The following is a 115,343-nucleotide window of genomic DNA, read 5'->3' on the forward strand; positions in this document are numbered from 1 at the left end:
TTTCAGCACTATCATTTAAAGCCTTGGAAACGGTTGACACCGAAACGTTTAACAGTTTAGCTAGTTCCTTGAGGGTAATGCGATTTTTCATAAGACAATTCCAGGTTTAATTACAAATGTAGTAAAGCCCGATAAAATTAAGGTTTGAAAATATTTTATTAGCCCCATTTTTTTTAAATTCTGAAAAATCTCCAATCTAATGAACTTTTTAAAAGCCCACTGGTTTTACATTCTGGCAGCCTTAATTACAATAATAGGACTAGTTACCGGATGGTACTTTTTTATCCTTTTAGTATTACCTATCAGTCTTTTTAGTGGAAAGAAAAACAAGGAAAATCATGACTAGTTAAAATTTTACTAAAGGTTTCAGGTGTATTTGCAAAGCCGATACTACCACCGTAATTTAAACTGAATCATCTAAACAATTAAACATGAAACAGAAGGGAACATTGTCTGAGACAATAAATATGCTAAGAACTGAAGAAGGTTATGATGAAGACTTTAATCTACTTGACGAACATTTGGAGATAAAATCCAAGAATGAAAAATTAGGACCCGATGAATTCACTATTGATCAGGTCTTTAGATTTGAAGGGGAATCCAATCCTTCAGATAATGCCATTCTTTACGCCATAACAACTTCAAGTGGTCATAAAGGTGTGCTTGTTGATGGATATGGTTATTCAAGCGGTCAGGTTTCCGATGAAATGATGAATAAATTGAACGCGAAGAGAAATCGTCCTATCTCAGAATAAGAAAAGCCCCGAATTATTTGGGTTTTTACGCTAAACTATTGTATTTTCGAATAGAAATTTAAAAACCAATAATTTAAAACTATGAGTTATCTAGGATTAGACGAAAAGAAAACTTCTAACACCGTCAAAGAACTTAATGTTCTTCTAGCAGATTTTCATTTATATTATCAAAAACTTAGGAATTATCACTGGAATGTAATCGGAAAAAATTTCTTCGATCTTCATGAGAAATTTGAAGAATTATATGACGATGCCAAAATAAAAGTTGATGAAATCGCAGAGCGTATACTTACCCTGCGTTATCAGCCTACCAGTAATTTGAGTGAGTACCTTGAACTTTCGAATTTAAAGGAATCAAAATCGGATATTTCAGATTCTCAAATGATCAAGAACTTGCTTGAGGATCACGGCACCCTGCTGAAACAAATGCGTAAAGTCGTTGAAGTAGCTGGGAAAGGCGATGATGAAGGAACTATTGACCTTATAGGAGGCTACATTCGAGAACTAGAAAAGACCAGCTGGATGCTTGATGCCTGGAAAATGAAAACTTCAGATCAGCATAAGCCGGTTTAATTTTAATGGATGGCACAAGACTTTAATATTAATGATTCCCTTCAGGGAGTCTGGGAAAAATTAGGCATGTGGATGGATTCTTTAATCCTAAGCTTGCCTAATTTTCTTTTGGCCGTCCTTGTATTTATTCTTTTTATTGTAGCAGCCAAATACATAGGAAAGATCCTAAGCAGTGTTCTGAAATTTAAAGTCAAACAGGATTCGATAAGGGAGATCACTATTAAGATCGTCAAAGTTCTTGTCATTGCAATTGGTTTCTTTGTTGCTCTTGGTTTACTGAACCTTAATACCGTGCTAACCTCTGTCCTGGCCGGTGCCGGTGTTGTAGGATTAGCAGTAGGTCTGGCTTTGCAAGGGACGCTCAATAATACCTTTTCAGGTATCCTATTAAGTTTCCTTCCGGAATTACAAATTGGAGACTGGATCGAAAATAATGGATATGCCGGGAAAGTGATTGAAATTAGCCTGAGAAGTATAAAAATTAAAGAAGCCGATAATAATATTGTTATCATTCCCAATTCCCAGGTGATCGATGCTCCGTTTAAAAATTTTTCGCGAACTCCACGATCCCGGGTAATGGTTAGTTGTGGTGTAAGCTATAATTCAAATCTTGAACAGGTAAAAGATCTTACGATCGAAACCATCCAAAGTCTTTACCCGCCTTCCACTAATGAGGAAGTCGAGTTCATGTACCAGGAATTCGGTGACAGCTCTATTAATTTTGTTGTAAGATTCTGGACAAATGCAAGAACCAAAAAAGAAATTCTCATTGCACAAAGTGAGGCGATTATTACCATTAAGAAAGTCTTTGATCAAAAGGCGATAAACATTCCTTTCCCTATACGAACAATTGACTTTAGTAATACTCTAGGGATCGAAAAGTCTTCTGAATAATTCTTCCCCAAAAGATTAAATATTTAAAAAGCTCCCATTTCGGGAGCTTTTTAAATGCCATATTCTATTCTTATATTTTAGAAATTAAGTCCGAATCCAAAACTGAATCGCCAACCTTCTCCTCCACTAAAGAAGTTAAATCTACCGCTTATTGCCTGTGCGCTAGTTATCCAGAAACCTCCTCCATAGCTGTCGTGCCAAATACTGCTATTCTCACCATCCTGCCAGATCCTCCCAACATCATATCCTGCAAATACACCAATCTGAATCGGTAAAATTGGAGTCTTGAATTGGTCAAAAGAATAACGAAGATCTGCCCCGGTAGCGAAAGCGCTTTCACCGGTAAATCTTTGAAGTCTAAACCCTCTTAATCCATTATTCGCTCCAAGGGTGGCAGCATCATAAAACTGGAAATCATCACCTATATTTATCTCTGCTTGAATTCGCGGATTAAGCACAAATTTTTGCGCCCTTCCTATGGAGCGATAAAATCCGAGGTAAGGTTTAATATATCCGAATACTTCTTCTGTTTCACGAGCGTTCATTTTCCCTCCTACATTTAGTTCGAATTTCATTCCGTTAGTAGGATTTAACACGTTATCATAACTTTCATACCGGTATGTCCCTTCAAGCCCAAAGTAATAGATCCTTTCAAAAATGTTCTTATCTCTTGAATATTCTTCACTTATGAATCTATCTTCAGTATTTTCAACTTCCACTCCTTCAAAACTGGCCATATATTTAAAGAAACTTCCGAAAGGGCTTTCACGAACAACGCCTATCTCTCCTCCAACTCTACTTAAACGAATCCTGTTATAATCTTTCGACAATTCATCTTCAGGATTTTTAGTTTCATTACCATAACCAAAGAAGTTACGGGTGAACGCCGGACTTGTAAAATGCCCTCCTACAGCCAAATTGTAATCTCCAAATACATTAGCGAATACCCCATCGTAATAGACATCAAAACCTTTGGTAGCGAAATAGTACCCACCACTTAAACTATGTTGCACCGTATAAGGGTTTCTTCGGAAGCCAAATTTGGTAAAAGATGCCCTAAGACCTACTTTCATTCCGTCATCCGGATTGTATCCAATAGCCGGAACGATCCTGGTAGAAGAATATATTTTTCGGTCCTTATCAAATACATTTACTTCGTAATCATCTGTAAAAGTGATTTTTCCTCCTATATTTTTCTCAACGGTATTGGGCTTTGACTGCTGATCATATGCAAACAGATTCTTCCCTTGCTCGATACGATAAATGTCATTATTCTGCCCCCCTATGAGCCGAGTACGAATTGGAGCTTCACTTACGCCTATTACTTCAAAAATATCATCATCATCAAGACCATACACCCAGATCTCTTCAGTAAATTCAGGTTCATACACTCGAGAACTTACAACATCAGCTTTCTCACCGTCTTTTATTCGATACACAGTGACCTTTGTCTTTCCTTCTGAAAGCCTTTCAACCAAAATGTGATCATCCTTATCTGTCCCGGTAACGATCGAATTTTTAGCTAAAACTTCGTAGTATCTTTTTACGATGTCAACGATATTTCCCCTTCGACCTTTCAGTTTTTTCATGATACTTTCCGAAGATTCCCCCTTGGTTTCGGGAGGTAATTTAGAAAATGCCTCTTCAATAACTTCATCCGTAACATGCTGCTGAATAAATTCAGCCTGTTTTATCCATTCTTCTCTCCCTGTATTTTGAAGCAAACTGCGGTCAAGACCCAGCGCGGCAGAATTGAACCAACGCACATCAAGAATGTCTTCATCGTAAAGGGCGAATTGGTTCGCTATCCCGGTCAAACCACGTAGAGTAGCAAGGAAAGCTCCGTCAAAATTGGAAAATACCTGGTCTCTATCCCTCGGAATTGGCCTGAAGGTATGATTGCCTTCCTCATCTTCAAATTCTGACCATCGCCATTGATCCTGATGCCTGTCCCAGTCTCCTATTAACATATCAAAAACACGAGCTCGAATATAAGAGGCTTCGTCCAGGGTGTATTTCTCATCTCTTCGTAAACGCTCAAATACCCCCGAAGTACTTTCGATATCATGATCTGGAGCACCAAATGATTCATAGCCGGTCCAGTTTTCCTCTGGCCGTTCTACGATCATGTATAATTCATCTCCATATTCCCTGTTATACGGTCCTAAAGCTTTTTGCTTCGGAACGTAGTACAATTTAGGATTGGTATGATAGATTCCTGCTGCTTGCGAAAGAGTTGGAATCACCATGAACCCATAAGGATGAGCAGAGGTATAGAAATCTTCGATCACATTCTCTGCAATGGTATTTTTAAAATCAGATTCTACCGAAGCATCCTTGAAGGCTACTGTCTGCAGAAATTGAACGGCACTTTTCTTGATGGCTCTAAGATTGTAATCCCTGCCATTTTTATCCTTAAATCTTAAAGACCGGGTTTGATGCCCACCTCCGGTTCGAACTACTTCCAGTCCTCCAAAAAGGGTATCCAGGTCAACAACTTCAGCTTTTATTTTTGTTCCATAGATCTCTCTGTATCGATCTCCCCAAACACTTTCATAAACATCGGTTTTATCGGTTTCTTCGGGTTTATACACTGATGCTTCAAAATACTTAGGAAAGGTTTTAGGAAGCGTGTCTATATTAAATGGTTTAGGAGCCTCAAAAACCTCTTTTTGATAGAGAAGTTTCGGCTTACTGTCAAAGCTTCCGTAGTAGCTTACCCAGGTCGAACCATCTTCAAAAACGTCAAGTACGGTAAACCCCTGCCCTTCAATGGCGAAAAGCCCATTACTACTAAGGTTCACATAAGAAGCTTTGGAACCAGATCCTGAAACGATCTGTTTGATACCGTCTTCTTCTATATACTGAAGACTATGTTCGTGACCTGAGACAAAAACCACATTACCCCAACGTTTAGTGATGGTTTCCAGTCTTTGAACCAGAGTTTTGTAACGTAGGTTTTGGGTATCTTGAATAGAAACCCCGCCACTGGTCCTGATAAGCATGACAAGAGAGCCTAATATAGGAACCGGGATCTTCTTTTGAGAAGGGTATAAATGCTGATTAAAATTATATGAACCACCATGAACACCATTAGTATATAGTGGATGGTGAATTGCGAAAACTACCGTTTTGGTCTGATTCTTTTTCAGTTCACTTTCCACTTCCAGAAGCAGGGCTTCTCTGGTCTTTATTTCACAGTTATCGTTTACTGTTGGATGATTATCCCAATTTGTAAGATACCACTGGGAATCAAGGATAATAAGCTGGATTTTATCTGAAATCTCAATACTTTTTAGAGGGCATCCGGGCTCAGGAAGCAAGACATCTTCACGTTCGAGAGATTCCTCTAAATATTCCTTTTCACGTTTAAGGCCGGGAATCCCTTCATTGTACCAATCGTGATTCCCCGGAATAAAGATGATTTCCCCATCATATCCTTCAACGGCATCAAGTTGGGCATCTATCCTATATTCACTTCTCTCTCGATCAGGAGCTCCTTCTTTATCCATTCCGTCAGGATAAATATTGTCACCGAGAAAGATGGTGTAATTTCCAACCTGTTTCACAGAATCCAGATATGTTTTAAAGGCTAATAATCCTTCCGAAGTTCCTCCGGGAATTGAATAACCTCCATCTCCTAATAAATAAAAAGATTTCTCAATATTTTTGTCTTGCGGATACCCAAAATCTTCTTTTGGCTCCCCGTCTTTATACTTTGGAGTATTATACGTTGAACAGGCTGAAAACACTATAAAAACTAACAGTGTTAGAAATATGTTATTTTTTTCCATACAATTCTATTGGGGCGATTTTTTTGTAATTTGGCGTTAAACTAACTTCTATACTGAATGACAGCCCTTGTTGAAAAAGCCGAGAAATTTGTACTGAAACTATTTCGCGATGATCTACCAAACACTTTCATTTATCACAATTTCATACACACTCAAAGGGTAGCTAAAAGTACTAAACTATTAACCGAAAAATCTGAAATTAGTGTTAAACAACAGGAAACACTAATGCTCGCAGCCTGGCTTCATGATACCGGTTATACCAAAACTTATGAGGGTCATGAAGAAAAAAGTGCGGAGATCGCAGAAACCTGGCTCTCTGAAAATGGAGCCGATCAGGAACTGATCAAGGAAGTTAGCAGGTGTATCATGGCTACCAAAATGGATCACGAACCAACTGATGTTTTGGAAAAGATTATCAAGGACGCTGACACTTCTCATTTAGCGAAGGATTACTTCAGTGAAACCAGTGAGTTCTTAAGGCAGGAGCTTCGGCTAAATCATATTAAGAATTACGGTGCACAAGAATGGATCGAGCAAAACATAGAGTTATTTACAACAAAACACCAGTATTACACAAAATACGCATTAAAGAACTGGAAAGAGAAAAAGGATGAGAACCTCCTTTCCCTACTTAAGAAAGAAAAAAAGTCAAAGAAAAAATTAGCTAAAGAAGAAGCTAAGGCACGTTTAAAGGTTAAATATAAAGATCAAAGCCCTGACAGAGGAATTCAAACCCTGTTCAGGGTTACTATGAGAAACCACCTAAAGCTTAGTGATATTGCGGATACTAAAGCGAACATCCTGCTTTCGGTGAATGCGATCATTATTTCCCTGGCTATTGCCAACATAATCCCAGACCTTGACTCTCCTGAAAACAAGACTTTAATGATCCCTACCTTAATATTAATGGTATTTAGTGTAGCCTCTATTGTAGGTGCGGTAATGTCCACCAGACCAAATGTGACCAGTGGAGAATTTACCAGGGAGCAGGTTAAAAATGGGGATGTAAATGTGCTGTTTTTCGGAAATTTCCATCGCATGCCTTATGAGCAGTTTGAGTGGGCCATGCACGAAATCCTTGAAGAGCAAACTTTCGTATATGAATCTTTAATGAAAGACCTCTACATGCTGGGAATTGTCCTCAACAGAAAGTATAAGTTACTAAGGATAACCTACACCATTTTTATGATAGGTATTATCCTTTCTGTCTTAAGCTTTATTATTACCTACTACTTACTTTAATTGTTCAACCAGGTCTTCATAGGTAATAACTTCTTCATGAGAATTCTCATCGGCCAGGTGATACAGCACCTCTACTCTAATAGCTTTTAATCCTATTACACCCTGCACATCTTCAAGTTCCAAAAGCTCAACATTTGATCCCAGATAATTTTTAGATTGCAAGTATTTAATATATCTCAGGTATTCCCTTTCATCACTTCGAGCAGAATAAATGATCGCAATCCTACCTTTTTGGGTGACCCTTTCTTCGGTTCCTTTGATAAAAGCCTTGTCAATTCGCTTTTTGATCACCTCATACCGGGCATTGTAGGTGCCGTCAACATCAAACTGTTTCTCATCCATTCTATACCTGATAGAAAGGGTCGTATTATATACCAGGATCATCGAGGCAGCTTCAAGTTTTAAAGGCATATTCTCCTGAATCTGGTAAAAACGATTTTCCATTTCAATCATGGTACTCAATTGCCAAAGTCTCAGGTTATAAAGGTAAACTTCGTCAAAAGGTTTTTCATTCGAATTAGTAAGCGATGCTCCTATATAAATATTATGCTCAACCCCATCGGTTTTGTAGCGCTCAAAATAATGTGGATAGATCTTTTGCGCATCTATTTGTTTCCGGTCAATATAACGGGACATGGTACGGTTAATTTGCTGTACCGCCTCATCATAATTTTGCCGGTGATTATAGATCACACCTGTTTCTGAATTAATCTTTTTACGGTACTCCTTTATTTTCTCCTGAAGGGCGGGAGATTGTTTCTCCACATGATCTAATACCGGATTGATCTCCCGTTGCAGAAGGTTAAACACTTTTTGTTCACTGGAGGCGTTCAGACTTTCTGATAATTCATCCTCGAATTCCTTTATTCTAAATTTGATCTGTTTATAAATATCCAGTTTTTCGAGGTTTTGAGCGTCGTCTACAATTTCCTTGATAAACTGAAGCTGTTCTAACAGATCTCGCTGAATGGCATCGTTACGGGCTTCCGAAGAAGCTACAATATCTATCTGCCCGAATAAAGGATGGACATCCTGAAAGGAAATATCTTTGAATGAAGCTAATCCGTCTTCATCAAGATCCCTGATAAATTTACGGGCCTCTTTTTCAAAGATCCATAGTACACTTGGATGGATAGAGGTACATTCACTCTGGATCACAGCCTTGATCCTGTTCTCATATTCAGATTTATTGCGTTCAACCGCCGTAATAATATAAGGTAGAATATCCTCAAGTTTTGTGGCATTGACACTATTCAGTTCATTCTTTCTGGAAGAAACGATCTCCAAAACTCCCAGTAAAGTATCGTTTTTCGCAATTGGTGCCAGGATCACACTTTTGACATCTTTGGAGATCAGATTATTTGACAGTAAATTGTCCGGGTGAGAACTTGAATATTTATCCAGGTTAGAAATAGTGAAATATTTATGCTCCTTTAATAAGGCCTCAAAAGCTTCAGGTCCCATCGCTGCCTGGCAATCCAAAGCTTCTTCAGAGTCTAGAAGAAAACTGGTAGTGCCTCTCCCTCCCATCTTCTCAAATCTGGACTCCTGTTCATTATATAGAGTAAAGCCTACTTTAAGATCAGGGATCCGATAAATGGATTTAAAGATCTCCTCAAATTTTTGGATCTCTTCCTTCCCGGAAGAATTTCTTTGAAGTAAGGTCGTTTTAAGATCTGAAATGGCATCATCGACGGTAACATCTGTGAGACTTATCACAGTAAACCCTTTGAACAACCAACTATTGGGAGGGAATTTCTCCTTCCAGAGATCTATATCCTCAATGTTTTCCAAAAGGCTGTCAACATCTTCCTCTATGATTTCTTTATACCTCTCAGTAGGTTCAATGTGGACAAAATCAGAATTCAGATCTATACGATAATGTCTTAAAATGTCATTTTCGTCTGGAATATCATAATATAAGGGACGTGAAAAATCAATATCATAACCGTAATAGGTGTTAAGGATCATTATGCATCCGTAGATATAATCCAGGTCCTGATTAAGGTTCCGCATAGAGAGATTAAAGTCCTCTCCCGCATGCTTCAGAATTTCTCTGAACTGGGTAGTTGAGTTGAAGATCAAATTATGAAAAGGAATAGAGATGGCCTTTATCTGATTATCGGAAAGGATCTCCGGAAAAAGGTCTTTCATAAGGATCTTTATTGGATCCTTATATTTGACTATATCATCACTATTATCAATACCCTCGGTAAGAGCCGGGAATTCCGAAACATAATCCAGCATCTTTTCGAGGTATTCTTTGGAGATAGTACTGGTCTCCTTTTCCAGTTGTTTTTGATATAATTGAGTGATCTTATGAAAGCTGATCCTTATATCAAGGGGGAACTCTTTTTGATTCTTCATAGATTAAAATTAAAGATTTTATCAAGTAAGAGGTTACCTTCAAACTACATTAACAATAATTTATGGGTTTAAGGGTTGCCACTAACGGGAGTTCCTTATTTTTGCAAAAAAACATAACAATTATGCGTAAAATTTTAATGCTTTCTGTACTAGCTATGCTTGCTTCTTGTGAAGAAGATAAAGAAGGCTATGTAATAAGCGGAACGGTAGAAAACGCCACCGAAGGTCAAAATATCTATGTATCTGAATTGAACGATACGAATACTCAAACTGTGGTCACTGACACTGTAAAAGTGGTAGATGGAAAGTTTGAACTTGATCTACCCGAAAAAGAAGTGCCTTCAATTAGTTTCCTGACCATGGATGGCGCCAGAGGGAATGTTTTATATATAGCTGATAATACTCCAATCTCTTTCGAGATCTATCCTGACAGTCTTTATGCTTCAAAAGTTACCGGAGGCAAGGACAATGAAGTTCTTTATGGTTATATGACTAAGATCAGGGAGACCAATGAAAAAATGGGAAAAGCCAGAAATGAAATGAGACAGGCTTTTACTTCTAAAGACACTGCCAAGCTGGAGGAGTTAAAAATTACTCAGCAGGAAATTTCTGAGAATGACAAAATCAACAAAAAAGAGCTGGTTGAACAAAACCCTAACTCTATTGTTTCTGTAATGGTATTACAGGATATGGTGAACACAAAAATGTATTCTAGCTCTGAACTTAGAGCGCTTTTTGATGGTTTATCTCCTGAAGTTAAACAATTGTCTTTAGCACAAATGCTGGATCAAAACCTGAAAAACCTTAGCCGAACTGATATTGGAAGCATAGCTCCTGAATTTAGTGCCGAAACTCCTGATGGAGAACAACTGGCTTTAAAAGATGTTTTAGGAAAGGTTACTTTAGTAGATTTCTGGGCGTCCTGGTGCAAACCATGTCGTGTTGAAAATCCTAATATTGTGAACGTTTACAAAAAATACCACGATAAAGGATTCAATATTATTCAGGTTTCACTAGACAGACAGGGTCAAAAAGATAAATGGCTTCAAGCCATCCAGGAGGACAATCTTGGAGAATGGAACCACGTTTCTAATTTAATGTTCTGGCAAGACCCTATTGCTGCTTCTTATGGTGTAAGAGCGATACCTGCCGCATTTCTCCTTGATGAAGAAGGGAAGATCATTGCAAAGAATTTAAGAGGAGAACAATTGGAGACAAAAGTCGCTGAAGTTTTAAATGATGACTCAAAATAATCACCTTTTAGAATAACTCATAAAAAAAAGCGCCTTGAAAAAGGCGCTTTTTTCATGTCTTAATTTAAGTCTCTAATTTATTCCAATACAAAAGCAGCATTTACTCTTATTGTAATCTCCATTTCGCCTGGAGCAATGGTTTCTTCTGATTCTTCCTGAGCTACATCCATCATCGCGGCCTTGTACATAGGTTGTGGATAATTTCCACCTCCCGCTTCGCTTATCGACTGCGCTTTCCCAATATCCTGCCCCAGAGCATTAGCTAATTCCTTTGCCTTTTTCTGAGCGTCTAAAACGGCATTTTTGCGTGCTTGAGATTCTAACTCCTCTTTCTGAGAGGATTGAAACATGATCCCATCGATCCTGTTAAGACCAGATTCTAATAAGCCGCTCATGATCTTCTCATATTTACTGAGATCCTCGAGCTTTATTGAAATGGCTTGATTCGCAGAATAAAAAGTTTCCTTTGAGTTATAATTATAGTCTTTGCTCAGCCTGATATATTCGGTCTGAAAATTTTTGGAAGGAATGTCCTGGGACTTCAGATACTTAATAATTTCATTGACTACTTTGTCATTTTGAGCCTTTACCTCTTTAGGAGATTTTCCGGTATGTTCAATCCTGGCATTAATGAGGACTTCATCCGGCACCACCTTAACAGTACCTTTCCCAGTTACGTTAACAAGTGAAATAGGAGTCTCCTGCGCAGCTCCTGTGATAAAAACAAAAAATAATGCGGTTATTAGTAATTTTTTCATAATAAAACTGGTTTAGTTTTTGATTTTTACAATTACAATGCCAGTTACCCAATTTTTCCTGCTTTTTGAAGAAAAAATAACAATATTATAGGAATTGCCAGGAGGATAACCATTAGAAGATGATCAGAAAAAATCCAGGGAGCCAACACCAAGGTTAAGATATACCCTCCTACTGCTCCTCCAAAATGAGCGTCATGCCCAATGTTCCCAAGTTGCTTTTTCATTCCATAAATAGAATACAACATATATCCTATTCCAAAAACGTAAGCCGGAATTGGTATAGGGATCAGGAAAAGGTATAAACTCATATCTGGATAAAGCAGAATAGCAGCATAGATAATTCCGGAAACCGCGCCGCTGGCGCCAACAGCGTTGTAACTGTAATCGTGTTTGTGAAAATAATAGGAAAGTAGATTTCCTAAAAGCAGACTTGCAAGATAGATCAGCAAAAACCCTAAGCTTCCCATAGAATCGATCACCACATCGGCAAAGAAATAAAGGGTAAGCATGTTCAGGAAGAGATGGCCGGTATCTACATGAAGAAAACCTGAAGAAAAGATCCGGAACTTCTCTCCTCTTTTTACTGCTGAAGAATTGAATTTATAGCGTTCAAAAAATGTTCTGTCATTAAATCCTTTAAATGAAACTAAAATATTGGCGGCAATTATCACAATCGTCACCAGGTTTAAATCTCCCATATATGGTTCTGTTTAGTGCCAAATATAGCATATATTTGCCTAAATTTTTCTGCATGCAGCGTTTAGTTTTCTTGCTGGCCTACCCTATTCTGTGGCTAATTTCGGTTTTACCCTTCCGGGTTTTTTACATGGTTTCAGATGTGGTCTATTTTATAGTTTATCATATTGCCAGGTATCGTCGAGCAACTGTTGATGAGAACCTGGATCTGGTTTTTCCCGAAAAGTCTTCCGCAGAAAAAACCATCATTCGCAAGAAGTTCTACAAGCATATGGTAGATATGTTCCTGGAAATGATAAAAAGTATTTCCATTTCAAATTCCGAATTGAAAAAACGCTTTGAATTCACCAACCTGGAGGAGATCGAAAAAATTCAGGAAATGAACAAAAGTATCATTGTTGCCTGCGGACATTACGCCAGCTATGAATGGATGAACTCCCTGCAACTTTACGATTTTGATTATAAGGCCTTCGGAATTTATAAAAAGATAAAAAATCCGCATTTTGATAAATTGGTGAAAGATATCCGCGGAAGGTATGACGGTACTTTGATCTCTACTTCCAAAGCGACTAAAACCATTACTGAAAATCAGGAAAACGGAATTTTGGGTGTGTATGCGATGATCGCTGATCAATCACCAAAACTGAGCCGCACCAGGGCCTGGGCCAATTTTATGGGAATGACAGTGCCGGTGTTTACGGGTACCGAAAAACTTTCAAGAAGCCTTGATATGGCGGTGGTCTACCTGCACGTGGAAAAGGTGAAAAGAGGGTATTATTCTGCCACTTTTAAGACTCTTACTACCGAAGCGGCAAAAGAACCTGAATTTGATATTACCCGCAAGTATTTTGAGGAGTTGGAAGCCCAGATCAATAAGGCACCTGAATATTATTTATGGACGCACAAAAGATGGAAGCACAGAAATGCTCCCATCCCTTCTGACGTCGTGATCATTAAACAAGATTAACGATCTCCTGGATTTCGGAAATCATTTTTTCAGCCACCATATCGGCTTCAGACTGAGTTCCTGCTTCTGTATAAATTCTAATAATTGGTTCTGTATTTGACTTTCTTAAGTGAACCCAGTGATTTTCAAAATCAATTTTCACCCCGTCTACAGTAGAGATTTCTTCCCCTGAATACTTCTTCTCGATCTCTTCCAGGATCTTGTCCACATCCAATTCAGGAGTAAGTTCGATCTTATTTTTACTCATGAAATAGGACGGGTATGACTTTCTAAGCTCAGAAACCTTCATTTTATTTTCAGCCAAAAAAGTAAGGAAAAGGGCAATTCCTACCAGACTATCCCTTCCATAATGTAATTCAGGATAAATTATTCCTCCATTTCCTTCACCTCCAATAACGGCATTAGTATCTTTCATCAATTGCACGACATTCACTTCTCCCACAGCACTTGCTCTATAAGTACCGCCATGTTTTTGAGTGATATCTCTTAAAGCCCTTGAAGAAGACAGGTTACTCACCGTATTCCCGGGAGTTTTGTTGAGCACATAATCTGCACAAGCCACCAAAGTATATTCTTCTCCGAACATTTCCCCGTCCTCGCTTATAAAAGCTAAACGGTCCACATCGGGATCAACAACGACCCCAAGATCTGCTCCTTTCTCTTTTACCAGGTTACAGATCTCTGTTAGATGTTCTTTTAATGGCTCAGGGTTATGTGGAAAATGTCCTGTTGGATCACAGTACAGTTCAATGACATTCACGCCTAATTTTTTCAATAATTGCGGAACAGCAATTCCTCCTGTGGAATTCACACCGTCTACCGCTACTGTAAAGTTAGCAGCTTTGATCTTCTCAGCATCTACTAAAGGAAGCTTTAAAACTTCTTCAATATGTATATCGATATAATCCGATTTTGAAGTCACTTTTCCGAGTGAATCTACATCTGCAAAATCAAAATTAGATTTTTCGGCAATTTCCAGGATCTCAGCACCATCTTCACCACTTAAGAATTCTCCTTTTTCATTCAATAATTTGAGCGCATTCCATTGTTTCGGATTGTGACTGGCAGTTAAAATGATTCCACCTTCAGCCTTCTCCATAGGAACAGCCACTTCTACTGTAGGAGTGGTTGAAAGATCGAGATCCACCACATTGATACCTAATCCTACCAAAGTATTCATCACCAGTTGCTGGATCATCTCTCCCGAAATTCGCGCATCTCTTCCTACTACCACTGTTGGGGTTTTTGAAGGGTGATTATTTTTAAGCCAGGTACCGTAAGCTGCAGCGAATTTTACAGCGTCTATAGGAGTAAGATTGTCTGAGGGTTTCCCTCCGATTGTTCCGCGTATTCCGGAAATCGATTTTATTAAGGTCATGAAAAATGTTTTTAGTTAAGTTATTTTCAGGATATGCCTCCTAAAATTTCTTCGGAAAAGTCTCGTGATTTTTCGAAAGAGTGACAAATATACAAGCCTTCTGAAGCAGTTACAAAACTTAACAAAAATTAAACACGCAAATCATTACCTTAGTCTGCATGAATTTTCTTGCCCATATATTTCTTTCCGGTTCCAATAAGGAGATCGTTATTGGTAATTTTATCGCTGATCCGGTTAAAGGGAAGAAATATCTCAATTTTCCTCCCGGTATTCAAAAAGGTATTTTATTGCACCGCGCAATAGATTCTTATACCGACACCCATCCTGTGGTAAGGAAAAGTTCTGCAAGGCTTTACAAAAATTACAGCCACTATAGCCCGGTGATAGTGGACATTTTTTATGACCATTTTCTGGCAGCAAACTGGGCTGATTATTCAGATACTTCTTTGGAAATTTTTATAGCTGATTTCTATGTTTTGCTTAAGAACAACTATGCAGTATTACCTCAGCCTATCCAAAAATTACTTCCATATATGATCGAACAAAACTGGCTTCTTAGTTACGCCAGTCTCGCAGGTATCAAGCAAATTTTATATCAAATGAATATGCGTACTAAAGGACTATCAAAAATGGATCTCGCAATCAATGATCTTAAAGAAAACTATTCTTTGTTTGAGGAAGAGTTCAATATCTTTTTCCCGGATCTTCAGGATTACGCAACTCAGAAACTAAACACCCTTTAAACTTTTATGAAAAATTTCTTTGTAATAGCGTTTATAGCGCTATTTATTTCCTGTAAAACTCATACCCCAAAAGAAGTTAAACCCCTTGGTATTGTTGCTGAGAATGCCATGGTAGTTTCAGCGCGGAAAGAGGCCTCAAAAATTGGATTGGAAATTCTTAAAAACGGGGGTAATGCCTTTGATGCTATGATCGCTACGGAAATGGCCCTGGCTGTAGTTTATCCTTTTGCCGGCAACCTGGGAGGCGGGGGTTTTATGGTTTATCGTAAAGCCGATGGAGAGACCGGAGCCCTTGACTATAGAGAGAAAGCTCCTTTGAAGGCTCACCGTGATATGTATCTGGATGAAAATGGGGAGTTGGATTCTCAAAAAAGCCGATTTGGAGGCCTGGCAGTCGGTGTACCGGGAACGGTAGCAGGGATCTTCGCAGTTCATAAAAAATTCGGAAGTCTTCCCATAGACATACTGTTACAGCCCGTGATCGATCTTGCCAAAGGAGGTTTTGAAATTACTGAAAAACAGGAAATTACCTTAGCCAATTACAAACAACAGTTTCTGGAAGTAAATCAGGACACCATCTTATTTGCACAAAACTTTAAAGCCGGGGATACTATCAAAAATATAGCCTTGGCTAAAACTCTTGAAGAATTGATCAAAGGCGGTAAAAATGCTTTTTATAAAGGTGAGATCGCTGAAATACTCGTGGAGTTAATCAAAAATAATAATGGGATCATTACTCTGGAAGATCTCGCCAATTATGAAGCAAGATGGCGGGAACCGATAAAAGTTGATTTTAAAGATTATAAGATCATTTCGATGTCTCCCCCTTCAAGTGGAGGAATTGTGCTTGGGCAAATACTGAAAATGATCGAACCTTATGATCTAAGTAATTTCGGACACAACACTTTGAAAACTATTCAGGTAATTACCGAAGCTGAACGAAGAGCATATGCAGACAGAAGTTTTTACCTAGGCGATCCGGATTTTGTGGAAGTCCCCACAGAAATCCTCACAAGTGTGGAATATTTACACGGTCGCATGAAGGATTTTTCTTTTGATAAAGCAACGACTTCTTCCGAAGTTTCACCAGGGAAGATCACTGGGTATGAAAGTATGGAAACCACACATTATTCAATAGTGGATCAATTTGGCAATGCGGTTTCGGTAACTACTACCCTGAATGGAGCTTATGGATCTAAACTTTACTCGGAAGAATTGGGCTTCTTCTTAAACAATGAGATGGACGATTTTAGCGCCAAGCCCGGTGTTCCTAACATGTTTGGGCTGATTGGAGCACAAGCTAATGCGATTGAACCGGGAAAAAGAATGTTAAGCAGTATGACCCCTACCATCATCGAAAAAGAAGGAGATCTTTTTATGGTCCTGGGATCGCCCGGGGGGGCGACCATTATTACTTCTGTACTTCAGGTCTTCTTAAACGTATCTGAATTTGACCAAGGAATGCAAGAAGCGGTGAATGCACCAAGGTTTCACCATCAATGGCTACCTGATGAAGTGGTTTTTGAACCTGAATCATTTGATGAGTTACTTTTATCTAAACTTAGGTCTAAAGGATATACAGTAAACGAGCGCAATTCAAGAATCCTGGGGAAGGTTGATGCTATTTTGAAACTGGAAGACGGCAGATTGGAAGGCGGCGCAGATCATAGAGGCGACGATACTGCCGTTGGTTTTTAAACATAGAAAACCCGGCGCAGAGCCGGGTTTTTTTATAATTGGAGATTGAGATCCTAAACCCAATACCATCTATCATTAATCAATTCTACTCGCTTATATCCATATTTAGTACTGAAATACCAGGTATCCAGATAACGAAGAACGGTTAACCCACTTATGTAATAGGTTTCTCCATTAACATATATTTCAGTTTGAGTTTCACCTCCACCAGAGCTATATGGGTACATATTGTTTATACCCGTTACATCTCCTGTAGATAACCCGCTTCTTTGGATATTGAAGGTACTTCCGTCTTTCTTAACAATAGTTGGCTGACCATTGCTTGAAAAAGAATAAGAACCGTACATCATGATTGATCCGAAATCAAGAGCATTGGTAAATTCAGCCCCATCGAATCCTTGTTGAGCATAAGTGTAGAAATTATGCTCTCTTCCACTTTGAATGTTGTTGTAGTTAATAGTGATATAATTGTCACGATCAACACGGGCTTGCTCATGCCATAAACCTATAGCGTGGCCAATTTCATGTATAGTGTTACCCGTAGAACAACTGCTTGAAAGGGTAATATTCTGCTTTCCTCCTATCATTCCGATATATGAGGAACAACCTGATCCGCTCACGAAGTACACATAATTTGACTGCGAAGTCCTTTCAACAAATTGAATATTGGTTTTGGCTTCCCAATGCTTAATAGCATCATAGACCCTGGTTTTATTATCTAAATTACTGTCTATTGCATAATATACGGTATTGTCTGGCCATCTTGCTGAAGTGCGGCCTACACTTTTATTCTCGGGCGCTTCCCCTCTTTCATATACTACCTGAACTTCTTGCTCGGAAACCATGTCTTTTGGTAAAAGAATATCTCCCTGATATACATACTCACCATTAAATTCTTCTACAGGAATTTTATGTCCCCCAAAAAACATTTCACGTACATTTCCGGGAACATCAGCATTGGCAACCTCTGCCATAGACTCTGTTTCAACTATTTCTACACCAGTCTCGGTTCCGTCAATCTCATTTAATTCATTAGGATCATCTTTACTACAAGACACCAATAAAGCTAATGCCGGAAGTAAATAAGCTAATTTCATCTTTTTCATAAGTAGGTTTTTTGTTTTTAAAAGAGATCTATTTTGGGTAAATAGATCTGTACTATTTTGATTATTTGTGGTTTCGAGTGTCATCTGATTTACGTTAAAGAAAGGTTTCCGAAATCAAAAGGAAATCTTAAATTTTCATTGCTGCAAGTATTCTTGTAATAACTGTGCCAAAATCCTAATTATAAGATTTTTAACAAATTTAGGTTGTTAAGACTGGAGCTCGAAAAATTTAAAATTTAAAAACTCCTCAGATTTATACTCTAAAGAGGTATTAAAGCATAATATTTTCATCGAAATATTGTGTCTCTTAACGATGTCAAAAATAAGAATTAATATTATTTTAAGACATTTTAATTCAACTTTAACATTTTGAAAATCAAAGTTTTGAAAGAAAAATCTTAATAAAATTAGCTTTTTACGGGTATAATTAAGAAAGTCCCCACAGAGGAGGACAAATAAAAAAGGCTGTTCAGTAAAGAACAGCCTTTTCAAGAACTAAGTTACATTTTTAAATCAATTCGATACGTCACAATAATTAACGGTCACTTCTACATCGAAAGCACTATTTCCGAAATCTCCTTCAATTGTTCCTGCAACACCTTCATTAGGCTCTGTTGTTGTAAAACACTGCACTAATGCTTCTGACTCAATATAAACTTGTAGATCTGTCAACTCATATGGAGCAATAGGGGTGACACCTACAGTTAGGTTTCCTGTAGATTCCTCTACCTGAATGGTAATATCTCCATAAAATTCTTGAGATATTACAAATCCATCCTGGACAGTTAGAGTCGTAGACTGGGATGTATCACAACCTGACACAGGCGTCGGAATACAATCTGCTACTTGAACTGGACAACCATCATTAGAGGCTGGTCCTGCTTCATTAGGACATGCATCTTCTGTATCAATTACTCCGTCACCATCAGCATCAGGTTCTTCCACAGGGCAACCATCATTATCGGCTGGTCCTGCTTCATTAGGACATGCATCTTCTGTATCAATTACTCCGTCACCATCAGCATCAGGTTCTTCCACAGGGCAACCATCATTATCGGCTGGTCCTGCTTCATTAGGACACTCATCTTCTGTATCAATTACTCCGTCACCATCAGCATCAGGTTCTTCCACGGGGCAACCATCATTATCAGCTGGTCCTGCTTCATTAGGACACTCATCTTCAGAATCCTCTAAACCATCACCATCCGAATCAACAGGCTGCTCCCCATCATCACATCCGAATCTTTGGTGATCATAATAAACGTTTTCTTCGCCATCAAAATTAGCTACGACATCATTCCTGCTCAGGCTTCCTTCGATCACCAATTGATCCACGTCACCATAAGCTCCGTCCCAATCCTGAAGAGTAAGTACATAGTCTATATAGGCTTCGTCATCTGCATATTCATCTAAGTCTGGAAGAGCGAAACAAATTGGTTCAGCATAGAAATCACCATTTTCATATTGTCCAACATAGTTAATATTTTCTGCTGCGGGATATAAAACCTGTCCGTCTATAGATATCTCCACAGAAAATCTTGCTGGCCAGTGACGACCTTCAGGTGTACAGTAGTTTGCAAAGAAGCAATATTCAAATGCCTGATTAGCGTCTAGCTCAAAGAACATATATCCATATTCATTGACATCTCTATCATCATAACATAATACAGAAACATCAACATATTTTTTTACTCCTGCTCCCAGGTTAATATTTAGTGGAAGCGGGTTATCTACAAACTCAGCTAATACACCACCTTTTGGAGCTATCCATATTAGATCTCCCTCAGCATTATATACAGAAAAATGCTCTAATGAATAGTTTCCCGGTTCCAGTTCCAATTCAGGAACTTCTTTAGTAAATAACTGATCTGCAACAAGGTCTACCCTAAAAGGATCTGAAAGTGAACCTACTACATCATTTTCTCCCTGCATGAGAACAATTTCCACATATGCGGGAGCATCTTCCACACATTCAGGAATATCTGCTACCTCAGACTGTTTATTGGTGCTCTTATTAGCAAGATCTTGTACAATTGCCCCAAAAGACAATGTCGCTTTATCAGAATCTGGTGAAGCACCAGAATCCTCATCTTTACTACAAGAGGTTAAAAGCAGTGCGAAAACTGCCAAAAAACTCAAGTAAAATTTGATTTTTTTCATAGTTAATAAAAAGTTTTAATTAATAATTAGAATGGTTAATTCTTATAAATGAGGAAATCAACCGGCAGATAATCCACCGGTTGATATATAACCTCCTCTTATTTCTTATTATTGATCACATCCAAATCTTAGGTGTTCGTAATCAACATTATCGGTTCCATCAAAGTTGGCCATGATTTCAGCTCTGCTCAAGCTTCCTGAAATTTCCATCTGGTCAACATCTCCATAACCTCCTTCTTCAGTCCAGTCTAAAAGAGTTACAGTATAATCTATATACTCTTCATCATCTGCATATTCAGAAAGATCTGGCAATGCAAAACATAGTGGATCAGCATAAAGGTCTCCGTCATTATTTACTCCTGTAGTATTTACTACTCCAGAATATAATGTAGTTCCATCTATAGAGATATCTACAGAATATCTTGCCGGGAAGTGGCGTCCTTCAGGAGTACAGTAATTTGCAAAGAAGCAATATTCAAATGCCTTATTAATATCCAGCTCAAAGAACATATAACCATATTGGTTTACATTACGATCATCGAAACACAGAACAGAAACATCAACATATTTCTTCACACCTGCACCAAGGTTTATATCCAAAGGAAGTGGGCTATCCACAAATTCAGCCAGAACTCCGCCTTTTGGAGCTAACCAAATAAGGTCTCCTTCGGCGTTATAAACTGAAAAGTGTTCTAAGGAATAAGTCCCTGGCTCTAATTCAAGTTCAGGAACTTCTTTTGTAAATAATTGTCCTGCAACAAGATCTACCTGGAAAGGCTCAACTTCGGTTCCAACCACTTCAGTATCTCCTTGCATAAGCACGATTTCCACGTAAGCTGGCGTGTCATCTGTACAAGCCGGTAAATCACTTACATCAGACTGCTTATTGGTTGATTTGTTGGCAAGATCCTGGACGATTGCGCCAAAGGACAATGCAGCTTTACTAGATTCGGGGTTTTCTGAAACTTCTCCATCTTTACTACAAGAAGTAAACAGAAAGGCTAAAATAGCCACAAAGCTTAAATAGGTCTTAAAAGTTTTCATTAGATAATTGGTTTTTGATTAATAAATATTTAGAATGGTTAATTGTTTATTTCTTTTAAAAGAGGCCAAAAGAGGAACTTTCGGCCTCTGTCTATATTACTTAATCCAGATTAGAAATTTGTCCACAAGCTACCGGTAAAGTGGCGTTGTAGGCTCCTTCTACATCACGTCCGTGAACTACTACAGAAAGATCTTCCCAAGAAAGGTCCATTCCTGTTATGTCAAATGTTCTCTCGTATGTATAAAATCCGGATGCATTGGCCATAGGGAATGAATCGTCTTCATTACTAAGGGCTAGTTTCACACCACCATAATAAGGCAATCCTTCTTCCAGGCTGATGAAACCATCTTCGTCTTCATCTGCCTCTGCTGGTGGGCAGGTAGAGTTAGTTCCATTATCAAATCCATGAAGATGTTGGGCATGTTGTTGGTTTGGTGTAACACCTGCAGCTAAAACTGTTGCTTTAACCATATTACCCTGTACTTCAAGGTACGTTAGCGCTTTGGAATTACTGTCATTTAGAGGGAAAGCACATGTAGAATAGATTTCTGTTTCAGATTCTGGATCCTGGAAGATCGGTGCGGAATCATCACCACATCCTTCACCTTCTCTAAAGTGCCAGTAATCTAGATTGTCTTCACCATCAAAGAAGGTTCTAACCACATCATCAGTAATGTCTCCTACTCTAATTACTCTTTCTGTAACCTCTCCATATTCATCAGAGGATTTTAAAGTGATCTCAAAGTAGTAGTTATCTTCTCCTTCCTTATCCGGTAGTGCAAAACATAGTGGCTCTGCATAGAAATCTCCGTTTTCATAATAACCGGTTTCATTAGAAACGTTGGTATAAAGCGGAGTTCCTGCGGCACTGGTTCCAGACCAAACGCTCACGCTATATTCTGCTGGATAGTGTCTTCCTGAAGGTGGGCAATAGTTACCGAAAATACAGAATTCAATCGCTTCATTGGTATCTATATCAAAGAATTGATATCCATATTCATTTACATCTCTATCATCATAACATAATACAGAAACATCAACATATTTTTTAACGCCAGCACCTAAGTTGATAGATAACGGTAATGGATTATCAATAAAGTCTGCTAAAACTCCACCTTTTGGAGAAACCCAAATAAGTTCTCCTGAAGCATTATACACCATGAAATGATCTAAGGAATAGGTCCCGGGTGTCAATTCTAATTCCGGCACTTCTTCAGTAAACACCTGACCGGCAACAAGGTCAACTCTAAAAGGATCATCAGTTGATCCCACTACAGCACTTCCTCCTTGAGAAAGAACTATTTCTACATAGGCTGGAGTATCATCTGTACATTGAGGTAAATCATCTGTTGTGGATTGCTTGTTTCCACTGGTTTTAGCAAGGTCATTTACGATTGCGCCAAAGGACAGACTGGCTTTTTCAGTACCATCCTCAGGGACAGTACTTTCATCTTTACTACATGACGTAAAGACTAATGCAATCATTGCAATTAAACATAAGTAGCTTGAAAGTGTTTTCATAACATTTTTTGGTTTAGATTAATATTTAGAATGGTTAATTAATTACAGTTTTTTGTTTTTAAGCCTCTGGATTAACCGGGGCATTATTATTCCTTTTCGGGGATTTATTTCCCCGAAAAGGAATTAGGTTTATTAATTACATACTCCTCCATGAACTATAAGATAGAAAGGTGCTTCTACATCATAATTATGTGGCTTGGTGGAATTCTCTGCGTTATAGTTATAGTTAAACTGTCCTGGTGCACGTTTGTCTGGCCATCCATCTTCGGAAATCCAAATGTGTGAACCATCAATAGTAACTCCATCATTCAGAATAATTTGTACTGTAACTCCGTCATCTCCCAGTACAAGCTGAACAATTCCTGCTTGCCATCCTTTGGAAGTATCATTCTGACCGGCTCCAGCATAGAATGGGAATTCCCAGGTATTATCTCCAACGAAATAATCTTCTTCGAAGCCTACACCGTCAACATAAAGTCCCCATCCCCAGTTATTTCCATTATAACCAAGTGCGTCATCATTCAATTCCTGATCACCGAACATATATGCTGTATCACAGCCCATTCCCATTTCTGGACACTCTTCATTCATTTCACTGGCTTGGTCTGGACATAAGTCACAAACATCTCCCCATGCATCTGCGTCGCGGTTATCCTGATCAGGGTTTGACGTATTTGGACAGTTATCATCATCGTCACAAATTCCGTCACCATCAGAATCTCCTCCTCTGGCATCACATGGATTGTCACCTCCCGGAGTATCATCACATACGTTTCCTATTCCGTCATTATCGGTATCTTCCTGATACTGGTTAGCATCATTAGGACAGTTGTCATCGTCATCACAAATTCCGTCACCATCAGAGTCTCCTCCTTTTGCAGCACAAGGCTCGTCTCCATCAGGAGTATCGTCACAAACGTTTCCTATACCATCCTGGTCATTATCTGCCTGATCTGGGTTAGGAACTGCCGGACAATTATCATCATTGTCACAAACCCCGTCACCATCACCATCAGGACATGGAGTATCGTCACAATTGAATCTCAAGTGTTCGAAGTTGACTTTATCCTCTCCATCGAAATTATCAATGACATCCTGAGCGGTCAATACTCCTGAAATTACTGTGTTAGGCGCAACTGTACCATAGTTACCGGGCCAGTCTAATAATGTAACCTCATAGTATAAATAAGCTTCGTTTAGATCTGCATTTGCAGGCAATACGAAACATGCAGGTTCTGCGAAGTAATCCCCAACATTGTTTTGACCGGTTACTGGAGTTTCGGAAGTGTAAAGTGGAGTTCCGGTATTATCTGTACCTAACCAAATGTTTACACTATAATTTGCGGTGTAATGTCTTCCGTCGCCATCTGGTGGACAATAATTTGCAAAGAAGCAAAATTCAAATGCCTTATTGGCATCAAGCTCAAAGAATAAATAACCGTATTGGTTTACATCTCTATCATCATAACATAATACAGATACATCAACATATTTCTTAACTCCGGCCTCTAAATTGATGCTCAAAGGAAGTGGAAAATCGACAAAATCTGCCATCACTCCTCCTTTAGGAGCGATCCAGATTAAATCTCCACTGGAGTTATAAACTGAAAAATGCTCAAGACTATAAGTCCCCGGTTCTAGTTCAAGTTCAGGAACTTCTTTGGTGAACACCTGTCCTGCTACCAAATCTACCTGGAAAGGTGAATCAAGCGCACCAACTACTTCACTCTCTCCCTGCATTAAAACTATGTGAACATAGGCAGGCGCATCATCTGTACATTCGGGAATGTCGCCAAGATCTGTTTGTTTATTGGCAGATTTATTGGCTAGATCCTGCACTATCGCCCCAAAAGATAGTGTGGCTTTTTCATCAGTAGGATCTACATTATTTTCATCTTTGCTACAGGCAAAGAATAACAATGCGAATACCCCCATAAACGCAATAAAAAACTTAAATTTCTTCATAATTGAAAAGGTTTTTGATTAATATATTTAGAATGGTTAATAAATTTTCTTTTATATAAATCAGAAAAAAATGGGGGTTAGATTATTCGATTTTACACGTTGTTTAAATGTAGGATTTATCTGAGCCTGGCCCAATGGGGGAAATCCCTTAATTCTCATTGTTTCTTATATTTCTATCATATTATTATTTAAAGCAAAAACGATGCTCTCCACAATGGTTCCTGAGTGAGTTCGTTTTATAATATTAGATCTGTGTTTTTCTATTGTTTTAGGAGATATACATAAGGCTTCTGAAATCTCCTTGGTCTTATATCCTTTACAAAGCAGGCTTATCACCTCTTTTTCTCTTTTGGTGAATTCACACTCTTCTACGCTACCTTGTGGTGTGGAAAAATAATTTTCGGTTTCTATAGAAGAAGAGCCAATTTCTTCGTTCACTGGCAATTCCTTTCCAGTAAAATTGATCATCATCACCATTTGTCCGCTTAATGCCTTATCCAGTTTTGAAAAAGAAATTTTCGCTTCCCGGAGTTTACCATTCATAGAAATTGAGGTAGTGGTGGAAGCCTTCATATGCTTTCCTTTTAGAAATTTGCGTAGGGTTTCCTTAACCTTGTATTTATTTTTATCCTTTACGAGGTCTGTAAGTCGTAATTGACAGTTTTTGGTGATAAAAAAATCTTTTTTAAAGGCATCGTTCATTGCGATTATCTTTTCATCCTGTAATAATACCACAGGGTTTTTGAGAAGATTGAAGAGGCCCATGAATGAATCCCTCCAGTAATTGGTCATGCATTTTTTTAATTTTATGACATTATCAATTTCCTGGAAAAGAGAATTTGACTCCGATTTCTGGAAGAAGAGACCATCTACCTTGTCTTTATATTTTCTCTCCAACAAGGTCTTAGTATCACTATTACCTACTAAGAAGAGAAAGCTTTTATTTAAAAAATGGGTAGATTTAAAATTCTGAAGATTACTTAAACATTCTAAGCTAAAAGATCCGCCATCAATTAGAATTACATCAGGGAGATAACTCAGAGCTAAGGTATATCCAGCATGGATATTTTTTACAGTAGTTATTTCATAATAAGTACCTGCTTCATCTTCAAACTTTGAAAAAAGATCAGGACTTTTAGTAATTAGGAGTAATTGTTTCTTTTCCATATTGGTCAACCATTTTTTCACAACATTTTTCCTCTCAGAAATGTCTTTTCTCGAACACACTAAAAAGGGTTGGTTTTAGCTAAAAATATGAGGGCTATCCCCCATGTTTCTTAGAGTAAAGATATATCTTCTAAAGTAAATTTAATCCTAATTTTACGTGCTATTAGCCTGACATTTAATTAGTTAAAAATGCATTTCATCGTAGATTTTATGTTTATTTATCAAAAAAATGGTATTTCATCGAGGGTTTTAAGAAAAAATTGTCAGGAAAAATGTTTTGATTTGTAAGAATAGTTAGGAAGCCTATTCCAGCACTCCCATGCTTTATTAATTTGTACAGTTTCAGTACATTTGCCCTCTTGAATTATTTTATGACAGGTACTGAAGAAAATATTGAAATATTAGGAGCACGGGTTCATAATCTTAAGAACATCGATGTCAAAATTCCCAGGGAAAAACTGGTCGTTATTACCGGTTTATCAGGGTCTGGAAAATCTTCTTTGGCTTTTGATACTATTTATGCAGAAGGTCAACGCAGGTATATTGAAACCTTTTCAGCATACGCCCGGCAGTTTCTGGGAGGTCTGGAACGTCCTGATGTTGATAAGATAGACGGACTTTCCCCTGTTATTGCTATAGAACAAAAGACAACCAGTAAAAGCCCACGAAGTACGGTAGGTACCATTACAGAGATATATGACTTTCTTCGTTTATTATTTGCTCGTGCCAGTGATGCTTATAGCTACAATACAGGAGAAAAGATGGTTAGCTATGGTGACGCACAGATCAAGGACCTTATTATAGAAAAGTTCAAGGATCAGCGGGTAAATATTCTTGCCCCGGTTGTACGCGCCCGAAAAGGTCATTATAGAGAACTATTTGAGCAAATCGCCAAACAAGGTTTCGTGAAGGTAAGAGTCAATGGCGAAATAAGGGATATCGTAAAAGGGATGAAACTTGACCGGTACAAGACTCATGATATAGAGATCGTGATCGATCGGTTGAAGATCTCATCAGAAGAGGAAAACGGAAACCGTCTTAACGAGAGTATCAAAACGGCTATGTATCACGGCGATGATGTGTTAATGATCTTGAATCAGGACACAGACGAACTAAAATACTTCAGTAGAAACCTCATGTGTCCAACCACCGGGATTTCATACCCAAATCCAGAACCTAATAATTTCTCATTTAACTCTCCTAAGGGTGCCTGCCCGGTTTGTAACGGGATAGGAACCTTGCATAAGGTGAATCCTGACAAAATAATCCCAGACAGGTCCTTAAGTATAAAGAAAGGCGCGCTCGCACCTCATGGTCCTCAAAAAAAGAACTGGATCTTCAAACAACTGGAATTGATAGCAGAACGTTTTGAATTCTCCTTAAATGATCCGATAAAAAGCATTCCGCAGGAAGCCCTGGAAATGATACTGTTTGGCGGAAATGAAAAATTCACTAAAGAGTCGAAAACACTTGGAATTACCAGGGATTTCAAGATAGATTTTGAAGGAGTTGCCAGCTTTATTGAGGAAACCTATAATAAGAACGAATCCACCTCTCTTAGGCGTTGGGCCAAAGAGTACATGGACAAGATCACCTGCCCGGAATGTAACGGCAGCCGATTAAAGAAGGAATCTTTGTACTTCAAGATCAATGAAAAAAATATTGCTGAACTTTCTCAAAAGGATATCGTAGACCTGGCGCAGTGGTTTGATGAACTGGAGCCCGAACTTTCAGAAAAGCAAAAAAAGATAGCTTCTGAAGTTATTAAAGAAATTAAAGTCCGGTTACAGTTTTTAGTAGACGTAGGTTTAAATTACCTGTCCTTAAATCGCGGTTCAAAAACCCTTTCCGGAGGGGAAGCACAGCGAATAAGACTGGCAACACAAATTGGTTCACAACTGGTAGGTGTCCTTTATATTTTGGACGAACCTAGTATTGGACTACACCAAAGGGACAATGAAAAGCTTATCAATTCTCTTGTTTCACTTCGGAATTTAGGGAACTCGGTAATTGTGGTAGAACACGATAAAGATATGATCGAACGAGCCGACCATGTTATCGATATTGGTCCTGAAGCCGGAAGACATGGCGGGGAGATCATAAGCGAAGGTACTCCTGAAGAGATCAAGAAGCATAATACAATTACTGCCAATTACCTTAACGGAACCATGAAAATCGAAGTTCCGAAGAAAAGAAGAAAAGGGAATGGCAAAAGCATCCAGCTTACTGGTGCCACCGGAAATAATCTGAAAAATGTATCGGTGACTATTCCTCTTGGAAAAATGATCGCGGTCACGGGCGTTTCGGGAAGTGGAAAATCCACCCTTATCAATGAGACCCTCTACCCTATCATGAACGCTTATTATTTTAACGGGGTTAAAGAACCTATGCCTTATAAAAAGATAAAAGGCCTGGAGCATATTGATAAGGTCATCGATATTAACCAAACCCCAATCGGAAGAACCCCACGTTCCAACCCGGCAACTTATACCGGAGTATTTTCAGAAGTAAGAAGCCTGTTTGCGAAAACGCCCGAAGCAATGATTCGGGGGTACAAACCCGGTAGATTTAGCTTTAATGTCAAAGGTGGGCGTTGTGAAACCTGCAAAGGCGGTGGGCTTCGAGTTATAGAAATGAACTTTTTGCCCGACGTTTATGTAGAATGTGAAACCTGCCAGGGCAAAAGATTCAATCGGGAAACCCTCGAGATAAGGTATAAAGGTAAGTCCATTTCAGACGTCCTTGAAATGACAATTAACGAAGCTACCGTGTTCTTCGAGAACATTCCGAAGATATACCGAAAACTAAAGACCATTAAGGATGTTGGTCTTGGATATATCACGCTAGGGCAACAGAGTACAACCTTATCAGGAGGGGAAGCACAACGTATCAAACTGGCTACAGAACTCTCTAAAAGGGATACCGGGAACACTTTTTACATCCTGGATGAACCCACCACAGGACTTCATTTTGAAGACATCAGGGTACTAATGGAAGTGCTTAACAAATTGACCAATAAAGGGAATACAGTTGTTATTATAGAGCACAATCTTGATGTGGTGAAAATGGCCGACCACATCATTGACATTGGTTATGAGGGAGGTAAGCACGGTGGAGAGGTTGTTGCTACCGGAACACCTGAAGAAGTTGCAAAACATAAAAAAAGCTACACCGCACAGTTTTTACAAAAAGAACTACTTTAGCGGTAATTTGAAATATTATATGAGAACAGAAACGCGTACTAAAAGCTGGAATGAAATTAAGACAAACGACTCCTGGGCCATCTTTAAGATCATGGGAGAATTTGTTAACGGATATGAGAAATTAAGTCAAATTGGACCCTGTGTTTCCATCTTTGGGTCGGCGAGAACAAAGCCTGACAATCCATATTATAAACTTACAGAGGATGTTGCCAAGAAGATCGTAGAACACGGCTACGGGATTATTACCGGGGGTGGTCCGGGAGTAATGGAAGCCGGAAACAAAGGAGCTCATCTCGCGGGAGGTACTTCAGTAGGACTAAACATTCACCTGCCCTTTGAGCAACATGATAATCCATATATCGACAGCGACAAGAATATCAATTTTGATTACTTCTTTGTTCGTAAGGTTATGTTCGTGAAATATTCACAGGGATTCGTAGTAATGCCGGGTGGTTTCGGAACTTTAGATGAGTTATTTGAAGCGATCACCCTGATCCAGACAAACAAGATCGATAAATTTCCAATTATCCTGGTAGGTCGTGATTTCTGGAGCGGATTAATTGATTGGGTGCGTACAACTTTACTTGACAGTTTTCAAAATATTAGTGCCGGTGACATGGATATTGTACAGGTAGTAGATACTGCAGATGAGGTAATTGAGATTCTTGACAAGTTCTACGATGAATATAATTTGAGTCCAAACTTCTAATTTTTAGAAGTGATAACTATTAAAGGTGCTTTTTTAAAAGCACCTTTTTTTTATCCCATTACCCACCTCTATTGTAATGTTACAAGTACTAAAATATTACTAATAAGCCTTATATTTACTGAGTAAAACAATATCTTGACCCCTTAAATGAAATTATTGTCCAACTCTACTCTACCCATTAAAAACCTTGACTAAAAAAATTCTTTTTGGAGTTTTCTTTGCTTTCCTGTGCGGTTCAACTTATGGGCAACAATATTCCTTTATTAAAGCCGAACTGAACGATACCATTAAGTCACTTTATGTGCAGCAACGTATTGAATACAGGAATTTAAGTTCAGATACACTTTACGAGATATATCTCAATGATTGGATGTCCGCTTTCTCTAATAAGAGAACGCCTTTGGCTCGTCGTTTTTATGAGGATTATGACAGAAATTTTCATTTTGCCAGTCAGGAGAAACGTGGAGCCACAACGATCAATTCCATATTAAACCCTGATTTGGAAAGCATATCCTGGAACAGGCTTCTTGAAAATCCAGATATCATCAAGATAGTTCCGGCTTCTCCAATTGCTCCCGGAGAAAAATATGTTTTCAATCTCAATTACAGTGTCAAGATCCCTGGTGAAGATTTTACGCGTTATGGTTTCTCAAAAAACGGATATAAGTTAAAATACTGGTACCTCACTCCGGGGGTATATAAAGATGGCTGGCAGGTTTATAGTCATAAGAATATGAATGACTATTATATTCCTAAAATGGAACTGGAGATACAACTAAGCTTCCCCGCCAAATATGCCGCTATATCTCCTTTGAGCACAGAAGAGGTTAAATCTCAAAATGAGCATAAAACCGTAATTTTAAGAGGAAGCGAGCGACTGGAAACTGAACTCTTTCTCACCGAGAATTATGTTTTTGAAGATTTTGAGACAGACAGCCTTCACGTTATTACCAATATGAACGATGATGGGATAAGCCCGGTTCTAAAATCTATGTTCATTAAAAGGATCACGGCTTATCTTCAGGATAATCTCGGGAAATATCCGCATGATAAGATCTTATCTACCCAGGAACAGTATTCTGCTAATCCAGTGTACGGTCTAAACCAATTACCAAAATTTCTAAGGCCTTTCCCAGAAGGCTTCAACTATGATCTAAAGCAATTTAAAACCATAACCCAGAGTTACCTTCAAAATACATTGATGCTTAATCCAAGGAAAGATAACTGGGTATACGATGCGATCCAGACCTATTTGATGATGGATTACATTAAAACGAATTATCCTGATCTAAAAGTAATAGGAAAATTAAGTGATGTTTTTGGAATAAGATGGTTTCATGCGGCAGATCTTGATTTTAACTCTCAATACTCTTTGCTGTATCTGTACGTGGCGAGACAGAACCTGGATCAAGCACTTTCTACGCCTCAGGATTCTCTAAGCAAATTCAATAAAAACCTGGGTAACCCCTATAAGGCCGGTGTGGGCTTGAAATATCTGGAACATTTTCTGGAGGATAAGACAGTCAAATATTCTATTAAGGATTTTTATCAAAATTATAAATTACGTTCTACAAGTTCTCATGATTTTGAAATCCTTCTGAAAAGAAATTCAGGAAAAGATATAGACTGGTTCTTTGAAGATTATGTGAACAGCCGGGAAAAAATTGATTTCAGGATCAGGAGTGTAAAGAAAGAGGGAGATTCCTTAAAAGTAACTATTAAGAACCGCACAGAAAACGGAATGCCGGTTTCTCTCTACGGACTTAACGACGGCAAAGTTGTCTACAAAACTTGGGTGGAACATGCTCAGAAATCAAAAACGGTGACCATTCCGGCAAAAAGAATTGACAAACTGGCCCTTAATTATGAAGCAGAAATCCCTGAACTAAATCAGCGAAATAATTACAAGTCAGTAACCGGGCTTATTAATAAACCAATACAATTCCGGTTATTAAAGGATGTTGAAGACCCCGGTTATACTCAGCTCTTCTTTATGCCAGATTTTGAATATAACCTGTACGACGGCCCTTCGATTGGAGCAAAGGTCTATAATGCCACATTTCTACAGAAGAATTTTGAATTTGAAATTGCTCCCCTTTACGGACTGAATAGTCAAACTATAGTAGGTAGCGCTGCATTTTCCCATCAGATATTCCTTGAAGACCAACGCCTCTACTCTGTAAGATATGGCGCGAGCGGTAGTCGTTTTTCTTATGGCTATAATCTCTTTTATGAGAGAGTAACTCCATACCTGTCACTTTCCTTTAGAAATTCATTGATGCGAAACAGTAAAAAGGAGTATTTCCTGGTTAGGAATGTGAATGTAAATCGAGATCAAAATCTTGAAAATCCTTTGGAAGTACCAGATTACAGCGTATTTAACTTAAAATACTCTTATAACAATCCCGGCCTGGTAGAATATGTAAAAGGACTTGTGGATTTCCAGGTGGCAGAAAAATTCGCTAAATCCTCATTTACCCTGGAATACCGTAAACTTCTTAAAAATGACCGGCAGGTAAACGTCCGATTCTTTGGAGGAGCATTCCTCTATAATGACCTTCCGGATTCTGATTATTTTAGTTTTGCCTTAGATCGCCCTACAGATTACCTGTACGATTATAATTACTACGGAAGAAGTGAAACCAGCGGACTCTTCAGTCAGCAGATCATCATGGCTGAAGGTGGCTTTAAATCTGTTCTAGAACCTAAATTCGCCAATCAGTGGATCACCACGGTAAACGGAAGCACCACTATCTGGAAATGGATCTACGCTTACGCAGATGTCGGATTGGTGAAAAACAAGAATCATTCAGCCAAATTTCTGTATGATTCAGGAATCAGAGCGAGTATCATCCAGGATTATTTTGAGATCTTCTTCCCCGTATATTCGAGTAACGGATGGGAATTCAAGGACGGTAACTATGACCAGAAAATCCGATTTATCGCTACTCTTGATATCAAAACACTTGTAGGAATATTCACAAGAGAATGGCTATAGTTTTTAAGCACCCTTAAACGAATTCCTGAATTTACGTATTTTTAAAGAAAAGTAGATTTTACTCAAATGATTACGAATCTTTCATTTGAATTACACTTCTGGTCTTAAAAATATAATTTAATCGCTTTTTTTTGAATTGTAATTAATCATTGTTTTTTTTACATTTGTGCATATATAAAATCAATATTTATGCAAAGCGAAACCTCCTCAAAAAGTGCTATTTCATTTGAAGATTTCAAAACCCAAGTTCTTGAAGATTATAAGCTTGCGGTAACAAGTCGGGAATGCAGCCTCTTAGGAAGAAGGGAAGTTTTAACCGGGAAAGCTAAGTTTGGTATTTTTGGTGATGGAAAAGAAGTTCCGCAGCTAGCCTGGGCAAAGGTTTTCCAAAACGGGGATTTCAGATCAGGATACTACAGGGATCAGACTTTTATGATGGCCATTGGCGCTCTAAATATTCAACAGTTCTTCGCCGGACTTTACGCTACCACAGATATAAATCAGGAACCTAGTTCTGCCGGGAGACAAATGGGTGGACATTTCGCGACTCACAGTCTTCAGGAAGACGGTACCTGGAAAAACCTTACCCAACAAAAGAATTCAAGTGCCGACATCTCTCCTACCGCAGGACAGATGCCAAGGCTTCTTGGACTTGCCCAGGCTTCGAAGATCTATAGAAATGTAGAGGGAATTGATGCTGAGAACTTCTCAAAGAACGGTAATGAGATCGCCTGGGGAACTATTGGTAATGCCAGTACAAGTGAAGGCCTTTTCTGGGAAACCATTAATGCCGCCGGAGTTTTACAGGTGCCAATGGTGATGAATGTTTGGGATGATGAATATGGAATTTCAGTTCACGCAAGGCATCAAACCACGAAAGAAAGCATCTCTGAGGTTCTAAAAGGCTTCCAGAGAGATGAAGATAAAAATAACGGGTATGAGATCTTTACCGTAAACGGTTGGGACTACCCTACTCTTATTGAGACCTATGAAAAGGCAAGTAAAATTGCGCGTGAGACCCACACTCCGGTTTTGATCCACGTGAAGGAACTTACACAGCCACAAGGGCACTCTACTTCAGGTTCTCACGAACGTTATAAAAGTGAAGAGCGCCTGCAATGGGAAAGAGAACACGATTGTAATGTGAAGATGCGTGAATGGATGATCTCCGGAAACATCGCAACCGAGGAAGAACTTCAGGAGATCGAAAAAGATATTAAGAAACAGGTTCGCGATGGCAAGAAAGCTGCCTGGGAAGCTCATGTTTCTCCTGTAAAACAAAGACACCAGGAAGTTTTACCATTACTTGAAAAAACGGCTGCTTCTAGTTCTAACAAAACTTTCATACTTCAGTTAAAGAAAGAGCTGGCAGATATTAAAGAACCACTTAAAAAAGATCTTTTATCTACCGCTCGTAAGGCTTTGAGATATTTGATCGGGGAAGAATCAGATGCAAAAACCGCATTGATCAACTGGATTGATTCTTATACCGAAGCGGTACAACCTGAATACAGCAGCCACTTATACAGTAATTCAAAATACAACGCGCTGAAAATTGAAGGTGTTGAGCCTACTTATGACGAAAACGCTCAGGAAGTGGACGGGAGATTGGTACTCAGAGATAACTTTGACACCATCTTCGGAAAATATCCCGAAACTTTGATCTTTGGAGAAGATACAGGAGAGATCGGTGATGTGAACCAGGGACTGGAAGGGCTTCAGGAAAAATACGGGGAGTTGCGTATTGCCGATACCGGAATTAGAGAAGCAACTATTTTAGGTCAGGGAATTGGAATGGCCATGAGAGGACTTCGCCCTATCGCCGAGATCCAGTACCTCGATTACCTGTTATACGCCTTGCAGATCATGAGTGATGATCTCGCCACGCTGCAATACAGAACTGCCGGAAAACAAAAAGCTCCACTAATTGTTAGAACCCGTGGTCACAGACTCGAAGGGATCTGGCATAGTGGTTCTCCAATGGGAGGAATTCTCAATTTAATACGAGGTATCCATGTTTTGGTTCCCCGAAACATGACAAAAGCGGCAGGATTTTACAACACTTTACTGGAAAGCGACGAACCAGCCCTGATAGTAGAAAGCTTAAACGGATACCGACTTAAAGAAAAAATGCCGACCAACCTTGGTGAATTCAAAACACCGATCGGGGTTGTGGAAACCGTAAAGGAAGGATCAGATATCACACTTGTTTCCTACGGATCTACTTTAAGATTGGTAGAGCAGGCTGCAAAAGAACTTTTAGAGGTCGGAATAGACGCAGAAGTTATAGACGTTCAGTCTCTGCTTCCGTTTGACCTTAACCACGACATCGTGAAAAGTGTTGCCAAAACAAATAGATTATTAGTGATTGACGAGGACGTTCCGGGTGGTGCTTCGGCATTCATCCTTCAGAATATTCTTGATGAGCAGAACGCCTGGAGATACCTTGACAGCAAGCCTCAAACTCTGGCAGCAAGGGAACACCGCCCTGCTTACGGAACAGATGGAGATTACTTCTCTAAACCTTCTGCGGAAGACATCTTTGAAAAAACGTACGGGATCATGCACGAATCAAATCCTGCAAAATATCCTAAGTTCAAGTAAAAGTTCAATAAAACTGAAAAAGCCACGGATTTTCATTCGTGGCTTTTTTATTTTATCACATTTAAAATCAGATTCTACATCCACTCTTTTGAGGTGGATTCTATCTTATAAAGCAGGTAGTTTATCAATGGCTGTACTTCTGAAATGCGGAGTACCGGAAACCTAATATCTCCAGCAGCCGAATGAAAAGTCAGATTTACAAGCCCCCTCCTTTTATACCAAATTGGCTGTTGAATCGAAATAGATTGCAATCGGTACATTTCAATATATTGTTGTCGCCGATTCCATATTCCGGAATATTTCACCAGAAATTCATCTGAAACCGAAAGCTTCAGTCTTCTGTAATAGAAAAAATTGTAAACTGTCAATAAAACCACATAAAGACTTAAAATTCCTCCAATGAAAGCAAAAGACAGCATCTCCTGATAAAAATAAGCTGCGAGAAGCCCTATTACCGCCGGAATCATTCCGCGGGAAATTTTCCGAAGCAAATAGATCTTATGAGGCACGAGAAATGTTTTTTCCGTCACCTCTGTTTTAAAGAAAAAATCTTTGACCTCGCTAATGATGTTTGGTGGTAAACCCGGAATCTTGATCTGACTCTTCTTGAGATCATTCTCACTACTGGCAAGTGAAAGTTTCAATTGATAAAGATCCAGCCATTGCTGCAAAGGATTGGTGACAACCTCAAAAAGCTGAACCCGGTTCTCCTTTAAACTGACCCTGGTATTTGTACGCAGCCCCATTTCTACCTGCAAGGCATCGCTGTACCTTTTAAGATTAAGATCATAATATTTGATGACTGTTTCGGCAATTGTAATGAACATCCCGATCAACAGCAGTATCAATATGAACACCAAGGATCCTGTTCCCACAAAGCTTTGATTGGGGATCTCGATGGGAAGTGTATCCTCTAACATGAATTGCTCTCGCAGAGTAAAATAGAAAGTAATGATAATGGCTACCCCGCGAAGGTAATTTGAGGTTAGCCCTAGTTTAAGAAGCGTAGGAACACCTACCTTAAAGTGCCATTTTGGAGTACGATTATTTGTTCCAGGTATTTCATCTTCGGAAGTTTCTTCAACTTCTTCAGAATGTTTTAAACTCATTAGCTGTTCAGAAAGTTCATTTGCTTTATCCTGCGAAAGGGCTTTTATCTCGACTTCCTTCTGTTGACTACCCGCAGTTTCAATAACAATGCTGTACACTCCTATCACTCGCTGTAAAAGGTTCCGCTTGAAATTAACCTGCTGGATCTTTGAGAACGGTACATTTATAACATCTGATGAAAAAACCCCTTTTTGGAGAACGAACTCCCTGTTTTCCTGATCAATATGAAATTTGAATTTAAAAAAGGCCGCAATACTGTAAAGAAGACTTAGAAAAAGTACCACGATCACCCCAAGAGTTGCAAGTAACAAAGTGCGCTGACTTACTTCCCTTACCAGGAAATAAACAATGATCACCCAAAGGTTTCGTACCAGGTGATACAATACGGTAGTAAAGATCAGAATGAGTCCGATTCCAGACTGGCGCTGAGGTTTGGAGAAATCGTATTCAGGCATGCCTGGCTATCCTTTCTGAAATTTCTTCTTTTAGGGAAGTCGCTATACCAGGTTTTAGACCGGGAATATTTACATCACTTCCCGAGCCACCTGCCGTAAAGACCTTAAGTGTGGAAAGATTCAAAAACTTATCCAATAAGGATCTTTCTACAGATACATGCTGAACCCTGTCAAAAGGTACAACTGTCGTCTTTTCAAATAAAAATCCACGTTTATAAATAATGTCCAGTTCCCTCAAGGAATAACCATTTCGTTTCATTAGCTGAAAGTTGGTAAAGAAAGACCAGCCAATAATCACTAAAAATACACCTCCACCAAGAAATACATAAAATGGAAAATCGGATAGGAAAAAATAAACCACGGCCAGAATCGCGCTAAATACCAGTAAAGAGATCAGGGTATTGATATTCCTTTTTAAAAGGTAATTGGGAGCTAATGAAGTAAGCCCGGCCTCCTCATATCGAGGAAGCGAAGCTACTTCTATTGATAAATTCGAAAATTTGTCTTCTGCTATGGAATCCATTTCTTTTCAAAATTCGGTTTTCTCTTCTCAAGGAATGCGTTTCTACCTTCCTTGGCTTCATCGGTCATATAAGCCAGACGGGTCGCTTCCCCTGCAAAAACCTGTTGCCCAACCATACCGTCGTCGGTAAGGTTCATAGCAAATTTCAGCATTTTAATGGAAGTTGGGGATTTTGCAAGTATCTCCTGTGCCCATTCATAAGCAGTATCCTCCAATTCGTCATGAGGGATCACGGCATTCACCATTCCCATTTCAAAAGCTTCCTGTGCAGAATAATTCCGGCCCAGGAAAAAGATCTCACGGGCCTTTTTCTGTCCTACCATTTTTGCGAGGTAGGCAGAGCCATATCCACCATCAAAACTGGTCACATCGGCATCGGTTTGCTTGAAGATCGCGTGCTCTTTACTGGCAAGAGTAAGGTCACAAACAACGTGAAGACTGTGTCCTCCTCCAACAGCCCATCCCGGAACCACAGCGATCACCGCTTTTGGCATGAACCTGATAAGGCGTTGTACCTCCAGGATATTCAAACGGTGCATTCCGTCATCGCCAACGTAGCCCTGGTGGCCTCTTGCTTTTTGATCCCCGCCGCTGCAAAAGGAATACACTCCGTCTTTGGATGAAGGGCCTTCCGCAGAAAGAAGCACTACTCCAATTGAAGTGTCTTCCTGTGCGTCATAAAAAGCATCATATAATTCACTGGTGGTCTTTGGTCTGAAGGCGTTGCGTACATCCGGCCTATTGAATGCGATCCTGGCCACACCGTTACATTTCTTGTAGGTAATGTCCTCGTATTCTTTTACCGTTTTATAATTCGCTTTACTCATAATTCTTATTTTTACGTAAAAATAGGCCTTTTCTAATATTATGACCATGAAAAAATACTTGATTTCCTTCGGGATCTTACTTGCCGCCAATTTCACCCAGGCTCAGGAATACAAATTTGAAACCGTTACAGATGTTGAATACACCCCGGTGATCAGCCAGGGAAGAACCGGAACCTGCTGGAGTTTCTCAACTTCATCTTTCCTGGAATCTGAGATCTTACGGGAAACAGGCAAACAAATTGACCTTTCTGAAATGTATAATGTGCGCCACACGTATCCTGTTAAAGCTGAAAATTATGTGATGCGACAAGGGAAAGCCCAGTTCAGTGAAGGCGGACTTGCACATGACGTAATGAATTCGGTTGCTAAAAACGGACTCGTGCCACAATCGGTTTATTCGGGGTTGGATCAAGGGGAAGACATGCACAACCATGCTGAAATGGTAGCGGTACTAACTTCTATGCTGAACACCTATATCGATCAACCTTCAGGGCAATTATCAGCCGATTGGAAAGATGCTGTAAATGCAGTTCTGGATGTTTATTTAGGTGCTCCGGTTAACGAATTCACTTACGAAGGAAAAACATATACGCCTCAAAGTTTCCTTGAAATGACCGGAATTGATCCGAAAGATTATGTCACAATTACTTCCTTTAAAGATCAGCCAGATTATTCTCAGTTCATTTTAAACATCCCAGATAATTTCTCTAACGGAAGTTTCTACAATGTCCCGCTAGAAGATTTCATGGCGACCATCGATTATGCATTAGAAGATGGTTATTCTGTAGAACTGGATGTAGATGTGAGCGAGGACACCTTTTCAGGGAAAGCGGGAGTAGCTGTCATTCCGGCAAATCCTTCCGACGCAAAGTCCGCTTTAAAAAGTATTAAGCCAGAAAAGGAGATCACCCCTGAACTCAGACTTCAGGAATTTCAGAATTACAGCACTACAGATGATCACCTGATGCATATCACCGGGATCGTAAAAGATCAAAAAGGCAATAAATATTACAAAGTGAAGAATTCCTGGGGTACTTCTAACCACGGAAATGAAGGTTTCGTTTACATGAGCGAGCCTTATTTAAAGTTAAAAGCTATTTCTATCATGGTACACAAGGAGGCAGTTCCTGAAAACATCGCTCAAAATCTGTCGCTTTAATAGTTTTGTACGGTTTTTGAAACCTATTTTAAAAATCAAATTATGAAAAAACTCTTCTTCCTAAGCTTACTTTTCTGCAGCCTGACAGGTTACTCCCAGGAATTTTCTTCGGAAGAAGGGTTTTATATCGGGAAGCGTGAAGTAACGCCCAGCCTCTCCTTTCTTTCCGAAAAAGTCCCTGCCTCAAAATTCACTTTAATGGAAGTGAATTTTAAAAAGAACGAAAAAAGGGAAGTAAATATGATGGCAGTTATGGAGCGTGAGCGCTACGAGCGGGAAAGCGCTTACATAGAGCTGGAAAACCCGGCTCCACGGTTGGGAAAATTTGAAACAGGAGTCATCCAGTTCTCTAATGAGGTCAGGTTTCATGACCGAGGCTCCAACTATGATATCTACACAGGAAAAACAAAAAATCCGGCCTACAAAGAAATGCGGACCGGATTATTTCATGGGCATTATTCACCCTTTACTGGAAGGAGTTATACAACTCCCGTTCAGGATCCTTACTTAAGGTAAATCCCATTATCTTTTATATCAACCTGGCGTTGCTTGTAAAGATTCCCTAAAGCTCTTTTAAAGCTCTTTTTACTCATTTGTAACTGTGACTGGATCTCTTCCGGGGAAGACTTATCGGTCAGGGCTATAAATCCTCCTTTCAATTCCAAAGCTGTCAGGATCTCCTGTGCATTCGGTTCTATACTGCGGTAACCCGGTCTTTGCAGTGTTATATCGATCTTCCCGTCAGGTCGGGTCTTTTTGATATAGGCTTTCATCTTATCACCGGTGTGCAATTTCTGAAAAACATCATCTTTATAGATAAGACCCTGGTGCAATTGATTCACGATCACATTCCAGCCTAATTCCGTAGGATTACTAATGATGATATCCACCTCTTCGAAAGGTTCTACGGTAAGTTCAGAGTTATCAAGAAAGGCATTGGTCTTACTCGAAGCAACAAGTCTGCCGGTAAGTTCATCCAAATAACAGAAAACCAGGTAACGGTCTCCTTTTCTCATTTTGGTCACCTGCTCCTTAAAGGGCACAAAAAGGTGTTTTTCAAGGCCCCAGTCAAGAAAGGCGCCTATGTCTGAAACTTCAACACATTTCAGGAACCCGAATTCATCCAGCTTAATGAACGGCCTTAAGGTCGTTGCAACCGGTCTTTCCTCGTGGTCAAGGTACACGAAAACCTCGATCTCATCTTCGAGTTCAAAAGTTTCAGGTTTGTATTTATTCGGCAAGAGCACTTCATCCCCGTCGGTATTCTTCAGGAATAATCCCGGTTCTGTATCTCTGTCGATCTTTAAAATATGGTATTCACCAATTGTAAGCATAATCTTTATTTAGGCTGCAAAGATACTTTATTTTTCATGGCTTTTCTTCGGAAGTCTTCAATCCTTCATAAAGCTAAAATACTCCAGCAGAACCTCATCGTTCACTTTTCGTGGCGTGAAGATCTCCAGCACCTTCGGTTTATCTGAAGCATCAAAAAAGCCATTCAGCTCTTTCTCTATTTCTTCGGAAGAATTTGCGGCGGCATATTCAAATCCGTAGAGCTCACAAACGGGTTTTGCATTAAGCTGGTGGACGGTTTCAAAATAAGTGTCAAAAGTCTCCGAATTCTTATCTCCCGGTAGTATCCTGAAAATACCACCTCCCTGGTTGTTCATGATGATGATCCTGAAATTCTTGGGAATATAGTTGTTCCACAAGGCATTACTGTCATAGAAGAAACTTAGGTCTCCGCTTATCATGAGCACGGGCTCCTCGCCTACTATGGCCGCTCCAACCGAAGTTGAGATACTGCCATCAATTCCGCTGGTTCCCCGGTTACAATAGATCTTTAGGCTCTCCTTCCATTTGAAAAGCTGGGCATACCTGATGGTCGAACTGTTTGCCAGGTGTAAAATGTGATTTTCGGGCATTCTTGGAACGATGGCCTGCATGGCTTTTAGATCTGAATAAGGGATCGCATCCATATATTCATCATGGCGCACCTGCCTTTTACTTCTTATGGCTTGCCAAAAAGAGGAATAATCGCTTTCGATTTTTTCCGTTAACGGAAGAAAATTTCCGAAGAAAGAATCGGGCGTGGTTTCGAAATGTTTATTAAGACAAAAGAAGGTGTTGTATGCCTTTTTAGAATCTATGTGCCAGTGCTGTTTAGGCTGGTAATTTCTAAGGAAAGCCTTGACCTTTTTTGAAACGATCATCCCTCCGAAGGTTAACAGAATATCAGGTTGTAAGGCCTTAAACATTTCCTCTTTATTCTCGTCTTTTTCGATAGGCCCTATCACCGTATCAATACGGGTGAAAAACCCGGGCTGGTGTACATTCGAGGTAGTTTCAGTAAACACGATTACCGAGTCATCATTCGCCAATTCATCAAGGAATTGCTGTTCTACAGCATTTGGCTGAGCAACCCCGATTATGATCATTTTCTTTTTCGCCTTATTCCAAAGATCCGCGTATGCTTTTAACTGGTTTCCGGAATAGGTGCGCTCTTTGATCTCGGGCAGGATCTGGATAGGATTCACCTCCACATCTTCCACCAGGTCATAAAGCGGTTCGTAAAAGGGAACATTGATATGCACCGGTCCTTTTCCTTCGATGGCATTATTGAGCGCCAGGTTTATTTCCCGCTCGTTATGTTTCTGAGATTCAAATTGCTTCTGCTGTAACTTTTTATCGATCGCTTCATTTTCCAATACCAATTCAGAATGAAGATTGGCCGAGTATAAAATGTGGTTCTCAAAAACGTTCTTTTGTCGAATTGTTTGTCCGTCACCAATATCAATACGTTCCACAGGCCTGTCGGCTGAGATCACCACTAAAGGAATATCACTGTAAAAAGCTTCGGCAACCGCCGGATAGTAGTTCAGCAAAGCAGACCCGGAAGTACAAACTACCGCGACCGGCTTTTTCAATTGCTGGGCCATTCCCAGAGCGACAAAGGCAGCACAACGTTCATCAACGACGCTGTAGGTATGTATGGTTGGATTATGGGCGAACCCATTGGTAAGCGGCGCATTTCTGGAACCCGGTGAGATCACCACATGGTGAATGCCTTTTGCCTCACAAAGAGCGACGATGGAACGGGCAACCGGTATTTTGGGGTATTTCAAAAGTGTAAGATTTAAATGTCAACCAAATTTACAATTTCCCGAAGACTTGCAAGCTTATTTAAAAAGCACTTTTTTCATGGTCTGCGCTTTATTGACCGTCTCCTCCCACTCAGCTTCAGGATTTGAATCTTTGGTAATGCCGCCACCCACAAAAATATTCGCGTGATCCACCTCCAGTTTCATGCATCGCAAGTTGACAAATAAGGCGCTTTCATGTTTGACGGTACGATACGCGAGATTTTCAACATTACGGGTATTACGGGAGCGCTGTATATTTTTCTGAAGATTAAGTTCTCCTAAAAATCCCGTATAGAATTCCCGGTCATAACCTTCTTCAGAAAGTATGAATTCCTTCGCCTTTTCCTTCGGAAGCCCGCAAACAGCAGGGGTTGGATGCAAAGCCGAAATGATATTTTTCAAACCTGCTTTAGGGTCATGCAACCTTCCCGAAATATCTGTTCTAAGGTGTAAAAGGCTGCCTGCTTTAGCAGTATAAACATTTGACTTCTTTATTCCGCTCGAAGGGACACCTACTCTTTCCAGATTTTCCAGGATCGAATCGGTTACAAATAGTTGTTCCTGTTTTTCTTTTTCGCCCCAAATTACATCGGTACTTCCATTAAATTTTTGGGTGCCCGCCAAAGCCATGGTTTTAAAACTGTTCCCTTCTACCTTCAAAAGAGTTTCAGGGGTAGCAGCCAGCCAGCAACCGACTTTAGGATGGTACCAGAGATATACGAAAGCGGTTGGATAATTCTGCAGAAGTTCTCTAAAAAGACTTACCGGATCTGTATTTTCCAGAGTAATCTGTTCCTTTCTTGAAAGCACCACTTTGTCAAGTTCCCCGGAAGTCAATTTTTCCAGCCCTTTTTTGACCAGAGCAACATGTTGCTCCTTTGTAGCTTCGGAAGAATGGTTTAAAAGCGTTTTCCCTTCAGCCGAAGACGCGGAAGTTTCTACAACATTGGTATCAAAAATGTGTTTTTGAGCAGCATCTTCCGGAATAAGGATAACCTGTCTTCGATCGTCAAAAGGAGCGAAAATAAATCCGCTTTCTAAGAAGTCTTCAGAAGTAAATAGTTCGGATGAGTCCTGCAAAAAGACAGTTCCTTTCTGCTCATCTGGCTTTCTGTAAGCGACAAAAGGTAATTTATTATCGTACTGCTTCCGAAGTATGTCAAAAATTGATCCTTCGGTCATGCTTATTTCTTTTTAGGTAAGGTAATGGTGGTTAATTTCACCACAGATATCAGATTATCAGCTTCATCTGTAATGCGAATATCCCATAGTTGCGTGGTTCTTCCTTTATGGAGATAAGTAGCTTTCGCAAAAACAAAACCTTCAGAAATACTTTTTAAATGATTGGCCGTTATCTCAATGCCGCGGACGTAAAACTCATCTGTATTTAGAAAAATAAAGCTGGCCATGCTACCTACAGTCTCAGCCAGGGCAACAGTCGCCCCGCCATGTAGCACTCCGTCGGGCTGATGAACTTTGGGAGTCACGGGCATTTTAGCGATCAGGTAATCATCCCCTACTTCAGAAACTTCAATATCAAGGGTTTCCATGAGGGTGTTTTTGCATATCTTTTTCAAAAGCGCGTGAATTTCCTCTTTGGTCATAGCATTTAGATTGGTTACTTTGTAAAAGTACAAAACCAGTCAGGAATTATGATCAACGAAAAAGAGGTTTCTTACAAAGCCACCAATACTTACAGCACGCTCAACACTTATAGTGACAAAACGAAAAACGTTTGGGCGGTATTCCACGGTATTGGATACCTAAGCAAATATTTCCTGAAATACTTCAGGCATCTGAACCAGCAGGAGAATTACATAATTGCGCCTCAGGCCCCTTCGAAATATTATCTCAATGGAAAATATGAACATGTTGGAGCTTCATGGGCAACCCGGGAAAACACCGAGATGGAAATAGAGAATGTGCTGGCTTACCTTGACGAATTATACAAAGAAGAGGATCTTGAAAATGCACCTAATCTTATCCTTTTTGGATATTCCCAGGGAGTTTCTGTAGTATCCCGTTGGGTCGCCAGGCGAAAGATCCAGTGTTCACAAATGATCTTTAATTCCGGAAGACTTCCGAATGAATTAACTCCTCAAGATTTCACTTTTCTGGAAAATACTAAGGTCAGATTTATTTACGGCACAGAAGACCCATTCGTGAACCGTGAATTCCTGGAGTCGGAAGAAAATAGGATCCGGGAATTATTTCCGAAGAATTTAAAATTCATGCCCTTTGACGGCGGACATGAAGTAAATAAGGAAATGATCTCTAAACTTTCTGAGGAGTCCTGAAAGTAGATCCCTAACTCTTTGATTTTCTGAAATTTTCCCTAAAGAAATAAGCAATAGTTTTAAAATACGTGTCTATTGCGTCATCAAGGAATATCGCAATGGTCTATGTTTGGTGACATATAGCCTTCTTAACCACAGCATTTTGATCATTTATCAAATTTTTATAACCGTAGGAATAGCTATTATTCTAGTGGGAGCTTACATCTGTATAAAGATGTGGAAGTAGGTGTCCGGGGTACACTTAATCCTCTATTTTAAAAAGCAGGAAACTCGCTTCAACTTAAAACTTCAGCTAAGATCAACACCAAATAAAAAAGCGTGGCTCTGTGAAAGAACCACGCTTTTAGTATATAAGGAAGAGAGTTTACTTCACTTCTTCGAAGTCAACGTCTTCAACATCATCACCTTGCTTAGATTCACCACCGGCTTCTCCGCCTGCAGGTCCTCCCTCAGCTCCGGTTGCACCCTGCTGGGCACCACCCTGAGCTTCGGCTTGTGCTTTGTACATTTCTTCTGAAGCTACTTTCCATGCCTCATTGATCTTGTCTAATGCAGGCTGAATAGTATCTACTTCTTTAGTTTCATAAGCTTTCTTCAACTCTTCCAAAGCATCTTCGATTGGCTTCTTCTTGTCATCAGAAAGTTTATCACCAAATTCTTTCAGTTGCTTTTCAGTCTGGAAGATCATAGCATCAGCCTCATTAAGCTTATCTACTTTTTCTTTGGCTTTCTTATCGGTTTCAGCATTCGCTTCGGCTTCCTGCTTCATCTTTTGGATCTCTTCTTCAGTCAATCCTGAAGATGCTTCGATACGAATATCCTGAGATTTACCGGTAGCTTTATCGGTAGCGCTTACTTTGATGATACCGTTGGCATCAATATCAAAAGTTACTTCAATTTGAGGTGTTCCTCTTGGCGCCGGTGGAATACCATCTAAGTGGAATCTACCAATAGTCTTGTTATCGGTTGCCATTGGACGCTCTCCCTGTAACACATGGATCTCAACAGATGGCTGATTATCGGCCGCAGTAGAGAATACCTGTGATTTCTTAGTTGGAATGGTCGTGTTCGACTCGATCAACTTGGTCATTACACCTCCCATAGTTTCAATACCAAGAGAAAGTGGAGTAACATCAAGAAGCAATACATCTTTCACGTCTCCTGTCAATACACCACCCTGGATAGCTGCACCAATCGCTACAACCTCATCTGGGTTTACTCCTTTAGAAGGTTTCTTTCCGAAGAATTTTTCAACTTCTTCCTGGATCTTAGGCATACGAGTTGATCCACCAACAAGAATTACCTCGTCAATATCACTTTTTGAAAGACCTGCATCGCTAAGCGCTTTTTGAACAGGATCCATAGAACGCTTAACCAACGTATCGGCCAATTGCTCGAATTTAGATCTTGTAAGAGTCTCTACCAAGTGTTTAGGTCCGCTTGCTGTAGCGGTCACATATGGCAAGTTGATCTCAGTTTGAGAAGAAGACGAAAGCTCGATCTTCGCTTTTTCAGCAGCTTCCTTCAAGCGCTGAAGTGCCATAGGATCTTTTCTAAGATCGATATCTTCTGCTTTTTGGAAAGTATCAGCCAACCAGTCAATGATCACCTCATCAAAATCATCACCACCCAGGTGGGTATCACCATTTGTAGAAAGTACTTCAAAAACTCCGTCTCCTAATTCAAGGATAGAGATGTCAAAAGTACCACCACCAAGGTCATAAACTGCGATCTTTTGGTCTTGTGATTTTTTATCTAAACCATAAGCCAAAGCTGCAGCAGTCGGCTCATTGATAATTCTTCTTACTTTAAGTCCTGAGATCTCACCGGCTTCTTTTGTAGCCTGACGCTGAGAGTCATTGAAATATGCTGGTACGGTAATAACGGCTTCAGTTACATCCTGTCCAAGATAATCTTCTGCAGTCTTCTTCATTTTCTGAAGGATCATAGCAGAAAGCTCCTGAGGAGTGTACATACGTCCGTCAACCTGAACACGTGGAGTGTCGTTATCTCCTTTTACTACTTTATAAGGAACTCTTCCTGCCTCTTTTGAAGACTCAGAATATTTATTCCCCATGAATCGTTTAATAGAAGCAATGGTTTTCTCCGGGTTGGTTACTGCCTGACGTTTCGCAGGATCCCCTACTTTTATCTCGCCTCCTTCTACAAATGCAATTACAGAAGGAGTAGTTCTTTTTCCTTCGGCGTTAGGAATTACCGTTGGTTCGTTCCCCTCCATTACGGCAACGCACGAGTTGGTAGTACCTAAGTCGATTCCGATAATTTTACTCATAATTCTATAGGTTGTTATTTATTGTTTTCAAAAATTTTTAATCAACCACTTAAAGTCAATCATTATGCCACCTGAAATTATATGACAGGATGTCATTTTTACTTCGGAAGCTGTCTTATTCCTTTAAAACTCCCGACAAAATTGCTTTGAAGTTTATTCTGAATTATATTAAGGTATTATTACATTTGCGCGCTAAATTAGAGGAATGGAAAGTATAAGCGTTTTTGACATGCTTAAAATAGGAGTTGGTCCTTCCAGCTCCCACACCTTAGGGCCCTGGCGAGCAGGTGAAAGATGGATCAAGGAACTAAAGGAATCAGGGAAATTCGATATGGTCGAAGGGATCACTATTCACCTTTATGGCTCTCTTTCTCTTACAGGTATTGGTCATGCTACAGATCTTGCCACGATCTTAGGCCTACTGGGTTATGACCCCGTTACCATTCCCGTTGAGAACATTGATCCTGAGATAAATAACCTCAAAACCTTTAAGCGTCTCAACCTGAATAACGAGCGTTCTATTGATTTTGACTTCGAAAACGATATAGTCTTTAACAAGAATTTCCTTCCATTTCATCCAAACGGAATGAAGTTCGTTGGCAGGCTTTCCAACGGAAAGACCACTTCTTCTACCTTTTATTCAATTGGTGGCGGATTTGTGGTGAAGGAGGAACGCAAGAACGCGAAGAAGAAACTTGCAAAGTTCAAGGAATTCCCTTTCCCCATTATAAAAGCTACAGATCTTTCCGCTTACTGCAAACAAGAAAATAAGAAGATCTCCGAGATCGTTTATGAAAACGAAAAATCTCTTCGCACCGAAGCAGAAATAGACGCCGGATTAAAAGCTGTCTGGGATGTAATGCTGGAGTCCATGTACCTGGGTTGTCATACTGAAGGCACTCTGCCCGGAGGTTTGAATGTACGCCGAAGAGCCCCTGACTCTCATAAAAAGCTCATTGGAGATTTTAAATATGAAACCCCGGAAGAATGGATCGAAGTAATTCGCAAAACCGAAGTGAAGTTCAGAAGCATCCTGAAATGGGTAAGCTGTTTCGCGTTGGGAGTCAATGAAGTAAATGCTTCTTTGGGAAGAGTTGTAACTGCTCCCACAAATGGTAGCGCCGGAGTAATTCCCGCGGTGCTTATGTATTACCTCACTATTGAAAATCACGACGCCGGCTTCGAGAAAATCAAGCAATTCCTTTTGGTTGCCGGAGAAATAGGCAGTCTATTCAAAAAAGGTGCGACCATCTCTGCCGCGATGGGAGGATGCCAGGCCGAAATTGGAGTTTCTTCCTCAATGGCAGCCGGGGCTTTAGCCGAAGTAATGGGTGGAACACCTGAACAGGTGATGATGGCTGCCGAGATCGCTATGGAACATCATTTAGGATTAACCTGCGATCCAATTGCCGGTTTGGTTCAGATTCCTTGTATAGAAAGGAATTCCATGGGGGCCATAAAAGCCATCAACGCTGCTGAAATGGCCATGGACGCAGATTCCATTCACGCGAAGGTACCGTTAGACAAGGTAATAGAAACTATGTGGGAAACTGCGAAGGATATGAACTCTAAATATAAAGAAACTTCAGAAGGCGGACTTGCGGTAAGAGTGAGTTTAAGTGACTGTTAAACCTCCCCGGTCCCCTCCTTTTAAGGAGGGGTGTCCGAAGGACGGGGTGGTGAGCTACTTCTTGGCTATATCCTCACAACCTTCCCTCCTCCTGGTATCAATCAGGTAGATAATCTTCCACTTATTATCCTTTTTAAAAAGCTGGAAGTTGTTTACTCCACAGTGACTAAAACCGTCATTCAGGAAAAAAGAATAAGGAGTCCAGGCATTAGCCATTGCTCCGTCGATCCTTATGTCATAACTGTGAATTACTTCTTTAAAAGTAGTTTCAGAAGGAATTGAGACGATATTTTTCAGCACTTCAGAGATCTCTTCATTATGTAATTTGATTTCACCACTTTTTGACTTTCCGACAGTTTGCACTATAACACCTTCAGCCAGAACAGATTTCATTATGATAGAATCCTTGGCATGAAAGCCTTCAAAAAAAGTTTCTATGACATTTTGTATTTCTGAACCTTCTGAAGCCTCCTGTCCAAATGAGGAATAACCCATGAAAAGTGCGAACAGGCATACAATAGCTTTTTTCATTTTTTGGATAGTTTTGGAATGTAGAAGCCGAATTTAGTACTTTTACGGGAATTTAAAATCAACCTACATGTCAGTCGCTAAGAAACAATACAAACGCGTCACTACTAAATCCCTTGTAGAGATGAAATCTCAGGGTGAAAAGATCGCTATGTTAACCGCCTATGATTATACCATGGCCAAGATCGTTGACGGCGCGGGTATAGACGTCATTTTGGTAGGTGATTCTGCCAGTAACGTTATGGCCGGGCATGAAACCACCCTTCCAATTACTCTTGATCAAATGATCTATCATGCGGCCAGTGTGATTCGTGCGGTTGAGCGAGCCCTTGTGGTGGTTGATCTTCCCTTCGGAAGTTATCAAAGTGATCCTAAAGAAGCCTTGCGTTCAGCCATCAGGATCATGAAAGAAAGTGGCGGACATGCAGTAAAATTAGAAGGAGGAAAAGAGATCAAGGATTCTGTAAAAAGGATTCTTAACGCCGGAATTCCTGTTATGGGACATTTAGGACTTACTCCACAGTCTATCTATAAATTCGGAACCTATACGGTTCGTGCCAAGGAAGAAGCGGAAGCCGAAAAATTAAAAACCGATGCGCTTATGCTTGAAAAAGCAGGATGCTTCGCCCTGGTACTGGAAAAGGTGCCGGCTAAGCTGGCAAAAGAAGTGGCAGACAGCCTTACCATTCCGGTTATTGGAATAGGTGCCGGAAACGGTGTCGACGGTCAGGTATTGGTGACTCATGATATGATTGGGATGACCCATGAGTTCAATCCACGATTCTTAAGACGCTACCTGGATCTTTATTCTGATATGACCAAAGCATTTGAGAGTTACCGAAGCGATGTGAAAAGCAAGGATTTCCCTTCAGACGAGGAACAATACTAGTTAAGAGTTTGGAGTTCGGAAATAATAAATAGTATGAAGATCAGGTATTCAAAAAAACAGTTTCTCTTTAATGGTCTATTAGGAGGCACTTTTTTATTGGCCAGCTTAATTCAATTGTTTAGAAAATCGGAAAGTTTTTCAATCTATCACTTAGTTTACGGGATTCAATTTCTGCTTGGCCTTACTATGGTTACCCTTTATTTCTTCCAAAGAAAATTTCAGTATTTAACTTTGGAAAATGGTGTTTTGACAAAAAATAATCTTAGGAAAAAGTCAATTCTACTTAATGAGATTATTCAAATCAAATCCTTTCCTGGGAAGATCAGACTGTTTACTTCGGAAGCAAAGGAACTCAGTATAAATACTGAACTCATTAGCGAAGATTCCAGGCATGAACTCTTAAAGGTTTTGGGTTCATTAGAGGTAGAAAACAACCCTTTTGTAGGATATTCCACAAAAACTTCATAAAAAACACATTTTTGGCTAACAATATTCTTTCCACTCCACAAAACCTGCAGGTCCTTTATGAGGACAATCACCTGATCATAATCAATAAACGACCGGGAGATATTGTACAGGGTGATAAAACCGGGGACACGCCATTAAGTGAGGTAGTAAAGGAGTATCTAAAAGAAAAATACAATAAACCCGGAAATGTTTACCTGGGAGTTGTTCATCGCCTGGACAGGCCTACCAGCGGAATTGTGGTTTTTGCCAGAACTTCCAAGGCCCTTCCCCGCCTAAACAAACTTTTCAAGGAAAAGGATGCTAAGAAGACCTATTGGGCGATCGTGAAAAATGCACCTCCAAAGGAGGAAGATAAGCTGGTTCATTTTATGAAACGAAACCCTAAGCAGAACAAATCTTACGCCCACATTAAAGAAGTTCCGGACTCCAAAAAAGCCATTTTAGACTACCGCCTTTTAAAACACCTAAACAATTACTATCTCCTGGAAGTCGACCTACATACAGGAAGGCATCACCAGATAAGAAGTCAGCTGTCATCTATCGGTTGTCCTATAAAAGGAGATCTGAAATATGGTTTTGACCGAAGCAATAAAGATGCAAGCATTCACCTACATGCTCGAAAATTGGTCTTTATACACCCTGTGAAAAAGGAAAAACTGGAGATCGTTGCCCCACCCCCAAAAGATCCTCTTTGGGATGCCTGCTTCTGAAATCCGGTTTAAATTATACAGAGACTAAATCTTCCTGAGAATATTGTAACTTGGGTTTATATATTCTGAACCTGATGAACACAGATTTTACCCCTTCTGAAGATAACATTCCAAAAATAATAGACCTTCAAAAAGCCTTTTTTGAATCGGGAGGCACACGTGATGTTTCAGTCAGGATCGAAAAATTAAAACAGCTGAAGAAAGTAATTGAACGCAGAGAAGATGATATCTGCACAGCACTTCATAATGATTTTCGAAAACCTGAATTTGAAACCATAGTTACCGAAACTTCGTTCATTATTAGTGAATTGAAGTACATCATCAAAAATCTTAAAAAGTGGGCGCAACCGAAAAAGGTTTCAAGCACGCTTCTTAATTTTCCATCCAGGGATTTCATCTATTCAGAACCTTATGGCAACTGCCTGATCCTGGCTCCCTGGAATTATCCTTTCCAGTTAAAAGTTTCTCCTGCTATAGGCGCTATTGCTGCCGGAAACACGGTAGTTCTCAAACCAAGTGAATACTCTCCTTACACTTCTCAAATTGTGCAAGAGATCTTCGCGGAAGTCTTTTCTCCGGAATGGGTAAGCGTGGTGCAAGGGGAAGCGTCAGCTTCACAGAAATTACTGGAGCACAAATGGGATTATGTTTTTTTCACCGGAAGCGTTCCTGTGGGCAGGATCGTCAATAAAGCCATTGCGCCTCATCTTACCCCGGCAACCCTTGAACTTGGCGGCAAAAGTCCGTGTCTCGTCCACAAATCAGCAAAGATCGACCTGGCAGCTAAAAGGATCGTTTGGGGAAAATTTGTCAATGCGGGACAAACCTGCATCGCCCCCGATTACCTTTTGATTGATTCTGAAGTAAAAGAAGAATTCTATTCTGCCGTCAAAAAGGAACTGAAATCTGCTTACGGTGACCATCCTAAATCCTCTCCTGACCTGGCAAGGATCGTCAACCAAAAGAACTTCGAACGCCTGGTCAATTTACTGGATAACGAAAACTGTATTATCGGCGGCGCTTCAGATGCTGACTCCCTGTACATAGCACCTACTCTACTGGACGAGCCTTCTCTGGATTCTGAAGTGATGAAAGATGAGATCTTTGGGCCTATTCTACCGGTGATCTCATATACTTCAGAAAAAGAAATTGGCGAGGTCATTAATAAATACCCTAAACCGCTTTCGTTGTATATTTTTTCCGAAGAGAAACGATTTTCAGAAGAGATCCTTCAAAAATTCAGTTTTGGAGGCGGCACCATAAATGACGTTCTGGTTCATATCGCAAACAAGAATCTACCTTTTGGAGGCGTAGGAAACAGCGGATTTGGGGCTTACCACGGTAAATATTCATTCGATACGTTCTCTCATAAAAAAAGCATAAGTAAACGAAGTACCTGGCTGGATCTCCCGTTTAAATATGCTCCTTATGGAAATAAAGTCAACCTGATCAAAAGGTTTTTGAAATATTTCTAGCCCTTCTTAAGTTTCAAAGAATACAGGTCCTTTCTGCGATCAGTAAGGTTACGCACACTTCCAAAGGTGTGGAGTTCCTTCAATAGATCGAGGTCTACATCTACCAATAAAGTGCTTTCTGTGTTAGGGGTAGCTTCGGCTTTAATTCCGTTAACAGGGAAAGCGAAATCTGAAGGGGTGAAAACCGCACTTTGCGCATATTGAATATCCATGTTGTTCACTTTTGGCAAGTTTCCTACTGAACCGGCAATAGCGACATAACACTCATTTTCGACCGCCCTGCTCTGTGCGCACAACCTAACCCTGGAATATCCATTCTGAGTATCGGTCATAAATGGCACGAACAAGATATTCATTCCCTGGTCTGCCAGTATCCTGGAAACTTCCGGGAATTCCACATCATAACATATTAGAACCCCTATCTTTCCGCAGTCGGTATCCATGGTTTTCAGTTTGGAGCCTCCTTTCATTCCCCAGGCAGAAGCTTCGGCAGGAGTGATATGCAATTTTTCATAACGCTCATAACTTCCATCCCTGCGGCATAAATAACCCACATTGTACATGTGCTCTCCAATGTTCTGAGGCATGCTTCCCGTGATGATATTAATGTTATAAGTTATGGCAAAATCCACAAAGGTTTCCAGTAGTTTATCTGTATAAGATGCCAGAGATCGGATGGCTTCGGCTTCATTTAAATGATTGTATTCTGCCATTAACGGGGCATTAAAGAGCTCTGGAAACATGATGAAATCACTCTGGTAATCACTCACAGCGTCAACGAAGAACTCCAGCTGCGAAACCAGCGCGTCAAAGTTCTTAAACAGTCTCATTTGCCACTGCACTAAACCAAGTCTCACCACCTTCTTTGGGGTAAATATGAGCTTGTCAGGTTTAGAATAGTATATGTTATTCCACTCCATAAGGGTCGCGAACTCCTTACTGGCGAAATCGCCGGCAAGATACCCCTTGATCACCTTTTTTACGTGGAAGTCGTTAGAAAGCTGGAAAGAAAGCACAGGGTCATGTATTTCCTTAACTTTTACTTTCTCAATATACTGCTTGGGAGTAAGCTCTTCGGCAAATTTTGAATAGTTAGGTATTCTACCTCCAAAAATGATAGATTTCAAATTCAGCTGCTCACAAAGTTCTTTTCGGGCCTCATATAATCTCCTCCCAAGTCTCATTCCGCGGTATTCGGGATGAATAAAAACATCTATTCCGTATAATACATCTCCGTTCTTAGTGTGCGTCGAGAAATTTTCACCACCCGTGATCTGTTCATAGGTGTGATTGTCATCGTACTTGTCATAATCAACGATGATAGACAAGGCACAACCCGCGATCTTTTCATCAATGATAATACAGAACTGGCCTTCCGGGAATTTCTTTATCAGGTTTTTGATCTCCTGCTCGCTCCAATATTCGTTAGCCAGGGTGGCATAACTCTCTATCATGGAGATCTTCAATTCCTTATAATCCTTTACGCTGAGGTTGCGCAGCTCTATTTTTGCAGAATCTATCACTGTCAATTTTTTTACGAAGATATTGCTTTAAATGCTTGTTTTAAAATGAATAATACAGTGTAAAAATCAGTTTGGAAATTATTTAACCCTTTTAAATAAAATTCTAAATTTTTTTAACTCTGTAAGACAAATTTTACAACATAAAAACCGTAAACACTTTAGAATTCATTATTTTAGCACTCCTTAAATGGAATGGGTGTCAAATTACTTCGCGGACTTAATTAGTGTAGGGTTAAATTGGAGTCTTAGAAGATGACACCCTCCTTTTACAGGAGATCAAACCTGATCTTTTCACCCGTCACTTTCTGCGCTAAGGTGTTTAAACCATTTTCTGATAACTGAAGAATTCTTGGATAGCCCCCTGTAGTTTGTCCATCTCTCATTAGAGCGATCAATTTTCCCGAAGGAGTCAACTGCACTGTTCCCGGCAGAACCGGCCCTGTCAAAATTGGCTCCAGTGAATTCTCGAGGATTTCACCGAATTGAATTCCCATACGATTGTTGTTTTGGTCCAGGGAAAATTCATCATTAAATAATCTCCTCCTCTGCGCTTCGGAAAGATTCTCGAATTCAGGCCCTTGGAAGGCTTCAACAAATTTAGAGTTTATGTAGTCTGGGGTTTTTATTCCGGAGTAATTATCAGGGAAACTATCTCCCCCGGATTCATACGGAATTTTCATCCCTTTTTCTATTTTTAAATACCCGGTCAATCCGTCATACCAACTCCGGCTATTCAACACCTTTTCAGATCTAAAGCCCCCTTTGACCGCGAGATAGCTCCTGCAGCCGTAAATCCTTTTCCTAAAACTCAGGATCTGATCCTTGAAAATAGTATATGCTTTATTATTTTCTATAGGTTGCCCATTTATGGCAGGAGAAAGATGAGCGCCGGTTACTGCTATTTGGGTTTCTTCAGAAAAAGACAGCCTCGGCCCCATTTGAGTAATTTCCAGAACAGCCGCATCCTTAGGATTTTTCAGTAAAAGATTCGCAACCCGGAAAGCATTACTATCCATCGCTCCACTAACCGGAACTCCGTACTCCATAAATCCAAAGCGACCCAGATCCTGAATACTGGAAAATAACCCCGGATGCAGAACTTCCATTTCAGCCATCATATCTTTCCGCTTTAAATTGGAAAGTTCCATTTTGAACCTCTTCAGAAATTTGCTGGTGCTCCTTAAGACCTATTGAATAAAATTTGATCTTATCACCTGCGGAAATCTCACAGGGAGGAATTGAATTTTTATCAAAAAGAGCCACCGGAGAATTGCCTATAATTTGCCATCCGCCAGGACTGTTTTTTGGATAGATCCCGGTCTGCTGTTCACCTATTCCCACAGCACCTTTTTCAACCGATAAACGGGGCTGATATTTTCTTGAACAATGAAGCTTTTTATTCAGTCCGCCCAGGTATAAAAAGCCGGGTAAAAATCCAATGAAATAAACTGTATAAATCGGTTCGGAATGCAGGTCAATTATCTCGGTTTTTGACAGATCTTTTTCAGCTGAAAGGAAGTTCATATCAAGTCCGAATTTATCATCATAACACACGGGAATATGATAGAGACTCCTTTCAATTTTATTCTGTATATTCGCTTCATTAATCAGGTTCTTTAACCGCGAAACCTCTCCATAGACATCCTCTATTACAGAACTGTAATTTATTAATAATGAATTATATGCGTTTATGACTTCAACCTTTTCTTTAAGTAAGTAATTTTGGATTATTTTTTTGAGAGCCAGTAATTTTTCCAGCAAATTTTCATTGATAGCAGGTTCAAATTCAATCAAAATTGACCGCCCACCCATTTGTCTTATCCTTGGAAAATCTTTCATGAACTATGCGCAATTTTCACATCGAGTTCCCTGAATTTTTGATGAAGATATTTCAGGATATCAACCGCATCTGGAGTGTCACTGTGAAGGCAAAAAGTGGTTGCCAGGCAATCTATTTTTTCACCATTTAAACAGGTGATTTTACGGTCGTGAAACATGGAAAAAAGGTGTTTGAAAACGGCTTCTTTTTGGGTGATCAAAGCTTCCGAATTTAATCTTGAAACAAGGCTGCGATCGGGGTTATAATTTCGGTCTGCAAACGCCTCATAGATCACCTGAATTTGTCCTTCTGCCATACGTGCGATGACAGAGTTTTCCGGAGCATACAACATCAAAGGATCATCGAATTCCTGAATGGTGTCTATTATAATCGCGGCGATCTTTTCGTCTTTTTGAGCATCATTATATAATGCACCATGAGGCTTCACATGCAGGAGGTTTGCCCCTTCAGCTTCGGCGATCTGTTTTAAACTTAAAATTTGTGCCATTAATGACCTTTTAAGTTCCTTTGGATCGATCTTCATACTTATCCTTCCGAAGTTCTCCTTATCTGGATAAGAAGGATGAGCACCGATCTCGACATTATGCTCCATGGCAAGATCTACAGTGTGATGCATTGACTCAATGGTCCCGGCATGGCCTCCGCAAGCAATATTACAGGCAGAAATAAGAGGCATGAGCTCCTTATCATACTCCCCTCCTTCTCCAAGATCGCAGTTGATATGAATCTTTTTCATTTAAACCGATTTTTAAAACCCTTGAAATACCGAGTATATTGATTTGGCACCAAGGAATACCGTAATTCCTATAATTATTAATCCCAGCATATTCTGTCTGAGCGTATTGGTGTATTCTCCCATCACGGTGTTTTTGTTAACGACCCAGAAGAGGAAGATGGCTACCACCGGTAACAATATTCCGTTTGCCACCTGGGCAAACTGTATGACCGCAACCGGTTTAAAACCCAATGAGGAAAAGAACATTCCTAGCAATAATACACTTGCCCAAACCAATTTGAACCTTCTTGAATGTAAGCCTTTTTTCCATCCTAAACAACCCTGAACAACATATGCTGCAGCCAGAGGAGCGGTAATTGCTGAAGAAATTCCGGCAGAGAACAAGCCTATTGCAATGAACCAGGTTGCAAAGCTACCAAAAAGAGGTTCCAGGCCTTCAGCAAAGTCGGCTGCGCTATAAACATTGGTGATCCCTGAGGCTGCCGCGGTGACCACAATAGCCATGGATACCACACCTCCTAACAGGATGGCCCAAAAAAGCTCTTTCCGGGCAATTTTTAAAGCAGTGACTCCTTTCCATTTTTCACTAACCAGCGAAGCGTGTAAGAAGAGGTTATAGGGCACCACAGTGGTTCCAATCAGCGCCATGACCGTTAGGATACCAGCGTTTCCTTGCGACGGAAGGAATAATCCTCGTACCAGTTCCAAAAGATCGGGTTTCACGATAATAGCCGTGATCACAAATGAAAAGCTCATTATTCCAACCAGACCTATAAAAATTTTCTCCAGAACCTTATAATTACCAATTGCGAGAATTCCGAAGGCAATCAGGCCAATTGAAAGGCTCCACAAATTTATGGAAATCGCACCGAATTCGATCATGTAGGAAGGCAGGATCGCAGACATCCCTAAAACTGCGCCTGTTATATTACCAGCCTCATAAGCTGCATTGCCTAATACTATAGCGGCAAAGATCAGTAAAATGGATAAGGTCCTGAAAATGGGGTTTTTGATCTCGTTTCTGATAACCTCACTTAACCCCTGACCTGTTATAATACCAAGACGCGCAGCCATTTCCTGCAAAATCATACACGCGATAATAGATAATAACAACGCCCACAATAAGGCAAATTTGAATTCAACACCGGCCAGTGTACAGACCGTTACCGTACCGGGCCCAATAAATGCCGCGGAAACCAGCACCCCGGGACCTACATTTTTAAACCATTTTTTCACTCTTTAACCTTAGATTCTTTTAAAGCATATACAGCGAAAGATCCAAGCCAGTGTCCGCCCTCGTAGGAATCACCTACCAAATTCGGGAAGGAATTTGATACATGCTGATTGGCAATGGTTTTCAAGTGGCCGTATCTTTCAGGGTATTGTTTAGCAAGACCATAGAGCGCCCATGCGCGACTAAAATTGAGTCCGTCGAGATGCACCAGTTTACCATCGGTTCTGTCTGAAACTACCGCAACTTCAAGAAGGAAATCCTCTTTCTTCAATTGTGGCATAAAATCTTCCATCCATAGTCGGAAAGCGTTTTCAGGAAGGACCCTGCGCATAATATCAATTTCTGAAAAGCATGGAGAAAGAAAATCGAAACCGCTAGGTTCCCATGCCAATGGACAGTCATCATCTGTAAGGTAAAATTCCCTAGCACGGGTCTCGATCATTTTTTGCAGTTCTTGCTTTTCAGTTGTCTTGGCATAATCATAAGCAAAAGCCATCGCGAATGCAGTATTGGAATGCTCACCTACCCTGATAGGATATACCAGTTTAGGCAGAAACTCTTTGAATTTTTGAGTAATCAGGGTTGTTAAAGGCTCCAGGTTATTTTCAAGTTCCCGTGCCAGAGGATCATCCCAGTTATGGATCTCTTCTGCCAGCTTCAACACCCAGGCCCATCCATAAGTACGCTCAAAAGTTCCTTCCTGGGGGTTCTGAAAATATTTCACTTCGGCAAGTATATTCTCCTTGGAAAGAGATTCCTGAAGTTTATTTCTAATTTCCTCCTCTTTCTCCAGGTCGGGGAACTGTCTGATCAAACTAACTAGCGTCCAGTGTGCGTGAACCGAAGAATGCCAGTCAAAACACCCGTAAAAAGCAGGATGTAGTTCGCTGGGTTCAGAGATTTCCTGTGCACTGGAAAGAGTTTGATTCAGTTTATTAGGATATTCAACATTGATACAATCCAACGGGAGTTGAGCTAAGGTATTTGCCTGACTCAAGGTCAGCTGAACAGGCTTTTGTCCTTCAATTACTGAAACCGCATCATCTATTAAAGTAGAATCTTCTTCAGCCCCAATATTTTTTTCCGGACCTTCGTCACTTCCTTTACAACTTATCAAGGCCAATGTGGCCAGTATAAAAACAATTCTTTTCATTAAAGTAGGTTTTATTTAATTCAGCCCAACCAGCCTTCCCTATCCAGACTTCTGTACTGAATGGCTTCACTGATATGGGCTCCGCTTATTTTTTCTGAATTTTCCAGGTCGGCAATGGTACGGGAAACTTTAAGGATCCGGTCATAGGCTCTTGCCGAAAGGTTTAGTCGCTCCATGGCAGTTTTCAGCAAGTGCATGGACTCTTTATCTAGATCACAATACTCTCTAATCTGTCTCACGTTCATCTGAGCATTGTAATGCACATGGTCATTTTCCTTAAATCTCTGTGTCTGCCTGTCCCGTGCCGCTGTCACACGTTTTCTTATATCCACGCTGCTCTCCCCTTTTCTCTCTTCACTCAGTTTTTCAAAAGGAACAGGAGTAACTTCAATATGTATATCAATGCGATCCAGTAACGGTCCGCTGATTTTGCTTAAATATCGTTGCATTTCCCCGGGTGATGAAGTGACGGGTGCGCCGGGCTCATTAAAATAACCACTCGGGCTGGGGTTCATACTGGCCACCAGCATAAAACTGGAAGGATAGGTTACCGTGAATTTTGCTCTGGAAATGGTCACTTCCCTGTCCTCCAAAGGTTGTCTCATAACCTCAAGAACACTGCGTTTAAACTCCGGTAGTTCATCAAGGAATAAAACCCCGTTATGAGATAAAGAAATTTCACCGGGTTGGGGATAGGTTCCCCCGCCAACCAATGCGACATCTGAAATTGTATGATGCGGACTCCTAAAAGGCCTGTGAGCCATAAGCCCTACATTTTCTTTTAATCTTCCAACTACACTATGGATCTTGGTCGTTTCCAAAGCCTCATGAAGAGTCATGGGTGGAAGAATACTGGGAAGACGTTTTGCAAGCATGGTCTTTCCCGCTCCGGGAGGACCAATCAGAATTATATTGTGCCCGCCTGCGGCGGCAATTTCCATACAGCGTTTGATCGATTCCTGACCTTTTACATCGGCAAAATCATGCTCTGGATTTTCAAGTTCTGAGTAGAATTCTTCACGGGTATCGATCACTGTTTTCTCCAGCTCAATTCCCCTGTCAAAAAACGCAATGATCTCTTCGATATTTTCAATACCGTAAACGTCCAGACCACTTACAATGGCGGCTTCTTTTACGTTTTGCTTCGGAAGGAAAAAACCTTTAAAACCTTCTTTTTTGGCTTTAATGGCAATAGGCAGGGCTCCTTTTATAGGCTGGAGGCTACCATCAAGGGAGAGTTCTCCCATGATGATATACTCGCCTATTTTTTCTGCTTTGATCTGACCTGAAGCTATGAGAATCCCCATCGCAAAAGTAAGGTCATAAGCCGAACCTTCTTTTCGAAGGTCAGCCGGAGCCATGTTCACGGTGATCTTTTTACCGGGAAGGCTGCGGCCCACATTTTTCAATGCCGCTGCAATCCTGAAACTGCTTTCTTTCACAGCACTATCAGGAAGGCCTACCAAGTGGTATCCAATGCCAGAGTCTACGTTCACCTCTACCGTAATGGTAGTGGCTTCCACGCCGAAAACAGCACTTCCGTAAACTTTTACCAGCATTTAAAAATTTGTTTTTTTAAATGTAGTAAAATTTTATGCAAAGAAATTTACGCCTTTACCTTTAACACATTTTTACGATAGTACTCCAGTATTCCGTCAATAGGACGTTGTACGAAGTTTCCCGGCTCCAACCAAAACGGTTGTAACGCATCTTTAATTATGTCCTGAGAGAAATATGCAATAGATCCTACAAAGTGGATAGGCACATTCTGCGCTTCTTTAAAACATAACACCCTGTGCTCTATAAAGTTCTGCATTCCCTCAGCAATTAACTGATAGAAATATCCATTCCTTTCATTCTTGAAAATGAATTCCGCGAAATGAGCCAGATAGGTATTTGGGTTATCGTTTTTATAGATGTTCTCCTTAATGGTATCTGAAGAAAGATCGTATTCTTTTTCAAATTTTTCAGCAATCACCTTCGGCATTTTCTTGTAATAGTAGTCGCGAATAAGCCTTTTTCCGAAGTAATTCCCACTAGCCTCATCCATTAGGATATAACCAAGAGAATCTACCGCTGTCCTGACGTCCTTGCCATCAAAGTAACAACTGTTCGAACCTGTTCCTAGAATACAAACAATTCCGGGTTTATCTGTCACGGCGTAAGCTGCCGCTACCATATCTTCTTTAACCTGTACTTCAGTAGCACTGGCAAAATACGTTTCAAGGATATCTTTTAACTTAGCGGTTGGTTTTGGAGTTCCACAACCGGCACCATAGAAATGTACACGTTCAACCTTTTCTATAGCCCCTTTAAGTTCTTCATTTTCATTCAGTCGTTGCTGAAGTACGTCGGTTTTAAAAACCGCCGGATTTAATCCTTTTGTTCTAGTTTTGAGTATCTGCTCTCCTTTCGAATCCAGTAAGATCCAGTCACATTTGGTAGAGCCTCCGTCTGCAATTATTATCATAATTGAAAATTAAAGAAAAACCCTGAATTAAATAATTCAGGGTTTTAAAATTCTTTATTTAAGTGAAGCCACATAAGTGGACAACTCTACTAATTTAGCTGAATAGCCATATTCATTATCATACCAAGCAACCAGCTTAAAGAAATTGTCGTTAAGAGCAATTCCGGCTCCGGCATCAAAATTACATACGTAAGAATTTGATACGAAATCCTGAGAAACTACTTGATCTTCAGTATAAGAAAGTACTCCTTTATAGGCACCTTCAGAAGCTTTTTTAAATGCAGCTTTAATATCCTCGTAAGAAGCAGCTTTCTCTGTTCTTACTGTTAGGTCAACCACAGATACGTCGGCAGTAGGAACCCTAAATGCCATACCTGTTAGTTTTCCGTCCAATTTTGGAATTACTTTACCAACTGCTTTAGCCGCACCTGTTGAAGATGGAATAATATTTAAAAGGGCACTTCTACCACCTCTCCAGTCTTTTTTAGATGGACCATCTACAGTCATTTGTGTAGCAGTAGTGGCGTGAATGGTAGTCATAAGTCCTTCCACCAATCCAAATTCATCATCTACAATCTTTGCAAGTGGAGCAAGACAGTTGGTAGTACATGAAGCATTTGATACAATGGTATCTTCTGCTTTAATATCTTTATGGTTTACTCCCATTACGAACATTGGCGCATCTTTTGACGGTGCAGAAATCACCACTTTTTTAGCACCTGCTGTAAGGTGTTTGGCAGCGGTATCTTTTGTTGTAAAGATTCCGGTACAATCCATAACGATCTCAGCTCCTACCGCATCCCACTTAAGGTCTTCAGGGTTTCTTTCGGCTGTGATACGAACCGTTTTACCGTTTACAACTAGGTTTCCTCCTTCAATTTCTACAGAACCTTTAAAAGTTCCATGAACTGAATCATATTTTAAAAGATATGCCAAATGATCTACATCAAGCAAGTCATTAATCGCAACAACCTCTACATCTTCTCTTTCGGCAGCAATTCTGAAAGCTATTCTTCCTATCCTACCAAATCCATTTATTCCTATTTTAGTACTCATAATTCAAATTTTAACTATTACACTGTGGTGATATTTAACACCCTTCTTAATTCTTTATCTAATTCTCGCTGTCCTTTTATAGCTTCTTCGAAGTCTACTGAAGTAACCTTCCTATTGGAAATTCCAACCATCACTTTGCTCTCACCTTTCATCAGGGCTTCTACGGCTCCAACTCCCAATCGACTGGCAAGCACACGATCATAACAACTTGGAGCACCTCCACGTTGCATGTGTCCCAACACAGAAACTCTTATGTCGTAGCCTTCCAGGTTTTCACCTATGAATTCTGCAAGTTCAAAAATATTCTTTCCGCTTTTCTCACCTTCAGCAACAACGATTATACTGGAGGTTTTACCAGATTTTCGGCTTCTCTCTAGCGAATACAGCATTTGCTCAATACCCTTGTCCTCTTCTGGGATCAAAATTTCTTCTGCACCTGCACCAATTCCACTATTCAAAGCGATATCCCCGGCATCGCGGCCCATCACTTCAACCAGGAAAAGCCTGTTGTGAGAACTCGCTGTATCCCTTATTTTATCAATAGCTTCTACAACAGTATTCAAGGCGGTATCATAACCAATGGTATAATCTGTCCCATTGATATCATTGTCTATTGTAGCAGGAATCCCAACGATAGGGAAATTAAACTCATCCTGAAAGATGGTAGCACCGGTAAAGGTTCCATCTCCTCCAATTACAACGAGTGCATCGATTTCGGCTTTTAAAAGATTTTCATGAGCCTTAGCTCTTCCTTCTTTAGTGCGAAATTCCTGTGAACGAGCGGACTTTAAGAAAGTTCCTCCTCGGTTGATTACATTTCTAACAGATCTGGCAGAAAGCAGCTCGAAATCACCTTCGATAAGCCCCTGGTATCCTCTGTAAACCCCTATACAGTCAAGGTTATAATAAGCACAGCTTCTAGCTACTGCTCTAATGGCAGCATTCATTCCGGGAGCATCGCCACCGGAAGTTAAAACACCTATTTTTTTTATCTTTTCTAACATGTATGTAAAGCTATTTGAATTTAAGAATATAACCTAATTCGCCCTGAAACTCAAACGTTTTCGGTTAATAAAAAATAAAAATGCCCTAATTTTAGGGCATTTTTGTGAATATTTTCAATAAAATTTACTTATTCCTCAAAACCACGTACTCCCATGGTCCAAAATTATAAGTGTTGTTTTCCTGTACTTTAAAGTCGGTTTTCCCCAGGTAAACAGAAAGCTCTTTTTGCAGCTCTAAATTGAACTCAACCGGCTCCTTGCTAAAGTTTGCCAAATAGATCACCTTTTCATCATTTTTGGAACGCTCAAAAGCAAGCACTTTTTCATCTTCAGATGTAGTTAATCTGATATATTCTGCAGCTTCTTTCCCGCCATGCAGGGCAACACTTTCATTCTTAAGCTCACCCAGTTTGGCAAGTATAGGCCACATTTTTCCTTTAGTACGCGGAATGGTATCTTTTTCAAAGAACAATAACCTCTTATCCATATCGTATTCCTGACCACTGTAGATCAATGGCATTCCGGGAATGGTATAAGAAAATGCCACCATTGCTTCTGAAGCATCTCCCATTCTTTCCTTCACTGTCCCGTTCCATGAATTCTCATCATGGTTGGTCACGAAGTTCATTAGGTAATCATCTTTTTGATAAGTGGTATCGATCTTTTGCATGTACTCATCCCAGGCCTCAACCGTAGCTTTACCTTGAGCCATTTCGTTCATTATATGATGACCTTCCCAGTTATATCCCATGTCAAAAGCCTCATGAAAAAGATCTTTTTTCTCAGATTCTGCCAGCATGAAAACAGGCTTTGTCTCCTTGATCTTATCTACCGCCTGAACCCAGAATTCTGTAGGAACTTCCCCGGCAACATCAGAACGGAAACCGTCAATATCATGCTCTACGATCCAGTACTCCATATCTTCGGTCATTGCTGCCCAAAGTTCTTTATTGTCATAGTTAAGGTCGGCTACATCTGTCCATCCCCACGACTCTCCGGTTTCAGGATTTAGAGGATCAACCGGCTCTCCTTCTGCATTCTGAGTATAGAATTCAGGATGCTCTTCTAACCATGGGTGGTCCCATCCGGTGTGGTTAGCAACCCAGTCCAGAATCACATACATACCATTCTCATGTGCAGTCGCAACTAGCTCGTCAAGATCCTCTTTTGTTCCGAAGTTAGGGTTCACATCAGTATAATCAGAGATCGCGTAATAGCTTCCAAGATACTTCTCACGCTCTGCCGGATCTTCAATATCCTCCACACTTAGATCTCCCGTTGCTTTACGGTTCTTTTCAGAAATAGGATAAATAGGCATTAACCAGATCACTTTCACCCCCAATTCCTTCAACTGCGGAATATCTTTGGTGAAAGCATCAAAAGTACCTTCTGGTGAATACTGTCTAATGTTGGCTTCATAAATCACTGCCGATTCCATAGCTTCATTTGAGACGGGTACAATGCTTTCAGCTACCGTTTCCTTCTGAAACTTTTTTTCTTCGTTTTTACAGGAAGCGAGGGTCATTACCCCCAATAAAAAAACTGCTATTTTTTTCATAAAATGTATAGTTATAAATTGATAATTATTGTTGTTTTCTCTTTTTCAAGGTATACTGGAAATACCAGTTCCCCAGTAGATCCATCATAATTTACTGCCTCTGGCTTGCCGTTCACTTCGACTTTATTTGGCACCGAAATTAAATTATGGATCACGAATTTTGTTCTTTTAAACTCTGAGGTCTCTCTGGCAGAACCAGGTCTTTTTTGAATCTCGAAAATCTGCTTTTTGCCCTCTATTTTACTTCTGAAGTTTAACAGCTCAAAATCCCCATTTTTATAAGAATCCTTTGTTTTTCCGTCATCATGGTAAAGGGTTCCTTCAGCTGAAGTAATTTCAGAATCGAAGAAATAATGGATCTCTACTTTTTTCGCGGAAAATTCTTCGGTATCTTGAATTGGTGAACTCATTGGAATGAATGCTCCTCCCCGTACGAAAGTCGGGATATATTCTTCCTTTAACTGAATTGTTTTCGTAGTGCCGCCTGAATATTTTTTTCCGGTATAAAAGTCGAACCAATTTGAAGTATTCGGAAAGTAAATGTCCTTTTCAGAAATTCCAGGTCTTACCACCGGAGAAATTAAAAAGTCATTCCCCCACAAATATTCATTGGCCACCGAATAAAGTCTGAAATTATCGGGTTCTTCAAAAAACAAAGGTCGCATCAAGGGAGTCCCTTCAACCGAATTTCTAAAGGACAGCGTGTAATTATAGGGCAAAAGACGGTATCGTAATTCAATAGCTTTCTTGGCCAGCTGCTTTGGTTTTTCTGCTCTGAATACCGGCTCTGAAGCAACATCTTCATGGGCATGAGGCCTGTAAACAGGTTGGAAAACGCCATATTGTAACCAGCGTGCATACAATTCATCATCCAGGTTCGCTCCTGCGAATCCTCCCAGGTCTGAATGCATATATGCGAGTCCCTGAAGACCCATTTGCAGGGAAATTTCAGGTTGCGGTTTTAAACCTTCCCAACCCCGGCTTACGTCACCAGACCACGGAATGAGCCCGAAACGTTGAGAACCGGCTGCCCCGGCCCGCATAAGAATGAACGGGCGGATCTCAGGAAAGTCCTTTTTATAGCCATCTCGTATCATTTTCGCCCAATAGTGTCCGTAAATATTATGCATTTCATTCGCAGATCCCGTGACATGCTGTAAAGCTTCAGGGTGAACTTCAGGCTCTCCAAGATCGCCCCACCATCCTGCTACACCTTTAGCGGCCAGGGTCTTATAAATATTCCAGAACCAGTCTTTTGCGTTAGGCTCAAAAATGTCAATTAATCCGGTATTTCCGAAGTAAAAATCAAATGTATAAGGTTTACCCAAGGTATCTTTTGCCAACACATTATTAGCTACCGCTTCTTCCCATCGGTTTGACGTTGTCAAAATGAATGGCTCGGTCACCAAAATAGTTTTCACTCCTTTTTCAGATAGCTCATTGATCATTTTTTCAGGTTGAGGAAAGGAATCCTTCACAAAAGCAAGATTCCCCATGGTTCCCAGCATTTCATGTCCAAACCAATAAAGATCCAGGATAACCGCATCAACAGGAATTTCCTCATTTTTGAACTTTTGAATAGTCTCCAAAACCTCTTTTTGAGAATGGTATCCGAACCTGCTTGAAAAATTTCCCAGGGCCCAACGTGGCGGCATTGGCTGCCTGCCTGTCAAAAGTGTATAATTTGAAACCAAATCTTCCCAGGAATTGCCTGCGATAACCTGATAAGTCTTTCGACCGCTGATGGTCTCATAAGTAAGAGTATTGTTATGCTGACTGTCAAGATCCAGGAATCCGATGGGAGCATTATCAAAATGGATCGCATATTTTTCAGAAGACATCACCACCGGCAAAGTGTAATTCAAAAGCTCACTTTTGGTCCCATAGCCATAGTGGGCGCGGTTGTACAACTCAAGCCTGTTTCCCCGACGGTCCATACCCAGGGCCCGGGCGCCTCCACCCATTAGCACTTCATATTCGGTGAGGTTGAAATCTATTTTCTCATGGGTTTCTCCTTTTGAGTAACCCATCTTTTCTGAAATCAGTTTTTCGTCATTGAAAAAATAAGTTACCTGAAAAGGCATTTTGGAGATCACAACATCCACACCATCAGTGTCGATAATGATGTTTTCTGAAGTCTCCTCCACATCAAATCGTACGTTCAAGGGCTCAAGGACTACGGCATGAGATTCATCAGAAAAATCTTCTCCTTCCGGAATAAAGGAAGTCTCCATGATTTCCGGCGTATAAGGCCTGAAAATGTAGTTCCCATCCTGAGTTTTTACCACAACTGAGTTTCCAAGTTGTTCTGCACTCAAAAAATTCCGGTCTGGATTCTGTCCAAAAACAGCAATCGAAATAAAAAACAGGCTACTTAAAAATGCTATTTTCAAACGGCATTTTTGAAGGGTATATATTCTCACTTCTCTGAATTTAATTGAGTTTGGTAGTATAAATAAAGGCTCCTTCCCCGCTAAGTTCCAGTGAATCTTCCCAGTTAACTTCCTCATTAGAAATGATATTTTTCAAGGTCGATCCTTCCAGTCCCAGCTCTGCAAATCTTTCCAGATCTAGTTGAACAGGTTCAGCATTCTTATTTAATATTATAACCACCTTTTCGTTATCCAGTTCTCGAGCTAACAGATAGATGCCATTTTCCGGAGCAAAATGAATGGTCTTCCCAGTATGGATCGCCTTACTGTCTTTCCTGTAATTCAAGATGATCTTAACGAATTGCTGCATTTCCTTTTGCTCTTTTGAAAGACCTTCTCCTGTAAAAGCGCTCACAGGATCGTTTTTCCAGCCTCCAGGAAAATCGGTTCTGATCAACCCGTGATCACCTGGTTTAGCGGTATCATCCATGAGGATCTCGGTTCCGTAGTAAAGTTGTGGGGTCCTTGGGAGCATCAGTAAATATGCGACTGCCATTTTTGTATGAACTACATTTTCATTCAACTGGGTAAAAATCCGGCTCATATCGTGATTATCAGGAAAGATCATAATATCTTCCGGACACGCATATATGAAATCATTTGCCAGCCCTTTATATATTTTCACCAAACCGGTAGCCCATTGTTCTTCTTCCTTCAAAGCGCTGACAATGTTGGCCTGCATGGCAAAATCCATGGTAGAAGTAAGATTGGAGTCATAGCCGTCGCGGTTATTAGCGCCTTCCTGCCAGTATCCTATCAATAGTGGATTGTAGCTCCACTCCTCACCTACAATGCTGAAATTCGGGTATTCTTTCATGATGGCTCCTGCCCATTCACTCATGAACTCCTTATCTGGATAAGGATAAGTATCCTGCCGTATGCCGCCTAATCCCAGTGTTTCTATCCACCAGATGTTATTCTGAATAAGGTATTTCGCCATGAAAGGGTTACGTTGATTAAGATCTGGCATAGTTTCCACGAACCAGCCATCTGTCATGCCTTTTTTGTCGACTTCAGAAGCATATCTGTCCTGGTTGGATGTTCTTTGGTGGTTTGAATACACCAAAGATTCTTTGTTTTCAAAACGCTCCTGAAAATTGATCCAGTCTGAAAATGGCAGGTCCTTCATCCACCAGTGTTCCACTCCCACATGGTTCGCCACCATATCCATGATAAGTTTGATCCCCTTTTCACGGGACTTCTCGGCCAGTTCTTTGTATTCTTCCAAACTTCCGAAGCGTGGGTCTACCTTATAAAAATCGGTCATGGCATAACCATGATACGAACCTGAATTCATGTCATTTATAAGCAAAGGAGACGACCATAATGCGGTGAAACCCATTTCATCGATATAATTAAGGTGATCGATAATTCCGCGGATATCCCCACCGTGACGGGCATAATCATCTTTGCGATCTATCTTTTTCTCGAGAAGGGATTTATTTATGTCATTTGAGACATCACCGTTAGCGAATCTATCTGGAGTGATTAGATAGATAGCGTCTGAACTATCAAAACCAACATAGTCCTCAGCAGGTTTTTGACGCTGCCTTAATTCATATTTATAGGTAACGACTTTCCCCTTTAGGGGTTTGAAAGCAATCTTAAAAGTTCCAGGTTTGGCATTTTTAGAAATTAATAAGTCCAGAAACAAATAATTAGGACTTTCAGTTTTGTGAACTTTTTTAAGACTCACTCCGTCATAAGATATGGAAGGAGTTGTCTTTCCAATATTTTCTCCATAAACAAGAAGCTGAAGTTCCTGCTCGTGGAAACCAATCCACCAGTTAGGTGGTTCGACGCGGTCTATCTGCGCCGAAGAAATGAAACTTACTATCAAGAATAGACAAATTGTGACCTGTTTCATCTTATTATTTTAAATAAAAAAGCTTCCTGAAATGAACAGGAAGCTTTTTGTTATTAAATACTCACTAAATTGTTTGGCTCAACTTTCAAAGGTTTGCCGTTGACCATAATTTCAAGGCTATCAGTGCCCTCTAAAGCAAAGCTTGTTTTACCCGGAGCCACATTTACCTTTAAGATCTGGTTTCTGAAGTTCACTTTAAAAGAGAAACTTTCCCATCCATTCGGGATCTTTGGCGCAAAGAACAATTTCCCCTCCTTGATACGCATTCCCCCGAAACCTTCAACGATACTCATCCAGGTACCCGCCATACTGGTGATATGACAACCTTCTTTTACCTCGTTATTGTAATCGTCAAGGTCCAAACGAGAAGTTCTTAAATAGAACTGGTATGCCTGGTCCATGCGGTCCAAAGCAGCTGCCTGGATACTGTGAACACAAGGAGACAAAGAAGACTCATGTACGGTCAAGGGCTCATAGAAGTCAAAATGTTTTTCCAACTCTTCTTTGGAGAAATCATCCTCAAAGAAATAGAATCCCTGTAACACATCTGCCTGCTTTATGTAACAACTTCTTAAAATTCGGTCCCAGCTCCATTTCTGGTTGATAGGACGCTGAGTTTTACTTAAATCAGACACCGGAATGATCTCCTTATCAAGGAAGTTATCCTGCTGTAAGTAAACCTGGTATTCTTCAGAGTACGGGAAATACATTTTATCTGCCACCTCTTTCCAGGCCGCCATTTCTTCCGAAGAAAGTGAAGTTGCAGACATTACCCTGTCATGATCTATAGCGTATTGCTCTTTCACTCTGGCAATCGACTCCAAGCAATAATCTATACACCATTTTGCAATATAATTAGTGTACCAGTTGTTGTTAACGTTGTTCTCATATTCGTTAGGCCCGGTCACTCCCAGGATCACATACTTATTTTTCTGGTTGCTGTAGTTAGCTCTCTGGTGCCAGAAGCGTGCAATAGCGATCATCACTTCAAGACCTTTTTCAGGTATATAACTGAAGTCTCCAGTATAATCCACATATCTTTTAATAGCCACTACCATAGCACCATTTCTGTGGATCTCCTCAAAAGTGATCTCCCACTCGTTGTGACTCTCCTCCCCGTTCATGGTAACCATTGGGTAAAGCGCGGCACCATTGGTGAATCCTAATTTTTTGGCATTTTCAATGGCCTTATCAAGCTGATTGTAGCGATAGGTCAAAAGGTTACGGGCCACATGTTGGTCTTTTGTAGCCATGTAAAATGGGATACAATAAGCTTCAGTATCCCAATAAGTGCTTCCCCCGTATTTTTCACCGGTAAATCCTTTAGGGCCAATATTCAGTCGTGCATCTTCACCAAGGTAGGTCTGGTTAAGCTGAAAGATATTGAACCTGATCCCCTGCTGAGCTTTTACGTCTCCCTGGATGCTAATATCTGCCATTTCCCAGATTCCTGCCCAGGCAGCTTTTTGCTCCTGAAGGATAGTTTCATATCCTGCTGCCACAGCCTTGTCAAGCACATTCTTTGCTGCAAAAATAAGGTCTTCCCGATTATGGTTCATGTCGGTCACATAACCGGCAAACTTTTGAAGACTCACCGTTTCTCCTTTTTTGGCTTCGGTGGTATATCTGAATGAGATCTTTTCATCAAAGATCACCTCGGAAGGTTCTATTTCTTCCACCTTTCCATCCTTAAACATTTGCGATTGCATGAATACGGTCGCGAAAAATTCTGTTTTCAGGGTCTTTGAGGTAATGAAAGCTTTATGTTCATCGGTCTTCACCTCTTGAACCTCCCAGAACTTCTCTTCCCAGTTGGCATCCTCATTAGTGATCCCGCTGTCAATATAAGGTTCAAAAACAACCGTGGCATCGGCATTCAATACCTGCACGTCATAATTAATGGCTCCAAGTTCATTTCGTTCGATAGAGAGAAACCTGGTCACCTTTACAGAAACCTCGAGGTCATTTGGCATTACTGCAGTAAAACTACGGTCATACCAACCTTCCTTCATATTCAATTCCCTGCGGAAATCTCTAACTTCCTTGCATTTATAAAGATCTAAAGCTTCGCCGTTGATAAGGACATTGATCCCAATCCAGTTTGGCGCATTCAATACTTTGGCGAAATATTCGGGATACCCGTTCTTCCACCAACCCACTTTAGTTTTATCTGGGTAGTAAACACCGGCAATATAGCTTCCCTGAAATGTGGAACCTGAATACTGTTCTTCAAAATTCGCCCGTTGTCCCATCGCTCCGTTTCCGAGGCTGAAAAGACTTTCAGACGATTCTACTCTGTCTACATCAAATCCTTCTTCAAGGATTGACCAGTTGTCTGGTTTTATATAATCCTGATTCATTTTCTTTATTTGGTAACAATTTTTTTAATAAACTCTATTTGTATCTGTGTGAAATCCGGAAAAATATGATCGGCTTCACCCAGCACTTCTTCTTCCCCTATTCCAATACTTATCATATTTGCCCTTTTAGCAGCCTGTACACCCGCGACAGAATCTTCAAAAACGATACAGTCTGAAGGTTTCATTTGAAGCTTTTCTGAAGCAATAAGAAATACTTCAGGATCGGGTTTTGCTTTTTGAACATCATTTCCGTCAACAATAGCCGTAAACCGGTCATAGATCTTCAGGCTTTTTAAAATTGGTCGTGCATTTTTACTGGCAGATCCCAGGGAAAATGGAATATCATTTTCGGTTAAAAAATCCAGCACCTCTTTCACTCCCGGCAGCAAGTCATCTTCAGACATATGAGATATCCTTGCCAGGTAATCCTCATTTTTGGAAACCATGAGACGTTCAAAATCTGCTTCAGAAACAGTTTTTCCACCCCATTGTAAGATCTGCTCCAGAGAATGGACACGACTTACTCCTTTTAATTGCTCATTCTGATCAAGACTAATGTCAAAACCCAGGTCATTCGCCAGTTTTCTCCAGGCCAAAAAATGAAATTTGGCCGTATCTACAATTACTCCATCCAGGTCAAAAATAATTCCTCTATAATCACTCATCAATAGTCACTCTTTTAGTTGATTTTACCCTTAATGTCAACACTCCCGAAAGGATCATAGAAAATCCTCCGACAATAAGTGCGTAGACAGGGTCATTCCATAAAAATTCTTTTACCAGAAATCCAAGAATTGTCGCAGCGACGATCTGTGGGATCACGATAAAGAAATTGAAAACTCCCATATAATATCCCATTTTTGCCGAAGGCAGGGAACCTGATAGCATGGCATACGGCAACGAAAGTATACTCGCCCATGCGATACCTACTCCTACCATTGAAAGTAGAAGTCCCATTTTGGTGGTAATGAAATAAATGGAAATCAAACCGACTCCTCCAAAACAAAGGGCCAGTAAATGTGTTACTCTGTTACTTGTTTTCTGTGCGATCACAGGCAACAAGAATGCGACTGCGGCAGCTACCCCGTTGTAAACGGTGAACATCACCGGTACCCAGTCGGCTGCATCATTATATAGTTCAGATGTTGTATCACTTGTCCCGAAGACGTGACCTGTTACAGCTGCCGTGGTATAGATCCACATTGAAAACAATGCGAACCATGAAAAGAACTGAACCCAGGCCAGTTTCTTCATAGTATCTGGCATATTCAACATATCGGTAACTATGGTCGTAAAGGCATTCTTGACATTCTTCTTCCGAAGATTTGCTGCCATAATGAACAGTACACCCACAACCACAAGTCCCACAAACAAGATATACAGTTCCTTGGTAAGTTGGTGGTCAAAAATGTACCAGGTCACCAAAGCACCAACTGTCATCATCCCTATCCCGGAATACAGCTGTTTTTTAATATTTTTCGTCCGATCTTCAGGTTTTTCTTTTTCAGGTTGAGCTGCAAGCTTATCTCTTCTTTCAAATTCAGCCAGCTCTTCAGGGGTGTATTCCTTCGATTTAAAAACCGTCCATAATACGGTTAAAAGGAAAACGATTCCTCCTACATAAAAGGACCATTTCACAGAATCTGGTATAACTCCTTCGGGAGCAGTATTACTGATTCCCATCCAGTTTGAAAAAACATACGGCAGTAAAGACCCAACAACAGCCCCGGTACCAATAAAGAAACTTTGCATAGAAAAGCCCAGTGTTCTTTGTTTTTCGGGTAAATTATCTCCCACAAAAGCCCTGAATGGTTCCATAGAAATATTTATGGAAGCATCCATTAGCCATAAGGTCCCTGCGGCTATCCATAAGGTAGGAGAGTTCGGCATTATATATAAGGCAATGGAGGAAAGAATGGCGCCTGCCAGAAAGTACGGTCGTCGTCTCCCTAGCCGTGTCCAGGTACGGTCGCTAAAATACCCAATTATAGGCTGAACCACCAGACCTGTTACAGGTGCGGCAATCCATAGAATCGGGATCTGATCAACATCAGCTCCTAAGGTTTCAAAAATTCGAGAGGTATTGGCGTTTTGCAGAGCAAAACCAAATTGTATTCCCAGAAATCCAAAACTCATATTCCAGATTTCCCAAAAACTTAATGTACGTTTTTGCATTATCGTAGTAGTTTGATTACGATAAGCTGTAAGACTTATCAAAACTTAATGAAGGAGAGTGAAAATATAAGTCTTGATAAAATTCAAGGGCAAATATAGAAATTTATATATAGCTTGAACTTATTTTTTTGCATTTTGTCGATTCTCTTTCTATGAGGCTGGTCTTAATCATCTCTGTCCTAAACATTTTCCCATTTGAATTTTGATCCTCCAGTCTTTCAATTAACATCTCAGCAGCCCGAGCCCCTATTTCAGTTCCATGCTGATTAATAGTTGTGAGGCTTGGTAGAAATCGCCTGGAGAGTTCTCCGTCAGAGAAACTAACCACTTTTACATCCTCAGGAACCTTAATACCTTTTTTGTAAAGTGCTTTAATAGCGCTGGTACTAAATTGTTCATTCACCGCGAAAACCCCATCCAGATCAGTGGTGTTTATAAAGTTCATGATCTCTTCATCACTATGATCCATATCCTCTATTTTAAGGATAAGATCATTATTTACCTCCATACCATTTTCTCGAAGTGCCTCAATGTATCCTTCTGTCCTTAACTTACCAACACTTACATAATCTACCGTAGTTACAATACCTACTTTAGAACAGCCTATATCCAATAAGTGCTGAACTGCTTTTTTAGCCCCTTCGGTATCGTCGATAATTACCTTATCACATACTATTTGATCTACGACCCGATCAAATAATACAATTGGCATCCCCTGACTGATCACTTCGGTCAAATGATGATAGTCTTCTTTTTGCTGAGTTTCTTTGGCTACCGATAGAATAAAGCCATCTGTACTACCGTTGGCAAGCATCTCCATGTTCATGACCTCCTTGTCAAATGAGTTATTGGAAACACAAATAATTACGTTATACCCATGTTTATTTGCAACTTCCTCAATTCCGCCGATCACAGTCGCAAAGAAATCATGGACAATTTCCGGAAGGACAATACCTATAGTACGGGTCTTCCTATTTTTAAGGCTTAAGGCTATATTATTGGGCTTATAATTATAAAGTTTCGCAAATGCCTTGATCTTAACACGGGTCTCTTCACTTATCTCTACACTATCCCTTAATGCTTTGGACACAGTGGACACTGACACATCTAACTCTCTGGCAATCTGTTTTAAAGTCAATTTGGGTTTCATAGGGCAATTTTTACGGATGCAAAATTATGGTAATTATTTGTTAATTCAATTTTAAAAAAAGTTGTCAACACGAAAACGTTTTCGCAACGCCAATATGACTACTGTCATCTTTTTCATCTACACATTTTGTCTACTTTCGAACCCGGAGAGTGAAAATATAAGGTTAAAATATTTGTAAAACCCCCTTAATAATGCAATTTTATGAGAACATTTATTAAAAGCACATTGCTTCTCTTGTTTATGATGCCAATGAGCTTTTTTGCACAATCGACGCTCAGTGGAGTTATTACCGAGCGCGATACCGGAATGCCTATACCAGGGGCTAACGTGGTCATTAAAGGTACCACCACCGGAACCGTCACTAATTTTGATGGAGAATATACTCTTAACGGAGTAAATATGGATGACGTATTGGTCTATTCATATGTAGGTTTCGCCAGCCAGGAAATACCATATGCCGGACAGGCAACGATTGATGTAAGTATGGCAACTGACGCTGCCCTTCTTGACGAAGTGGTTGTTGTAGGTTATGGTACCATTAGTAAAAAGGATGCCACCGGTGCCGTTTCCCAAATTTCTACCGAGGACTTTAATAAAGGACCTGTAGCCACAGCCAGTCAGTTGATCACCGGTAAGATCGCAGGTGTGAAAGTTACCTCAGGTGGTGGAGCTCCTGGTGAAGGACAGAATATTATAATTAGAGGTCAGGGTTCCTTATCTCTTAACTCCTCACCTCTTATTGTTGTTGATGGTATCCCTCTTGCCAATGATGCAGTAGGCGGATCAAGAAATGCATTAGATTTCATTAATCCTAGTGATATTGAGAGCATGACTGTTTTGAAAGATGCTTCTTCAACTGCCATTTATGGTTCAAGAGCAGCCAACGGTGTAATTATGATCACCACCAAAAAAGGTAAAGGTCTTGACTTTAAATTCAACTATTCAACAGCAACTTCAGTTTATGAGCCTACAGATTTCGTAGATATGATGGATGGAGACCAATTCAGAGATCTTATCAATACCATCGGAAGTGATGCAGCTAAAGCGAGATTAGGTGAAGCTAATACAAACTGGCAGGATGAGATCTACACGACTGCTGTTGGGGTAGAACATAACTTTAGTACAACCGGTAATATCGGCGCCTTTATGCCGGTAAGAGCGTCGGTTGGTTATACTGACCAGGATGGTATTTTAAAAGGTGATAACTTCACAAGGTCAACCGGATCTCTTAATTTACGTCCTAGCTTCCTTGACGGACAGCTTCAGGTAGAGTTGAATGGTAGAGGAATGTATACTGAAAACAACTTTGCCAACAGAGATGCAATTGGGGCTTCAGTTGATTTTGATCCTACTCAATCTATCTATGACGAAAATTCTCCTTTTGGAGGCTATTTTACCTGGTTGAATTCAGATGGTGTTAAAAACAACTTATCCCCTACCAACCCTGTAGCATTGATCAATTTGAAAAATGATAACTCAGAGGTTCGTCGTTTCATAGGTAACGCTAAGGTTGACTATGAATTACCTTTCCTTCCTGAACTTACTGCAACAGTAAACGCAGGATATGATGAGACAAACAGTCATGGAAGAACAAGAACTTCTATCGAAATGCCATCTTCAGACCTTGATTGGAATGGAGCGAACACACGTTACCGTAATGTTGCTTTAAACAGGTTATTCGATGCTTACTTAACTTACGAAAAGGATTTCGCTGAAAGTTCTATTAATGCAGTTGCAGGTTATTCTTATCAGAAATTCGAAAACCACAACTACAATTTTGATAGTGAAGCGAGAGAAGATGGAAATGATTTTGAATTTATTGATAAATGGAGAAGCGTACTGCTTTCTTACTTCGGAAGGGTGAATTTCAACCACGCCGATAAATACTTATTAACCGCTACGCTTCGTGCCGATGCTTCGTCAAAACTGAATCCTGATGACAGATGGGGTTATTTCCCTTCTGTTGCAGCAGCCTGGAGCATTCACAACGAAGACTTCCTTTCTGGATCAAATACGATCGACCAGTTGAAGTTAAGAGTGGGATATGGTGAAATTGGAAACGTGAATGGATTAGGAGACTATAATTTCCTTCAAAGTTATACCGGAAGTCGATCTAATGCGACTTACCAATTTGGATCTTCTTATTATCCAACATATCGTCCGGAAGAATTCAATGAAGATCTTCGTTGGGAAGTTGGAAAAACCTTTAACATTGGTTTAGACTACGGGTTCCTGAACAACCGTATCTCTGGATCTGTTAACGCGTACCTTAAGAAAACCGAAGACCTGATCAGTTTTGTTACTATAGATCCGTTCACGAACTTCTCTAATGGGCTTGATAAAAACATTGGAGATATGGAAAACAGAGGTATCGAATTTGAACTAAATGTAGTTCCTGTTCAAACAGAGGATTTTAATTGGAGTATCGGCTACAACGTTTCCGTAAATGACAATGAGATAACTAACCTTCCAGACCAGGTAGATGTAGGAGACATTAATGGAGGTACCGGTAACAAAATTCAGTTACACAAAGAAGGATATTCTCCGTTCAGTTACTGGGTTTACAAGCAGGTTTACAATGAAGCAGGTAATCCAATTGAAGGTGCTTATGTAGACCGTAACGGTGATAATAAGATCAATGATGATGACAGATACCTTTACAAAGATCCTTATGCTGATATTATCATGGGTCTAAACACTAACATGAATTATAAGAACTGGGATCTTGCAATTGTTACCAGAGCCAACTTTGGAAACTATGCCTACAATAACATGGCTTCAAGTAAAGTGTACGAACTTAGAGCAACTGAAAACAGTATTCTAACTAATCTTCACAGAGATTACTACAATACGCGATTCCAGGCGATCACTGAAACTAATCTTCAGAGTGACTACTACATCCAGGAGGCTTCATTCTTTAAACTAGACAACATCACTTTAGGGTACACTTTACCTGAATTTGTTGGAGAATCTACTTTAAGAATTTATGGTTCAGCGCAAAATGTAGCTACTATTACAGATTATGACGGATTAGACCCTGAAATCGATGGTGGTATTGATAACAACTTCTACCCAAGACCAAGATCTTTTGCTGTAGGTGTAAACCTTAACTTTTAAAAAAAAATTGAAATGAATATAAAAAATCTTAAAAAGTTAGTCTATATCTTACCTGTATTGGCAATAACAGCCTGTCACAGTGATTTAGATCAATTTCCAATAGATCCTGATAGTTCAACCGAAGCGAATGTTTTTGCAGACACTGAGGAGGCTAAAAGTGGTCTGGCTAAATTATACGCCAGCTTATCTTTAACCGGCCAGGAAGGACCTGCAGGTGATCCGGACATTTCAGGAATTGATGAGGGAACTTCTCAATATACCAGGATGTTATTCAGTCTAAATGAGCTTACTACAGATCATGCGGTTGTTGGTTGGGGTGACCCGGGTCTACCTAATCTTCACGCTATGGATTGGGGTGCCGGTAATGACTTTACTGTTGGAATGTATTATCGTTTAGCTCAGGAAGTTTCCTTCACCAATTCATTTATTGAAAAGGCGATTAATTTACAAGGTGAAGAAGCTCAGTATTTTATTGCTGAAGCCCGTTTTTTAAGAGCCTTTGCTTATTATAATCTTATCGATCTTTACGGGAATGTTCCTCTTGAAGATAAGGTATCCACTTCTTTGCCTGAACAAGCCTCTCGCCAGGAGCTCTTTGATTTTGTAGAAAAAGAACTGATTGATATCCAGGATAAGTTAAAGGAAAGCGGTGCTAATGAATATGGTCGGGTCGATCGTGTTGCTGCCTGGGCTTTACTTTCAAAATTATACCTGAATGCCGAAGTTTGGACCGGTACCGAGATGTATGCAAAATCTGTTGAGTTTTCTAACAAGGTCATCAATTCCTCCTATTCTATCAATACCAATGATGCCAATGGAAATGGTTCGGCATATGATGAATTGTTTCTGGCAGACAATGACAAAAACGGAGCCCAAAATGAGTTTATCTTCTCTATCAACTTTGATGGAAACCAAGCGCGTACATATGGAGGAACTACTTTCCTAATTCATGCAGCCGTAGGAGGAGACATGGACCCTGCTGAGTTCGGAGTGAATGGAGGCTGGGGTGGTCTAAGAACGACCAAAGCTTTAGTTAACAAATTTGATTATGCCGTTACCGAAAGTGACGCAGATGGAAATCCTGTTGCATGGTCAGACGGACGTGCTTTATTCTTTACTGATGGACAGAGCCTTGAGATCAACACCATAGCAAACACCTTTACAGATGGATATGCGGTCACCAAGTTCAAAAATGTGGATTCCAATGGGAATGCCGGAAGTGATGAAGGAGGAACATTTACAGATACTGACCTGCCTATAATCAGGTTAGCTGAAATTTACCTTAACTATGCTGAAGTAGCTGCTCTAGGTTTAGGTGGAGATAAACAAACAGCTGTTAGTTACATTAATGAGTTGAGAGAAAGAGCTTTTGGAAACACATCAGAGAATATCACCAGCGCAGACTTGACTATAGACTTCGTAAAAGATGAAAGATCCAGAGAATTGTACTGGGAAGGTCAAAGAAGGACTGACCTGATAAGATTCAATGAATTCACAACCGCAAACTATCTATGGCCATTTAAAGGTGGGGCAAAAAATGGTACTGCAGTGGAAAGCTTTAGAAGTTTGTTTCCGTTACCAAGCAACATAATCTCTATTAATCCAAACTTAACTCAAAATACAGGTTACTAAAATTATATTTAAAATGAAAAAACTATCAATATTTTTACTCGCAATCGTCGCAATATTAAGTTTGAGTTCATGCTCAGAAGATGACGATTTCACATTCGTAGCAAAACAAAGCCCGGAAGGAGTAATGTTTTTAAACGCTCCTGCTCCTCAATACAGTCTTTCAGCGTCTAACGGCGATAATATCGCTGAAAGATTTGTTTGGAACGAAGTTGATTTTGATGTACAGACCACGGTACGTTATGAATTACAGGCTTCTACTACAGAAACCTTTGATGAGAACATGACAATTTTAGCCAGCGATATCGCTGAAACGAATTATGCAGTAACCGTAAAAAGTATGTTAGAACTTGCTAAAGAAGCAGGTTTAGACAACGATCCTGAGACCGAAGATGCACCAAATACAGGCATGCTTTACTTCAAAGTTCGTGCATATGTTGGAGATACCGCTCCAAGTAACGTAGAAGAGATTTCAGAAGTTTTAGGGCTTATGGTTGTTTTACCGGAAACTGAAGGAGCTGAACCCGCAAAACTTCAGTTATACATGGTTGGAGATGCTAGCCTTGATGTTTGGAATCCAAACAATAATAACACGCCTTTATTCAGAGATGCTGCAGATGAAAACATTTTCTACTATACAGGTTATTTCAAGGCTGGATCATTCAAGTTCATCACAACATTAGGATCTTGGGCACCAATGTATGGTGTTAATCCAGATGCTGAAGGAACCTTAATAGCCAGACCTACTGAAGCAGATCCAGATCCTTCTACTATAGACGTAGCTGATGCAGGTTACTACAGCCTTCTGGTTAATTTAAATGACCTTACTTATACTTTTGAGCCTTATGATGCAAGTAGCGCAGCAACTTATACCACCATTGGTCTTATTGGTGATTCAACACCAGACGCATGGGATGCCGATCAGGATATGACCCAATTATCAAATGATTCTCACATCTGGTACATTAGTGAAGTCGAATTGACAGATGGTGAAGCTAAGTTCAGAGCTGAAAATGGATGGGATATCAACTGGGGAGCTGATACTCCGCTTTCAGGAGAAGCTACTTCTGGCGGACCAAATATCCCAGTAACTGCAGGTATTTACAATGTATGGTTTAATGACCTTACCGGACGATATGTATTTATTCCTCAAGTACAGGAATAAAAATCACTTAATAAAAAAGGCTGCTTAACCGGCAGCCTTTTTTCATTTTAATAATTATATTATGATCAAGAGAACGATTTTTTTTCCTTTATTGGCTGTACTCCTTATTTTGGGGTCCTGCTCTAAAGATGATGAATCTCCTACACCTGAACCGGAACCTAAAATTGAAACTCCGCAGCCTACAGCCCTAGATCTAAATGATTTTGATAACGGCGCAGGAGTAATGATGCAGGCTTTTTACTGGGACGTAGAACCCCGTCACGAATGGTGGGATATCCTTTCTGAAAAAGTTGAAGGCTGGGCCGACGCCGGGATCAACCGTATGTGGCTTCCTGTTGCTACAAAAGGCCAATCTGGAGGATATTCAATGGGGTATGATGTTTCAGATTATTTTGATTTTGGAGATCTATACCAACACGGAACTACCGAAACCCGTTTTGGCTCCCGTGAAGAATTGGAAAACCTTATCGATGTGTCACATCAACATGGTGTTGAAGTGATCGCAGATATTGTGATCAATCACAACTCCGGAGGTGGTGAAGAATACAATCCCTACCGAGGAGAAAATACTTACACCTTGTTTGACGAGGATCATGGAAACGCCTCAGGTATGTTCAACAGAGACTATGAAAACTTCTATCCTAACAGCACCAGTAACTGGTATGACAACAGTTTGTTCTACCCAGAAACTAACCTGGACCATCATCAGGAATACGTTCAAAACTGGTTATGGAAAAATGAGAATTCAGTAGCTAAATATTACATGAACGTGATGGGCTTTGATGGCTGGAGGTTTGATTATGTTAAAGGATTTGAACCTTGGGTTATCAAAGAATGGTTAGATGAGGTTGGAGGTTTCTCAGTAGGTGAAAACTGGGATGGCTATAGTCCTAACTTAGAAGCCTGGGTTGAAGAAACCGGATCTGGAGCTTTTGATTTTGCTACTTTCTACAAGTTAGATGAGGCTTTTGACCGTCACGACGATCTCACCATCTTCAATGATGAAATGTTATGGAAAACCCATCCTGATAAAGCCGTGACCTTCACAGCAAATCATGATACGGAAAAGGATAGTAATGAAGATAACTACATTTCCTACGATAATAAAATGAAAGCTTATTCCTTCATTTTAACACACCCGGGATACCCTACGATCTTCTATTCTGATTATGAAAATGAAGAGTTCAAGGAAAAATTAAATAAGTTGATGCTAATTCATAATACCATCGCCACAGGAGAGGTAGAAGTACTTTATGTGGACAATGATGAGTATGTTATGAAAAGAAGTGGAAATGCGACTAACCCTGGGTTGATACTGTATATTAATACCGGTATAAACGCAAAAAGAAGATCTGTTGAATCAAACTGGAATTCAAATTTTGTTATGGATTACAGTGAAAACACTAACTATATTGCAAAGACCGATGAAACCGGATCAGTAATGTTGGAAGGACCTGCAAATGGTTATGCGGTTTACTCCATTATGGAGGACGGTGAATAGTACCCTACACTATTTATCAATTAAAAGGCTGATCAATGATCAGCCTTTTTTCATTTTCCTATTTAGGATCTTTTCTCCTCGATCCACTCGCTCACAAAATCTTCCAGCACATTCAAAGGAATCGCGCCCTGCGTGAGAACGACATCGTGAAACTCTCGAATGTCAAAATCATCTCCTAATTGCTCTTTGGCATGTTCCCTTAATTCCAAAATCTTATTCATCCCAATCTTATAGGCGGTCGCCTGACCCGGCATTACGATATGTCGTTCTACCATTTTTATAGCGTCACTTTCCGCGTTCGGAGAGTTGGCCTTATAGTATTCAATAGCTTCTTCACGGGTCCATTTTTTAGAGTGAATCCCGGTATCAACAACGAGCCTGATCGATCTCCATAATTCCATAGCTAATCTTCCGAAATCTGAATAAGGATCTTTATAAAACCCGATCTCTTTCGGAACTAATTCACTGTACAAACCCCAGCCTTCAGTATAGGCTGTATAATGCCCTAATTTTCTGAACATAGGCAGACTATCCAATTCCTGTGCAATAGCGATCTGCATGTGGTGGCCCGGAATGCCTTCATGGTATGCCAACGCCTCCATTTGATAGGTTGGCATTGCTTCCATATCGTATAAATTGGCATAATAAGTACCAGGACGGGAACCGTCAAGAGCTGGCTGCTGATAAAACGCTTTTCCGGCACTCTTTTCTCTAAAGGGTTCTACTGCCTTTACAACTAGGTCAGCTTTAGGTTTGGTCAGGAAAAGCTCGTCTAATCGGCCTTTCATAGTATTAATATATGCCTTGGCCTCAGCAAGGTACTTCTCCCTGCCCTCTGGAGTACCTTCGTAATAGAATTGTTCGTCTTCCCTCATGAACTTAAAGAAATCCTGAAGACTGCCGTCAAATCCAACCTTTTCCTTGATCTCTTCCATCTCCTTGTGGATCCTGGCTACCTCCTTCAAACCGATCTCATGGATCTCATCTGCGGAAAGATCTGTGGTGGTAGTACGCTTTAGAGCGGTATTGTAAAATTGTTCTCCCTTAGGAAATTTCCATACCCCGTGTTCCTGGGTGGCACGCTGCGCCTGGTCTTCAAGAATGGTAATTAGCTCCTCGTAAGCCGGTTGTACCGAATTAACGAGAGCCTTTTGCGCTTCCAGAATCAACTCAGATTTTTCCTCTTTTGGAAGGTTCAGCTTTTCAACCTTTTCCGTAAAATCTTCTAACAGCGTACTGGGTTCTGTTGATTTCTCAAAAGGCTTGCCTGAAATCAGATTTTTGGAAGCTTCTATAGTATGTGCAAAAACGAAGCTAGGCGGCATGATCTGATTCATTTCCCTGAGCTCAAGCCCTTTCTCAACGTCTTTCAACACCTTCGGAATTTTATTCAATCTGGAGATGTAAGCTTCGGCATCTGCCCTGGAATCGATCTTGTGCATATTTATTAAGAACGCAGGCAATTCAGCGTGGATCCCGTGCATTTGATTCACAGGATAATTATAGAATCTGAAATCATAATCTTCTATTTCTTCCTTCAGTTTTTGTTTATACAACCGGTAACTTAGAGCCGCATCCTCATCTAAGGCATTCTCATTGATGGAATCATTCAGGAAGGCTAGTCTGGATTTCGCTTTTTTGAGATCCTCGGCATATTTGAGGTGTGAAAAATTATCCCAGGAACCATAATCCTGCTTGATTCCCAATTGGGTTTGAAGCATAGGAGATTCATCAAGATCTTTCTCGAATTCTCTGTCCAGGAAATCATTGAACCTGGATACTTCCGCCTGCATTTCTTCCGAAGAAATATTACTATCCTTCTCTTTTTTGCAACCTGTTACCAGAAGTAGGCTTGAAAAAAGTAGGTATAAAATGGGTTTTCTGAATATCATGGTTTTAATTCTTTAAATCGTTAACTCTGAAAATTAAGAAAAAACACACTAATCGGGAGAATTAAATTTTTAATAAAAACCTAATTCCCAGCAGGTGGATTTTTATTTGGGTCTTCCCGAAGCTACTCCAGTACGGTAAAGATTATTTCTGAATCGTGGTACACAGTATGAGTCTGCTTTGTGAAATCTTCTTCCTTTGCCTCGAAAATATTGTCAACGTAGGTCTGGGGATTAAGGTCAATGAGCGGAAACCACGTGCTTTGAACCTGAATTTGAAGCTTATGTCCCTTTTTGAAGGTGTGGTGCACATCCTGCAACTGGAAGTTCACTGCAGTCTTTTCATTAGGTTCAAAAGGCTCGGGCTTGGAAAAACTGTTTCTAAAACGGCCTCTCATCACTTCACTTCTCACCATCATGTGATAATTGCTCATTTTAAGATGATCCTGGGTTTCCGGGAAATCTTCAGCATCAGGTGGATACACATCGATCAACTTCACTACCCAATCAGCTGCAGTTCCCGTTGTGGCCACCTTCAGTTTAGCAAGGACTTCTCCTGCCAGGGTAAGATCTTCCTTCAAGACTTCAGTTTCATAAACTAAAACATCGGGTCTTCGAGCTGCAAAACGTTGATCGTCGGTCATGTACTTTCTTGGAGTGAAGACCATCTTGATATCTTCAGAATAAGGCACCGGTTTCCTAGGGTCACTTATGAATTCCCCGGCTCCTTCTGAAGCAGTTTCTTTCAGCTCCTCATCCTCTCCCAGGAACATAGACCGTTTTTTTACATTTTCAGGAGGCCAGGCGCTGTATTCTTTCCATTCCTTTGCTCCCGTGTCAAACATATAGGCTTCAGGCAAATCAACCGATTTGTTTCCAGAGCCTTTCAAAAAGTGATTAAAGAATCTGGTTTCTACTTCTTTTTGGTAATCTCTCGAAATATGATCCCCAAAGTAAACATTTCCTATGGCCTGTCTTTCTTTTGTACGTGCCCAGTCACCATGGCTCCACGGCCCCATCACCAAAATGTTGAAGTTGTCACTGGTTTCTTCAATGGTCTCGTAGATATTGAATGGACCATAAAGGTCTTCGGCATCAAAAAGGCCTCCCACGATCATAACGGCAGGCTTCACTTTATCTAAATGCTGCAGAATACCACGTTTTTGCCAGAATTCGTCATAATTAGGGTGCTCTTTAAGTTGCTGCCAAAAGACATTATCTTCTTTATAATACTTGTCCAGGTTGCTCAAAGGCCCGGCATCCAAAAAGAACTGATATTGATCCTGAGTACCAAGATCTGGGAACGAGTACCAGGTGGTATCTGTTGGTGTGGATTTTTCATATCCAAATACGGCGGTCGCTCTCCAGTAACTTAGCAAATAAGCGCCGTTGTGATGAAAGTCATCAAAAAAGAAATCGGCGATAGAAGCTTGCGGCGAAACCGCTTTTACAGCAGGATGAGAATCTAATAAGGAATAAGTGGAATAAAAACCGGGATAGGAAATTCCCCAGATACCCACTTTTCCGTTATGGTTTTTCACATTCTTGATCAGCCATTCCACGGTATCGTAAGTGTCGCTGGCCTCATCAATTTGTTTCTTTTTTTTCTTCGGAATATATGCCCGCATGTTGTCATAAACGCCTTCACTCATCCATCGTCCTCTCACATCCTGGTAAACTATGATGTTTCCTTCCTTCATGAGGTATTCATTAGGACCTATCTTTGACCTGAACTGCCCTTCCCCATAAGGCCTGGAGCTGTAAGGAGTTCTGGACATCAAAATTGGATATTCTTTAGATGTGTCCTTTGGAGAATAGATCGTCGTGTGGAGTTTTATCCCATCACGCATGGGAATATCCACCTCTATTTTGGTGTAATTCTCAGATACCTCAAATTCCTGTTCTACCTGGGCAATTGCCGGGATTGAAAGGAATAAGAAAAACAGGATCAAAAAAGGGTTTTTGACAAACTTCATCATTTAGGTTTTGGTTAAAGGCCCTAAATATAGAAATTCCCTTTTTAAACTATTGTAGCTTCTGTTACTCTTCCCTGAATTGTTTCACGCCGGAAGTAAGCCATTCCAAAAACTCATCTGCATCTGGCGTATACCCGGCAGGCTTGTTCAATAGATTCATTTCGCTGTCCATGATCACGTAGTATGGCTGGGAGTTATTTCGGAAGTTAAGGGTTTGAAAAGTAGCCCATTTATCACCAATAGTCTTTATTTGTTTAACCCCGCCATTAGGCTTTACATAATTGAATTTTTGATCTTCCGGAAGCTCCTTACGATCATCCACATATAAAGAGATCAAGATGAACTCATCTTTCATGACATCATATACCGCGGGGTCGCTCCAAACCTGTTCTTCCATTTTACGGCAGTTCACGCAGGCCCAACCGGTAAAGTCCAGAAGAATTGGCTTGTTCGCTTCTTCAGCAGCGGCCACACCCTCATCAAAATCTTTATATGCTTTGAGTCCCAAAGGACCTTCAGTTTCCTTTTCGTAGATACTGTAGAATAATGGTGGTGGAAATCCGCTCAAAAGCTTCAGGTTGGCATAGGTGGTATTTGAAAGACCCGGAATCAAATAGGCTACGAAAGCCAGGGTTATGAAGCCTAAAGCGAGCCTTAGTTTGCTTAGTTTTTTCTTTGGTCCATCATGTGGAAAACGGATAATTCCGAAGAGATATAAAAGAAGACCAATTCCCACAATTACCCAGATACCAATGAAAATTTCCCTTTTCAAGATGCCCCAGTGCTGAACCAGATCTGCGTTAGAAAGGAATTTGAACGCCAGTGCCAGTTCAATGAATCCCAGGATCACCTTAACCGAATTAAGCCATCCCCCACTCTTAGGAAGAGAATTCAACCAGTTTGGGAAGAGTGCAAAAAGCGCGAACGGCAGTGCTAAAGCCAGCCCAAAACCTCCCATTCCAAAGGATAATTGCATGGCACCTCCATCTGTAGTTAAAGAACTACCCAATAAGGATCCTAAAATAGGTCCGGTACACGAGAATGAAACCAATGCCAGAGTGAGTGCCATAAAGAACACCCCTATCACCCCTCCAAAACTCGATGCTTTATCATCCATTTTATTACTCCAGGAGCTGGGTAGTGTGATCTCATAATACCCGAAAAATGAAAAGGCAAAGAAGATGAAAATGATAAAGAATATCACATTCAGGGTAACGTTGGTCGAAATATTGTTGAGGATCTCAGGGTTTACCGAATCTAATAAGTGGAACGGCAGACTTAAAAGGAGGTAGATCAAAAAGATGAAAACCCCATACATAATGGCATTTACCAGACCTCTTCTTTTAGTTCCCGCACCTTTAGTGAAGAACGAAACGGTCAAAGGGATCATAGGAAAAACACACGGGGTCAATAAGGCGATCAATCCACCGATAAATCCTAGAAAAAATATGGATAAATAACCTGTTTCTTGCTCTTCTTCAATGGTTAACCCGTTGACTCCCTTAATATCGATATTCAGGGCTTCGGTCTTGGCACGATCATCTTCAGAAACGGTGATATCACTGCTACTTTCAACAGCTTTTCCGGAGTCCAGGGAGATCGTAAAAGGAACCGTCTCAGGTGCCAGACATTGCTCCTCATCGCAAACCATAAAGAAAACTTCAGCCTTTACATTAGGTAGCTTGGCCGCGTCTACTTTGATACGCTGAACGAAGCTAACCTCATCCTCAAAGTATTTGATATCCATTTCAAACACAGGGTCAAAAAGTGCTGTTCCGTCGGGTTCTTCGGTTTCTCCTAACAGTTCGTAATTTTCTTCTTCAGCATTAAAACTGAATTCGGTAGGTAGTGGACCACCGGCTTCAACTTCTTCCTGTGAATATAAGTGCCAGCCCGGTTCCAGGTCGGCTTTAAAAATCAACTTATAAATGGAATCATTTTCCTGTTCTACCGAAGCTTTCCAGTCTACAGGGTTAATTATCTCTGATTCCTGCTGATCAAAGATCTGGGCATTTCCCGTTAATGTAAAACTTATAAAAAGAAAAAATATCAATAAAAATCTCATGCTGTGTAGGTTAATTTTAAAATGGTCGAAGTATCTTCATCTACCCCAAACCGAGCATCTGCTCTATGCCCAATGACCCAGACGATCTCGCCGCGGGAACAAAGCAACCAGCAGTTCTCTTTTTGAGGCAAAGATAACTTCTCATCTTTAAAAAATTTGCTAAGTTTCTTTTTTCCTTTCATTCCAAAAGGAATAAAATAATCTCCCTGCTCCCATTTTCTAACGGTAAGCGGAAATTGCAGTTTATTAAGATCCAGATAAATGATGTTCTCATTTGTTTCCGAAACCTCTTCTACTTCTTCAAATTGAAAAGTACCCATCGGGAGCATCACCACTTCCTCACCAGCCAGGATCTCGAATTCGCGTTCCTCAGTATCGGCTAGTGTGGTCAACAGCAAATTTTCCCTGTCTTTAATAAGGCGATGGGTTTTGGAATACACGATCTTGCCGGGTTGAGCGTCCAAAAGATCATAAACATCATTCCATTCTGTAAAGCCAAAAGTTTTAAAGAGTTCGTATAAGACTGCTTTTAAATGCGGAATGGTCTTTAACAATTTTATCCTGAAGCTGTAACCAAACTCTTCCTCTTTGGCGATCCTTGGAAATAATGCCGAAATATAGTCATCGACCAGAACAGCACTTTCAGTAAGGTTATTCCGGGTAACCTCAAAGGTTTCCAATATCTTCGGATTTAGTTCTTCTAACTTCGGAATGATCTCATGTCTAATCTTATTCCGAAGGTATTTGACGGAACTGTTACTGCTGTCTTCACGCCATTTAAGATGGGAATTTCGGGCATATTCCTCGATTTCTTCCCGTGAAAACGCCAAAAGTGGCCTCAGAATGGCTCCGTTACGCTCAGGAATTCCAGTTAAGCCTTCAAGTCCTGTACCCCGCACAAAATTAATAAGTACGGTTTCCAGATTATCATTGGCATGATGTGCCGTAAAGATGAAGTCGAAATTAAGGGTTTCCTTGAGCTCTTCAAACCATTTGTAGCGAAGTTCCCTGGCGGCCATTTGAATGGAGATCTTCTGATTCCTGGCATAAATTTCGGTCTCAAAGCTCTCAATAAAGACCTCTGCTTCCAGGCTGTCTGCCAGTTCCATTACGAAGGTTTCGTCATCATCACTTTCCTTTCCGCGGAGGTTGAAATTACAATGAGCCAGGCTAATATTTAAATTCAGTTTCGCGCAGAGATGGGCCAAAACCACGCTGTCCACTCCCCCGCTAATGGCAATAAGGATCCTGGAATGAGAAACCTTGGGGAATTTATTTTTCAGGTGATTTTGGAATGGTAGTAACATAGAAATCAAAGATACCAAAAAAGCGATTCCCGCACCTCCTTTTAGAGTTTGATTAAAATATGGTCTTAAACGTCCTTAAGAGCCAAGCACTTCCAGCATAGCTTTGGCTTTTATTAGACATTCCTTGTATTCATTCTCAGGAATTGACTTTGAAGTAATCGCTCCCCCAACGCTGAATGAAACATATTTGTGGGTCGCATTATAAAGTATGCTTCGAATTACCACATTGAAATCAAAATCACCCGTAGGAGTAAAATATCCTACTGCTCCACTGTATACGCCTCTTTTTGTTTCCTCCAATTCTTCAATGATCTTCATGGCTGATACTTTTGGGGCACCGGTCATACTACCCATTGGAAAAGTGCTTTTTAAGATCTCAACCGATGGAATGCTTTCGTTTACCTGAGCTTTCACGGTAGAGATCATTTGATGCACTTGCTGAAAAGTATATACTTTGCACAACTCCTCTACCTCAACAGATCCTTTTTCTGCCGTTTTTGAAAGGTCATTTCTAACCAGGTCCACGATCATAACATTTTCAGATCTTTCCTTAGGATCTTGTTCCAGTTGCATCGCAAGCTTCCTGTCTTCATTTTCATTTGATGACCTTCTAGCGGTACCCTTTATGGGTTGAGAAATTACTGTACCTCCTGTTTTTTGCAAGTATCTTTCAGGGGAAGCAGACAATAAATATTTGTCATATAGCCTAATGTAAGTGGCAAATGGCGGGTTTGAAATGGCATTTAATTTCTTGTACGTCTCCAAAGGGTCGATCTCTGCTTCTTCGGAATAAAACTCCTGACAAAAATTAGCCTCGTAAATATCTCCCCGCTGAATATGATCCAGCATTTCCTGGACTTTCCGCAGATATTCCTTTTCTGAAATTCTTGGATGAAGCTTTAATGAATTTCCGGGATTGCCTTCCGAAGAACCTTCCGAAGAAATTAAACCTCTGATCTCTTCAAAGTCCTCTTCCACTTCGTCGTCAACCAGGCGAAGGTATTTTATCTCTACTTCATCTCCTTTGATTAGGAATAATTTCTTTGGCTGAAAAAAATACAGGTCGGGAAAATTTAATCCGTCAAAATTTTTGGAGGAAAGCTTTTCCACATCATTTTTAAGATCATAAGCCAGATACCCAAAGATCCAATCTGCCGTAGAAATTTGATATTCCTGAAGCCGCTCAAATGCTTCTGATGCTTCTGTTTCGATAGCTGTAAAGGCATCTACCGCCAAAACTGCATCAAATTGTGAATGTTGTAGATGATAATCATTGCTGTCCAGCCAAACTACTTCAGAAAATTGCCCTGCCCACCTCAATAATGCCGATTTAAAAGCTGGAACATTATCGATTTTAATCGTTTTACTAATCCGCACCTATTCCTTGATTTGTTGTGTAAATGAGGTAACTACCTCTGTCACCCCCATTTCAAACACTTCATTTACGATCTTTCCCGATTCCACGTCAAAATTTTCCTTGAAGGAAGGCAGACTGAAGCTCTCCACTACCTCTCCTCCAAACCTTGTAAGGATCATTTTAGCGTATTCCAGGGCTACTGCTCCCCCATTCCTTCCTGGTGAGGTACTCATCAATAAGATCTTTTTGCCCTCCAGAAACTTACGATCTATCCTTGATAACCAATCCAAAATGTTCTTAAAGAAAGCAGAAACATTTCTATTGTTCTCATTTACTGAAATGATCAATGCCGGTACTTCCTGTATATGATCATACAACCATTTCACGGTTCCTGGAGTTCCCTTTTTTTCGGTCACAATACTGAACATAGGAAATTCAACATTGCTCAGCTTTAAAACCTCCAACTCATGCTCTGAAATTCTTTTTGAAACGTTAAGGACCAATTGATGATTGATAGAAGTAGGACTGTTTGAACCGGCAAAGGCAAGGATCTTATACATAGAAATTTTCTTTGTTCAAAATTACAAAATAACCCCGAAGTTTAAAGCCCTTCGGAAGTGCCTAAAAACCCAACCGGTTTAGGTGCCTTGATTATAACTAATTAAGCTTACCTTTGCAGACTAAATTTTTACATTGTGACTTTTCAGGATCTTAACTTAAATACACCTCTTTTAAATGCGCTGGAAGATCTGGGCATTACTACCCCGACTCCCATACAGGAGCAGTCTTCTTCTGTAATTCTTTCGGGAAGAGATATGGTAGGAATCGCTCAAACCGGAACCGGTAAAACCCTTGCATACCTCCTTCCGGTTTTGAAAATGTTGAAATTTTCAGACCAAAAGAATCCACGGGTATTGATCATGGTTCCTACGCGGGAACTAGTAGTTCAGGTAACTGAAGAACTTGAAAAAATCACCAAATATATCAACACCAGAATCCTTGGTATTTATGGTGGCACCAATATCAATACTCAAAAGCAACTGGTTGCTCAGGGTCAGGATATCCTTGTAGCAACCCCGGGAAGATTATATGATCTTGCTATTAACCGGGATCTGCAATTAAAATCCATTCAAAAGCTGGTAATCGATGAGGTGGATGTAATGCTTGATCTTGGTTTCAGGTTTCAATTGAATAACATTCTGGAACTTCTTCCGAAGAATACTCAAAATATCATGTTTTCAGCAACCATGACTCAGGATGTGGAGAAACTTATTCTTGAGAATTTCAGAAATCCGGAGACGGTTTCTGTTGCTGCCAGCGGAACACCGCTTGAAAATATTCACCAGATTCTGTATAAAGCGCCGAATTTCTACACGAAAGTTAATCTGTTAAATGAATTACTGAAGGATAAAGATCGTTTTTATAAAGTATTGATCTTTGCCGGAAACAAGCGTTACGCTGACAGGCTTTTTGAAAACCTGGACAGCGCCTTCCCTGAAGAATGTACCGTCATCCATTCCAATAAAACTCAAAATTACAGGTTAAGAAGCATTAGGCAGTTTGGAGATGGCTTCTGCCGTATACTGGTGGCTACAGACGTTATGGCCAGAGGTCTTGATATTGAACAAGTGAGTCATGTGATCAACTTTGATACTCCCGCCTACCCTGAAAACTATATGCACCGAATAGGGCGTACCGGGCGTGCGGAAAAGGAAGGCCAGGCACTTTTATTTACCACTCCTCAGGAAGAAGAAGACCTTAAAAAGATCGAATCTTTAATGGATATGAAAATAGAGGAGTTACCCCTTCCCGAAGAGGTGGAGATCTCAACTAAATTAATCCCTGAAGAAGAACCTAAGGTTCTTGAGATCTACAACCCTCATAAATTTACAGATGAGGATGCCCCTGGACCAGCTTTTCATGAAAAAAGTGAGAAAAATAAAAAGGTAAATCTTGGAGGGTCATACCGACGCGAAATCAAAAAGAAATATAAAAAGCCTAAGACCCGAGGTGATAAAAATTACAATCGCCGCAAAAAGAAATAGGTTTCTTCCTACTATCGCCCTAAACCTCGACTTTTACACATATAAGTCATTTAAGATTAACATTTTACACACTAAATAAGGTGTTAAACACATTTCCTTAAAATCTTAATTTTTCAAAGATGTTTCTCGTTATATTAACTAAGCACCAGGCTTAGTGTTTACAATGCTTATACCAGTGTGTTCGATTTTTTAATTACTGAAATTTTGATATCTGGTTGGATTTCAGGGGATTTTACCAGTATTTCAAAATTAATTTTTTTTCATCCTTGGAACCTCAGTAAATTCAAGGCTTCGCGATGTATTTTTATTTATTTTGCAAATTTCTGATAATGAGATGTTTGTAAAATGAATTTTTTATATTAATTTTAACTTAATATGCCCCCAGTTATATTATTTATCTGAATCACTGAACTTTACGCTCTGATTCAATTAATTGTTGCGGAACATTATGAAAAAAGGCAACTATATTCTAGACGAAAAACTACTAGGGGTTTCTCACAATCTTTTTGGAAGCAACAATATTTCTGAAGGGCAGGAATTCCTTTTGCTTATAACAAGTTTAAATGATCTGGAATTAAAGGCCTTAAATTATAAAGGTATCAGATACTTTCAAAAGTGTTTTGAAAACGAGGACCTAAGCCTGTGCCACTACGACTCCATAATTCACCCTGAAGATTATCCTTTATTCCTACATTTTCTCAATAATTGTGAGGATCTGGAAGTTGGTGAGGAAAGAGAGACGACTGTGCGTATTAAATCTCCCTTTGGTACCTGGAAAAAATTCATATTTAAAAATCGCCTGTATACCGGGTTCAAAGATTCAGAGGAGAAATATGTGTTAAGCCTCGTCAAAGCTAGTGATCCTTATAAACATACCTTCAGAAAGAATACTTCTTCTAATCTCGAAACAGAAAAATCACTTCAGGAAAGCCTGAATCGTTATCGTGTTCTTATAAATTCCCTGGATAGTGGTTACAGCGTAATTGAAGTAATATTTGACCTGAATAAAAAGGCGCTGGATTATTTACTGGTTGAAATAAACCCCACTTTTGAGAAACATGTACATCTTAACCATACGTTAGGGAAAACAATGAAAGAACTTTCTCAGGATCATGGAGAAAAATGGTTTCAAACGTATGGAGATATTGTATTTACAGGTGAACCAGTAAGATTTGAAAAATATGCCGAAGATCTTGAAACCTGGTTTGATATATATGCCTTTCCCATTGGAAGCAGTAAGAGCCGAAGAGTGGCTATTCTCTGTTCTGATATTACCGATAGAAAGGAAGCTGAAGAAAACCTAAGAAAAGCCAATGAAAACCTGGAGAACCAGGTAAGAAAGCGTACAAAAGAACTAAAAGAGAAGAGTGACCTTCTTCAAATGGTTTTTGATACGGTAACTCAGGGGATCTTCCTTCTTAAACCTGTATTTGGAGAGAATAGAGATATAATTGATTTTACATATGTTAGGGTCAATAAGAAAGTTAAAAGATATTACGGTAGGGTCGATCTTGTGGGAAAAAGTTTTTTGAAATTCAATCCGCAGGCAACCAGAACCGGAGCATTTGAGATCTTTAAACAAACCATGATCTCGGGGGAATCAAAGGATTTTGAAGTTTGTTTTAACCGAAACGGCAGAGACAACTGGTTTAAGATCTCCACTACCCGACAAAAAGGGATGTTGGTGAACAGTCTTGAAAACATCACTCAGAAGAAAAGAAGGGCAAGAAACCTTAAGGATACCATGAGGTTCAAGAAACAGCTCATTAATACTTCACCAGATATTATCCTCATCTTTAATCTTTACCAGGAAAAGGTTCGGTTCATGAATCGGGATTTCGCTTCTAATCCTCAACTCACTAAAGAAAAGATCATAGGAATGCCTCTTTTGGATATCATTCCTATGCTTCATCCTCAGGATCGTGAAAAAGCATTGGAGTTCCACACTAAATTATTACAGGCTTCAGATAAGGATGTTTACGAAATTGAATTTAGGCTGAAAGGTGCTGAAGGCAACTGGAATTATTACAATGCCCGGGCCAAGGTATTTATGCGCAACAAAAAAGGAAATCCGTATGAATACATAATTTTAATGCGCAATATTCAGCAGCACAAAAAGACCCAGCAAGATTTGATGGAAGCCGAAAAACTATCGATCAAAGGGGAAATTGCAAGAACACTAGCACATGAATTAAGAAATCCTTTGGCTAGTATAGGAATGTCTGCAGATATAGTGAACAAAAAACTGGAGGAATCAGAGAAAAAAGATCTGGGAACCTATATCAATATCATTAAACGGAGTACTTCCACTTTAAACGGTTTGGTTACCGATCTTCTTACAACCTCGAATTATTCCCCTCCGGTACTTAATAAGTGTTGCATTGCCACCACCCTTAATAAAGCCCTGACCCAGGCCAAGGACCGTATTTATTTAACCGGAATTAAAGTTGAAAAGTATTATAAGGGTCATTACTATATTAATGCTGATAAGGAAAAATTAAAGATCGCCCTACTCAATATCATTGTGAACGCCAGTGAGGCCATGACCCCTAATGAAGGAGTATTGACCTTGAGGATAGAACAGAGTGACGAAAATCATTATAAGCTTTATATCACCGATAATGGCTGCGGAATGGAAAAAGACCAGATCAAACGGCTTTTTGAATCTTTCTACACTAATAAAATAGGCGGTATGGGAGTAGGGTTAAGTTCTGTAAAGAACATAATTCAGGAGCACAATGCCTCGATTGAAGTTGAAAGTGAACCTAACGTGGGAACAACCTTTATACTAACATTCCCTGTCTACAAGCCTCACAGAGGAAAATAGAATTTCTTATTTTTAAAAGCGATTATTATGTATCTTCGGCAAGAACTTACAGGATAGATATCGCCCTGAACTTTCCTGTTTTTTGAACCAAAAAATCCAAAAATCCACACAGTACTGTATGGGGATAATTGATTCCATAGGAAATCTGGTCATGAAAAGCCGGATTGATGATTTAAAACTTTCAGTAAACAATCCAAAAGATACTCAGGAAAAGGTCTTACGGAACCTTCTGGATACTGCCAGAGATACCGTATACGGCCGTGACCACAAATTTGGTGCGATAAATAATTATCGCCAATTCAGGGAGCAAGTTCCTTTGAATAACTACGAAGATCTACTCCCCTATATAGATAAGATTTTGAAAGGCCAGCAAAATATGCTGTGGCCTTCCGCTATAAAATGGTTTGCAAAATCATCAGGAACTACCGGTTCTAAAAGCAAAGTGATTCCAGTTTCCACAGAAAGTCTTGAAAACTGCCATTACCAGGGCGGTAGAGACATGCTGGCGCTTTATATCAATAATTATCCCGATGCAGCTCTGTTCTCGGGAAAGAACCTTTCTATTGGCGGAAGCCAGGAAAACAACTTTTCAAGTAGCAGCGAGTTCTATACAGCAAATATTTCTGCCATTGTAATGAAGAATTTGCCTTTTTGGGCACAATTCGGAAGAACTCCTGGGTTGGAAGTAACCATGATGAACAACTGGGAAGAGAAGATCAAAAAGATCTCTGAGATCACAATTCAGCAGAACGTAACCAGTTTAGCCGGTTCCCCTATGTGGATGCTGCTGTTGCTTCAACATATCGTAAAAGAACAGAAGATCGAACATATTCAGGATATTTGGCCTAATCTGGAAGTCTTCTTTCATGGTTCTGTTTCGTTTGCTCCATACAAACCACTTTTTAAAGATCTGGATCGTGACAACAGTTTAAGGTATCTTGAGATCTTCAATGCTACTGAAGGATTCTTCGGATTGCAGGATCAAAAAGATGACCCTTCCCTCCTATTAATGCTTAATTACGGAATTTTTTATGAGTTCATTCCCGAAAGAGAATTTCATCTGGAAGAACCTACCGTCGTGCCATTATGGGAAGTTGAAAAAGATAAAAATTACTCCATGGTCATTTCTACCAATTCCGGACTATGGCGCTACAAAATTGGAGACACTATTAAATTTACAGATACGGCACCATACCGCTTCATTATTACCGGAAGAACCAAACATTGTATCAATGTATTTGGAGAAGACCTGTTTGTAGACCATGCTGAAAAAGCCCTATCTGTGGCGTGTTCTCAAACCGGTGCGGTACTTCGTGATTTTACCGCAGCGCCTTATTTCTACGGAAAAGAAAAGAAAGGGTATCATGAATGGTTGGTAGAATTTGTGAAATCACCTCAGGACATGCAGGAGTTCACCAATGTACTGGACAGAATTCTTGGAGAGTTGAACGATGATTACGTGGCAAAGAGAAAAGACAGTATCGCCATTGACACTCCGGTGGTACGGGAAATGCCGGAAGGAACTTTTTATCGTTGGCTCAAGAAAAAGAATAAATTAGGAGGACAGCACAAAATTCCGCGTCTTTCGAACAGCAGAGAATTTGTTGAAGAACTTCTCGACCTGGAAAAAAATCTTCAGGCAGAGATCTAAAGTTCTTCTTTCAAAAGACGGTCTAAAAGCTCTCTAAAATTATCATCATTCCAGTTTGCCGCCCCGGTTTTATTAACCACGATCTCCCCGGTTTTAGAGATCACATAAGTGGTAGGAAGACTATAAGATTGCAATATTTCGGGCGACATGCTCATAGGTTGAAAAATGGGTAATGTATATCCTTTTTTCTGAAGGAAAGCAGTAAGAGCCTCTGTTTCTTCCGAAGAGACAAAGTAGAAATTCACTTTACCATTATAATCATCGTACAATTTCTGAAAAGAAGGCATTTCAGCGATACAGGGAGGGCACCAAGTGGCCCAAAGATTAACAACAGCAACCTGTCCCTGGGTTTCATTGAAGTGGTACACCTCACCATCCATCCCTTTAAGCCTCCAGTTGTAATTATCCAGTTCTTCTCTTTTTTCTTCGGAAATTTCCGAAGGACTAAAGGCTATAAGCCGGTTCAAACCTATCTGGATCGGTTTACGGGTTTGTGGCACGATCAATAGAATTATGAAAATGATAAAAAGTATATTGGACCAGTTCTTTTTTAAAAAGTTCATTTCAAGAAATTAAGGTATTCAAAAGTAATATAATTGAATGAGTTTTGGAGACTACTCTTAAGTCTGATAGGTATAATAACACTTCCTGTTTTTTCAATTTATTAGTATCTTCAGGCAAAATTTTATTTCAATGAAACAACGAATATTTACCCCCACAAGAACCGGTTTAGGTTTATTGTCAGCAATAGTCCTTGCGAGCTGCGGTTCGGGAACAGAGGCTACCGCACCGGTTGTAGAAAATGCACCAACAGTAGAAAAACATGCTCAAATGGCAGATATGAAGAATGATCTTTTACAGGAATGGACAGGCCCGTATGGCGGAGTACCTGCTTTTGACGAAATGGACCTTTCAAAGCTACAACCGGCCTTGGAAAAAGGTATGGAGCTCCATCTTAAGGAGATCGAAAAAATTGCCAATGATCCTGAAGCTCCCAATTTTGAAAACACCATTTTAGCAATGCAACGCGCTGGAAAACCTCTTGACCGTGCATTCTCCTATTATGGGATTTGGAGCAGTAATATGTCTTCTCCTGAATTCAGGGAAATACAGCAGGAAATGGCTCCAAAGATCTCAGAGTATTCTTCAAAAATATCACAGAACAAGAAACTTTTTGAAAGGATCAAAGCGGTCTATGAGGCTTCCCTAAAAAATCCAATGGCTGCCGATAAGCAAAGAGCGGTTCAATTGATCTATGAAGATTTCGCAATAGACGGTGCCGACCTGAACGAAGAAGATAAAAAAAGATACGCTGAGATCAATAAAGAGCTATCTCAACTTTACACAAAGTTCTCAAACAATGTACTTGCGGAAGAAGAAAATTACGTGGTCTTTCTTACCAAAGACCAGCTAAGCGGGCTTCCTGATTCATATATCACCGCTGCGGCAAAAGCTGCTGCCGATCGTGGAGAGGAAGGAAAATATGCCGTTTTGAACACCCGTTCTTCTATGGATCCTTTCCTCACCTATTCAGATGAAAGGGAAATTCGCGAAAAAGTATGGAACAACTATTATTCCCGCGGTGACAATAATGATGAATTTGACAACAAAGAAATCATCAAGCAGATCCTCAAGTTAAGAGATGAAAGGGTAGAACTTCTTGGGTATGACAATTATGCGCAATGGAGACTTCAAAACCGAATGGCCAAAACGCCTGAACGAGCCATGGAACTTATGGAAGCCGTTTGGCCTGCCGCTCTGGCTCGCGTAGAGGAAGAGGTTTCCGATATGCAACAGCTTGCCCGGGCAGAAGGTAAAGACATTGACATTGAGCCATGGGATTACCGTTATTACGCTGAAAAAGTAAGACAGGAAAAATATGACCTGGAATCAGATGAAGTGAAACAATACCTTCAATTAGATAAACTCACACAGGCCTTATTTTTCACAGCTGAAGAAGTTTTCAATTATGAATTCACACCGGTTGCCGAAGGAACTGTTCCTGTTTTCCATCCAGATGTGAAAGTTTGGGAAGTTACCGACAAGGATTCCGGGAAACATATTGGTCTTTGGTATCTTGATCCTTATGCCCGCAAAGGAAAACGTTCGGGCGCATGGGCAACTATGTACCGCAGCCACGCTGTAATGGACGGAAAAGAAGAAACCGTACTGGCTTCCAATAATTCCAATTTCATTAAGCCTGCTCCGGGAGAACCTACTTTGATCTCATGGGACGATGCTACCACTTTCTTCCATGAATTCGGGCACGCATTGCATTTCTTTGCTTCCGAAGTAAAATACCCGGTTCTAAACAGCGGCGTGAGAGATTATACCGAATTCCAATCGCAGTTGCTGGAAAGATGGCTTTCTACAGACAAGGTGATCAACCAATTCCTGGTGCATCATGAAACCGGAGAACCAATTCCACAGGAACTTGTAGCGAAGATCAAAAAGGCCTCTACCTTCAACCAGGGCTTTGCCACGACAGAATTTCTCGCTTCTGCTCTAATGGATATGAAGTTGCATACTACAGATCCTGAAAAGATCGATATGGACACCTTCGAAAAAGAGACATTGAACGAGCTTAATATGCCCGAAGAGATCGTGATGCGACACAGAACTCCACATTTCGGGCACGTATTCTCAGGGGAAGGATATGCGACCGGTTATTACGGTTATTTGTGGGCTGATGTCTTGACCTCTGATGCTGCGGAAGCTTTCCGTGAGGCTCCGGGAGGATTCTATGATAAGGATGTGGCTCAAAAACTGGTAAAATACCTGTTCGCACCGAGAAACGCGATGGATCCAGCTGAAGCATACAGACTCTTCAGAGGAAGAGATGCTAAAATTGACGCTCTCATGAGAGATCGTGGATTTCCGGTGCCATCAGAAAATGCACTATAATATTATCAATGATAATCTTAGAAAGCCGGACCTGAAAAGTCCGGCTTTTTTATTTCTTCAGATCTTTAAAATGATCTTTCATAACCTTTTCCGAAGCATGAAATCCGCTCATCCCATGCACTCCTCCACCCGGCGGGGTTGAGGAAGAACAAATATAAACTCTGGGATCGGGCGTGGAATAAGGTGATGTGGAAATAATCGGCCGGGTAAACATCTGGGTAATATCCTGTTTTCCGCCGTTGATATCCCCTCCAACTAAATTAGGATTGAAGCGTTCAAGATCGTGGGTATTCATTTTTGACCGTGCTAAAATAGTATCCTTAAATCCAGGGGCAGCTCGCTCAATTTGATCTTCGATCAATGCCGAATGATCTTCAACACTCCCATTAGGCACGTGTATATAAGCCCAGGCAGTGTGTTTCCCTTCAGGGGCACGGGTGGGATCAAAAGGTGAATGTTGAGCCACCAGCACGTAAGGTGTTTTCGATACACTGCCTCTGTGAATTCTCCTTTCGGAATTTTCAATCTCCCCCGGAGTAAATCCCAAATGGATGGTTCCCGCTGTTCGACATTTTTCACTCTTAAAGGGAATTGGTTCACTCAAGGCCCAATCTATTTTAAAAACTCCCGCACCATATTTATAGGCTTTCAACCTTTTCCTGTATAAATCGGAGAAATTTAATCCCTTAATATTCAGGATCTGTCTGGGAGTAAGGTCAAATAAGAAAGCATAGGCATTTGGAAGGTCACGAATGTCGTTCACCATAGAGTTCAAAAAAAGCTCTCCGCCAAGAGATTGGTAATAATCCAGCAAGGATTTTATGAAATTTCCGGCTCCTCCTTTCGGGAAGGGCCAGTTGTACTTATGAGCACTCGCGCTTAAAACCAGGCCGAAGGAGGCAGAGGCAATATTATTTAAAGGCAAGGTTGAATGGGCAGCCGAACCATAGAAAAAAGCTTTGGTTCTGTCATTTTTGAAGAAATAATTCGAAAGTAAGCGGGCCGATGGTAAAGCCTTTAATCCGAATTTCATGAATGCTATTGGATATTTCGGAAATCTCAGGGGGGCCATCAGATCTTCATCTATCTTTTCCCAGTCTTTTACCAGGGAACCAAATAACTTTAAATAAGCCTCTCTATCCTCTCCGAGCTGCTCAACTGTTTTGAAAAGATCTTTGTAACACGCGTAAGATGTTCCGTCTTCAAAGGGATGCGCATAAGCTACCTCAGGGTGGATCCATTCTAATCCGTGATCTTTCAACGGAAGGTTCCTAAAAAATGGAGATGCCAGGCCCAACGGTAAAATTGCCGAACCTACATCATGCTTAAACCCCGGTAGAGTTAATTCCTGGGTACGTGTGGCACCACCGGGTGTAGAAGCTTGTTCAAAAACAGCTGTCGACAAGCCTTTTTTTTGAAGATTAATGGCGGCAGCAAGTCCGTTACTACCACTCCCAATAATTATGGCATCATATTTATTTGGCATCAAGGCAGGGATTTTAGATCGAGAGTGTCCAGATATTCCCGAAAAGTTTCGGTACCGTATTTATCCCCGATCATATCATGAGTCGTAATAAACTTAAAATACTTGAGTATTTCAGCAGTATCCTTATCCAACAGTTCAGGAATAAACATTCCCCATTCAGCTATCTTTTCAGGTACTTTAATGATCTTCCCTCCTATTTTTTCAGAGATCATCTTAGCCATTTCAAGCCGGGTGTGGATTTTAGGGCCACCCACTTCCAAAAGTTCGGGTCCTTCAAATAAATTTTCGAGGATCAATTTTGCGAGATCTCTTTGATGAATACTGTTCGTTTTTGCATTACCATCTCCCACAAGAGGAATCATTTTACGTTTAGCCATGATCGCGAGGTCATGAAGCCCGGAAAAAAAACCTACAGGCCTGATAATCGTAAAATCGAGGTCCGAGCCCTTCAATATCTCTTCTACCTTTTTATGAACCCTTGGGATCTCAAAATCATGATTCAAAGAAGCTCCTTTGATGGAGACATAGACAAAACGGCTAACCTTATTATTCTGAGAATCTGTAATGAGATTTTGATTCGCTTCGAAGTCATCCTCATAGAAGCTATTTCCCCGATCGGTAAAAAGGCTTACGCTTTTTCCCATTGCGGAAATCACTACATCTATTCCTTCCGTTATATTCTGAATATCATAAAATTCCTTTGCGGCATCCACTTTCCAGATATCATGAGTAAATGGTTTGACTTCCTCCTCTTCCTTCTTAGAAAGGATCAAAGCCCGAACATTAAAAGGACCGCCTTCTAAAAGCTTTAGAATTTCCAGTCCTAATGCTCCGGAAGCTCCCGCCAGCAGGATATTTTTGTTTCTTTCATTAATCATAACTCATTGAAATTACAGCAAAAAAAGGTTTCCCAAATGCTATTCCAGGTGATTAACAAAAGTTTAAAGCAAACTTGGCGGGAAGATCAGGAGAGTTGTTTCTCCATTCTTTCGCGTTCCATTTCGCGACGACAAAATTTCTTTAATTTTTCCTTGGCTTTGGTAATTGAAACCACCTTGCGGTGATTACAGGAAATAACTTTGGTGGGTTTACGGGTGATAAGGTTGGATAAGGATTCTTTTTCTAGGTGGTCCAGCTTATCCAAATAAGGTTTGATTAGACCATAGATTTTAATAGCATCCATAATTCAAAAATTAGCTAAACAGTTAGCATTGAGTTGGTTTCCATATAAAGATATAAAAAAATCGGGAAAGCCCTGGAATAAGGAATAGAAAAGGCCATAAAAGGGTGGACACCAAGATTTGGCGCCACCTCTAAAAGATCTTTATGGAATAATTTACTTCGTGAATTCCAAAATCACCAACACAATGGCAGTAAAAGCGATGATCACGATCGCTCCCAGTACAATAGCCACAATTACCTTTTGTGCTGTGGAAAACTCAAGGGTATAGTTGTTCCATAATTTAGTTAATGCACTCATTTAATTAATTTTTAATGTGTGAGAATTTTCACATCATGGATTAATTTAATCATTTTTTAAGTAACTGACAATCAGAATTTAATAAAAAACGACCAAATACTTCATCGGGCGACGAACTACCATACTAGAATGATTTTCAGTATTTTATATAGAAAATATTAACTTTTAGGTTTAGGGGTTGGAAAAGGGGTGAATTAAATATTTTTTAGGAGCATTTCCTTCCAGACTATAGTATTTTTGCAGGGAATGGAAAAAAAGAACAAATACACCGAGGGAAAGATCTTCAACTCACTTTTTAGCCTGGCTGTTCCCATTATACTTGCAAACATACTTCAAACAGCTTACCAGCTCATTGACACTTTTTGGCTAGGAAGACTGGGAGCCGATGCGGTAGCTGCAGTTAGTTTAAGCTTCCCGGTACTTTTCCTAGTATTATCTTTAGGATCCGGACTCACCCTTGCAGGCACCGTGCTGGTATCTCAATATAAAGGAGCGAATGATCAAAGAATGGTTGATTTCAACTCATCTCAAACCATGTCCCTGATCTTCTTTATTTCCATACTTCTTTCAGCCGTAAGTTATTATTCTGCAGAGCCTTTAATGAAACTTATAGGAGCAGGTCCTGAAATACTTTCTTCATCGGTAAGTTATTTCAAGGTGTCTTCCCTGGGATTCGTGTTCTTATTCATGTTCTTTTCTTTCCAGTCCTTGATGCGGGGTATTGGTAACGTAATGCTGCCGGTATACATCGTTCTCTTCACGGTTTTCCTAAACCTGGTTTTAGATCCGCTGTTTATTTTTGGTTACGGAAGAATTCCGGGATATGGTGTAGCCGGAGCAGCGATAGCAAGTATCATCACACAGGCACTGTCAGCCGTGATTGGTTTCTGGATCTTAAAAAGAGGCCAAAGCGGGATCAAGATCCAAACGCGGGATATGTTCCCCCATCTTTCTACAATTAAGAAGATCGTGAATCTTGGTATTCCTTCCAGCCTGGAACAATCTACAAGGGCATTAGGTATGACCATGATGGTGATCCTGGTAACTGGTTTTGGAAGTGAGGTGGTCGCAGCCTACGGGATCGGTGCCCGTATCTTAAGTTTTATCGTAATTCCCGCTTTGGGACTGGCTATCGCCACGACTTCCCTGGTAGGACAAAATGTAGGAGCGATCAAGATCAAAAGGGCGGAAAAAGTTGCCAACCTGAGCAGTCAGATCGCATTTTTTGGGTTGACCGGAATGGGTTTGTTAATGTTCTTTTTCGCGGAACCGATAACAGCCTTTTTTATTCCTAATGATCCCGAGGTCATCAAAGACGCCTCCCTCTTTATTAAGATCATGTCTCCAAGTTTTGGATTATTGGGAGTTCAACAGGTATTAAATGGAGTCTTTAATGGAGCAGGTTTTACAAAAGCCTCCATGCTGATATCTATTCTAAACCTTTGGATAATACGTTTTCCGCTTGCATACCTACTTTCTCATAAAACAGAAATAGGTTACGAAGGTATTTGGTGGGCCTTCCCTCTTTCAAATGCAGTCGCTGCGATCGTAGCATTCATTTATTTTAAGCAGGGTTATTGGAAACTGAGAGTTTTCCGCCGAAGAAAAGCTTAACTTCAAATTCTCTTTGCTTAATTCATTCTTATGATTTCAAAACCACCAAAGTACGACTATAGTACTATGTGTGGAGGTAAAAAAGAAAAACCGGTAGCTGTGAAAAAGGCCGGGTCACTTTTAAAAATTTTTCATTGACTGAAAACTAAAAAAAAAGCTGCCTTCCCGGCAACCTTTATTTTATACAAAATTTAAGCTATGATCTGTTCTTCTTTTTAGCGGCCTTGGCGGCACGCTTCTCTTTTAAACTCAAGACAGGTTCTTTCTTTGCTGAATTCTTTGACGGAGACTTTTCTTTTGCCATGGTGTTTGTTGTATTTAAATGAACGTTTTAAATGTAGTAAAGTAAATCGTTGAAATGAGATTTAATAACAAAATTTTCAATAAAATAATTTCCATAAAAAAAGCCTGAAAATTGAATTTTCAGGCTTCCTGATATACTAAAAATCCAGTTTTTACATGTGGATCGGTCGGTTATCGGTTGCGGCGAGAGCGGCTTCCTTCACGGCTTCAGCATAAGTAGGATGCGCATGACTCATACGAGCGATATCTTCTGCAGAAGCGCGGAATTCCATGGCTGTAACCGCTTCAGCAATAAGATCAGCAACTCGGGCACCTATCATGTGCACTCCCAGAACTTCATCAGTCTTGGCATCGGCCAGAATTTTCACCATTCCGTCAATGTCTCCACTGGCACGGGAACGTCCCAAAGCACGCATTGGGAATTTACCTTCCTTATATTCTACACCTTCTTCCTTTAATTGCTCTTCGGTCTTCCCAACCGCAGCTACTTCTGGCCAGGTATAAACTACCCCGGGAATAAGGTCGTAGTTAATATGAGGTTTTTGTCCGGCAATTGTTTCAGCCACAAAAACTCCTTCTTCCTCAGCTTTATGAGCCAGCATAGCACCTTTTACAACATCTCCAATCGCATAGATATTCTTAACAGATGTCTGTAAATGCTCGTTTACTTCAACCCTTCCGCGGTCATCTATCTTAACCCCGGCTGCATCAGCATTTAATCCGTCAGTGTAAGGTCTTCTTCCTACAGAAACCAAACAGTAATCTCCTTTGAATTCAACGGATTTACCTTTTTTATCTTCAGCTTTGATCACAACTTCTTCTCCGGAACGCTCTACAGAGCCCACTTTGTGAGAAACATAGAATTTAACACCCTGTTTCTTAAGACTCTTGGTAAGCTCCTTAGAAAGAGCAGAATCCATTGTTGGTATAATGCGGTCCATATACTCCACCACAGAAACATCTGCACCAAGGCGTTTGTATACCTGACCAAGTTCAAGGCCGATCACTCCTCCTCCTATTACAACCATATGCTTAGGGATCTCCTTCAACTTAAGAGCTTCGGTAGAAGTAATGATTCGTTCCTTATCGATCTTTATGAATGGCAGTGTCGATGGCTTGGAACCTGTGGCAATAATGATATTTTTGGCCTCAATGGTTTCAGCCTCTCCTTCAGTTTTATCGATAGTTATATGAGTCGCGTCTTTAAAAGATCCTACTCCTTCGAAAACATCGATCTTATTTTTATTCATCAGAAATTTGATCCCATCAACGGTTTGATCAACTACCGACTGCTTACGCTCGATCATTTTTCCCAGATTTACCTTCACTTCTCCGGGAACTTCAATTCCGTGTTCTTCAAAATGCTTTACAGCGTCATCATAATGGTGAGAAGAATCAAGTAAGGCCTTACTTGGGATACATCCTACGTTAAGACAAGTACCTCCCAAACTCGAATATTTCTCAATAAGTGCGGTTTTCATTCCCAACTGGGCGCAGCGAATCGCAGCTACGTAACCTCCGGGGCCTGAACCTATAACAGCAACATCATATGTGCTCATAAATATGTTTTTTTGTATTGATTTTTGTTTGTGATTAGCAAAAGTACGACTAATAATGACAATGACCAATGCAGTTTTAAGACTCTAATCTGTACTTAAAGCAGATGTGTTTTTAACCGGGCTTATCACGAAAGTACTCTGTGTACTGCCAATGTGATCGAGAGCAGTAAGCTTATTCAGCATAAAATTACGGTAGGCTTCCATGTCCTTTACCATCACCTTGAGGATATAATCATATTCCCCGCTCACGTGGAAGACCTCAAGCACTTCGGAAAGGCCTGCGACCTGGGATTCAAACCGGGTCACATTTCCTTTTGTATGTTGCACAAGTTTTATCTGGCAGAAGGCGGTAAAAGAACGGTCGATCTTTTCAGGTTTTACAAGAGCCACATATTTATCGATCACTCCTGCCCTTTCCAGCTTCCTGATCCTCTCATAGACTGCGGTTACTGAGAGATTCAGTTTTCCAGATAATTCCTTATTAGTCTTTTTACTGTCTTCCTGAAGTAAGGCCAGTAACTTTTTATCAATTTGATCGAGTTTCATTGTAATTTTTTCTCAAATAAGATAATATCCTCAAATGTAAAAGATTTTTAAACTGAAATAATCATTTTTAGTAGATTAATTTTCCATATTTGACGAGTATCATTGATTAATATTCCTATTTCCCTTTATTTTGGGAAAACCGAAAAAACTATAACACCATGAAATTTAAGCCGGCAGACCACATTCAGGATCTACAATATTTTGGAGAATTTGGAGGGGTAAACCCAAGCATTTCCGATTCATCCACTTACACCTTCCTTTCTGCAAAGACAATGTTCGACACTTTTGAAGGAAACGCTGAAGGTTGTTACTTATACTCCCGACACTCCTCTCCTTCCAATCTATATTTAGGAGAAGCACTTGCTGCCATGGAAGGAACCGAAGCTGCCAATGTAGCTGCCAGCGGTATGGGTGCGATCACTCCGGTTTTATTACAATTGTGTCAGGCCGGTGACCATGTGGTTTCCAGCCGAACTATTTACGGCGGAACCTATGCTTTCCTGAAGAATTTTGCTCCAAGACTCAACATCACAACTTCGTTTGTTGACATTACAGATTTGGAAAAAGTCGAAGCCGCGATCACCAAGGATACAAAAGTACTATACTGTGAGGCTGTGAGCAATCCGTTGCTGGAAGTAGCCGATATTCCTGCACTTTCAAAAATCGCGAAAAAGCACGGTCTTCCTTTAGTAGTAGATAATACGTTCTCACCGCTTGCCATTTCCCCGATCGAACTGGGTGCTGATGTTGTGATTCACAGTTTAACGAAATTCATCAATGGAAGTAGTGATACTGTTGGAGGAGTTACCTGTGCGAGTCAGGAATTCATTGACTCCTTAAGAAGCGTGAATGATGGTGCGAACATGTTGTTAGGTCCAACCATGGACAGTATGCGTGCCGCTTCTATTCTTAAGAACTTAAGGACTCTTCACATCAGGATCAAACAACACAGCAAAAATGCTTTATACCTGGCAGAAAAGTTCGAAGCTGACGGTTTGAAGACCGTTTATCCTGGACTTAAAAGCCATCCAAGTCATGAGCTTTACAAGAGTATGATGAATGAAGAATACGGTTTTGGAGGAATGCTGGTTGTTGATGCCGGATCTCTGGACAAAGCCAATGCTTTAATGGAACTTATGCAGGAAAAGAACCTGGGATACCTGGCGGTAAGTCTTGGATTTTACAAAACTCTTTTCAGTGCGCCGGGAACTTCTACTTCTTCGGAAATTCCTGAAGAGGAACAAAAGGAAATGGGTCTTACAGATGGGATCATCCGTTTCTCAATAGGTCTTGACAATGATATTGAAAGAACCTACAACATGATGAAAGAATGCATGAAGGAACTTAACATCCTGTAATCGCAAATAAATTTCTTCGGAAGGATTTCAATAAACTCCTGAAAGAGAAACTATAAACCAAAGAGGCTTTCCAAAATCACATTTTTGGAAAGCCTCTTTCTTTAAATTTCAGCTGAAATCGAATTAGGTTTACTTATATTTGTGAGGTTTTGCCATTCAGAAAAAAGACATTTCAATGACCTATATCATTTGAAATAGAAATTTCATCCATCAATTTTGCATACAATAAATATATCTATGATAGAGATCAACAAATTTATAGACCACACCATTTTAAAAGCGACCGCAACCGAAGCTGATATTATTGAACTATGTAAAGAAGCCAGGGAATATGAATTTTTCTCGGTTTGTGTAAACAGTGGCTATGTACCACTCGCTAAAAAGCAATTGTCAAATTCCAAGGTTAAGGTTTGTGCCGTAGTAGGCTTTCCTTTAGGAGCCATGTCTACCGAAGCAAAAGTGTTTGAAGCTGAACAGGCATTAAAAGACGGAGCTGAAGAAATTGATATGGTGATCAATATTGGGGAACTAAAGTCTAAAAACCTTAAAAAGGTTGAAGATGAGATCGCGGCAATTAAAAATGTAATTGGGGACAAAGTTTTAAAAGTGATCATCGAAACCTGTTATCTGACTCCTCAGGAAATTGTGATCGCAAGTGAACTGGCCGTAAATGCAAAAGCAGATTACGTCAAGACCTCTACCGGTTTTGGAACAGACGGAGCTAAAATGGAAAACATTAAACTTATGAAGAAAGCCGTTAACGGAAGCGCTAAGATCAAAGCTTCCGGCGGAATCAAAAATTTAGACACCGCTCTTTCTTATATTGAAGCGGGAGTTGAAAGAATTGGAACATCTTCAGGAGTATCAATAGTAAAGGAATTAAAAGGATGAGCATTCATATAGGAGCAAAAAAAGGCGAGATAGCAGAAACAGTATTATTACCGGGAGATCCACTTCGTGCGAAATGGATCGCGGAAACCTATCTGAAAGATGTGAAGTGTTACAACAAGGTTCGCAACATGTTTGGGTATACCGGTACTTATAAAGGAAAAAGAATATCAGTTCAGGGAACAGGAATGGGAGTACCTTCCATTTCGATCTATGCCCATGAACTAATCAATGATTATAACGTTAAAAACCTGATAAGGGTTGGAAGCGCAGGGTCCTATCAAAAAAGTGTAAAACTGAGAGACATTGTGATCGCCATGGCGGCTTCTTCCACTTCTGGCATCAACCAGGCGCGTTTCCAGGGAGCCGACTTCGCTCCTACCGCCAACTTCGGATTATTTCAGAAAGCAATTGAGTTAGCCAAAGAAAAAGGTATTGAAGTTAAAGCAGGAAATGTACTAACCAGTGATGAATTTTATGCCGATGAATTCGAATCTTACCAGAAATGGTCAAAATTCGGAGTCTTGTGCGTTGAAATGGAAACTTCAGGTTTATATACTCTGGCAGCAAAACATAATGTAAACGCACTTTCTTTACTGACCATTTCAGATTCATTGGTCACAGGAGAAAAAACTTCCACCGAAGAAAGAGAAACCACCTTCAGTGAAATGGTTGAGATCGCTCTGGAATTGGGTGAGAATTAGAAAATTTAATCTTTAATATATTGAAAAGCGGTAACCGAAAAGTTTCCGCTTTTTTTATTTCCTGAAGTAAATCAATCACTTACGCCACAAGAACGCTCTTAATTAAAAGTCTTCACTTTCAACTCTTCCTGAAAAATCGTAACATTACAGGCGAAAAAATTATATCCCCCGTTAAATGGAAGACGAAAAGTTTACGAAAGACCCTGAAGAAATCACCGAAAACAGAGAATTGAACATATGGGAAGCTTTGATTCCCGTTTTCGCTCTTATCGGGATGTTAGCCTATAATGTTTTTGTTTTTGGAGACGATGCTCTCAGCGGTTCCAACCAATTTATACTTTTACTGGGCGGTGCGGTAGCAGCTTTAGTAGGAGTTTTCAATAAGGTGTCTTTTGATAAAATGATCGAAGAGGTTGCCCAGAATATCAAATCGACAACCGGGGCTATTCTAATACTGTTAATGGTTGGTTCTCTGGCCGGAACCTGGCTGGTAAGCGGGATCATTCCAACGATGATCTATTACGGCTTACAAATCCTTAATCCTACCATCTTTCTAGCGGCTTGCGTAATAATTTGTTCGGTGATCTCTGTTGCGACAGGTAGCAGTTGGACGACTTCAGCTACAGTAGGTATTGCCTTAGTCGGGATTGCCGAAGCTTTGGGAATTTCAGTAGGCATGACTGCCGGAGCAATTTTATCGGGAGCATATTTTGGTGATAAATTATCGCCATTGAGTGACACCACTAACCTGGCACCTGCAATGGCTGGAACTGACCTGTTTACGCATATCAGGTATATGACCTTAACCACGGTTCCAACCATTAGTATCACCCTACTAGTCTTTATCATACTGGGTTTCACTATTGAACCTTCAGGAACAGCCGATACCGCTTCTATCCTGAGTTCAATTGAAGCTGCTTTTAATATTAATGGCTGGTTGTTTATCGTACCGGTTTTAGTAATCGTGTTGATCATTAAGAAAACACCACCTCTAATTGCCCTTTTACTGGGAACTCTTTTAGGAGCAGCAGCAGCACTTTTCTTCCAGCCCGAAGTAGTTGCATCTGTAGCAGGGTCTGAAAATCTAACTTTTGAAACGGCTTACAAAGGGATCATGAATGCCATTACGGTAGATACTTCCATTGTAACCGAAAATGAACAATTGAACGACCTTTTCTCTTCCGGAGGAATGGCAGGAATGCTGGGTACCATCTGGCTTATCATTTGCGCAATGGTTTTTGGAGGTATCATGGATGCCATTGGGGCATTGGCGACGATCAGTCGCTCTTTACTTAACCTCTTTCACACGACCTTCGGATTATTTACCAGTACGGTAATAAGCTGTTTGGCCCTGAACGCAACAGCATCAGATCAATACCTGGCGATCGTTGTACCGGGAAAAATGTTCGCCAAAGCTTATCGAGACAAAGGTCTTGCTCCTGAAAACCTAAGTAGAACGTTGGAGGATTCGGGAACGGTAACCTCGGTGTTAATACCATGGAATACCTGTGGAGCGTATCATAGTGGAGTTTTAGGTGTACCGGTTGCCTCGTACTTCGTGTATGCTATCTTCAACTATCTAAGTCCGTTCATGACCTTATTATTTGCTGCTTTCAACATAAAGATCAAACAGTTAAAGGAAAGTGAACCGGTCGCCGCATAGTCACCAATAACATTTGTTTATTAAAAATTAAAACGACAATTGACAAAACCTATACCGAAATAAAAAATTAAAATTTGCCGCACCCCCATGGGTGCGGTTTGTTTTTATCTTTGTACCAGAAATTAATTAAATAATCATAAACAATAATTATATGGCTTTAGTAGGAAAGAAATTCCCAAATTTAGAAGTGAACGCAATGAACGAAATGGGTGACACCTTTAAGATCAATGTATTCGAAGAGGCACAAAAGAATGGTAAGAAAGTTTTACTTTTCTGGTACCCTAAAGATTTCACTTTTGTTTGTCCAACAGAGCTTCACGCTTTTCAGGAAGCACTTTCAGAATTTGAAAAAAGAAATGTAATGGTGATCGGAGCATCTTGTGATACTCCAGAAGTTCACTTTGCATGGTTAAATACTCCAAAAGATCAGGGAGGAATTGAAGGAGTAACTTACCCTATCCTTGCCGATTCTAACAGAAACCTTGCTAACCAGTTAGGTATCCTTGACATCTCAAATGAGAAGTATGATGACGAAACAGGTGTTTATACTGTTGAAGGTGATAACGTAACTTACCGTGCTACATACCTTATTGATGAGGAAGGTGTAGTATTCCATGAAGGTGTTAACCATATGCCACTAGGAAGAAACGTAAACGAATTCATCCGTTTGATCGATGCTTACACTCACGTACAGGAGAAAGGTGAAGTTTGTCCTGCAAACTGGGAAGAAGGAAAAGAAGCAATGAATGCCAACCGCGCAGGTGTTGCTACTTACTTAAGCTCAAACTAAAAAAAGCACAACAATGAGAGAATTGACAAATGATAATTTAGCAGAAGTAGTTTCAGAAAATGACACGGTAGTCGTTCAATATATGGCCGGCTGGTGTGGGAACTGCAGGGTTATGAAACCTAAGTTCAAGAAACTTGCTTCAGAAAATGAGAATGCGACTTTTCTCCTGGTTGATGCCGAAAAATTCCCTGAATCAAGAAAACTTGCAAAAGTGGACAATTTGCCCACTTTTGCAACCTTTAAGAACGGGACATTGGTCAACCAGGTGCAGACCAATAAATTTGAACTTTTAAAAGACCTAGTTAATGAAGTTACCAGTAATTAGACATCTTCAAAAGAACAATGAGCCGCAGAAGCTTGAAAGCACCCTCGAGGTGCTGGAATCTTTCAGCGAACACCGTTCTGTCACAGACCAGGAAATGGATGTGGTAGGGGAACTTATAAGCAATATCTGTGGAGCTCTTGAAGTTCAAAAGATGATAGATGAAGGAATGTCCGAGCGTGACGCCGCGAATTCTTTCATGCAAAAAGTGTTAGGTTCAATAGACAAATAAGAACCTTTCCAAAAAACCTGATAAAGGCTGCTTTTATTATAAAGGCAGCCTTTATTGTTTTATGATAATTTTAGTAAAAGCCAGCAGGTAATATTTTAAATTTAATAACTAAACCACCAACCAGATAAAGAATATGTCACAAATAACGTTTAAAGGAAAACCTGTTACCACTTATGGGCACCTCCCTGAAAAAGGAGAAAAGGCTCCACATTTTGAGTTATTGAAATCTGATCTAACTATTGCAACGCTCCAGGATTTCAAAGGCCACCGGGTGGTTATGAATATTTTTCCAAGTATTGATACTGACTTTTGCTCCACTTCTGTACGTAACTTCAGTAAAAAAGTAGCTGAAATGGATAATGTTATACTCCTTAACATTTCTCGTGACCTACCATTCGCACAGCAACGATTTGTGGAAGAAGAAAATATTGGAAATGTGGTTAATTTATCAGATTTTCGTGAGCGAAATTTCGGAAAGGATTACGGGTTGGAAATGATCGACGGACCCTGGGAAGGACTTTTATCGCGTGTAGTGATCGTTCTTGATGAGAACGGGAAGATCCTATACACCCAACAGGTCAAAGAAATCAATCAGGAACCCAATTACCTGGAAGCTCTAAAAACACTATTATAAATGTATGATTTTATCACCGGCCGTATTCGAGGAGGTGGTTATGCTATAAAAGGTGCCTGGCTCTTGATCAAACATGAGCACAGCATTCAACTACAGTTAATTCTAGCAATTCTCGTTACCGTAGCCGGTTTTTACTTTGATATTACAGCCACAGAATGGATGTTCCAGTTGCTATCCATAGGCCTTGTAATGTGCTGTGAAGGCCTGAATACTGCGGCGGAAAAAATTGCCGATTTCATTCACCCTGATTATCATACAAAAATTGGTCAAATCAAAGATGTTGCTGCAGGTGCTGTATTTTTTGCGGCTGTGATCGCAGTGATCATTGGCGTCATTATTTACTTTCCTTACATCTTTTATACTGTCTAAAATTTAAAAGACAAGTACTACAATATTCACTATTCTTAACAGTTCTTAAAAGGCCGCTTTAACATCTTATTGTTTTAGTTAACCAAGTTTACAAATAGATTTTAGGTTTTCTTTATATTAGATGGTCCTAATTTGTATTTTTGCTCCAAACACGTCGTTGTAATATGCCAAAAAAGAAAGCTAGTCAAAAACCAAAACAGTCCCGCTTCACTAAGCCTTCCTTTACACTATCCCCCAAAAACAAGATTATTCTGGGTAGTTTTTTGGTTCTTTTTGGTCTGGCATTACTTATAGCGTTTAT

89 protein-coding genes (2 of these 89 running past the window's edge) are annotated in these 115,343 nt (G+C 40.2%); 38 read left to right on the forward strand and 51 right to left on the reverse strand.

The window, feature by feature from the left end; genetic code table 11:
* Nucleotides 1-91 carry the 5' portion of a LacI family DNA-binding transcriptional regulator gene (locus ACFQ1G_RS03065; protein WP_380736801.1) on the reverse strand. The gene continues 917 nt to the left of window position 1, outside the view, so the window shows 91 of its 1,008 coding nt (coding positions 1-91); it begins with the start codon at nucleotides 89-91; the stop codon falls past the left edge of the window.
* A 340-nt stretch (nucleotides 92-431) separates the two neighbouring features.
* Here ACFQ1G_RS03065 and ACFQ1G_RS03070 point away from each other — a divergent pair, with 340 nt between their 5' ends.
* The 3 genes from ACFQ1G_RS03070 to ACFQ1G_RS03080 all read left to right on the forward strand — a co-directional run bounded on the left by ACFQ1G_RS03070 (nucleotide 432) and on the right by ACFQ1G_RS03080 (nucleotide 2,222).
* Nucleotides 432-755 carry a phosphoribosylpyrophosphate synthetase gene (locus tag ACFQ1G_RS03070; RefSeq protein ID WP_380736802.1) on the forward strand — a complete coding sequence of 108 codons (324 nt, stop codon included), beginning with the start codon at nucleotides 432-434 and terminating at the stop codon, nucleotides 753-755.
* A gap of 81 nt (nucleotides 756-836) precedes the next feature.
* Entirely contained in the window at nucleotides 837-1,328 is a 492-nt protein-coding gene (locus ACFQ1G_RS03075; RefSeq protein ID WP_380736803.1) for a Dps family protein, read from the forward strand.
* 9 nt (nucleotides 1,329-1,337) lie between these two features.
* A complete protein-coding gene (locus ACFQ1G_RS03080; RefSeq protein ID WP_380736804.1) occupies nucleotides 1,338-2,222 on the forward strand; it encodes a mechanosensitive ion channel family protein in 885 nt (294 codons plus the stop codon).
* A 77-nt stretch (nucleotides 2,223-2,299) separates the two neighbouring features.
* Here the strand turns inward: ACFQ1G_RS03080 and ACFQ1G_RS03085 are convergent, their stop codons facing one another.
* Nucleotides 2,300-6,016, reverse strand: coding sequence for a metallophosphoesterase (locus ACFQ1G_RS03085; protein ID WP_380736805.1), 3,717 nt, complete (start codon nucleotides 6,014-6,016; stop codon nucleotides 2,300-2,302).
* A gap of 57 nt (nucleotides 6,017-6,073) precedes the next feature.
* On the opposite strand from ACFQ1G_RS03085, the gene ACFQ1G_RS03090 reads away from it, so the two are divergent.
* Nucleotides 6,074-7,258, forward strand: a complete 1,185-nt coding sequence (locus ACFQ1G_RS03090) for a Pycsar system effector family protein (RefSeq protein ID WP_380736806.1) — start codon at nucleotides 6,074-6,076, stop codon at nucleotides 7,256-7,258.
* Here the strand turns inward: ACFQ1G_RS03090 and ACFQ1G_RS03095 are convergent.
* Entirely contained in the window at nucleotides 7,250-9,625 is a 2,376-nt protein-coding gene (locus ACFQ1G_RS03095; protein ID WP_380736807.1) for a GAF domain-containing protein, read from the reverse strand. The genes ACFQ1G_RS03090 and ACFQ1G_RS03095 overlap by 9 nt on opposite strands.
* 122 nt (nucleotides 9,626-9,747) lie before the next feature.
* Between ACFQ1G_RS03095 and ACFQ1G_RS03100 the strand changes: the two genes are divergently transcribed.
* Complete coding sequence (locus ACFQ1G_RS03100) at nucleotides 9,748-10,878, forward strand: redoxin domain-containing protein (protein ID WP_380736808.1); 1,131 nt, start codon at nucleotides 9,748-9,750, stop codon at nucleotides 10,876-10,878.
* Nucleotides 10,879-10,955: 77 nt separating this feature from the next.
* On the opposite strand, the gene ACFQ1G_RS03105 is transcribed toward ACFQ1G_RS03100, so the two are convergent.
* Nucleotides 10,956-11,636: an SIMPL domain-containing protein gene (locus ACFQ1G_RS03105; protein WP_380736809.1), complete on the reverse strand. Its 681-nt coding sequence runs from the start codon at nucleotides 11,634-11,636 to the stop codon at nucleotides 10,956-10,958.
* A gap of 44 nt (nucleotides 11,637-11,680) precedes the next feature.
* Nucleotides 11,681-12,334, reverse strand: a complete 654-nt coding sequence (locus tag ACFQ1G_RS03110) for a rhomboid family intramembrane serine protease (protein ID WP_380736810.1) — start codon at nucleotides 12,332-12,334, stop codon at nucleotides 11,681-11,683.
* Nucleotides 12,335-12,387: 53 nt separating this feature from the next.
* Here ACFQ1G_RS03110 and ACFQ1G_RS03115 point away from each other — a divergent pair, with 53 nt between their 5' ends.
* Nucleotides 12,388-13,299 (forward strand): lysophospholipid acyltransferase family protein, encoded by a 912-nt coding sequence (locus tag ACFQ1G_RS03115; RefSeq protein ID WP_380736811.1) that lies wholly within the window; start codon nucleotides 12,388-12,390, stop codon nucleotides 13,297-13,299.
* Here the strand turns inward: ACFQ1G_RS03115 and glmM are convergent.
* Entirely contained in the window at nucleotides 13,286-14,677 is a 1,392-nt protein-coding gene (gene glmM, locus ACFQ1G_RS03120; RefSeq protein WP_380736812.1) for a phosphoglucosamine mutase, read from the reverse strand. The genes ACFQ1G_RS03115 and glmM overlap by 14 nt on opposite strands.
* A 158-nt stretch (nucleotides 14,678-14,835) precedes the next feature.
* Between glmM and ACFQ1G_RS03125 the strand changes: the two genes are divergently transcribed.
* Together ACFQ1G_RS03125 and ggt are read left to right on the forward strand one after the other, a co-directional pair.
* The gene (locus ACFQ1G_RS03125; protein WP_380736813.1) at nucleotides 14,836-15,420 is read left to right on the forward strand and encodes an acyl carrier protein phosphodiesterase; all 585 of its coding nucleotides are present in this window, start codon (nucleotides 14,836-14,838) and stop codon (nucleotides 15,418-15,420) included.
* A gap of 6 nt (nucleotides 15,421-15,426) precedes the next feature.
* The gene (gene ggt, locus ACFQ1G_RS03130; RefSeq protein WP_380736814.1) at nucleotides 15,427-17,118 is read left to right on the forward strand and encodes a gamma-glutamyltransferase; all 1,692 of its coding nucleotides are present in this window, start codon (nucleotides 15,427-15,429) and stop codon (nucleotides 17,116-17,118) included.
* A 53-nt stretch (nucleotides 17,119-17,171) separates the two neighbouring features.
* Here the strand turns inward: ggt and ACFQ1G_RS03135 are convergent, their stop codons facing one another.
* The 6 genes from ACFQ1G_RS03135 to ACFQ1G_RS03160 all read right to left on the reverse strand — a co-directional run bounded on the left by ACFQ1G_RS03135 (nucleotide 17,172) and on the right by ACFQ1G_RS03160 (nucleotide 26,082).
* On the reverse strand, nucleotides 17,172-18,224 hold the full coding sequence (locus ACFQ1G_RS03135) for a M12 family metallopeptidase (protein ID WP_380736815.1): 1,053 nt from the start codon (nucleotides 18,222-18,224) through the stop codon (nucleotides 17,172-17,174).
* A 513-nt stretch (nucleotides 18,225-18,737) separates the two neighbouring features.
* Nucleotides 18,738-20,384, reverse strand: coding sequence for a thrombospondin type 3 repeat-containing protein (locus ACFQ1G_RS03140; RefSeq protein ID WP_380736816.1), 1,647 nt, complete (start codon nucleotides 20,382-20,384; stop codon nucleotides 18,738-18,740).
* Between the two features lie 108 nt (nucleotides 20,385-20,492).
* Complete coding sequence (locus ACFQ1G_RS03145; RefSeq protein ID WP_380736817.1) at nucleotides 20,493-21,428, reverse strand: hypothetical protein; 936 nt, start codon at nucleotides 21,426-21,428, stop codon at nucleotides 20,493-20,495.
* A 100-nt stretch (nucleotides 21,429-21,528) separates the two neighbouring features.
* Entirely contained in the window at nucleotides 21,529-22,950 is a 1,422-nt protein-coding gene (locus ACFQ1G_RS03150; protein WP_380736818.1) for a hypothetical protein, read from the reverse strand.
* Between the two features lie 132 nt (nucleotides 22,951-23,082).
* Nucleotides 23,083-24,915 (reverse strand): hypothetical protein, encoded by a 1,833-nt coding sequence (locus tag ACFQ1G_RS03155; RefSeq protein ID WP_380736819.1) that lies wholly within the window; start codon nucleotides 24,913-24,915, stop codon nucleotides 23,083-23,085.
* 165 nt (nucleotides 24,916-25,080) lie between these two features.
* Nucleotides 25,081-26,082 carry a response regulator transcription factor gene (locus ACFQ1G_RS03160; RefSeq protein ID WP_380736820.1) on the reverse strand — a complete coding sequence of 334 codons (1,002 nt, stop codon included), beginning with the start codon at nucleotides 26,080-26,082 and terminating at the stop codon, nucleotides 25,081-25,083.
* A 371-nt stretch (nucleotides 26,083-26,453) separates the two neighbouring features.
* On the opposite strand from ACFQ1G_RS03160, the gene uvrA reads away from it, so the two are divergent.
* From uvrA to ACFQ1G_RS03180, 4 genes are all read left to right on the forward strand, one after another.
* Nucleotides 26,454-29,285 (forward strand): excinuclease ABC subunit UvrA, encoded by a 2,832-nt coding sequence (gene uvrA / locus ACFQ1G_RS03165; protein WP_380736821.1) that lies wholly within the window; start codon nucleotides 26,454-26,456, stop codon nucleotides 29,283-29,285.
* 19 nt (nucleotides 29,286-29,304) lie between these two features.
* Nucleotides 29,305-29,994 (forward strand): LOG family protein, encoded by a 690-nt coding sequence (locus ACFQ1G_RS03170; RefSeq protein ID WP_380736822.1) that lies wholly within the window; start codon nucleotides 29,305-29,307, stop codon nucleotides 29,992-29,994.
* A 187-nt stretch (nucleotides 29,995-30,181) separates the two neighbouring features.
* Complete coding sequence (locus tag ACFQ1G_RS03175) at nucleotides 30,182-32,992, forward strand: metalloprotease (protein ID WP_380736823.1); 2,811 nt, start codon at nucleotides 30,182-30,184, stop codon at nucleotides 32,990-32,992.
* A 189-nt stretch (nucleotides 32,993-33,181) separates the two neighbouring features.
* On the forward strand, nucleotides 33,182-35,596 hold the full coding sequence (locus ACFQ1G_RS03180) for an alpha-ketoacid dehydrogenase subunit alpha/beta (protein ID WP_380736824.1): 2,415 nt from the start codon (nucleotides 33,182-33,184) through the stop codon (nucleotides 35,594-35,596).
* A 74-nt stretch (nucleotides 35,597-35,670) separates the two neighbouring features.
* Here ACFQ1G_RS03180 and ACFQ1G_RS03185 read toward each other — a convergent pair whose 3' ends face one another.
* The 3 genes from ACFQ1G_RS03185 to ACFQ1G_RS03195 are packed head-to-tail and all read right to left on the reverse strand — an operon-like array spanning nucleotide 35,671 to nucleotide 38,511.
* Entirely contained in the window at nucleotides 35,671-37,161 is a 1,491-nt protein-coding gene (locus ACFQ1G_RS03185) for a PH domain-containing protein (RefSeq protein WP_380736825.1), read from the reverse strand.
* Nucleotides 37,154-37,684 carry a PH domain-containing protein gene (locus tag ACFQ1G_RS03190; protein ID WP_380736826.1) on the reverse strand — a complete coding sequence of 177 codons (531 nt, stop codon included), beginning with the start codon at nucleotides 37,682-37,684 and terminating at the stop codon, nucleotides 37,154-37,156. Before ACFQ1G_RS03190 ends, ACFQ1G_RS03185 begins: the two co-directional genes overlap by 8 nt.
* Nucleotides 37,672-38,511, reverse strand: a complete 840-nt coding sequence (locus ACFQ1G_RS03195) for a 1,4-dihydroxy-2-naphthoyl-CoA synthase (protein ID WP_380736827.1) — start codon at nucleotides 38,509-38,511, stop codon at nucleotides 37,672-37,674. The genes ACFQ1G_RS03190 and ACFQ1G_RS03195 overlap by 13 nt, the downstream gene beginning before the upstream one ends.
* A gap of 46 nt (nucleotides 38,512-38,557) precedes the next feature.
* On the opposite strand from ACFQ1G_RS03195, the gene ACFQ1G_RS03200 reads away from it, so the two are divergent.
* Together ACFQ1G_RS03200 and ACFQ1G_RS03205 are read left to right on the forward strand one after the other, a co-directional pair.
* Entirely contained in the window at nucleotides 38,558-39,670 is a 1,113-nt protein-coding gene (locus ACFQ1G_RS03200; protein WP_380736828.1) for a C1 family peptidase, read from the forward strand.
* A gap of 42 nt (nucleotides 39,671-39,712) precedes the next feature.
* Nucleotides 39,713-40,186: a hypothetical protein gene (locus ACFQ1G_RS03205; RefSeq protein ID WP_380736829.1), complete on the forward strand. Its 474-nt coding sequence runs from the start codon at nucleotides 39,713-39,715 to the stop codon at nucleotides 40,184-40,186.
* On the opposite strand, the gene ACFQ1G_RS03210 is transcribed toward ACFQ1G_RS03205, so the two are convergent.
* Genes ACFQ1G_RS03210 through ACFQ1G_RS03225 form a run of 4 tightly spaced genes read right to left on the reverse strand, consistent with a single transcriptional unit; the run spans nucleotide 40,174 to nucleotide 44,417 of the window.
* A complete protein-coding gene (locus ACFQ1G_RS03210; protein WP_380736830.1) occupies nucleotides 40,174-41,004 on the reverse strand; it encodes a CvfB family protein in 831 nt (276 codons plus the stop codon). The genes ACFQ1G_RS03205 and ACFQ1G_RS03210 overlap by 13 nt on opposite strands.
* 57 nt (nucleotides 41,005-41,061) lie before the next feature.
* On the reverse strand, nucleotides 41,062-42,795 hold the full coding sequence (menD, locus tag ACFQ1G_RS03215) for a 2-succinyl-5-enolpyruvyl-6-hydroxy-3-cyclohexene-1-carboxylic-acid synthase (protein ID WP_380736831.1): 1,734 nt from the start codon (nucleotides 42,793-42,795) through the stop codon (nucleotides 41,062-41,064).
* Between the two features lie 54 nt (nucleotides 42,796-42,849).
* Complete coding sequence (locus tag ACFQ1G_RS03220) at nucleotides 42,850-43,995, reverse strand: chorismate-binding protein (RefSeq protein WP_380736832.1); 1,146 nt, start codon at nucleotides 43,993-43,995, stop codon at nucleotides 42,850-42,852.
* 2 nt (nucleotides 43,996-43,997) lie between these two features.
* Nucleotides 43,998-44,417, reverse strand: a complete 420-nt coding sequence (locus ACFQ1G_RS03225; RefSeq protein ID WP_380736833.1) for a PaaI family thioesterase — start codon at nucleotides 44,415-44,417, stop codon at nucleotides 43,998-44,000.
* A 48-nt stretch (nucleotides 44,418-44,465) separates the two neighbouring features.
* On the opposite strand from ACFQ1G_RS03225, the gene ACFQ1G_RS03230 reads away from it, so the two are divergent.
* Nucleotides 44,466-45,110 carry an alpha/beta hydrolase gene (locus ACFQ1G_RS03230; RefSeq protein WP_380736834.1) on the forward strand — a complete coding sequence of 215 codons (645 nt, stop codon included), beginning with the start codon at nucleotides 44,466-44,468 and terminating at the stop codon, nucleotides 45,108-45,110.
* A gap of 364 nt (nucleotides 45,111-45,474) precedes the next feature.
* On the opposite strand, the gene dnaK is transcribed toward ACFQ1G_RS03230, so the two are convergent.
* A complete protein-coding gene (gene dnaK, locus ACFQ1G_RS03235) occupies nucleotides 45,475-47,403 on the reverse strand; it encodes a molecular chaperone DnaK (RefSeq protein WP_380736835.1) in 1,929 nt (642 codons plus the stop codon).
* Nucleotides 47,404-47,608: 205 nt separating this feature from the next.
* Between dnaK and ACFQ1G_RS03240 the strand changes: the two genes are divergently transcribed.
* Nucleotides 47,609-49,033 (forward strand): L-serine ammonia-lyase, encoded by a 1,425-nt coding sequence (locus ACFQ1G_RS03240; protein ID WP_380736836.1) that lies wholly within the window; start codon nucleotides 47,609-47,611, stop codon nucleotides 49,031-49,033.
* Between the two features lie 54 nt (nucleotides 49,034-49,087).
* Here the strand turns inward: ACFQ1G_RS03240 and ACFQ1G_RS03245 are convergent, their stop codons facing one another.
* Nucleotides 49,088-49,564, reverse strand: coding sequence for a nuclear transport factor 2 family protein (locus tag ACFQ1G_RS03245; RefSeq protein ID WP_380736837.1), 477 nt, complete (start codon nucleotides 49,562-49,564; stop codon nucleotides 49,088-49,090).
* A 67-nt stretch (nucleotides 49,565-49,631) separates the two neighbouring features.
* Between ACFQ1G_RS03245 and panB the strand changes: the two genes are divergently transcribed.
* From panB to ACFQ1G_RS03260, 3 genes are all read left to right on the forward strand, one after another.
* Nucleotides 49,632-50,450: a 3-methyl-2-oxobutanoate hydroxymethyltransferase gene (panB, locus tag ACFQ1G_RS03250; protein WP_380736838.1), complete on the forward strand. Its 819-nt coding sequence runs from the start codon at nucleotides 49,632-49,634 to the stop codon at nucleotides 50,448-50,450.
* 479 nt (nucleotides 50,451-50,929) lie between these two features.
* Nucleotides 50,930-51,628 carry an RluA family pseudouridine synthase gene (locus ACFQ1G_RS03255; protein ID WP_380736839.1) on the forward strand — a complete coding sequence of 233 codons (699 nt, stop codon included), beginning with the start codon at nucleotides 50,930-50,932 and terminating at the stop codon, nucleotides 51,626-51,628.
* 74 nt (nucleotides 51,629-51,702) lie between these two features.
* Nucleotides 51,703-53,103, forward strand: coding sequence for an aldehyde dehydrogenase (locus tag ACFQ1G_RS03260; RefSeq protein WP_380736840.1), 1,401 nt, complete (start codon nucleotides 51,703-51,705; stop codon nucleotides 53,101-53,103).
* Here the strand turns inward: ACFQ1G_RS03260 and ACFQ1G_RS03265 are convergent.
* The 17 genes from ACFQ1G_RS03265 to ACFQ1G_RS03345 all read right to left on the reverse strand — a co-directional run bounded on the left by ACFQ1G_RS03265 (nucleotide 53,100) and on the right by ACFQ1G_RS03345 (nucleotide 75,661).
* Nucleotides 53,100-54,626, reverse strand: a complete 1,527-nt coding sequence (locus ACFQ1G_RS03265; RefSeq protein WP_380738443.1) for a GNAT family N-acetyltransferase — start codon at nucleotides 54,624-54,626, stop codon at nucleotides 53,100-53,102. The two genes, ACFQ1G_RS03260 and ACFQ1G_RS03265, sit on opposite strands and share 4 nt — an antisense overlap.
* Before the next feature lie 266 nt (nucleotides 54,627-54,892).
* Nucleotides 54,893-55,774, reverse strand: a complete 882-nt coding sequence (locus ACFQ1G_RS03270; RefSeq protein WP_380736841.1) for a 5-oxoprolinase subunit C family protein — start codon at nucleotides 55,772-55,774, stop codon at nucleotides 54,893-54,895.
* On the reverse strand, nucleotides 55,734-56,465 hold the full coding sequence (pxpB, locus tag ACFQ1G_RS03275; RefSeq protein ID WP_380736842.1) for a 5-oxoprolinase subunit PxpB: 732 nt from the start codon (nucleotides 56,463-56,465) through the stop codon (nucleotides 55,734-55,736). Before pxpB ends, ACFQ1G_RS03270 begins: the two co-directional genes overlap by 41 nt.
* Nucleotides 56,462-57,202, reverse strand: coding sequence for a 5-oxoprolinase subunit PxpA (gene pxpA / locus ACFQ1G_RS03280; protein ID WP_380736843.1), 741 nt, complete (start codon nucleotides 57,200-57,202; stop codon nucleotides 56,462-56,464). Before pxpA ends, pxpB begins: the two co-directional genes overlap by 4 nt.
* A 12-nt stretch (nucleotides 57,203-57,214) precedes the next feature.
* Nucleotides 57,215-58,438 (reverse strand): Nramp family divalent metal transporter, encoded by a 1,224-nt coding sequence (locus ACFQ1G_RS03285; RefSeq protein WP_380736844.1) that lies wholly within the window; start codon nucleotides 58,436-58,438, stop codon nucleotides 57,215-57,217.
* Complete coding sequence (locus ACFQ1G_RS03290; RefSeq protein ID WP_380736845.1) at nucleotides 58,435-59,589, reverse strand: DUF2891 domain-containing protein; 1,155 nt, start codon at nucleotides 59,587-59,589, stop codon at nucleotides 58,435-58,437. The genes ACFQ1G_RS03285 and ACFQ1G_RS03290 overlap by 4 nt, the downstream gene beginning before the upstream one ends.
* 20 nt (nucleotides 59,590-59,609) lie before the next feature.
* On the reverse strand, nucleotides 59,610-61,148 hold the full coding sequence (locus ACFQ1G_RS03295; RefSeq protein ID WP_380736846.1) for a YifB family Mg chelatase-like AAA ATPase: 1,539 nt from the start codon (nucleotides 61,146-61,148) through the stop codon (nucleotides 59,610-59,612).
* Between the two features lie 47 nt (nucleotides 61,149-61,195).
* Nucleotides 61,196-62,059, reverse strand: coding sequence for an N-acetylglucosamine kinase (locus tag ACFQ1G_RS03300; RefSeq protein WP_380736847.1), 864 nt, complete (start codon nucleotides 62,057-62,059; stop codon nucleotides 61,196-61,198).
* 54 nt (nucleotides 62,060-62,113) lie between these two features.
* A complete protein-coding gene (gene gap, locus ACFQ1G_RS03305) occupies nucleotides 62,114-63,115 on the reverse strand; it encodes a type I glyceraldehyde-3-phosphate dehydrogenase (protein ID WP_380736848.1) in 1,002 nt (333 codons plus the stop codon).
* A gap of 17 nt (nucleotides 63,116-63,132) precedes the next feature.
* Entirely contained in the window at nucleotides 63,133-64,119 is a 987-nt protein-coding gene (gene pfkA / locus ACFQ1G_RS03310; RefSeq protein ID WP_380736849.1) for a 6-phosphofructokinase, read from the reverse strand.
* Nucleotides 64,120-64,243: 124 nt separating this feature from the next.
* The gene (locus ACFQ1G_RS03315; protein ID WP_380736850.1) at nucleotides 64,244-65,677 is read right to left on the reverse strand and encodes an alpha-amylase family glycosyl hydrolase; all 1,434 of its coding nucleotides are present in this window, start codon (nucleotides 65,675-65,677) and stop codon (nucleotides 64,244-64,246) included.
* 11 nt (nucleotides 65,678-65,688) lie between these two features.
* Nucleotides 65,689-68,187: a glycoside hydrolase family 31 protein gene (locus tag ACFQ1G_RS03320; RefSeq protein ID WP_380736851.1), complete on the reverse strand. Its 2,499-nt coding sequence runs from the start codon at nucleotides 68,185-68,187 to the stop codon at nucleotides 65,689-65,691.
* Nucleotides 68,111-69,976 (reverse strand): glycoside hydrolase family 13 protein, encoded by a 1,866-nt coding sequence (locus ACFQ1G_RS03325; protein ID WP_380736852.1) that lies wholly within the window; start codon nucleotides 69,974-69,976, stop codon nucleotides 68,111-68,113. Before ACFQ1G_RS03325 ends, ACFQ1G_RS03320 begins: the two co-directional genes overlap by 77 nt.
* A gap of 53 nt (nucleotides 69,977-70,029) precedes the next feature.
* The gene (locus ACFQ1G_RS03330; protein ID WP_380736853.1) at nucleotides 70,030-72,336 is read right to left on the reverse strand and encodes a glycoside hydrolase family 65 protein; all 2,307 of its coding nucleotides are present in this window, start codon (nucleotides 72,334-72,336) and stop codon (nucleotides 70,030-70,032) included.
* A 5-nt stretch (nucleotides 72,337-72,341) separates the two neighbouring features.
* Nucleotides 72,342-73,001 (reverse strand): beta-phosphoglucomutase, encoded by a 660-nt coding sequence (pgmB, locus tag ACFQ1G_RS03335; RefSeq protein ID WP_380736854.1) that lies wholly within the window; start codon nucleotides 72,999-73,001, stop codon nucleotides 72,342-72,344.
* Nucleotides 72,994-74,511 carry an MFS transporter gene (locus ACFQ1G_RS03340; protein ID WP_380736855.1) on the reverse strand — a complete coding sequence of 506 codons (1,518 nt, stop codon included), beginning with the start codon at nucleotides 74,509-74,511 and terminating at the stop codon, nucleotides 72,994-72,996. Before ACFQ1G_RS03340 ends, pgmB begins: the two co-directional genes overlap by 8 nt.
* 103 nt (nucleotides 74,512-74,614) lie before the next feature.
* Complete coding sequence (locus tag ACFQ1G_RS03345; RefSeq protein WP_380736856.1) at nucleotides 74,615-75,661, reverse strand: LacI family DNA-binding transcriptional regulator; 1,047 nt, start codon at nucleotides 75,659-75,661, stop codon at nucleotides 74,615-74,617.
* Nucleotides 75,662-75,862: 201 nt separating this feature from the next.
* Between ACFQ1G_RS03345 and ACFQ1G_RS03350 the strand changes: the two genes are divergently transcribed.
* From ACFQ1G_RS03350 to ACFQ1G_RS03365, 4 genes are all read left to right on the forward strand, one after another.
* On the forward strand, nucleotides 75,863-78,778 hold the full coding sequence (locus tag ACFQ1G_RS03350; RefSeq protein WP_380736857.1) for a SusC/RagA family TonB-linked outer membrane protein: 2,916 nt from the start codon (nucleotides 75,863-75,865) through the stop codon (nucleotides 78,776-78,778).
* A 12-nt stretch (nucleotides 78,779-78,790) separates the two neighbouring features.
* The gene (locus ACFQ1G_RS03355) at nucleotides 78,791-80,410 is read left to right on the forward strand and encodes a RagB/SusD family nutrient uptake outer membrane protein (protein ID WP_380736858.1); all 1,620 of its coding nucleotides are present in this window, start codon (nucleotides 78,791-78,793) and stop codon (nucleotides 80,408-80,410) included.
* A 13-nt stretch (nucleotides 80,411-80,423) separates the two neighbouring features.
* On the forward strand, nucleotides 80,424-81,572 hold the full coding sequence (locus tag ACFQ1G_RS03360) for a SusF/SusE family outer membrane protein (RefSeq protein ID WP_380736859.1): 1,149 nt from the start codon (nucleotides 80,424-80,426) through the stop codon (nucleotides 81,570-81,572).
* A gap of 61 nt (nucleotides 81,573-81,633) precedes the next feature.
* On the forward strand, nucleotides 81,634-83,073 hold the full coding sequence (locus ACFQ1G_RS03365; RefSeq protein WP_380736860.1) for an alpha-amylase: 1,440 nt from the start codon (nucleotides 81,634-81,636) through the stop codon (nucleotides 83,071-83,073).
* 62 nt (nucleotides 83,074-83,135) lie between these two features.
* Here the strand turns inward: ACFQ1G_RS03365 and ACFQ1G_RS03370 are convergent, their stop codons facing one another.
* The 6 genes from ACFQ1G_RS03370 to ACFQ1G_RS03395 all read right to left on the reverse strand — a co-directional run bounded on the left by ACFQ1G_RS03370 (nucleotide 83,136) and on the right by ACFQ1G_RS03395 (nucleotide 92,227).
* Nucleotides 83,136-84,965, reverse strand: a complete 1,830-nt coding sequence (locus ACFQ1G_RS03370; protein WP_380736861.1) for a DUF885 domain-containing protein — start codon at nucleotides 84,963-84,965, stop codon at nucleotides 83,136-83,138.
* A gap of 122 nt (nucleotides 84,966-85,087) precedes the next feature.
* The gene (locus ACFQ1G_RS03375; RefSeq protein WP_380736862.1) at nucleotides 85,088-86,938 is read right to left on the reverse strand and encodes a CocE/NonD family hydrolase; all 1,851 of its coding nucleotides are present in this window, start codon (nucleotides 86,936-86,938) and stop codon (nucleotides 85,088-85,090) included.
* 64 nt (nucleotides 86,939-87,002) lie between these two features.
* Nucleotides 87,003-89,003 carry a protein-disulfide reductase DsbD family protein gene (locus ACFQ1G_RS03380; protein ID WP_380736863.1) on the reverse strand — a complete coding sequence of 667 codons (2,001 nt, stop codon included), beginning with the start codon at nucleotides 89,001-89,003 and terminating at the stop codon, nucleotides 87,003-87,005.
* Entirely contained in the window at nucleotides 89,000-90,310 is a 1,311-nt protein-coding gene (gene tilS, locus ACFQ1G_RS03385; RefSeq protein WP_380736864.1) for a tRNA lysidine(34) synthetase TilS, read from the reverse strand. Before tilS ends, ACFQ1G_RS03380 begins: the two co-directional genes overlap by 4 nt.
* 75 nt (nucleotides 90,311-90,385) lie before the next feature.
* Nucleotides 90,386-91,687, reverse strand: a complete 1,302-nt coding sequence (locus tag ACFQ1G_RS03390) for an anthranilate synthase component I family protein (RefSeq protein WP_380736865.1) — start codon at nucleotides 91,685-91,687, stop codon at nucleotides 90,386-90,388.
* The gene (locus ACFQ1G_RS03395) at nucleotides 91,688-92,227 is read right to left on the reverse strand and encodes an NADPH-dependent FMN reductase (RefSeq protein WP_380736866.1); all 540 of its coding nucleotides are present in this window, start codon (nucleotides 92,225-92,227) and stop codon (nucleotides 91,688-91,690) included.
* A 135-nt stretch (nucleotides 92,228-92,362) separates the two neighbouring features.
* On the opposite strand from ACFQ1G_RS03395, the gene ACFQ1G_RS03400 reads away from it, so the two are divergent.
* From ACFQ1G_RS03400 to ACFQ1G_RS03410, 3 genes are all read left to right on the forward strand, one after another.
* Nucleotides 92,363-93,712, forward strand: coding sequence for a DEAD/DEAH box helicase (locus tag ACFQ1G_RS03400; RefSeq protein ID WP_380736867.1), 1,350 nt, complete (start codon nucleotides 92,363-92,365; stop codon nucleotides 93,710-93,712).
* A 448-nt stretch (nucleotides 93,713-94,160) separates the two neighbouring features.
* On the forward strand, nucleotides 94,161-96,539 hold the full coding sequence (locus ACFQ1G_RS03405; protein WP_380736868.1) for a PAS domain-containing sensor histidine kinase: 2,379 nt from the start codon (nucleotides 94,161-94,163) through the stop codon (nucleotides 96,537-96,539).
* Between the two features lie 118 nt (nucleotides 96,540-96,657).
* Nucleotides 96,658-98,190 carry a GH3 auxin-responsive promoter family protein gene (locus tag ACFQ1G_RS03410; protein WP_380736869.1) on the forward strand — a complete coding sequence of 511 codons (1,533 nt, stop codon included), beginning with the start codon at nucleotides 96,658-96,660 and terminating at the stop codon, nucleotides 98,188-98,190.
* Here the strand turns inward: ACFQ1G_RS03410 and ACFQ1G_RS03415 are convergent.
* Entirely contained in the window at nucleotides 98,187-98,753 is a 567-nt protein-coding gene (locus ACFQ1G_RS03415) for a TlpA family protein disulfide reductase (RefSeq protein WP_380736870.1), read from the reverse strand. The two genes, ACFQ1G_RS03410 and ACFQ1G_RS03415, sit on opposite strands and share 4 nt — an antisense overlap.
* Before the next feature lie 130 nt (nucleotides 98,754-98,883).
* On the opposite strand from ACFQ1G_RS03415, the gene ACFQ1G_RS03420 reads away from it, so the two are divergent.
* The gene (locus ACFQ1G_RS03420; protein WP_380736871.1) at nucleotides 98,884-101,094 is read left to right on the forward strand and encodes a M3 family metallopeptidase; all 2,211 of its coding nucleotides are present in this window, start codon (nucleotides 98,884-98,886) and stop codon (nucleotides 101,092-101,094) included.
* A gap of 49 nt (nucleotides 101,095-101,143) precedes the next feature.
* On the opposite strand, the gene ACFQ1G_RS03425 is transcribed toward ACFQ1G_RS03420, so the two are convergent.
* The 4 genes from ACFQ1G_RS03425 to ACFQ1G_RS03440 form a co-directional block, all read right to left on the reverse strand.
* Nucleotides 101,144-102,580, reverse strand: coding sequence for a phytoene desaturase family protein (locus ACFQ1G_RS03425; RefSeq protein ID WP_380736872.1), 1,437 nt, complete (start codon nucleotides 102,578-102,580; stop codon nucleotides 101,144-101,146).
* Complete coding sequence (locus tag ACFQ1G_RS03430) at nucleotides 102,580-103,458, reverse strand: SDR family oxidoreductase (RefSeq protein WP_380736873.1); 879 nt, start codon at nucleotides 103,456-103,458, stop codon at nucleotides 102,580-102,582. Before ACFQ1G_RS03430 ends, ACFQ1G_RS03425 begins: the two co-directional genes overlap by 1 nt.
* Before the next feature lie 86 nt (nucleotides 103,459-103,544).
* Entirely contained in the window at nucleotides 103,545-103,763 is a 219-nt protein-coding gene (locus tag ACFQ1G_RS03435) for a hypothetical protein (RefSeq protein WP_380736874.1), read from the reverse strand.
* Between the two features lie 153 nt (nucleotides 103,764-103,916).
* On the reverse strand, nucleotides 103,917-104,060 hold the full coding sequence (locus tag ACFQ1G_RS03440; RefSeq protein ID WP_380736875.1) for a hypothetical protein: 144 nt from the start codon (nucleotides 104,058-104,060) through the stop codon (nucleotides 103,917-103,919).
* A gap of 246 nt (nucleotides 104,061-104,306) precedes the next feature.
* Between ACFQ1G_RS03440 and ACFQ1G_RS03445 the strand changes: the two genes are divergently transcribed.
* Nucleotides 104,307-105,674, forward strand: coding sequence for an MATE family efflux transporter (locus ACFQ1G_RS03445; RefSeq protein WP_380736876.1), 1,368 nt, complete (start codon nucleotides 104,307-104,309; stop codon nucleotides 105,672-105,674).
* A 455-nt stretch (nucleotides 105,675-106,129) separates the two neighbouring features.
* Here ACFQ1G_RS03445 and lpdA read toward each other — a convergent pair whose 3' ends face one another.
* Nucleotides 106,130-107,536 carry a dihydrolipoyl dehydrogenase gene (lpdA, locus tag ACFQ1G_RS03450; protein ID WP_380736877.1) on the reverse strand — a complete coding sequence of 469 codons (1,407 nt, stop codon included), beginning with the start codon at nucleotides 107,534-107,536 and terminating at the stop codon, nucleotides 106,130-106,132.
* A gap of 84 nt (nucleotides 107,537-107,620) precedes the next feature.
* Nucleotides 107,621-108,082: an Lrp/AsnC family transcriptional regulator gene (locus tag ACFQ1G_RS03455; protein ID WP_380736878.1), complete on the reverse strand. Its 462-nt coding sequence runs from the start codon at nucleotides 108,080-108,082 to the stop codon at nucleotides 107,621-107,623.
* Between the two features lie 158 nt (nucleotides 108,083-108,240).
* Here ACFQ1G_RS03455 and ACFQ1G_RS03460 point away from each other — a divergent pair, with 158 nt between their 5' ends.
* The 10 genes from ACFQ1G_RS03460 to ACFQ1G_RS03505 all read left to right on the forward strand — a co-directional run.
* The gene (locus ACFQ1G_RS03460) at nucleotides 108,241-109,440 is read left to right on the forward strand and encodes an aminotransferase class I/II-fold pyridoxal phosphate-dependent enzyme (RefSeq protein WP_380736879.1); all 1,200 of its coding nucleotides are present in this window, start codon (nucleotides 108,241-108,243) and stop codon (nucleotides 109,438-109,440) included.
* A 240-nt stretch (nucleotides 109,441-109,680) separates the two neighbouring features.
* Entirely contained in the window at nucleotides 109,681-110,331 is a 651-nt protein-coding gene (deoC, locus tag ACFQ1G_RS03465; protein ID WP_380738445.1) for a deoxyribose-phosphate aldolase, read from the forward strand.
* A complete protein-coding gene (gene deoD, locus ACFQ1G_RS03470) occupies nucleotides 110,328-111,032 on the forward strand; it encodes a purine-nucleoside phosphorylase (RefSeq protein WP_380736880.1) in 705 nt (234 codons plus the stop codon). Before deoC ends, deoD begins: the two co-directional genes overlap by 4 nt.
* Nucleotides 111,033-111,207: 175 nt before the next feature.
* The gene (nhaC, locus tag ACFQ1G_RS03475) at nucleotides 111,208-112,695 is read left to right on the forward strand and encodes a Na+/H+ antiporter NhaC (protein WP_380736881.1); all 1,488 of its coding nucleotides are present in this window, start codon (nucleotides 111,208-111,210) and stop codon (nucleotides 112,693-112,695) included.
* A gap of 151 nt (nucleotides 112,696-112,846) precedes the next feature.
* Entirely contained in the window at nucleotides 112,847-113,485 is a 639-nt protein-coding gene (locus ACFQ1G_RS03480; RefSeq protein WP_380736882.1) for a peroxiredoxin, read from the forward strand.
* A gap of 13 nt (nucleotides 113,486-113,498) precedes the next feature.
* Entirely contained in the window at nucleotides 113,499-113,810 is a 312-nt protein-coding gene (locus ACFQ1G_RS03485) for a thioredoxin family protein (protein ID WP_380736883.1), read from the forward strand.
* The gene (locus ACFQ1G_RS03490) at nucleotides 113,791-114,039 is read left to right on the forward strand and encodes a DUF6952 family protein (protein ID WP_380736884.1); all 249 of its coding nucleotides are present in this window, start codon (nucleotides 113,791-113,793) and stop codon (nucleotides 114,037-114,039) included. Before ACFQ1G_RS03485 ends, ACFQ1G_RS03490 begins: the two co-directional genes overlap by 20 nt.
* A 133-nt stretch (nucleotides 114,040-114,172) precedes the next feature.
* Entirely contained in the window at nucleotides 114,173-114,673 is a 501-nt protein-coding gene (gene tpx / locus ACFQ1G_RS03495) for a thiol peroxidase (RefSeq protein WP_380736885.1), read from the forward strand.
* Nucleotides 114,674-115,042 carry a diacylglycerol kinase gene (locus ACFQ1G_RS03500; protein WP_380736886.1) on the forward strand — a complete coding sequence of 123 codons (369 nt, stop codon included), beginning with the start codon at nucleotides 114,674-114,676 and terminating at the stop codon, nucleotides 115,040-115,042.
* A 164-nt stretch (nucleotides 115,043-115,206) separates the two neighbouring features.
* Nucleotides 115,207-115,343, forward strand: the 5' end (the start) of a protein-coding gene (locus ACFQ1G_RS03505) for an FtsK/SpoIIIE family DNA translocase (protein ID WP_380736887.1). It continues 2,245 nt past the right edge of the window; only the first 137 of its 2,382 coding nucleotides appear in the window; its start codon is at nucleotides 115,207-115,209; the stop codon falls past the right edge of the window.

This window comes from Salinimicrobium gaetbulicola (genome assembly GCF_042676025.1).
In the GTDB taxonomy this organism is placed as follows: Bacteria; Bacteroidota; Bacteroidia; order Flavobacteriales; family Flavobacteriaceae; genus Salinimicrobium; species Salinimicrobium gaetbulicola.

What these genes read in the sequence shown, in the direction of transcription:
- panB (WP_380736838.1), top strand. Translation starts at nt 49,632, where the DNA reads ATGTCAGTCGCTAAGAAACAATACAAACGCGTCACTACTAAATCCCTT.
- ACFQ1G_RS03500 (WP_380736886.1), top strand. Translation starts at nt 114,674, where the DNA reads ATGTATGATTTTATCACCGGCCGTATTCGAGGAGGTGGTTATGCTATA.
- gap (WP_380736848.1), bottom strand. Translation starts at nt 63,115, where the DNA reads ATGAGTACTAAAATAGGAATAAATGGATTTGGTAGGATAGGAAGAATA.
- ACFQ1G_RS03140 (WP_380736816.1), bottom strand. Translation starts at nt 20,384, where the DNA reads ATGAAAAAAATCAAATTTTACTTGAGTTTTTTGGCAGTTTTCGCACTG.
- ggt (WP_380736814.1), top strand. Translation starts at nt 15,427, where the DNA reads ATGAAAAATTTCTTTGTAATAGCGTTTATAGCGCTATTTATTTCCTGT.
- ACFQ1G_RS03145 (WP_380736817.1), bottom strand. Translation starts at nt 21,428, where the DNA reads ATGAAAACTTTTAAGACCTATTTAAGCTTTGTGGCTATTTTAGCCTTT.
- ACFQ1G_RS03370 (WP_380736861.1), bottom strand. Translation starts at nt 84,965, where the DNA reads ATGATATTCAGAAAACCCATTTTATACCTACTTTTTTCAAGCCTACTT.
- ACFQ1G_RS03350 (WP_380736857.1), top strand. Translation starts at nt 75,863, where the DNA reads ATGAGAACATTTATTAAAAGCACATTGCTTCTCTTGTTTATGATGCCA.
- ACFQ1G_RS03080 (WP_380736804.1), top strand. Translation starts at nt 1,338, where the DNA reads ATGGCACAAGACTTTAATATTAATGATTCCCTTCAGGGAGTCTGGGAA.
- ACFQ1G_RS03260 (WP_380736840.1), top strand. Translation starts at nt 51,703, where the DNA reads ATGAACACAGATTTTACCCCTTCTGAAGATAACATTCCAAAAATAATA.
- pxpB (WP_380736842.1), bottom strand. Translation starts at nt 56,465, where the DNA reads ATGAAAGATTTTCCAAGGATAAGACAAATGGGTGGGCGGTCAATTTTG.
- ACFQ1G_RS03245 (WP_380736837.1), bottom strand. Translation starts at nt 49,564, where the DNA reads ATGAAAAAAGCTATTGTATGCCTGTTCGCACTTTTCATGGGTTATTCC.
- pxpA (WP_380736843.1), bottom strand. Translation starts at nt 57,202, where the DNA reads ATGAAAAAGATTCATATCAACTGCGATCTTGGAGAAGGAGGGGAGTAT.
- ACFQ1G_RS03230 (WP_380736834.1), top strand. Translation starts at nt 44,466, where the DNA reads ATGATCAACGAAAAAGAGGTTTCTTACAAAGCCACCAATACTTACAGC.
- nhaC (WP_380736881.1), top strand. Translation starts at nt 111,208, where the DNA reads ATGGAAGACGAAAAGTTTACGAAAGACCCTGAAGAAATCACCGAAAAC.
- ACFQ1G_RS03105 (WP_380736809.1), bottom strand. Translation starts at nt 11,636, where the DNA reads ATGAAAAAATTACTAATAACCGCATTATTTTTTGTTTTTATCACAGGA.
- ACFQ1G_RS03460 (WP_380736879.1), top strand. Translation starts at nt 108,241, where the DNA reads ATGAAATTTAAGCCGGCAGACCACATTCAGGATCTACAATATTTTGGA.
- ACFQ1G_RS03340 (WP_380736855.1), bottom strand. Translation starts at nt 74,511, where the DNA reads ATGCAAAAACGTACATTAAGTTTTTGGGAAATCTGGAATATGAGTTTT.
- ACFQ1G_RS03195 (WP_380736827.1), bottom strand. Translation starts at nt 38,511, where the DNA reads ATGAGTAAAGCGAATTATAAAACGGTAAAAGAATACGAGGACATTACC.
- ACFQ1G_RS03220 (WP_380736832.1), bottom strand. Translation starts at nt 43,995, where the DNA reads ATGACCGAAGGATCAATTTTTGACATACTTCGGAAGCAGTACGATAAT.
- uvrA (WP_380736821.1), top strand. Translation starts at nt 26,454, where the DNA reads ATGACAGGTACTGAAGAAAATATTGAAATATTAGGAGCACGGGTTCAT.
- ACFQ1G_RS03360 (WP_380736859.1), top strand. Translation starts at nt 80,424, where the DNA reads ATGAAAAAACTATCAATATTTTTACTCGCAATCGTCGCAATATTAAGT.
- ACFQ1G_RS03200 (WP_380736828.1), top strand. Translation starts at nt 38,558, where the DNA reads ATGAAAAAATACTTGATTTCCTTCGGGATCTTACTTGCCGCCAATTTC.
- tilS (WP_380736864.1), bottom strand. Translation starts at nt 90,310, where the DNA reads ATGTTACTACCATTCCAAAATCACCTGAAAAATAAATTCCCCAAGGTT.
- ACFQ1G_RS03150 (WP_380736818.1), bottom strand. Translation starts at nt 22,950, where the DNA reads ATGAAAACACTTTCAAGCTACTTATGTTTAATTGCAATGATTGCATTA.
- ACFQ1G_RS03490 (WP_380736884.1), top strand. Translation starts at nt 113,791, where the DNA reads ATGAAGTTACCAGTAATTAGACATCTTCAAAAGAACAATGAGCCGCAG.
- glmM (WP_380736812.1), bottom strand. Translation starts at nt 14,677, where the DNA reads ATGACCTTAATAAAATCGATTTCCGGAATACGCGGAACAATCGGAGGG.
- ACFQ1G_RS03380 (WP_380736863.1), bottom strand. Translation starts at nt 89,003, where the DNA reads ATGAGATTTTTATTGATATTTTTTCTTTTTATAAGTTTTACATTAACG.
- ACFQ1G_RS03095 (WP_380736807.1), bottom strand. Translation starts at nt 9,625, where the DNA reads ATGAAGAATCAAAAAGAGTTCCCCCTTGATATAAGGATCAGCTTTCAT.
- ACFQ1G_RS03415 (WP_380736870.1), bottom strand. Translation starts at nt 98,753, where the DNA reads ATGAACTTTTTAAAAAAGAACTGGTCCAATATACTTTTTATCATTTTC.
- ACFQ1G_RS03455 (WP_380736878.1), bottom strand. Translation starts at nt 108,082, where the DNA reads ATGAAACTCGATCAAATTGATAAAAAGTTACTGGCCTTACTTCAGGAA.
- ACFQ1G_RS03190 (WP_380736826.1), bottom strand. Translation starts at nt 37,684, where the DNA reads ATGGATTCCATAGCAGAAGACAAATTTTCGAATTTATCAATAGAAGTA.
- ACFQ1G_RS03180 (WP_380736824.1), top strand. Translation starts at nt 33,182, where the DNA reads ATGCAAAGCGAAACCTCCTCAAAAAGTGCTATTTCATTTGAAGATTTC.
- ACFQ1G_RS03325 (WP_380736852.1), bottom strand. Translation starts at nt 69,976, where the DNA reads ATGAAACAGGTCACAATTTGTCTATTCTTGATAGTAAGTTTCATTTCT.
- ACFQ1G_RS03480 (WP_380736882.1), top strand. Translation starts at nt 112,847, where the DNA reads ATGGCTTTAGTAGGAAAGAAATTCCCAAATTTAGAAGTGAACGCAATG.
- ACFQ1G_RS03405 (WP_380736868.1), top strand. Translation starts at nt 94,161, where the DNA reads ATGAAAAAAGGCAACTATATTCTAGACGAAAAACTACTAGGGGTTTCT.
- ACFQ1G_RS03395 (WP_380736866.1), bottom strand. Translation starts at nt 92,227, where the DNA reads ATGTATAAGATCCTTGCCTTTGCCGGTTCAAACAGTCCTACTTCTATC.
- ACFQ1G_RS03070 (WP_380736802.1), top strand. Translation starts at nt 432, where the DNA reads ATGAAACAGAAGGGAACATTGTCTGAGACAATAAATATGCTAAGAACT.
- ACFQ1G_RS03270 (WP_380736841.1), bottom strand. Translation starts at nt 55,774, where the DNA reads ATGGAACTTTCCAATTTAAAGCGGAAAGATATGATGGCTGAAATGGAA.
- ACFQ1G_RS03445 (WP_380736876.1), top strand. Translation starts at nt 104,307, where the DNA reads ATGGAAAAAAAGAACAAATACACCGAGGGAAAGATCTTCAACTCACTT.
- ACFQ1G_RS03155 (WP_380736819.1), bottom strand. Translation starts at nt 24,915, where the DNA reads ATGAAGAAATTTAAGTTTTTTATTGCGTTTATGGGGGTATTCGCATTG.
- pfkA (WP_380736849.1), bottom strand. Translation starts at nt 64,119, where the DNA reads ATGTTAGAAAAGATAAAAAAAATAGGTGTTTTAACTTCCGGTGGCGAT.
- ACFQ1G_RS03430 (WP_380736873.1), bottom strand. Translation starts at nt 103,458, where the DNA reads ATGATTAATGAAAGAAACAAAAATATCCTGCTGGCGGGAGCTTCCGGA.
- lpdA (WP_380736877.1), bottom strand. Translation starts at nt 107,536, where the DNA reads ATGAGCACATATGATGTTGCTGTTATAGGTTCAGGCCCCGGAGGTTAC.
- ACFQ1G_RS03240 (WP_380736836.1), top strand. Translation starts at nt 47,609, where the DNA reads ATGGAAAGTATAAGCGTTTTTGACATGCTTAAAATAGGAGTTGGTCCT.
- ACFQ1G_RS03345 (WP_380736856.1), bottom strand. Translation starts at nt 75,661, where the DNA reads ATGAAACCCAAATTGACTTTAAAACAGATTGCCAGAGAGTTAGATGTG.
- ACFQ1G_RS03355 (WP_380736858.1), top strand. Translation starts at nt 78,791, where the DNA reads ATGAATATAAAAAATCTTAAAAAGTTAGTCTATATCTTACCTGTATTG.
- ACFQ1G_RS03170 (WP_380736822.1), top strand. Translation starts at nt 29,305, where the DNA reads ATGAGAACAGAAACGCGTACTAAAAGCTGGAATGAAATTAAGACAAAC.
- ACFQ1G_RS03100 (WP_380736808.1), top strand. Translation starts at nt 9,748, where the DNA reads ATGCGTAAAATTTTAATGCTTTCTGTACTAGCTATGCTTGCTTCTTGT.
- tpx (WP_380736885.1), top strand. Translation starts at nt 114,173, where the DNA reads ATGTCACAAATAACGTTTAAAGGAAAACCTGTTACCACTTATGGGCAC.
- ACFQ1G_RS03375 (WP_380736862.1), bottom strand. Translation starts at nt 86,938, where the DNA reads ATGAAGTTTGTCAAAAACCCTTTTTTGATCCTGTTTTTCTTATTCCTT.
- ACFQ1G_RS03295 (WP_380736846.1), bottom strand. Translation starts at nt 61,148, where the DNA reads ATGCTGGTAAAAGTTTACGGAAGTGCTGTTTTCGGCGTGGAAGCCACT.
- ACFQ1G_RS03290 (WP_380736845.1), bottom strand. Translation starts at nt 59,589, where the DNA reads ATGAAAAGAATTGTTTTTATACTGGCCACATTGGCCTTGATAAGTTGT.
- ACFQ1G_RS03160 (WP_380736820.1), bottom strand. Translation starts at nt 26,082, where the DNA reads ATGGAAAAGAAACAATTACTCCTAATTACTAAAAGTCCTGATCTTTTT.
- dnaK (WP_380736835.1), bottom strand. Translation starts at nt 47,403, where the DNA reads ATGAGTAAAATTATCGGAATCGACTTAGGTACTACCAACTCGTGCGTT.
- ACFQ1G_RS03365 (WP_380736860.1), top strand. Translation starts at nt 81,634, where the DNA reads ATGATCAAGAGAACGATTTTTTTTCCTTTATTGGCTGTACTCCTTATT.
- ACFQ1G_RS03440 (WP_380736875.1), bottom strand. Translation starts at nt 104,060, where the DNA reads ATGAGTGCATTAACTAAATTATGGAACAACTATACCCTTGAGTTTTCC.
- ACFQ1G_RS03410 (WP_380736869.1), top strand. Translation starts at nt 96,658, where the DNA reads ATGGGGATAATTGATTCCATAGGAAATCTGGTCATGAAAAGCCGGATT.
- ACFQ1G_RS03315 (WP_380736850.1), bottom strand. Translation starts at nt 65,677, where the DNA reads ATGAAAAAAATAGCAGTTTTTTTATTGGGGGTAATGACCCTCGCTTCC.
- ACFQ1G_RS03330 (WP_380736853.1), bottom strand. Translation starts at nt 72,336, where the DNA reads ATGAATCAGGATTATATAAAACCAGACAACTGGTCAATCCTTGAAGAA.
- ACFQ1G_RS03110 (WP_380736810.1), bottom strand. Translation starts at nt 12,334, where the DNA reads ATGGGAGATTTAAACCTGGTGACGATTGTGATAATTGCCGCCAATATT.
- ACFQ1G_RS03205 (WP_380736829.1), top strand. Translation starts at nt 39,713, where the DNA reads ATGAAAAAACTCTTCTTCCTAAGCTTACTTTTCTGCAGCCTGACAGGT.
- ACFQ1G_RS03085 (WP_380736805.1), bottom strand. Translation starts at nt 6,016, where the DNA reads ATGGAAAAAAATAACATATTTCTAACACTGTTAGTTTTTATAGTGTTT.
- pgmB (WP_380736854.1), bottom strand. Translation starts at nt 73,001, where the DNA reads ATGAGTGATTATAGAGGAATTATTTTTGACCTGGATGGAGTAATTGTA.
- ACFQ1G_RS03210 (WP_380736830.1), bottom strand. Translation starts at nt 41,004, where the DNA reads ATGCTTACAATTGGTGAATACCATATTTTAAAGATCGACAGAGATACA.
- ACFQ1G_RS03115 (WP_380736811.1), top strand. Translation starts at nt 12,388, where the DNA reads ATGCAGCGTTTAGTTTTCTTGCTGGCCTACCCTATTCTGTGGCTAATT.
- ACFQ1G_RS03300 (WP_380736847.1), bottom strand. Translation starts at nt 62,059, where the DNA reads ATGATAATAATTGCAGACGGAGGCTCTACCAAATGTGACTGGATCTTA.
- ACFQ1G_RS03425 (WP_380736872.1), bottom strand. Translation starts at nt 102,580, where the DNA reads ATGCCAAATAAATATGATGCCATAATTATTGGGAGTGGTAGTAACGGA.
- deoD (WP_380736880.1), top strand. Translation starts at nt 110,328, where the DNA reads ATGAGCATTCATATAGGAGCAAAAAAAGGCGAGATAGCAGAAACAGTA.
- ACFQ1G_RS03125 (WP_380736813.1), top strand. Translation starts at nt 14,836, where the DNA reads ATGAATTTTCTTGCCCATATATTTCTTTCCGGTTCCAATAAGGAGATC.
- ACFQ1G_RS03225 (WP_380736833.1), bottom strand. Translation starts at nt 44,417, where the DNA reads ATGACCAAAGAGGAAATTCACGCGCTTTTGAAAAAGATATGCAAAAAC.
- ACFQ1G_RS03090 (WP_380736806.1), top strand. Translation starts at nt 6,074, where the DNA reads ATGACAGCCCTTGTTGAAAAAGCCGAGAAATTTGTACTGAAACTATTT.
- ACFQ1G_RS03435 (WP_380736874.1), bottom strand. Translation starts at nt 103,763, where the DNA reads ATGGATGCTATTAAAATCTATGGTCTAATCAAACCTTATTTGGATAAG.
- ACFQ1G_RS03075 (WP_380736803.1), top strand. Translation starts at nt 837, where the DNA reads ATGAGTTATCTAGGATTAGACGAAAAGAAAACTTCTAACACCGTCAAA.
- ACFQ1G_RS03485 (WP_380736883.1), top strand. Translation starts at nt 113,499, where the DNA reads ATGAGAGAATTGACAAATGATAATTTAGCAGAAGTAGTTTCAGAAAAT.
- ACFQ1G_RS03420 (WP_380736871.1), top strand. Translation starts at nt 98,884, where the DNA reads ATGAAACAACGAATATTTACCCCCACAAGAACCGGTTTAGGTTTATTG.
- ACFQ1G_RS03185 (WP_380736825.1), bottom strand. Translation starts at nt 37,161, where the DNA reads ATGCCTGAATACGATTTCTCCAAACCTCAGCGCCAGTCTGGAATCGGA.
- ACFQ1G_RS03135 (WP_380736815.1), bottom strand. Translation starts at nt 18,224, where the DNA reads ATGAAAAAGATGAAATTAGCTTATTTACTTCCGGCATTAGCTTTATTG.
- ACFQ1G_RS03320 (WP_380736851.1), bottom strand. Translation starts at nt 68,187, where the DNA reads ATGAGGAAGTTAACTGGGAAGATTCACTGGAACTTAGCGGGGAAGGAG.